113 protein-coding genes, 1 tRNA gene and 1 riboswitch (2 of these 115 only partly in view) are annotated in these 115,343 nt (G+C 44.0%); of the genes, 75 read left to right on the top strand and 39 right to left on the bottom strand.

Annotated features, from left to right (window positions below):
* The 5 genes from POW22_RS11815 to POW22_RS11795 form a co-directional block, all read right to left on the bottom strand.
* A protein-coding gene (locus POW22_RS11815; RefSeq protein WP_272832899.1) for an ammonium transporter crosses the window boundary here: on the bottom strand, positions 1 to 112 show its 5' end (the start). The gene continues 1,118 nt to the left of window position 1, outside the view; only the first 112 of its 1,230 coding nucleotides appear in the window; it begins with the start codon at positions 110 to 112; its stop codon lies beyond the left edge, outside the window.
* 8 nt (positions 113 to 120) lie between these two features.
* Positions 121 to 456 (bottom strand): P-II family nitrogen regulator, encoded by a 336-nt coding sequence (locus tag POW22_RS11810; RefSeq protein ID WP_272832898.1) that lies wholly within the window; start codon positions 454 to 456, stop codon positions 121 to 123.
* Positions 457 to 604: 148 nt separating this feature from the next.
* Positions 605 to 1,531, bottom strand: coding sequence for a hydroxypyruvate isomerase family protein (locus POW22_RS11805; RefSeq protein WP_272832897.1), 927 nt, complete (start codon positions 1,529 to 1,531; stop codon positions 605 to 607).
* Positions 1,532 to 1,545: 14 nt separating this feature from the next.
* Entirely contained in the window at positions 1,546 to 2,166 is a 621-nt protein-coding gene (locus POW22_RS11800) for a gluconate 2-dehydrogenase subunit 3 family protein (RefSeq protein ID WP_272832896.1), read from the bottom strand.
* Between the two features lie 12 nt (positions 2,167 to 2,178).
* Positions 2,179 to 3,900, bottom strand: coding sequence for a GMC oxidoreductase (locus tag POW22_RS11795; protein WP_272832895.1), 1,722 nt, complete (start codon positions 3,898 to 3,900; stop codon positions 2,179 to 2,181).
* A 128-nt stretch (positions 3,901 to 4,028) separates the two neighbouring features.
* Between POW22_RS11795 and POW22_RS11790 the strand changes: the two genes are divergently transcribed.
* The 16 genes from POW22_RS11790 to POW22_RS11715 all read left to right on the top strand — a co-directional run bounded on the left by POW22_RS11790 (position 4,029) and on the right by POW22_RS11715 (position 19,549).
* Positions 4,029 to 5,042: a sugar phosphate isomerase/epimerase family protein gene (locus POW22_RS11790; RefSeq protein ID WP_272832894.1), complete on the top strand. Its 1,014-nt coding sequence runs from the start codon at positions 4,029 to 4,031 to the stop codon at positions 5,040 to 5,042.
* Positions 5,043 to 5,066: 24 nt separating this feature from the next.
* Positions 5,067 to 6,290 (top strand): nucleoside permease, encoded by a 1,224-nt coding sequence (locus POW22_RS11785; RefSeq protein WP_272832893.1) that lies wholly within the window; start codon positions 5,067 to 5,069, stop codon positions 6,288 to 6,290.
* 2 nt (positions 6,291 to 6,292) lie between these two features.
* Positions 6,293 to 7,432, top strand: coding sequence for a Gfo/Idh/MocA family protein (locus tag POW22_RS11780; protein ID WP_272832892.1), 1,140 nt, complete (start codon positions 6,293 to 6,295; stop codon positions 7,430 to 7,432).
* Between the two features lie 4 nt (positions 7,433 to 7,436).
* Positions 7,437 to 8,489, top strand: coding sequence for a sugar phosphate isomerase/epimerase family protein (locus tag POW22_RS11775; protein ID WP_272832891.1), 1,053 nt, complete (start codon positions 7,437 to 7,439; stop codon positions 8,487 to 8,489).
* A gap of 10 nt (positions 8,490 to 8,499) precedes the next feature.
* Entirely contained in the window at positions 8,500 to 9,315 is an 816-nt protein-coding gene (locus POW22_RS11770; protein ID WP_272832890.1) for a 3-keto-disaccharide hydrolase, read from the top strand.
* Positions 9,316 to 9,433: 118 nt separating this feature from the next.
* Positions 9,434 to 9,545: riboswitch (SAM riboswitch) on the top strand.
* A gap of 123 nt (positions 9,546 to 9,668) precedes the next feature.
* The gene (locus POW22_RS11765) at positions 9,669 to 10,970 is read left to right on the top strand and encodes an O-acetylhomoserine aminocarboxypropyltransferase/cysteine synthase family protein (protein WP_272832889.1); all 1,302 of its coding nucleotides are present in this window, start codon (positions 9,669 to 9,671) and stop codon (positions 10,968 to 10,970) included.
* Positions 10,971 to 11,050: 80 nt separating this feature from the next.
* Positions 11,051 to 12,040: an alpha/beta fold hydrolase gene (locus tag POW22_RS11760; protein WP_272832888.1), complete on the top strand. Its 990-nt coding sequence runs from the start codon at positions 11,051 to 11,053 to the stop codon at positions 12,038 to 12,040.
* Positions 12,027 to 13,184: a homoserine dehydrogenase family protein gene (locus tag POW22_RS11755; protein WP_272832887.1), complete on the top strand. Its 1,158-nt coding sequence runs from the start codon at positions 12,027 to 12,029 to the stop codon at positions 13,182 to 13,184. The genes POW22_RS11760 and POW22_RS11755 overlap by 14 nt, the downstream gene beginning before the upstream one ends.
* 22 nt (positions 13,185 to 13,206) lie before the next feature.
* The gene (locus POW22_RS11750; protein ID WP_272832886.1) at positions 13,207 to 13,629 is read left to right on the top strand and encodes an OsmC family protein; all 423 of its coding nucleotides are present in this window, start codon (positions 13,207 to 13,209) and stop codon (positions 13,627 to 13,629) included.
* Between the two features lie 25 nt (positions 13,630 to 13,654).
* Positions 13,655 to 14,077 (top strand): RrF2 family transcriptional regulator, encoded by a 423-nt coding sequence (locus POW22_RS11745; protein WP_272832885.1) that lies wholly within the window; start codon positions 13,655 to 13,657, stop codon positions 14,075 to 14,077.
* 67 nt (positions 14,078 to 14,144) lie between these two features.
* Positions 14,145 to 14,777 (top strand): phosphoadenosine phosphosulfate reductase family protein, encoded by a 633-nt coding sequence (locus tag POW22_RS11740; protein WP_272832884.1) that lies wholly within the window; start codon positions 14,145 to 14,147, stop codon positions 14,775 to 14,777.
* A gap of 24 nt (positions 14,778 to 14,801) precedes the next feature.
* A complete protein-coding gene (locus tag POW22_RS11735) occupies positions 14,802 to 15,749 on the top strand; it encodes a pyridoxal-phosphate dependent enzyme (RefSeq protein WP_272832883.1) in 948 nt (315 codons plus the stop codon).
* A gap of 30 nt (positions 15,750 to 15,779) precedes the next feature.
* On the top strand, positions 15,780 to 16,880 hold the full coding sequence (locus POW22_RS11730; RefSeq protein WP_272832882.1) for an acyloxyacyl hydrolase: 1,101 nt from the start codon (positions 15,780 to 15,782) through the stop codon (positions 16,878 to 16,880).
* 1 nt (position 16,881) lies between these two features.
* Positions 16,882 to 17,637 (top strand): head GIN domain-containing protein, encoded by a 756-nt coding sequence (locus POW22_RS11725; RefSeq protein ID WP_272832881.1) that lies wholly within the window; start codon positions 16,882 to 16,884, stop codon positions 17,635 to 17,637.
* Between the two features lie 33 nt (positions 17,638 to 17,670).
* Positions 17,671 to 18,798: an acyloxyacyl hydrolase gene (locus tag POW22_RS11720; RefSeq protein WP_272832880.1), complete on the top strand. Its 1,128-nt coding sequence runs from the start codon at positions 17,671 to 17,673 to the stop codon at positions 18,796 to 18,798.
* 1 nt (position 18,799) lies between these two features.
* Positions 18,800 to 19,549: a head GIN domain-containing protein gene (locus POW22_RS11715; RefSeq protein ID WP_272832879.1), complete on the top strand. Its 750-nt coding sequence runs from the start codon at positions 18,800 to 18,802 to the stop codon at positions 19,547 to 19,549.
* Here the strand turns inward: POW22_RS11715 and gldA are convergent.
* On the bottom strand, positions 19,533 to 20,435 hold the full coding sequence (gene gldA / locus POW22_RS11710; RefSeq protein ID WP_272832878.1) for a gliding motility-associated ABC transporter ATP-binding subunit GldA: 903 nt from the start codon (positions 20,433 to 20,435) through the stop codon (positions 19,533 to 19,535). The genes POW22_RS11715 and gldA overlap by 17 nt on opposite strands.
* Before the next feature lie 223 nt (positions 20,436 to 20,658).
* On the opposite strand from gldA, the gene POW22_RS11705 reads away from it, so the two are divergent.
* The 4 genes from POW22_RS11705 to POW22_RS11690 are packed head-to-tail and all read left to right on the top strand — an operon-like array spanning position 20,659 to position 24,636.
* Positions 20,659 to 21,534 carry a prephenate dehydratase gene (locus tag POW22_RS11705; protein ID WP_272832877.1) on the top strand — a complete coding sequence of 292 codons (876 nt, stop codon included), beginning with the start codon at positions 20,659 to 20,661 and terminating at the stop codon, positions 21,532 to 21,534.
* The gene (locus tag POW22_RS11700) at positions 21,531 to 22,691 is read left to right on the top strand and encodes a pyridoxal phosphate-dependent aminotransferase (protein ID WP_272832876.1); all 1,161 of its coding nucleotides are present in this window, start codon (positions 21,531 to 21,533) and stop codon (positions 22,689 to 22,691) included. Before POW22_RS11705 ends, POW22_RS11700 begins: the two co-directional genes overlap by 4 nt.
* A complete protein-coding gene (locus POW22_RS11695; protein ID WP_272832875.1) occupies positions 22,688 to 23,545 on the top strand; it encodes a prephenate dehydrogenase in 858 nt (285 codons plus the stop codon). Before POW22_RS11700 ends, POW22_RS11695 begins: the two co-directional genes overlap by 4 nt.
* Before the next feature lie 8 nt (positions 23,546 to 23,553).
* The gene (locus POW22_RS11690) at positions 23,554 to 24,636 is read left to right on the top strand and encodes a bifunctional 3-deoxy-7-phosphoheptulonate synthase/chorismate mutase type II (RefSeq protein ID WP_272832874.1); all 1,083 of its coding nucleotides are present in this window, start codon (positions 23,554 to 23,556) and stop codon (positions 24,634 to 24,636) included.
* A 28-nt stretch (positions 24,637 to 24,664) separates the two neighbouring features.
* On the opposite strand, the gene POW22_RS11685 is transcribed toward POW22_RS11690, so the two are convergent.
* Positions 24,665 to 25,123, bottom strand: coding sequence for a hypothetical protein (locus POW22_RS11685; RefSeq protein ID WP_272832873.1), 459 nt, complete (start codon positions 25,121 to 25,123; stop codon positions 24,665 to 24,667).
* 68 nt (positions 25,124 to 25,191) lie between these two features.
* Here POW22_RS11685 and rsgA point away from each other — a divergent pair, with 68 nt between their 5' ends.
* The 15 genes from rsgA (at position 25,192) to dnaG (ending at position 41,219) form a co-directional block, all read left to right on the top strand.
* Positions 25,192 to 26,145 (top strand): ribosome small subunit-dependent GTPase A, encoded by a 954-nt coding sequence (gene rsgA / locus POW22_RS11680; protein ID WP_272832872.1) that lies wholly within the window; start codon positions 25,192 to 25,194, stop codon positions 26,143 to 26,145.
* The gene (dtd, locus tag POW22_RS11675) at positions 26,142 to 26,594 is read left to right on the top strand and encodes a D-aminoacyl-tRNA deacylase (RefSeq protein WP_272832871.1); all 453 of its coding nucleotides are present in this window, start codon (positions 26,142 to 26,144) and stop codon (positions 26,592 to 26,594) included. Before rsgA ends, dtd begins: the two co-directional genes overlap by 4 nt.
* Before the next feature lie 19 nt (positions 26,595 to 26,613).
* The gene (locus POW22_RS11670; protein ID WP_272832870.1) at positions 26,614 to 28,629 is read left to right on the top strand and encodes a DUF3857 domain-containing protein; all 2,016 of its coding nucleotides are present in this window, start codon (positions 26,614 to 26,616) and stop codon (positions 28,627 to 28,629) included.
* Positions 28,630 to 28,632: 3 nt separating this feature from the next.
* Positions 28,633 to 28,959, top strand: coding sequence for a nucleotide pyrophosphohydrolase (locus tag POW22_RS11665; protein WP_272832869.1), 327 nt, complete (start codon positions 28,633 to 28,635; stop codon positions 28,957 to 28,959).
* Position 28,960: 1 nt separating this feature from the next.
* Positions 28,961 to 29,197, top strand: a complete 237-nt coding sequence (locus POW22_RS11660) for a hypothetical protein (protein ID WP_272832868.1) — start codon at positions 28,961 to 28,963, stop codon at positions 29,195 to 29,197.
* Entirely contained in the window at positions 29,194 to 30,423 is a 1,230-nt protein-coding gene (locus tag POW22_RS11655) for a 3-phosphoshikimate 1-carboxyvinyltransferase (protein ID WP_272832867.1), read from the top strand. The genes POW22_RS11660 and POW22_RS11655 overlap by 4 nt, the downstream gene beginning before the upstream one ends.
* A 78-nt stretch (positions 30,424 to 30,501) precedes the next feature.
* Positions 30,502 to 31,551 (top strand): tRNA preQ1(34) S-adenosylmethionine ribosyltransferase-isomerase QueA, encoded by a 1,050-nt coding sequence (gene queA / locus POW22_RS11650; protein WP_272832866.1) that lies wholly within the window; start codon positions 30,502 to 30,504, stop codon positions 31,549 to 31,551.
* Positions 31,552 to 31,720: 169 nt separating this feature from the next.
* A complete protein-coding gene (locus POW22_RS11645; RefSeq protein ID WP_272832865.1) occupies positions 31,721 to 33,379 on the top strand; it encodes a T9SS type A sorting domain-containing protein in 1,659 nt (552 codons plus the stop codon).
* A gap of 79 nt (positions 33,380 to 33,458) precedes the next feature.
* Positions 33,459 to 34,499: a dual-specificity RNA methyltransferase RlmN gene (gene rlmN, locus POW22_RS11640; protein WP_272832864.1), complete on the top strand. Its 1,041-nt coding sequence runs from the start codon at positions 33,459 to 33,461 to the stop codon at positions 34,497 to 34,499.
* 30 nt (positions 34,500 to 34,529) lie between these two features.
* The gene (locus tag POW22_RS11635; RefSeq protein WP_272832863.1) at positions 34,530 to 35,510 is read left to right on the top strand and encodes a polyprenyl synthetase family protein; all 981 of its coding nucleotides are present in this window, start codon (positions 34,530 to 34,532) and stop codon (positions 35,508 to 35,510) included.
* A gap of 71 nt (positions 35,511 to 35,581) precedes the next feature.
* Positions 35,582 to 36,148, top strand: a complete 567-nt coding sequence (locus tag POW22_RS11630; protein ID WP_272832862.1) for an RNA polymerase sigma factor — start codon at positions 35,582 to 35,584, stop codon at positions 36,146 to 36,148.
* The gene (locus POW22_RS11625) at positions 36,135 to 36,950 is read left to right on the top strand and encodes a hypothetical protein (RefSeq protein ID WP_272832861.1); all 816 of its coding nucleotides are present in this window, start codon (positions 36,135 to 36,137) and stop codon (positions 36,948 to 36,950) included. Before POW22_RS11630 ends, POW22_RS11625 begins: the two co-directional genes overlap by 14 nt.
* Before the next feature lie 85 nt (positions 36,951 to 37,035).
* The gene (locus tag POW22_RS11620) at positions 37,036 to 38,088 is read left to right on the top strand and encodes a coiled-coil domain-containing protein (RefSeq protein WP_272832860.1); all 1,053 of its coding nucleotides are present in this window, start codon (positions 37,036 to 37,038) and stop codon (positions 38,086 to 38,088) included.
* A gap of 179 nt (positions 38,089 to 38,267) precedes the next feature.
* Positions 38,268 to 39,110 (top strand): DUF2515 family protein, encoded by an 843-nt coding sequence (locus POW22_RS11615; protein WP_272832859.1) that lies wholly within the window; start codon positions 38,268 to 38,270, stop codon positions 39,108 to 39,110.
* A 147-nt stretch (positions 39,111 to 39,257) separates the two neighbouring features.
* Positions 39,258 to 41,219, top strand: a complete 1,962-nt coding sequence (gene dnaG / locus POW22_RS11610) for a DNA primase (protein ID WP_272832858.1) — start codon at positions 39,258 to 39,260, stop codon at positions 41,217 to 41,219.
* Between the two features lie 3 nt (positions 41,220 to 41,222).
* On the opposite strand, the gene POW22_RS11605 is transcribed toward dnaG, so the two are convergent.
* Positions 41,223 to 41,855 carry a response regulator gene (locus tag POW22_RS11605; protein ID WP_087523289.1) on the bottom strand — a complete coding sequence of 211 codons (633 nt, stop codon included), beginning with the start codon at positions 41,853 to 41,855 and terminating at the stop codon, positions 41,223 to 41,225.
* Between the two features lie 143 nt (positions 41,856 to 41,998).
* Positions 41,999 to 42,787, bottom strand: coding sequence for an NAD(+) synthase (nadE, locus tag POW22_RS11600; RefSeq protein WP_272832857.1), 789 nt, complete (start codon positions 42,785 to 42,787; stop codon positions 41,999 to 42,001).
* 91 nt (positions 42,788 to 42,878) lie between these two features.
* Between nadE and gldB the strand changes: the two genes are divergently transcribed.
* From gldB to POW22_RS11585, 3 genes are read left to right on the top strand one after another with little or no spacing between them, the layout of a single operon-like run.
* Positions 42,879 to 43,865, top strand: a complete 987-nt coding sequence (gene gldB, locus POW22_RS11595) for a gliding motility lipoprotein GldB (protein WP_272832856.1) — start codon at positions 42,879 to 42,881, stop codon at positions 43,863 to 43,865.
* Complete coding sequence (gldC, locus tag POW22_RS11590) at positions 43,865 to 44,197, top strand: gliding motility protein GldC (RefSeq protein WP_272832854.1); 333 nt, start codon at positions 43,865 to 43,867, stop codon at positions 44,195 to 44,197. The genes gldB and gldC overlap by 1 nt, the downstream gene beginning before the upstream one ends.
* Positions 44,198 to 44,202: 5 nt before the next feature.
* Positions 44,203 to 44,583, top strand: a complete 381-nt coding sequence (locus POW22_RS11585) for a GTPase (protein ID WP_272832853.1) — start codon at positions 44,203 to 44,205, stop codon at positions 44,581 to 44,583.
* On the opposite strand, the gene yihA is transcribed toward POW22_RS11585, so the two are convergent.
* Positions 44,574 to 45,188: a ribosome biogenesis GTP-binding protein YihA/YsxC gene (yihA, locus tag POW22_RS11580; protein WP_272832851.1), complete on the bottom strand. Its 615-nt coding sequence runs from the start codon at positions 45,186 to 45,188 to the stop codon at positions 44,574 to 44,576. The two genes, POW22_RS11585 and yihA, sit on opposite strands and share 10 nt — an antisense overlap.
* A gap of 9 nt (positions 45,189 to 45,197) precedes the next feature.
* Positions 45,198 to 45,962, bottom strand: coding sequence for an alpha/beta fold hydrolase (locus POW22_RS11575; protein ID WP_272832850.1), 765 nt, complete (start codon positions 45,960 to 45,962; stop codon positions 45,198 to 45,200).
* Between the two features lie 280 nt (positions 45,963 to 46,242).
* Here POW22_RS11575 and mraZ point away from each other — a divergent pair, with 280 nt between their 5' ends.
* The 16 genes from mraZ (at position 46,243) to POW22_RS11495 (ending at position 63,207) form a co-directional block, all read left to right on the top strand.
* Entirely contained in the window at positions 46,243 to 46,716 is a 474-nt protein-coding gene (mraZ, locus tag POW22_RS11570; RefSeq protein ID WP_272832849.1) for a division/cell wall cluster transcriptional repressor MraZ, read from the top strand.
* Complete coding sequence (gene rsmH / locus POW22_RS11565) at positions 46,703 to 47,599, top strand: 16S rRNA (cytosine(1402)-N(4))-methyltransferase RsmH (RefSeq protein ID WP_272832848.1); 897 nt, start codon at positions 46,703 to 46,705, stop codon at positions 47,597 to 47,599. Before mraZ ends, rsmH begins: the two co-directional genes overlap by 14 nt.
* Positions 47,600 to 47,601: 2 nt before the next feature.
* Positions 47,602 to 47,922 (top strand): FtsL-like putative cell division protein, encoded by a 321-nt coding sequence (locus POW22_RS11560; protein WP_272832847.1) that lies wholly within the window; start codon positions 47,602 to 47,604, stop codon positions 47,920 to 47,922.
* A complete protein-coding gene (locus POW22_RS11555) occupies positions 47,912 to 49,915 on the top strand; it encodes a penicillin-binding protein (RefSeq protein ID WP_272832846.1) in 2,004 nt (667 codons plus the stop codon). The genes POW22_RS11560 and POW22_RS11555 overlap by 11 nt, the downstream gene beginning before the upstream one ends.
* The gene (locus POW22_RS11550; RefSeq protein ID WP_272832845.1) at positions 49,912 to 51,366 is read left to right on the top strand and encodes a UDP-N-acetylmuramoyl-L-alanyl-D-glutamate--2,6-diaminopimelate ligase; all 1,455 of its coding nucleotides are present in this window, start codon (positions 49,912 to 49,914) and stop codon (positions 51,364 to 51,366) included. Before POW22_RS11555 ends, POW22_RS11550 begins: the two co-directional genes overlap by 4 nt.
* Positions 51,367 to 51,378: 12 nt before the next feature.
* Positions 51,379 to 52,599 (top strand): phospho-N-acetylmuramoyl-pentapeptide-transferase, encoded by a 1,221-nt coding sequence (gene mraY, locus POW22_RS11545; RefSeq protein ID WP_272832844.1) that lies wholly within the window; start codon positions 51,379 to 51,381, stop codon positions 52,597 to 52,599.
* Positions 52,599 to 53,930 carry a UDP-N-acetylmuramoyl-L-alanine--D-glutamate ligase gene (murD, locus tag POW22_RS11540; RefSeq protein ID WP_272832980.1) on the top strand — a complete coding sequence of 444 codons (1,332 nt, stop codon included), beginning with the start codon at positions 52,599 to 52,601 and terminating at the stop codon, positions 53,928 to 53,930. Before mraY ends, murD begins: the two co-directional genes overlap by 1 nt.
* Positions 53,931 to 53,933: 3 nt before the next feature.
* Complete coding sequence (locus POW22_RS11535; RefSeq protein ID WP_272832842.1) at positions 53,934 to 55,136, top strand: FtsW/RodA/SpoVE family cell cycle protein; 1,203 nt, start codon at positions 53,934 to 53,936, stop codon at positions 55,134 to 55,136.
* On the top strand, positions 55,123 to 56,223 hold the full coding sequence (gene murG, locus POW22_RS11530; RefSeq protein ID WP_272832841.1) for an undecaprenyldiphospho-muramoylpentapeptide beta-N-acetylglucosaminyltransferase: 1,101 nt from the start codon (positions 55,123 to 55,125) through the stop codon (positions 56,221 to 56,223). The genes POW22_RS11535 and murG overlap by 14 nt, the downstream gene beginning before the upstream one ends.
* On the top strand, positions 56,220 to 57,572 hold the full coding sequence (murC, locus tag POW22_RS11525; protein ID WP_272832840.1) for a UDP-N-acetylmuramate--L-alanine ligase: 1,353 nt from the start codon (positions 56,220 to 56,222) through the stop codon (positions 57,570 to 57,572). Before murG ends, murC begins: the two co-directional genes overlap by 4 nt.
* Entirely contained in the window at positions 57,562 to 58,281 is a 720-nt protein-coding gene (locus tag POW22_RS11520; RefSeq protein WP_272832839.1) for a cell division protein FtsQ/DivIB, read from the top strand. The genes murC and POW22_RS11520 overlap by 11 nt, the downstream gene beginning before the upstream one ends.
* A 3-nt stretch (positions 58,282 to 58,284) precedes the next feature.
* Positions 58,285 to 59,610, top strand: a complete 1,326-nt coding sequence (gene ftsA, locus POW22_RS11515; protein WP_272832838.1) for a cell division protein FtsA — start codon at positions 58,285 to 58,287, stop codon at positions 59,608 to 59,610.
* Between the two features lie 24 nt (positions 59,611 to 59,634).
* Positions 59,635 to 61,614, top strand: coding sequence for a cell division protein FtsZ (ftsZ, locus tag POW22_RS11510; RefSeq protein WP_272832837.1), 1,980 nt, complete (start codon positions 59,635 to 59,637; stop codon positions 61,612 to 61,614).
* A gap of 101 nt (positions 61,615 to 61,715) precedes the next feature.
* On the top strand, positions 61,716 to 62,165 hold the full coding sequence (locus POW22_RS11505; protein WP_272832836.1) for a GatB/YqeY domain-containing protein: 450 nt from the start codon (positions 61,716 to 61,718) through the stop codon (positions 62,163 to 62,165).
* 74 nt (positions 62,166 to 62,239) lie between these two features.
* Positions 62,240 to 62,313, top strand: a tRNA-Arg gene (locus POW22_RS11500).
* Positions 62,314 to 62,805: 492 nt separating this feature from the next.
* Positions 62,806 to 63,207, top strand: a complete 402-nt coding sequence (locus tag POW22_RS11495) for a hypothetical protein (protein ID WP_272832835.1) — start codon at positions 62,806 to 62,808, stop codon at positions 63,205 to 63,207.
* A 123-nt stretch (positions 63,208 to 63,330) separates the two neighbouring features.
* On the opposite strand, the gene POW22_RS11490 is transcribed toward POW22_RS11495, so the two are convergent.
* Positions 63,331 to 63,645 carry a heavy-metal-associated domain-containing protein gene (locus POW22_RS11490; protein ID WP_272832834.1) on the bottom strand — a complete coding sequence of 105 codons (315 nt, stop codon included), beginning with the start codon at positions 63,643 to 63,645 and terminating at the stop codon, positions 63,331 to 63,333.
* 143 nt (positions 63,646 to 63,788) lie between these two features.
* Here POW22_RS11490 and POW22_RS11485 point away from each other — a divergent pair, with 143 nt between their 5' ends.
* The 3 genes from POW22_RS11485 (at position 63,789) to POW22_RS11475 (ending at position 66,002) form a co-directional block, all read left to right on the top strand.
* Positions 63,789 to 64,322, top strand: a complete 534-nt coding sequence (locus POW22_RS11485) for a hypothetical protein (protein WP_272832833.1) — start codon at positions 63,789 to 63,791, stop codon at positions 64,320 to 64,322.
* A 15-nt stretch (positions 64,323 to 64,337) separates the two neighbouring features.
* Positions 64,338 to 65,060: a Bax inhibitor-1/YccA family protein gene (locus POW22_RS11480; RefSeq protein ID WP_272832832.1), complete on the top strand. Its 723-nt coding sequence runs from the start codon at positions 64,338 to 64,340 to the stop codon at positions 65,058 to 65,060.
* Positions 65,061 to 65,168: 108 nt separating this feature from the next.
* Positions 65,169 to 66,002, top strand: a complete 834-nt coding sequence (locus POW22_RS11475) for a zinc-dependent peptidase (RefSeq protein WP_272832831.1) — start codon at positions 65,169 to 65,171, stop codon at positions 66,000 to 66,002.
* Here POW22_RS11475 and rpe read toward each other — a convergent pair.
* The 6 genes from rpe to POW22_RS11445 all read right to left on the bottom strand — a co-directional run bounded on the left by rpe (position 65,999) and on the right by POW22_RS11445 (position 70,959).
* Positions 65,999 to 66,667, bottom strand: a complete 669-nt coding sequence (gene rpe, locus POW22_RS11470) for a ribulose-phosphate 3-epimerase (RefSeq protein ID WP_272832830.1) — start codon at positions 66,665 to 66,667, stop codon at positions 65,999 to 66,001. The two genes, POW22_RS11475 and rpe, sit on opposite strands and share 4 nt — an antisense overlap.
* 27 nt (positions 66,668 to 66,694) lie before the next feature.
* Entirely contained in the window at positions 66,695 to 67,105 is a 411-nt protein-coding gene (locus tag POW22_RS11465; protein WP_272832829.1) for a BLUF domain-containing protein, read from the bottom strand.
* Between the two features lie 590 nt (positions 67,106 to 67,695).
* A complete protein-coding gene (locus POW22_RS11460; RefSeq protein ID WP_272832828.1) occupies positions 67,696 to 68,229 on the bottom strand; it encodes a hypothetical protein in 534 nt (177 codons plus the stop codon).
* 10 nt (positions 68,230 to 68,239) lie between these two features.
* Positions 68,240 to 68,785, bottom strand: coding sequence for an RNA polymerase sigma factor (locus POW22_RS11455; RefSeq protein ID WP_272832827.1), 546 nt, complete (start codon positions 68,783 to 68,785; stop codon positions 68,240 to 68,242).
* A 152-nt stretch (positions 68,786 to 68,937) separates the two neighbouring features.
* Positions 68,938 to 69,801: a sigma-70 family RNA polymerase sigma factor gene (locus tag POW22_RS11450; protein WP_034261238.1), complete on the bottom strand. Its 864-nt coding sequence runs from the start codon at positions 69,799 to 69,801 to the stop codon at positions 68,938 to 68,940.
* A 144-nt stretch (positions 69,802 to 69,945) separates the two neighbouring features.
* Positions 69,946 to 70,959: a hypothetical protein gene (locus POW22_RS11445; protein ID WP_272832825.1), complete on the bottom strand. Its 1,014-nt coding sequence runs from the start codon at positions 70,957 to 70,959 to the stop codon at positions 69,946 to 69,948.
* Positions 70,960 to 71,114: 155 nt separating this feature from the next.
* On the opposite strand from POW22_RS11445, the gene POW22_RS11440 reads away from it, so the two are divergent.
* Positions 71,115 to 71,699: a hypothetical protein gene (locus tag POW22_RS11440; protein WP_272832824.1), complete on the top strand. Its 585-nt coding sequence runs from the start codon at positions 71,115 to 71,117 to the stop codon at positions 71,697 to 71,699.
* 53 nt (positions 71,700 to 71,752) lie between these two features.
* Here POW22_RS11440 and POW22_RS11435 read toward each other — a convergent pair whose 3' ends face one another.
* The 6 genes from POW22_RS11435 to rpsO all read right to left on the bottom strand — a co-directional run bounded on the left by POW22_RS11435 (position 71,753) and on the right by rpsO (position 81,352).
* Positions 71,753 to 74,938, bottom strand: a complete 3,186-nt coding sequence (locus tag POW22_RS11435; RefSeq protein WP_272832823.1) for a T9SS type A sorting domain-containing protein — start codon at positions 74,936 to 74,938, stop codon at positions 71,753 to 71,755.
* Positions 74,939 to 75,061: 123 nt separating this feature from the next.
* Positions 75,062 to 76,840: a hypothetical protein gene (locus POW22_RS11430; RefSeq protein WP_272832821.1), complete on the bottom strand. Its 1,779-nt coding sequence runs from the start codon at positions 76,838 to 76,840 to the stop codon at positions 75,062 to 75,064.
* Positions 76,833 to 77,393 carry an RNA polymerase sigma factor gene (locus POW22_RS11425; protein ID WP_272832820.1) on the bottom strand — a complete coding sequence of 187 codons (561 nt, stop codon included), beginning with the start codon at positions 77,391 to 77,393 and terminating at the stop codon, positions 76,833 to 76,835. The genes POW22_RS11430 and POW22_RS11425 overlap by 8 nt, the downstream gene beginning before the upstream one ends.
* Before the next feature lie 35 nt (positions 77,394 to 77,428).
* Positions 77,429 to 78,373, bottom strand: coding sequence for a hypothetical protein (locus POW22_RS11420; RefSeq protein ID WP_272832819.1), 945 nt, complete (start codon positions 78,371 to 78,373; stop codon positions 77,429 to 77,431).
* A gap of 135 nt (positions 78,374 to 78,508) precedes the next feature.
* The gene (locus POW22_RS11415) at positions 78,509 to 80,728 is read right to left on the bottom strand and encodes a polyribonucleotide nucleotidyltransferase (protein ID WP_272832818.1); all 2,220 of its coding nucleotides are present in this window, start codon (positions 80,726 to 80,728) and stop codon (positions 78,509 to 78,511) included.
* A gap of 354 nt (positions 80,729 to 81,082) precedes the next feature.
* Positions 81,083 to 81,352 (bottom strand): 30S ribosomal protein S15, encoded by a 270-nt coding sequence (rpsO, locus tag POW22_RS11410; protein WP_272832817.1) that lies wholly within the window; start codon positions 81,350 to 81,352, stop codon positions 81,083 to 81,085.
* Positions 81,353 to 81,700: 348 nt separating this feature from the next.
* Between rpsO and POW22_RS11405 the strand changes: the two genes are divergently transcribed.
* Positions 81,701 to 82,576, top strand: coding sequence for a hypothetical protein (locus tag POW22_RS11405; RefSeq protein ID WP_272832816.1), 876 nt, complete (start codon positions 81,701 to 81,703; stop codon positions 82,574 to 82,576).
* An 872-nt stretch (positions 82,577 to 83,448) separates the two neighbouring features.
* Here the strand turns inward: POW22_RS11405 and POW22_RS11400 are convergent.
* From POW22_RS11400 to tamL, 5 genes are all read right to left on the bottom strand, one after another.
* Complete coding sequence (locus POW22_RS11400) at positions 83,449 to 83,997, bottom strand: M48 family metalloprotease (RefSeq protein WP_272832815.1); 549 nt, start codon at positions 83,995 to 83,997, stop codon at positions 83,449 to 83,451.
* Between the two features lie 362 nt (positions 83,998 to 84,359).
* A complete protein-coding gene (locus POW22_RS11395) occupies positions 84,360 to 84,740 on the bottom strand; it encodes a hypothetical protein (protein ID WP_272832814.1) in 381 nt (126 codons plus the stop codon).
* Between the two features lie 961 nt (positions 84,741 to 85,701).
* Complete coding sequence (gene accD, locus POW22_RS11390; RefSeq protein ID WP_272832813.1) at positions 85,702 to 86,568, bottom strand: acetyl-CoA carboxylase, carboxyltransferase subunit beta; 867 nt, start codon at positions 86,566 to 86,568, stop codon at positions 85,702 to 85,704.
* Between the two features lie 3 nt (positions 86,569 to 86,571).
* Positions 86,572 to 87,639, bottom strand: coding sequence for a class II fructose-bisphosphate aldolase (gene fbaA, locus POW22_RS11385; protein ID WP_272832812.1), 1,068 nt, complete (start codon positions 87,637 to 87,639; stop codon positions 86,572 to 86,574).
* Between the two features lie 103 nt (positions 87,640 to 87,742).
* Positions 87,743 to 90,292, bottom strand: a complete 2,550-nt coding sequence (gene tamL, locus POW22_RS11380) for a translocation and assembly module lipoprotein TamL (RefSeq protein ID WP_272832811.1) — start codon at positions 90,290 to 90,292, stop codon at positions 87,743 to 87,745.
* A gap of 73 nt (positions 90,293 to 90,365) precedes the next feature.
* Here tamL and POW22_RS11375 point away from each other — a divergent pair, with 73 nt between their 5' ends.
* The gene (locus POW22_RS11375; protein WP_336407716.1) at positions 90,366 to 91,145 is read left to right on the top strand and encodes a TrmH family RNA methyltransferase; all 780 of its coding nucleotides are present in this window, start codon (positions 90,366 to 90,368) and stop codon (positions 91,143 to 91,145) included.
* On the opposite strand, the gene porT is transcribed toward POW22_RS11375, so the two are convergent.
* Both porT and ubiE read right to left on the bottom strand, forming a co-directional pair.
* Positions 91,132 to 91,833, bottom strand: a complete 702-nt coding sequence (gene porT, locus POW22_RS11370; protein ID WP_272832810.1) for a type IX secretion/gliding motility protein PorT/SprT — start codon at positions 91,831 to 91,833, stop codon at positions 91,132 to 91,134. The two genes, POW22_RS11375 and porT, sit on opposite strands and share 14 nt — an antisense overlap.
* Positions 91,830 to 92,564, bottom strand: coding sequence for a bifunctional demethylmenaquinone methyltransferase/2-methoxy-6-polyprenyl-1,4-benzoquinol methylase UbiE (ubiE, locus tag POW22_RS11365; RefSeq protein WP_272832809.1), 735 nt, complete (start codon positions 92,562 to 92,564; stop codon positions 91,830 to 91,832). Before ubiE ends, porT begins: the two co-directional genes overlap by 4 nt.
* A 121-nt stretch (positions 92,565 to 92,685) precedes the next feature.
* Between ubiE and trkA the strand changes: the two genes are divergently transcribed.
* From trkA to POW22_RS11305, 12 genes are all read left to right on the top strand, one after another.
* A complete protein-coding gene (gene trkA, locus POW22_RS11360) occupies positions 92,686 to 94,035 on the top strand; it encodes a Trk system potassium transporter TrkA (protein WP_272832808.1) in 1,350 nt (449 codons plus the stop codon).
* The gene (locus tag POW22_RS11355; RefSeq protein ID WP_272832807.1) at positions 94,035 to 95,543 is read left to right on the top strand and encodes a TrkH family potassium uptake protein; all 1,509 of its coding nucleotides are present in this window, start codon (positions 94,035 to 94,037) and stop codon (positions 95,541 to 95,543) included. The genes trkA and POW22_RS11355 overlap by 1 nt, the downstream gene beginning before the upstream one ends.
* A gap of 272 nt (positions 95,544 to 95,815) precedes the next feature.
* Positions 95,816 to 96,202: a hypothetical protein gene (locus POW22_RS11350; RefSeq protein WP_272832805.1), complete on the top strand. Its 387-nt coding sequence runs from the start codon at positions 95,816 to 95,818 to the stop codon at positions 96,200 to 96,202.
* Positions 96,203 to 96,263: 61 nt separating this feature from the next.
* Positions 96,264 to 96,605 (top strand): zinc ribbon domain-containing protein YjdM, encoded by a 342-nt coding sequence (locus POW22_RS11345; protein WP_272832804.1) that lies wholly within the window; start codon positions 96,264 to 96,266, stop codon positions 96,603 to 96,605.
* Between the two features lie 21 nt (positions 96,606 to 96,626).
* Entirely contained in the window at positions 96,627 to 97,697 is a 1,071-nt protein-coding gene (locus tag POW22_RS11340; RefSeq protein ID WP_272832803.1) for an alpha/beta hydrolase family protein, read from the top strand.
* A 54-nt stretch (positions 97,698 to 97,751) separates the two neighbouring features.
* Complete coding sequence (locus POW22_RS11335; protein WP_272832802.1) at positions 97,752 to 98,327, top strand: Crp/Fnr family transcriptional regulator; 576 nt, start codon at positions 97,752 to 97,754, stop codon at positions 98,325 to 98,327.
* Positions 98,328 to 98,435: 108 nt separating this feature from the next.
* Entirely contained in the window at positions 98,436 to 98,831 is a 396-nt protein-coding gene (locus tag POW22_RS11330) for a hypothetical protein (RefSeq protein ID WP_272832801.1), read from the top strand.
* 39 nt (positions 98,832 to 98,870) lie between these two features.
* The gene (locus tag POW22_RS11325) at positions 98,871 to 99,248 is read left to right on the top strand and encodes a DUF6326 family protein (protein ID WP_272832800.1); all 378 of its coding nucleotides are present in this window, start codon (positions 98,871 to 98,873) and stop codon (positions 99,246 to 99,248) included.
* A gap of 93 nt (positions 99,249 to 99,341) precedes the next feature.
* Positions 99,342 to 100,259: an AraC family transcriptional regulator gene (locus POW22_RS11320; protein WP_272832799.1), complete on the top strand. Its 918-nt coding sequence runs from the start codon at positions 99,342 to 99,344 to the stop codon at positions 100,257 to 100,259.
* Between the two features lie 83 nt (positions 100,260 to 100,342).
* Positions 100,343 to 101,098 carry an SDR family NAD(P)-dependent oxidoreductase gene (locus POW22_RS11315; RefSeq protein ID WP_272832798.1) on the top strand — a complete coding sequence of 252 codons (756 nt, stop codon included), beginning with the start codon at positions 100,343 to 100,345 and terminating at the stop codon, positions 101,096 to 101,098.
* A 32-nt stretch (positions 101,099 to 101,130) separates the two neighbouring features.
* Complete coding sequence (locus POW22_RS11310) at positions 101,131 to 102,972, top strand: PLP-dependent aminotransferase family protein (RefSeq protein ID WP_272832797.1); 1,842 nt, start codon at positions 101,131 to 101,133, stop codon at positions 102,970 to 102,972.
* A gap of 101 nt (positions 102,973 to 103,073) precedes the next feature.
* Entirely contained in the window at positions 103,074 to 104,087 is a 1,014-nt protein-coding gene (locus POW22_RS11305; RefSeq protein WP_272832796.1) for a hypothetical protein, read from the top strand.
* Positions 104,088 to 104,099: 12 nt separating this feature from the next.
* On the opposite strand, the gene POW22_RS11300 is transcribed toward POW22_RS11305, so the two are convergent.
* From POW22_RS11300 to POW22_RS11290, 3 genes are all read right to left on the bottom strand, one after another.
* The gene (locus POW22_RS11300; RefSeq protein WP_272832795.1) at positions 104,100 to 104,450 is read right to left on the bottom strand and encodes a cupin domain-containing protein; all 351 of its coding nucleotides are present in this window, start codon (positions 104,448 to 104,450) and stop codon (positions 104,100 to 104,102) included.
* 338 nt (positions 104,451 to 104,788) lie between these two features.
* On the bottom strand, positions 104,789 to 105,976 hold the full coding sequence (locus POW22_RS11295; RefSeq protein ID WP_272832793.1) for a pyridoxal phosphate-dependent aminotransferase: 1,188 nt from the start codon (positions 105,974 to 105,976) through the stop codon (positions 104,789 to 104,791).
* A 1-nt stretch (position 105,977) separates the two neighbouring features.
* Complete coding sequence (locus tag POW22_RS11290) at positions 105,978 to 107,078, bottom strand: fatty acid desaturase family protein (protein WP_272832792.1); 1,101 nt, start codon at positions 107,076 to 107,078, stop codon at positions 105,978 to 105,980.
* A gap of 125 nt (positions 107,079 to 107,203) precedes the next feature.
* Between POW22_RS11290 and rsmG the strand changes: the two genes are divergently transcribed.
* Positions 107,204 to 107,827 carry a 16S rRNA (guanine(527)-N(7))-methyltransferase RsmG gene (rsmG, locus tag POW22_RS11285; protein WP_272832791.1) on the top strand — a complete coding sequence of 208 codons (624 nt, stop codon included), beginning with the start codon at positions 107,204 to 107,206 and terminating at the stop codon, positions 107,825 to 107,827.
* Positions 107,828 to 108,042: 215 nt separating this feature from the next.
* On the opposite strand, the gene pruA is transcribed toward rsmG, so the two are convergent.
* Complete coding sequence (pruA, locus tag POW22_RS11280) at positions 108,043 to 109,668, bottom strand: L-glutamate gamma-semialdehyde dehydrogenase (protein WP_272832790.1); 1,626 nt, start codon at positions 109,666 to 109,668, stop codon at positions 108,043 to 108,045.
* Positions 109,669 to 109,799: 131 nt separating this feature from the next.
* Here pruA and POW22_RS11275 point away from each other — a divergent pair, with 131 nt between their 5' ends.
* A complete protein-coding gene (locus tag POW22_RS11275; protein ID WP_272832789.1) occupies positions 109,800 to 110,498 on the top strand; it encodes an NRDE family protein in 699 nt (232 codons plus the stop codon).
* A gap of 1 nt (position 110,499) precedes the next feature.
* On the top strand, positions 110,500 to 111,492 hold the full coding sequence (locus tag POW22_RS11270) for a DUF6695 family protein (protein ID WP_272832788.1): 993 nt from the start codon (positions 110,500 to 110,502) through the stop codon (positions 111,490 to 111,492).
* On the opposite strand, the gene apaG is transcribed toward POW22_RS11270, so the two are convergent.
* The 4 genes in view from apaG to POW22_RS11250 are tightly spaced (at most 56 nt apart) and all read right to left on the bottom strand, a layout consistent with a single transcriptional unit that may run on beyond the window.
* Complete coding sequence (gene apaG / locus POW22_RS11265) at positions 111,489 to 111,875, bottom strand: Co2+/Mg2+ efflux protein ApaG (RefSeq protein WP_272832787.1); 387 nt, start codon at positions 111,873 to 111,875, stop codon at positions 111,489 to 111,491. The genes POW22_RS11270 and apaG overlap by 4 nt on opposite strands.
* A 9-nt stretch (positions 111,876 to 111,884) precedes the next feature.
* Positions 111,885 to 113,228: a DUF3667 domain-containing protein gene (locus POW22_RS11260; RefSeq protein WP_272832786.1), complete on the bottom strand. Its 1,344-nt coding sequence runs from the start codon at positions 113,226 to 113,228 to the stop codon at positions 111,885 to 111,887.
* Between the two features lie 56 nt (positions 113,229 to 113,284).
* Positions 113,285 to 114,670, bottom strand: a complete 1,386-nt coding sequence (locus POW22_RS11255) for a pyridoxal phosphate-dependent decarboxylase family protein (protein WP_272832785.1) — start codon at positions 114,668 to 114,670, stop codon at positions 113,285 to 113,287.
* Between the two features lie 12 nt (positions 114,671 to 114,682).
* Positions 114,683 to 115,343, bottom strand: partial view of a type IX secretion system plug protein gene (locus POW22_RS11250; protein ID WP_272832784.1) — the 3' portion only. 593 nt of this gene lie beyond the right edge of the window; only the last 661 of its 1,254 coding nucleotides appear in the window; its start codon lies beyond the right edge, outside the window; its stop codon occupies positions 114,683 to 114,685.

Raw genomic sequence — 115,343 nt, 5'->3', positions numbered from 1 at the left:
TTGATCGTGTAAGGCCAGATTCTAAAGAGGCAAAGCCCAAGTGCATGATGAATACCAATCCTATTGAGATCATCATCCATACGTTGTTGATAGTAAAAACTGCGTGTTCCATTACTTCTGTTATAGGGTTTGCCCACCGCTCTCACCGGTGCGAATTCTGTATACTTCTTCTATAGTGCTCACAAAGATCTTTCCGTCGCCAACGCTACCTGTTTTCGCGGATTCAATGATCGCGTTGATGGTGCGCTCTTCAAAATCGTCATTAACTACAATTGAAAGCCAACGGCGTTGGATATCACTGGTCTTGTAAGGCACACCTCTGTAAACAGAGCCGTGCTTTTCATTTCCTTGTCCGGAAACGTCCCAATAAGAGAAAAAGTTGACCTCTACTTCATGCAGCGCTTGTTTCACTGCTTCAAACTTTGATTTCCTGATGATCGCCTCGATTTTCTTCATAATCTGTGAGTTGATGTTTCAAAAATATAATTTTAAATAGTATACCCCCTAAAAAATAGGGGGTAGTAATTAATTTTTATCAACATAATAAAAAATACCCCTAAAAAATTAGGGGTATTAAATTTATAAGATATTTATTGCGATATTCTTAATCGAAGTTTGAAGCGGCCAAATAAGCATCGATCACCGCTTGTTCACCTGCTTTGTCAGGCATAGAATTGCCGTGCTCCATTCCCAAAACACCTTTAAAGCCGCGGTCGTGGATGTATTTAAAGACATTTCTGTAGTTGATCTCTCCAGTTCCTGGCTCATTGCGTCCCGGATTGTCTCCAATCTGGAAATAAGCGATCTCATCCCAACAGGCTTCAATGTTTGGAATTAGATTTCCTTCTTGGATCTGTTGGTGATAAATGTCAAAGAGTATTTTGCAAGAAGGGCTATTCACTGCTTTGCAGATCTGATAGGCTTGAGGTGATTCGGTTAAAAACAATCCGGGATGATTTCTAAAGTTCAAAGGCTCTAAAACCATCACCAATCCATGAGGTTCTAAAATTTCACAGGCTTTGCGCAAAGCGTTAACCACATTGGCGGTTTGATAGTCTTTTGAAAGCCTCAGGTCCACATGACCTGGGACAACAGTCATCCATTTAGCTCCGATCCGTTTGGCAACGGCTACTGAATCTTTTATGTCTGCCAAGAACTCGTTGAGGTAATCTTCATCACCGCTAGCCAAGTTAGGCTCCTTCCAATATATTTTATGCGCTACAAAAACGCCCATGGTCATCTGGTGCTTTTTCAGAAGCGCGGCCATGGCCTCTTGAGTTGTTAGGGATCGTCCTTTGAGTTCGTTGTCCTCAAAAGCCGTGAACCCCTGATCCGCCATAAACTGGATCTGATCCAGAATATCTGTTCCTGCATGCGCTTTAAACATCCCATCATGCGGCGCAAAATGCAAAGGAAATTTGTTCTTTGCTGGCGTAAAAGCGTTGGCTGCATGAGCTTTCAGGCTGCCTCCTAAAAACGAAGCGCCCACCGAGGCGAGCGCTACATTATTTATGAATTGTCTTCTTTTCATCTTTGGATTCGCTATTATAGTGAATAACGTTTTCCTCCGGTGAGTGTTTGCAGATCATCACAAACATAGGTTCCCGGTACAGGTTCATAAACCAGATAATCCTCTCCGATCTGTTGTGTGGTCAAATAGGCGTTTATGCACATCCATTTGAGTCCGTTCAAGAACTTGGAAACTGATACTGGCGTATCGTCCTCAAAGTCCTCAAAACCTTGATTGGTTCCTGGCGGATCTGGTTTTTCGTCTCTTGGGTGCAACATATTGGCGTCCAAGAAAGCCATATAGTTCTCATCGGTCATTACAGAAAGGTCCTCGCCGTGCTCAGCTTTCATCTTTCCAATAACTTCTCCAAAGACCGTTTTGATCTTCCCTTGGTATTTCACTGTGGAAACATCATTCCAATAGGTGTCAATAAATTGAACCACATTCAGTTCAGTTGCGGCGGGTGTAGCCTCAGTCTTTGGCAAGAATACATCTGCTAATCGGCCCACAACCATCGCCTGAGTTTCATCCATAAAAGCTGGAACCCATTTTGGATCTGAACTGGTGCAGCTTTCCAGCAGGCTGAAAAGTGCGGGTGAAGCCACTACAAAACCTGTAGTAAGTCCAATATTCTTAAGTGCTTGTCTTCTATCCATGGTTTATAGTGTTTATGCTTCTTTCATTTTTTTGAACTGTTCTGCTGCGTGGTTTGCTGCACGAGCAGTGAAGGCCATATATCCTAAGGAAGGATTGTGGCATCCGGCTGAGGTCATGAAGGATCCATCAGTCACATATACATTTTTACAGGCGTGCACCTGATTCCATTTGTTCAAGACTGAAGTTTTAGGATCGCGCCCCATACGAGCCGTACCCATTTCATGAATTCCAAGTCCCATTCCGCCTATATCGTCATAGGTGCTAATGTCTGTAAATCCACCAGCTTCTAACATTTTAACCGCTTGCTCTTTCATGTCCTTACGCATGGCAAGTTCGTTCTCACCAAAGTCAGCATCAAAAGTTACCGTAGGTAAGCCCCACTCGTCTAGCTTGTCGTAGTCTAAGTACATGCGGTTGCTGTGATCTGGCAAAGTCTCTCCAAAGGCAAGCAAGTTCATGCTCCATTCCCCTGGCTTTAAGATAGCTTCTTTAAGCTCCGGACCGTATTTCAATTCTGCCACCATATCGCCGTAAGCCCCGCGATTGGCTCCTCCTTGATATCCGTAACCACGCTTAAAGGTATCTACGTCTGTGTTTCCTCCCAGATTTCTGAATCGAGGAATATAGATGCCGTTAGCACGGCGACCTTTGAAGTATTTATCGTCAAACCCAACAGCTTTTCCGCGAGCTCCAACTCTAAAGTGGTGGTCCATTAAGTTATGTCCCAGCTCTCCAGAATCGTTTCCGAGTCCGTTCGGGAAGCGATCTGATTTGGATTGTAATAAAATTGAAGTCGATGCAACTGCAGAAGCACACAAGAAAATGATCTGTGCCTTGAATTCCATCTTCTCTTTGGTCTCCGTATCAATAACACGCACTCCAGTCGCTTGCTGAGTGGCATCGTCATAGATCACCTCATAAGCAATCGAGTTTGGTCTTAGGGTCATATTTCCGGTAGCCTCAGCTGCAGGAAGTGTACTACTGTTGGAGCTAAAGTAAGCGCCGTAAGGACAACCGCGCATACAGCGATTTCTATACAGACACTGAGAACGTCCTTTTCCAGGCTTGGTTCCTTCTGTGATGTGTGCTGCACGTCCAATGGTCAATACACGACCGTCATCAAAGCTCTCGTTGATCTTGCCTTGAAGGTGCTCCTCCACACAGTTGAGATCCATTGGCTTGAGGAATTTTCCATCAGGCAAAATATCTAAGCCAAGGTTCGTTCCGCTAACTCCGATATACTCTTCTACATAATCATACCATTCTTTTACATCAGCATAACGCACGGGCCAATCTACGGCGATACCTTCTTTTTTGTTGGCTTCAAAATCAATGTCACCCATGCGGTAACTTTGACGTCCCCACATTAGGGATCGACCTCCAACGTGATAGCCGCGGATCCAATCAAAGCGACGGTCTTCATTGTAAGGATGCTTTTTGTCATCCACAAAGAAGTGTTGGTGTGCTTCATTGGTCACATAACCGGTGCGGTGTTGTTTGTGTTTTTTTAGTCGAGTCTCACGGCTAGGAGTTCCTCCGTTGGGCAGGTCCCAAGGATCTAAATTTGCCGTGGTGTAATCTTGAGGGTGTTCAACCATACGACCGCGTTCCAAGACCAAGGTCTTGAGTCCGTTCTCGCAGAGTTCTTTGGCGGCCCATCCGCCTGAAATTCCCGTACCTACTACAATCGCATCGTATTCGGCATCAGGATTTGGGAGAAAACAACTTGTCATTATACTGTTTAGTTTTGGTAAGATTAACCGTAAGGTGTTATTTTTACAGAGCAACTAAATTAATTATCTTATCTGTAATAAATCAAATTTATTATTGTTAATTTGATACTTCTTCTAAATTTTTTCTAATGAAAATGCAACTAACTCGTCAAAAGTTTACACTTTTATTATTGTTATTAACTGCCTTTACTCTAGGTAGTTGCAAGTCTGATAAAGCAGAAAAAGCAGCTGAAAATCAGACCGAAACCGCAGCAGAAACCACCACCGAAAAAGCCAGCGATCCTTTCTTTAAATTATCGCTTGCACAGTGGTCGATTCACCGCATGATCTTAGAGGACGGGATGGATCCATTTGACTTTGCTGTTTATGCCAGAGACAATGGCTTTGCTGGATTGGAATACGTGAGTCAGTTGTACAATTCTGCCATGGAAGAATACGATACTAAAGATGAAGCCATAAAGGCCATCACCCAAAGACTTAAAGCAGAGAGTGAAGAGGCCGGAATGGAGAATCTCATCATCATGATTGACGGTGAGGGTGATCTTTCTGTCAATGACGAGGCGGCTCGTGACCAGGCCGTAGAGAACCACAAACGATGGGTAGACGCTGCAGCAGAATTGGGTTGTCATTCCATTAGAATAAACCTCTTTGGTTCTTTGAACGATGAGGAGTGGAAGGCAAACAGTATTGATGGGCTTTCTAAATTAGGAGCTTATGCCCAGACCAAAGGTGTGAATGTTTTAGTTGAAAACCACGGCTGGCAATCGTCTAATGCACCCCTTCTTATGGAGGTGATCAACGCTGTTGGAATGGACAATTGCGGAACGCTTCCAGACTTCGGAAACTTTTGTGTGAAGCGTAAAGACGGAGCCAAGTGGGGCGAGTGTGAAGAGGAATACCCAGACATTTATGAAGGAGTTCAGCTTATGATGCCAGCTGCAAAAGCAGTGAGTGCCAAGTCTTATGATTTTGATGAAGAAGGCAACGAGACCAAAATAGACTACGCTAAAATGCTTCGTATTGTGAAGGAAGCTGGATACACGGGCTACATCGGTGTAGAATATGAAGGAAATAATCTTTCAGAGCAAGAAGGAATTGAAGCTACTCGTGACCTACTTATTGAGCTGGGAAGCAGCATGTAATAACAACCAAACTAACTGACTACAATGAAAAAATCCACCTATTTTCAACTCTCCTTTATGATGTTCCTCGAATTCTTTATTTGGGGAGGTTGGTTTGTGACCATGGGAATTTATTTGACCAATACGCTGGGTTCTGATGGAGGAGAAACCGCCATGGCCTATTCCACTCAAAGTTGGGGAGCGATCATCGCTCCGTTTATCATAGGTCTTATCGCAGACCGTTATTTTAATGCCGAACGCATTTTAGGTGTACTTCACCTTATCGGTGCCGTTTTAATGTATCAATTGGCAAACGCAGAAAGCTTTGACTCCTTCTATCCTTATGTGTTAGGATATATGATCGCTTATATGCCAACGCTGGCCTTGGTGAATTCGGTCAGTTTCAATCAACTTGCAGATCCTTCTAAGCAATTCCCGCGTATACGCGTTTGGGGAACAGTCGGTTGGATCATTGCCGGAGTGTGTATCAGCCGAATCTTCTTATGGGATTCTGAAGCAGGAATTGCAGACGGACTTTTGCGCAATACCTTCTTGATGTGTGCTATTGCCAGTGCGGTTTTGGGAGTATTCAGTTTTACACTTCCAAAAACACCACCAACTTCAACAGAACGCGCGAGTATCTCAACTATTTTAGGTCTGGATGCATTGAAACTTTTAAAGGACAGAAACTTTTTGATCTTCTTTGTGGCTTCGGTGCTGATCTGTATTCCCTTGGCCTTTTACTACCAGCACGCAGGGCAGTTTTTAGGCGAGATAGGGGTTGATAAACCGGCAGAGAAAATGGCCATCGGACAATTCTCAGAGGTCTTCTTTATGCTGCTCTTGCCATTCTTTTTTATGCGCTACGGATTCAAAAGGACCATTCTTGTCGGGATGTTAGCTTGGACAGTTCGTTATTTACTATTTGCCTACGGAGATCCAGATGGGATGTACTTTATGTTGCTGATAGGGATCGCATTGCACGGAATCTGTTACGACTTCTTTTTTGTGTCGGGACAAATCTATACCGACAGTAAAGCAGGAGAAAAATATAAGAGTGCAGCTCAAGGATTAATTACTTTGGCCACTTACGGTGTTGGAATGCTCATCGGATTCTGGATAGCAGGAAAGACCACAGATGCCTTTGCCATAACAGAGACCGAACACACTTGGGATCAAATCTGGCTTTACCCAGCAGGCTTTGCCGCGGTAGTATTTGTCCTGTTTGCGCTTTTATTTAAAAATGAGAAAGTAGAATACCAACAATAACTATGGCTCAAAAAATTAAATGGGGCGTACTTGGCGGAGGTGGAGATTCCTTGATTGGAGTGTTACACCGCGTAGCTGCCAGTATGTTCGATGCATATGCGCTCACCGGAGCGGTTTTTAATCCGGAATTGCAAAAGAGTATTGCTTTTGCAGAAGAATTAGGAATACCCACGGATCGTATTTATGCAGATCTGGATGCATTCGTTGCTGGAGAACTGGCGCTGCCAGAATCCGAACGCATTCAAGTGGTGTCTGTATTAACGCCTAACTTCTTGCATTTTCCTATGGCTAAGCAGCTTTTGGAGAACGGTTTCCACGTGATCTGTGAAAAGCCAATGACCATGAGTTATGCGGAGGCATTAGAGCTTCAAGCGGTACAACGCGCTAGCGGAAAACAATTTGCTTTAACGCACACCTATACGGGTTATCCGATGGTGCGACAAATGAAGCAAATGATCGCTCAAGGTGTTATTGGGAAGATCCAAAAGGTAGATGTACAATACTACCAAGGTTGGATCAATCCCATCATCCACGATCCGCAACTCAGAAAAACAACATGGCGCTTGGATCCGGAGAAATCTGGAATCTCCTGCTGCATGGGAGATATCGGCGTTCACGGCTATCAAATGCTAGAGTTCGTCACCGGCCTTAAAGTGCAATCCATCTTGGCAGATCTCAATCACCTCTATGAGGACAATCAAATGGATATAGACGGCACGGTCTTATTGCGTTTGGATAAATACGTAAAAGGAGTGTTGCGCGCCAGTCAGATCGCCACAGCAGAAGAAAACAATTTTACAGTTGCCGTTTACGGCGATAAAGGCTCCCTCAAATGGGAACAAGAGAATCCAAATTATGTGTATTGGCTAGAAGATGGTCAGCCTATGCGAACCCTAAAACCAGGACATGCCTATAACGATGCCCTTTCTTTAGACGGAACCAAACTCCCTCCAGGTCACCCCGAAGGGATCTTTGATGCCATGGGTAATATTTATAAAGGCATGGCCAAGGCCGTTCGCGGACAGGAGTATCATCCGGGAGAGTTTCCTGGAATGGAAGACGGAGTGCGCGGTATGTACTTCATAGAGCAGGCCGTAGCTTCCCACAGTCAAGGTAATGTTTGGATCGATTTAAACGCATAAAGCAATGAAAACTATAAAAGGACCTGCTGTTTTTCTAGCGCAGTTCATGGATGATAAACCGCCGTTCAATTCTTTGGATGGTCTCTGCGGATGGGCCCGAGATTTAGGGTATAAAGGGATTCAGATCCCAACTTGGGAGACGCGATTGATCGACTTAAAACTCGCAGGAGAAAGCAGAACCTATTGCGACGAGCTAAAAGGCAAGATCGCAGACTATGGTTTGGAGATCACTGAGCTCTCCACGCACTTACAAGGTCAACTGGTCGCTGTGCATCCTGCCTATGATTTGATGTTTGACAATTTCGCTCCAGACGATTGCAAGAACAATCCTGCCAAACGTACCGAATGGGCGCGTCAGCAGTTGTTATCAGCAGCGCGAGCAAGTAAGCATTTGGGGCTAAAGGCGCACGCTACTTTTAGCGGTGCTTTGATGTGGCATATGTGGCATCCTTGGCCGCAATTACCAACTGGATTGGTAGAAATGGGATTTAAGGAATTGGCCGATCGTTGGCTGCCTTTATTGGATGAGTTTAAAGACAATGGCGTTGCGGTTTGTTACGAGATCCACCCAGGAGAAGACTTGCATGACGGCGTTACTTTTGAACGCTTTTTGGCCGCCACAGGCAATCATGAAGCGGTGAACATTTTGTACGATCCATCGCATTTTATTTTGCAACAACTGGACTATATTACTTATATCGATCACTATCACGAGTTTATCAAAGCTTTCCACGTAAAGGATTCCGAATTCAACCCAACGGGTAAAAAAGGAGCCTACGGCGGATACGGCGATTGGAAGGACCGTGCAGGTCGTTATCGCTCCTTGGGAGATGGTCAGATCGACTACAAAACTGTCTTTAGTAAACTCACTGAATACGGCTGCGATGTTTGGGCCGTGATGGAGTGGGAGTGTGTAATAAAAAGCCCGGAACAAGGGGCACGAGAAGGTGCTAAGTTCATTGCAGATCACATTATAGAAGCCACTACCAAACGCTTCGATGACTTTGCAGGAGCCGAGATTGACAAAGAGAAACTCAGAAAGATTTTAGGACAATAAAACCATCTATATGAAACGTATTTACCGATTAAGTGTATTGCTTGTTTGCTGCGGATTTGCTGTAGCTTGCAATCAGAATGCAGAGGCTCAGACCGACACCGAAGCGGTGCAAGAAGAGACCGCTACCGAAGTGGAGCAAGAACCAACTGATCCTAAGGATACCGAGCAGTGGGAGCCTGTACCGGCAGAGATTGACCCTGTTGGAAACAACGGAGTGCCATCTGATGCCATTGTGCTTTTTGATGGTTCAAATCTAGACAGTTGGGAGTCTGCCAAAGATGGTTCAGCAGCCCAATGGATTCTCAATGGCGATGGCAGCATGACCGTTAAGGATAAGACCGGTGACATTCAGACCAAACAGTCCTTTGGAAGCGTACAGTTGCACCTAGAATGGCGTTCTAACCCAGACAATACCGCTGAGGGGCAAGCCCGTTCTAATTCGGGAGTATTCTTGCAAAATCGTTACGAGGTTCAGGTGCTGGATAACAATGACAATCCCACTTACGTGAACGGACAAGCAGGGTCCATTTACAAGCAATCTCCACCGCTCGTTAAAGCGGCTGTTCCGACTGGAGAATGGAACACTTATGACATCATTTTTAGAGCTCCAGAATTTGACGCTGACGGTAAAAAGACCAAATCGGCAACCATTACCGTCCTGCATAATGGAGTTTTAATTCAAGATCATTTTGAGATCCAAGGAACTACAGAATACATTGGTTGGCCAAAGAATGACGCTCATGGCAAAGCCCCAATAAAACTGCAGGATCACCAAGATATGAGCGGAGTGAGTTACCGCAATATTTGGGTGCGCGAATTGGATTAATTCCACCTTAAAACACAAAATATAAAAGCCTAAAATTTTGAAAAATTTTGGGCTTTTTTTGGATTTGTCAATTTTGTGTCGCAATATTTGTGCTCATAAAGTTCAAACACTTATTGAAATGTTATCAAGAAAGGTGGAGGGATTAGACCCTGTGAAACCTTAGCAACCCTTTGTCACTTTTATGCAAAGAAGGTGCTAAATTCTACCGATTTATTTTGGATAGATAACTCAAGACCCAGTTCCCGTTCCGGGAATTGGCGATCAATTTCTTTATAACATTTTTCTGTAAGTACGCTTTTTTAAAGCGCATTTGACTTTTGGATTAATTCAGTTTAACTCGAAAAGAAAGAAAAATGAGTACATCAAAATTTGCGACCGCTGCTTTACATGCCGGTCATGACACAACGAATCACGGAGGAACCAGAGCCGTGCCCATTTACCAATCTACCAGTTACGTTTTTGACAACAGTGACCATGCAGCCAACTTGTTCAACTTGAGCGAGACCGGTTACATCTACACCCGAATCAACAACCCAACCTGTGATATTCTGGAGCAGCGTTTAGCGGCTTTAGAAGGTGGTATCGCTGCGGTAACTACTGCCTCAGGTACCGCGGCAATTGCCACCACCTTGCAAACGCTTTTGCGTGCAGGAGATCACATTGTAGCTTCCAACAGTCTGTATGGTGGGACCTTCAATTTACTAAACGTTACCTTGCCTCGATTGGGAATCACTACCACTTTTGTGGACCCGTCGGAGCCAGAAAGTTTTACTGCAGCGGTACAAGAAAATACCCGAGCGATCTTCATTGAGTCTTTGGGTAATCCCAAGCTAGATGTTTTGGACATTGAAAAGATCGCTGATCAAGCCAAAGCTGCCAAGGTACCGCTCATAGTAGACAATACAGTTGCGACACCCTATTTGCTGAATCCAATTGCTCATGGAGCAAACATTGTGATCCACTCTTTGACCAAGTATATCAACGGTAACGGAACCGCTCTTGGAGGCGTAGTTGTTGACGCGGGAACCTTTGATTGGACCAATGGGAAATTCCCAGAATTTACAGAGCCATCTCCAGGTTATCACGGTTTGGTTTATGCGGAGGTGCTCAAAGAGGCATCCTTTATTGCCAAGCTGAGAATAGAAGGCTTGCGCGATTTCGGCGCGGCTTTGAGTCCATTCAACGCTTTCCAGATCTTGCAAGGCTTGGAAACACTGGAGATCAGAGTCAAGAAGCATTCATCCAATGCTTTGGCACTCGCCAAATGGCTTCAAAGCCAAGAAGAAGTGGCGTGGGTGAATTATCCTGGACTTGAAGAAAGTGACTATTACGCCTTAGGTCAAAAGTATTTGCCAGAAGGGCAGAGCGGTATTGTGACCTTTGGGCTTAAAGGCGGATATGAAGCTGCAAAGAAAGCGGTAGATGCTACAAAGATCTTTTCACTTTTGGCCAATATTGGAGATACCAAATCCTTGATCATTCATCCGGCGAGTACTACCCATCAGCAACTGTCTGAAGCAGAACAACAATCCACTGGTGTGAGCCAGGATCTGATCCGACTCTCTGTGGGCCTAGAAAATGTGGACGATCTCATTGGAGATCTAACACAAGCGTTTGCTCAGGTTCACAGTCCGCAGCCAGCCGCGACCCTTTAAAATTTTTGTTTGAATTATTAGTGTTTAATGTTAGGTGAACTCCGGCGATTAAGTCGTCGTCGGAGTTCCATTTTACAGTCATGAGTAAACTAAAAAAGATTCAATTGCGTCATGCGCGCAAAACTGAGGATGCCGCCTTTGATTTTATAAGCTACCAACAGTTTGGACAACCCTTGCATACGGCTCCAGTGGTAGTGGTGCTTCACGCTTTGACGGGTAACTCTCAAGTGAGTGGACCCGAAGGTTGGTGGAACGGTTTTATTGGGGATCAAAAAGGAATTGACACCTCAAAATTCACGGTATTGGCTTTTAATATTCCTGGAAACGGATATGATGACCAATTGATAGATAACCCCTATGCCTATCGACTTAAGAACGTTGCTGCATGGGTCTTAGAGGCTTTGGACAGCTTGGAGTTGCAAGAGGTCTACGCTTTGATCGGAGGTTCTTTAGGCGGGTGTTTGGCTTGGCAGATTGTAGCCTTACGCCCAGATTACGTCAAGCATTTGATCCCTGTAGCCGCGCATTGGAAAGCCAGTCCTTGGGTAGTAGCTCAGGGCATGGTTCAAGACAGGATTTTGTCAAATTCCAAAGATCCTATCGCAGATGCCAGAGCTCATGCCATGACCTTTTACAGAAACCCGAATGCTTTTGCGGTCAAATTCAAGAGTGATGAGGCGTCAGTAGCAGCTGCACGAGTATATGACTGGTTGAGCTATCACGGGAAGGCTTTGGAGCATCGCTTTGCGCTATCGGCCTATAAATTCATGAATTGGTTGCTGACCACTCATGATATAACGGCAGCAGGAGCATCCTTGGAGCAAATTTTAAAGGCTTTTACGGGAAACTTGCATTTGGTTGGGATTCAGGACGATTTACTCTACGCCCAGCGAGACATTAAACAAACCTTTTGGGTTGCTCGAGAATTGGGTATCCCAGTACATCATCACACCTTGATCTCGGATCAAGGACACGACGCATTTTTAATAGAACAGGAACAGCTCAGTGGATTGTTGTCTTCTGTATTTGCGTCCGCATCTTTAAAAGAAAACAGTTATGAGCTTAGTTAATGCCCCCGAAAATATATTGATCCCGACGGCAAAGATCGATTTGGATAATATCAGAAATAAACAAATGCATCTATTCATTATAGGACACGGTCAAGTGGGGAGTTTGTTGATCGATCAATTGATCGCCGAACGTGAGAACCTTAAAAAAAGAAGACGTATTGACCTGTCTGTTGTAGCGGTTGCAAATTCTACAACCGTGATCTTTGACAAGCAAGGATTAGAGGCCAATTGGCGCGAGCGCAAAGAAGCTGAAGGAAAAACCTATACCATTCCAAAGTTGATTCAAAAAGCGCACAATCACGGGCTTTACAATACGGTGATGGTAGACAATACCGCTAGCCCAAGCTTTGTGTTGAATTATCTTCCGTTTATAGAAGCTGGGTTCTCTTTAGTTTCTTCAAATAAAGTGGCCAATACTTTGGGGATGGATTTTTATACCTCTTTGAGAGAACGCTTGGCGAAACGCCAGCAGGATTATCTTTATGAAACCAATGTCGGTGCCGGATTACCGCTAATAGATACCATAAAAGTACTCCATCTTTCTGGGGAGAATATCACAAGAATTCGAGGCGTTTTCTCCGGCTCGCTTAGCTATATTTTTAATCGATTTAGCGAAGAACGAGTCCCCTTTGACAAAGTACTTCAGGCTGCAATAGATCAAGGCTATACAGAACCTGACCCGAGAGAGGATCTCTGCGGAAACGATGTAGCGCGAAAACTATTGATCTTGGCTAGAGAACTAGCACTTCATTGCGAGTTTGAAGAAGTTGCGGTTGAAAATTTGATTCCGGTGCATCTGCGCGATATAGATACCGAGCAGTTCTTGTCAAAACTCAAAGCGCTGAACGCTCACTTTGTAGGTGTGAAATCTTGCTGTGCTCCAGATGAGGTGTTGCGATATGTAGCAACTTTAGAAGGTGATCTCGCCGATGATTACGGAGCGCAAATGCACGTGCGCCTAGAGGCAGTGCCTAAGCAGAGCATGTTGGGACAACTTTCGGGTAGTGATTCGATATTTGAGATCTACACGGAGAGTTATGGCGAACACCCAATTGTGATCCAAGGAGCTGGAGCAGGGCCTAAGGTAACTGCCCGCGGGGTCTTTGGTGATATTCTGCGTATAAGCGAACGAGTTTCTGCGTAACTTTGTTCTTAAATCTAATGGTATGCAAGTAACTCTTCAACGCAAGAACGACGACTATTTGTTTCACGGAATTGGAAAAGCTGGAGTGGCAATTCCAATAGATAATACTTCTGAGGACAATGCCCAAGGAGCGAGTCCAATGGAATTGTTGCTCATGGGCGTTGGTGCCTGTAGCGCTATTGATGTGGTTGCTATTCTGAAAAAGCAGCGCCAACAGATCGATGATTACTCTATGGAAGTCAACGGTACCCGTCATGAGGTTGAAGGGGCAAAACCCTTCAAGGCTATGGAAGTGGTTATTAAGCTCGAAGGGCCTATTGATCCAGCAAAAGCTTTGCGTGCTGCCGAACTGAGTTTTACCAAATACTGTTCAGTTTCTTTGACTTTTGAGCCACAAGTGCCTGTGAGTTATCGGGTTGAGCTCAATGGGAGTCCAATTCAATAATAAAATTTACCTTTGAGAGTAGAAGATGCTCTCTAGAAAAACTAAATACGGACTCAAGGCGTTGGCTTTTTTGGCCAAATGGCAGGATGATACTCCTGTTCAGATCTCTGTAATTTCAGAGTCTGAGAATATTTCTCAAAAGTTTTTGGAGAGTATTTTACTTACCCTACGCAAAGCGGGATTTTTGAGTTCCAAGAAGGGAAAGGGCGGCGGCTATTATTTGCTGAAAGATGCGAGCGAGATCAAAATTGCCAGTGTATATCGAATTTTGGAAGGCCCAATTGCCATGGTTCCTTGTGTGAGCCTGAACTTCTACGAAAAGTGTGACGATTGCCCGGATGAAGACGCTTGTAGCGTACACCGACTCATGATCCAGGTTAGAGACAACACACTTTCCATTTTAGAAAATACCACCTTAGCAGATCTTATTGCAGAAGAATCCGTGTAAGATTTTTTATTCTCGCAAATAGGTTTAATTTTGTAAACTCTACTAATCCGATAGGGTAATTATATTTATGAGTTTGATCACACCAGATAAGCTGGCTTTATTCAATCAGAATCTATTGCACGAATCTCCAGAAGTCATTGTTGACTTTGTTTTGGAATTAAGTGAGAAGCCTTTAATCACCACGAGTTTCGGAAAGTATTCAGAATTACTTTTACATCAGGTCTTAAAAATCAAACCTGAAACTCCTGTGCTGTGGGCAGATACTGGTTATAACTCTATAAATACCTATGCTCACGCACATTTTTTGGACGAGAAGTACCGATTGAATCTTTACACTGCTCGGCCACAATTCACCCGAGCACATAGCGAATACCTTTGGGGTGCTCCTGGATTGGAAAACCCAAACCATTTAAAATTGACCGAAGTTCTAAAGCTAGATCCTATCAATAAAGCATTTGAGGAACTTAAGCCTGATCTGTGGTTTACCAATATCCGCAAAGGGCAAACACAGTTTCGTGATGGTTTGGACATTTTGAGTTTGAGTCCGCAGGGAATATTGAAGGTAAGTCCATTTTTTCACTGGAGTGATGCTGCGTTAGAAGCCTATGCACAGGAGCAGGGCCTGAAACTCAATCTCGATTATCACGATCCCATTAAAGCCTTGTCTAAAAGAGAATGTGGAATTCACTTTTCAAATTAATGCGTCCTGTTGTATTTTTAACAGGTGAAAGCAATTCCTAGCAAACAAGACCTTCAGGCAGCTGTAGACACAGTGAAGCCTATTGTGCATCGTACCGCGGTACTCCAATCGCGCATGCTCAATGATATCTCCGGAGCTGATATCTATTTTAAATGTGAGAACTTCCAACGCATGGGTGCCTTTAAAATGCGTGGGGCGGTTAACGCCATTGCACAGCTGACGCAGGCCGAGCGTGCCAAAGGGGTAGTCACTCATTCCAGTGGGAACTTTGCGCAGGCAGTTTCCTTGGCTGCTGCAGAGTTGGGAGTGCCTGCATATATTGTCATGCCAAGTTCTGCTCCAGAGGTTAAAAAGACTGCTGTGTTAGGTTATGGTGGGCAAGTATTTATTTCTGAGCCCACTTTGGAAGCACGAGAAGCCATGGCTTCAAAGATTCAAACCGAGACAGGAGCTACCTTTCTACATCCGTCTAATGACATTCCCGTGATTCTAGGACAAGGTACTGCGGCGGTTGAACTTTTAGAGGATCATCCGGACTTGGAAGTTTTAATCACGCCTGTTGGCGGGGGAGGACTTTTGGCCGGAACCGCATTGGCTGGACACTATTTTGGTTCCTACTGTAAAGTTTTCGCTGGTGAGCCGATGAATGTGGACGATGCCTATCGTTCCCTCAGAAGTGGAAAAATAGAAACCAATGAATCCACCAATACGGTAGCCGATGGACTCCGAACACAATTGGGAGACAATAACTTCCCGATCATTCAAGAGCTGGTTACCGATATCATTCGTGTGGAAGAAGAAGAGATCATAGCAGCGATGCGCCTTATTTGGGAGCGGATGAAGATCATCATTGAGCCCTCTTGTGCTGTGCCTTTTGCAGCAGTTTTAAAAGAGCCGCAGCTCTTTGCTGGGAAGAAGATTGGAATAGTACTTTCTGGCGGAAATGTGGATCTGGGCAATCTCCCTTTTTAATCTGCATGGATTTTAGTTACTTTTAAGCCCATGAAGAAGTGGCTTGCTGTCTTTATTTGCTGTTTGACTTTTGCGTTATATGGGCAAAACACCACTGACGACTCTGTATTTTTAGAGGCGAATTATTTCTACGGCAGTATTGTAGAACACAATAAAGACGTAGCGCATTTGATCACGGGGCATCCAGAAGGGATTATTTTAAGTTACAACAAACGCAGTTTTGGTGAAAAGCCTTGGCAAGCGCTTTACAATTATCCCGATTTTGGATTTTCCTTCATTTATCAAGACCCTAAAGAGCCTGCATTGGGTCAGACCTATGGTTTGTATGCCCATTACTCCTTTTACTTTATTAAACGCATGTTTCGATTCAAGATCGGACAGGGAATAGCTTATGCTACCAACCCTTTTGATCTGGAAACCAACTTCAAGAATAATGCCTATGGTTCGCGTTTGTTGAGTTCCACTTTTGTACAAAGCGATTTTATGCTACCCAGATTGTACAAAGGATTAGGTTTACACATTGGGGGATCGTTAGTGCATTACTCCAACGCCAATTTTAGAGCGCCTAATACAAGTACCAATACCTTGGCAGTGCATTTAGGTTTGAATTACGATTTGGATTACACTACTGATTTTGAATATCAGAATCAAGAGTTGACCAATCAATACAAAGAGCCTTGGCACTTCAATGCTGTACTGCGCTTTGGGCTTAATGAAAGTGATTATGTCAGTCTTGGACAACATCCTTTTCTGGTGGTTTCTGCTTTTGCAGACAAACGCTTGAACCGACGCAGTTCTATACTCGGTGGAGTGGACTTTTTTATGTCGCGTTTCTTGAAAGAAGAAATTGAGTACAGAGCTATAGCTTTTCCACGAGAAGGCATTGCAGGTGATGAAGACTGGAAGCGCGCAGGAGTATTTGTGGGGCACGAGCTGCATTTTGGGCAATTGTCTTTCCTAACGCATGTGGGTTACTATTTTTACTACCCCTACGATTTTGAAGGTCAGTTTTACCAACGTGTCGGCTTAAAACATAAGATCAATGAACATTTTCACGGCTCCTTGGCTTTAAAACTCCACGGGGCTAAAGCAGAAGCCTTGGCTTTTGGAATAGGATATCGATTCAACTAATATGAAACAACTCACGCTTCTCATAATTTCCGTTTCGCTCCTGCTCGGTTGCAGCAGCAGTGATGCTCCTGATTGTATTCAGGCGGCAGGAGACTTGGTGACCAAAGAGTTTACGCTATCAGACTTCCAACGCATTCGCATTGAAGATGGCGTTCGCCTGGTGATCCGTCAAGCAGATACCTATCAGGTGGTCTTGGAAAGCGGAGAGTTCATTATTGACGATATCAGCGTACGCAAAGAAGATGATCTTTTGGTGGTTGCCAATGACAACCGCTGCAATTTTGTTAGAGAATACGGTTTGACGACTGTTTATGTAGACGCGCCTAATATTACGCAGATCAGAAACAGTTCTCGTTTTGAGGTGCGTGGTGAAGGCGTATTGCAATACCCAAGTCTTACTTTGCTCAGCAATACCTCTGGAGAAGGCAGTTCGGGCAGAAAGAGCGGAGATTTCTTTTTAGATCTTCAAGTGAATAATTTGAGAATTAATGCCAATGGCATTAGTGTGTTTTATATTTCTGGAAGCGCAAATAACGCCTTTGTACAGTTCAGTGATGAACAGCCACGGCTGGAAGGACGTGATCTCCTTATCCAAGACCTAGAGATTGTTCAGGTAAGTGCAAATAAAATGATCGTAAATCCGCAGCAAAGCATTATCGGTGTCATACGAGGTACCGGTGATGTGATTTCTGTAAATACACCCCCGCTTGTTGAGGTTGAAGAGCTTTTTACAGGTACCCTAATTTTTGAAGACTAAAACCAAGCAGCAATCCACTTGCGTATACTTAATATGAACCCGCGATTTCTTCTCTTTTTCTTTTTGATTCTCCTTGTGGGTGTCAATGAAAGCTCAGCGCAAGAACAAGAGGAGCAAAAACCCTTCTCGCTCCAGCTGGATTACTTCTACGGAACCATCATGGAGCACAACCCAGATCTGAGTCATTTGATCACGGATCATCCGGAGGGTTTTGTTTTGAGTTATAATAGAAAGACTTATGGTTTTAATGCCTGGGAGCGCCGATATAATTATCCGGATTGGGGATTCACTTTTACCTACCAAAATTTTAAGAATCAAGCCTTAGGTGAGAATTATGGCTTGTACGGTCACTTCAATTTCTACTTTTTAAAGCGCTCTTTAGTGCTTCGGATCGGACAGGGAATTGCCTATGCCAGTAATCCTTATGATCGGGATGAGAATTTCCTCAATAATGCCTATGGAACGCATTTATTGAGCACAACCATGCTCAAATTTGATTATGTAAAAGAGCGACTTTGGCGCGGTTTGGGTCTTCAGGCTGGTTTTACAGTGATTCACTATTCCAACGCCAATTTAAAGGCGCCTAACAACAGCACCAATACCTTTGCCTTTAGCGCAGGGTTGAATTATCAGTTTGATCACGATAATTTTCCTGAGTATGTTCCCTTTGAAGGCAAAACACCCTATAGCGAGCCGGTGCATTTCAATTTGGTACTAAGAGGTGGCGTGAATGAAAGCGATATTGTGGGCCAAGGGCAGTTTCCCTTTTATGTGGTCTCTGCTTTTGCAGACAAACGGATCAATCACAAATCAACGCTTCAAGCGGGAGTTGATCTGTTCTTTGCTGAGTTTCTAAAAGAGTTGATCTATTTCCGTTCTGTAGCCTTTCCTGAAGAAAATGTTACGGGTGATGAAGACTGGAAGCGCGTGGGTATTTTTATCGGTCATGAATTGCGATTTAACAGAGTGGCCTTCGTGTCGCAATTGGGTTATTACGTGTATTATCCCTTTGATTTTGAAGGGCAATTGTACAATCGTCTGGGCTTAAAAAGGTACTTTGGTAAGAACGACAGGGTCTTTGCGGGTGTCACCGTTAAGGCTCATGGAGCTAAAGCAGAAGCCGTGGAATTTGCGGTGGGAATCAGATTTAATAAACTGTAAGATGAGAATTTGGACTTTACTTCTTCTGTTGACGCTACTGTCTTGTGACAGCGAAAATGCTTTTGATTGCTTCCAGACAAACGGAGACCGAATAGAGGTGAATTACGAGGTCGAGGCCTTTGACCGCATTCGCGTTCGGGAGCGTATTGAACTTGTACTCAAGCAGGGCGATCGTCATGAAGTGCGTATAGTTGCTGGCTCTAATCTTCTGCCAGACATCTCTGCTATAGTAGAGGATGGTGAGCTTATTTTGCGAGATGCGAACGCCTGTAATTTAACTCGAGATTACCAACCTACAATTGCCTATGTGACCAGTCCTAATATCACGGTTGTCAGCAATCAATCGGGGCGCACCGTGCGCAGCGATGGAGTTCTGCACTACCCTGAGCTCAGCTTAAAGTCAGAAGATTTTACAGAGAATGATCGTATCAATGTCGATGGGGATTTTGATATGGATCTTCAGGTCGAGGATCTTAGGATCTTGACCAACAATCTGTCTAATTTCTTTTTAAGAGGAAGTGCGACAAATGCTTACATTCAAATATTTAGTGGTGATTGTCGTATTGAAGCGCAAGAGCTCATTGTACAGCATCTGGAAGTTTTCCACCGTGGAACAAATCAAGTGTTTGTAAATCCGCAGCAGGAGATCAGCGGAGAGATTCGCAGCGTAGGAGACGTAATTTGCTCCAATACGCCACCCATCATTGAGGTAACTGAATACTATACGGGTCGCCTTATTTTCCTGGATTAGTCAGCTCTCTGAATAAGCTTTCTAAATTCTTGTTCTTCTGATTGAGCTGTAGGATCTTTAAACCGTTATCATGAGCAAAATCAAAAACGGTAGAACGCATGTCTTCCTTGGTGTTAAAATGGATCAGGTAGGTGAATTCATGAACATTCTCCACCTTACTGACTTTAGGCAAACGGCTTAGGGCAACTTCTTCAACTCTAAAATCAAAGGCTACTTCTACGATCTGCTCTTGATCGCCTTTGAGCTCGCTGAGTTTATGATCGGCAACGATCTGTCCTTTGTCAATTACTATAACTCGATCGCAAAGCGCTTCAACTTCCTGCATGATGTGCGTGGAGAGAAAGATGGTCTTGGATCTGGCTGCATTTCTAATGAGCTCCCTAATCTCTAAAATTTGATTGGGATCTAAACCTGTGGTGGGTTCATCAAGGATCAAAACTTCAGGGTCGTGTAGTAGTGCTGCTGCTAGGCCCACACGCTGACGATAACCCTTACTTAAGCTTCCAATGCGCTTGTGAGCTTCCGGGCTGAGGCCGGTCTGTTCAATGACTTCTGCGATTCTAGTTTTGGGACTTTTATGTAATTGCGCGTGTTGGGTCAAATATTCCTTTACATACATTTCCAAGTAAAGCGGATTGTGCTCCGGCAAATAACCTACACTGCTGCGAACCGCCATGGGATTGTCTAAAACAGCTTCTCCGTTGACTGTCGCGCTGCCTGAACTGGGCTCCAGATAAGTAGTGAGAATTTTCATCAAGGTGGATTTTCCCGCACCATTTGGCCCTAAGAACCCCACGATCTCGCCCTTTTCCACAGAAAAACTTACCCCATCCAGGGCTTTTTGGGTACCGTAGAACTTAGTAAGATCAGTGACTGCTATTGACATATTAATCGTTTGTGTAAAGCTAGGAATTATAAAAATCTCAAAAAAATTTTGCTGCATAGTAAGCATTAGCTACTTTAGCACTTTAATAACAGAAAATGAACAACTTTAGTACTTTTTATAACTATTGGTTTTTTTATTTCCGAAAGGAGATCGGGTAACCTATGTAGTTAACTAAAGTGAAACACATATAAATCCCGAGCTCGTCTCGGGATTTTTTTTTGATATGAACGAAGAAACTAAAACGGTACAAGATTCCATAACCCATCCGGGAGCAAAGATTGCTATCCAGGGCGTTCGTGGTTCAAACCACCATTTGGCGGCAACACAATGGGCTGGTCCTGAGGCTAGCGTTGTTGAGTGTGAAACCTTTGACGGCTTGATCGCTAAACTTGTCGCAGGAGAAGTAGATTTTGGGATCATGGCCGTAGAAAATTCTACCGCTGGGTCCATTCTGCCAAATTACGCTTTGATAGATAGTAATGACCTTCATGTATGCGGGGAACACTATTTGAATATCAGTCATAATCTTATGGCGCTAGCCGGGCAAGAGCTCAGTGAAATCAAGGAGGTTCATTCTCACTATATGGCCTTGTTACAGTGTAAAGCTTTTTTTAGTGAGCATCCGCATATCAAATTGGTAGAAGCTTCAGATACTGCATTAGCTGCAAAAGAGATCGCCGAGGGGCAATTGAAAGGAATTGCTGCCTTAGCGCCAGAAATCGCAGCTTCTCTCTACGGTTTGGATGTATTGGCTGCAGATGTGCAGTCTATTTCAAAAAATGCCACACGTTTTGTGATGGTAAGTAAAACTAAAGTACAAGAACCTGGCGTGGCCATTAATAAGGCTTCCTTAAAATTTGAATTGGATCACAAACGCGGAAGCTTGGCAACGGCCCTTAACGTGATGAGTGACTGTAATTTGAGTTTGACCAAGATTCAATCCCTTCCCATAATTGAGACGCCTTGGCGCTATTCTTTTTTTGTTGATGTGGTTTTTGAAAGTCTGGCTGATTTTGAAAAAGCAACAGCCATGTTAGGAATTATGGCCAAACATTTTAAGGTTTTGGGTACGTATAACGACAAGAAGATTAACTTATGATAACTGCAAGTCGTTTAGGACAAACAAAAGAATACTACTTCTCCCGAAAATTGAGAGAAGTACGCCAGCGTATGGCAGATGGACGCCCCGTGATCAATCTGGGGATCGGTTCTCCAGACCTGCCGCCGGCGCCAGAGGTCACTGCTGCTTTACAAGATGCTTTGGCACACCCCAAGGCGCATCAATACCAAAGCTACCAAGGGATACCAGAATTACGAGAGGCCATTGCGAATTTTTACGAGGCGCATTATAAGGTTGCTTTGAATGCCGAGACTGAAGTATTGCCTTTAATGGGTTCAAAAGAAGGGATCATGCACATTTCCATGGCCTTTTTAAACCCAGGTGATCAGGTTCTAATCCCAAATCCGGGTTACCCGACTTACGCTGCTGTGGCGCGTTTGGTGGAGGCCGATATTCGCACCTATGATCTAAATGCAGATCAAAACTGGTTACCGGACCTGGACGCTTTAGCGCAAACAGATCTGAGCAAGGTAAAGATCATGTGGGTCAACTACCCGCATATGCCAACTGGAGCCACAGCAACTAAAGACTTTTTTGTTAAACTCATTGCCTTTGCCAAAGCGCATCAGATCTTGATTGTCAATGACAATCCATACAGTTTCATTCTCAATGATACGCCTGTATCACTTTTAGAGATTCCAGACGCTAAGGAGGTAGTTTTGGAACTGAACTCTTTGAGTAAAACCTTTAATATGGCTGGTTGGCGCGTGGGTATGCTTTGTGGTAATGCGGAGTTTATTCAGGCTGTTCTCAAAGTAAAAAGTAATATGGACAGCGGCATGTTTTACGGCTTACAAAAAGGGGCAATTGCTGCTTTGGGCATGGATAAAAACTGGTTTGAACAGCTTAATGGGACCTATGCCCGACGCCGCGAATGGGCTTGGAAGATCGCCAATGCTCTGGGTGGAGATTTTAGTGACAATCAACAAGGACTCTTTGTTTGGGTGAAGTTGCCAGAGGGAGCATCTGCAGAAGCCGTTGCAGATCGCCTTTTAGAAGAGGTAGATCTGTTCATCACCCCAGGAACTGTCTTTGGAACGGCCGGAGAAGGCTATATAAGAATTTCGCTTTGCGTATCGCTAACTGATTTGGAGGCGGCGCATCGCAGAATCATCGACAAAAACATTCAATTATGAATCGGGTAGTAATTATAGGACTCGGGCTCATTGGAGGCTCTTTGGCCATTGACCTCAGACGGCTTTACCCTAAGGTATTGCTGCAAGGTATGGACCAAAACCCGGATCATTTAGAACAAGCTCAGGATCTAGGATTGGTAGATTCAGAAGCTACAGAAAAAGATCTGGCCAAGGCAGACCTTGTGGTATTAGCCATTCCTGTTCATTCTACTGCTCAACTGTTAGGAGGCATATTAGATCAGGTTGGGGATCAAACCTTAGTAGCCGATATGGGCTCTACCAAAGCCGTGATCTGCTCCGCAGTAAAATCACATCCAAAGCGCAGGAATTATTTGGCGATGCACCCTATTGCAGGTACGGAATATTCAGGCCCTAAAGCAGCTATTTCTGGCTTGTTTGAAGGCAAGACCAACATCATCTGTGAGGTAGAAAAAACAAGCTTGACCCTGCAAGAGAAAGGACAAGAACTCTGCAGAGAGTTGGGGATGCGTATTCGCTATATGGATCCAGAAGCTCATGACAAGCATTTGGCCTATGTGTCACATTTGTCACACGTGAGTTCCTTCATGTTGGGCAAAACGGTTATGGACATTGAGCAGAACGAACGCGATATTTTTGACTTAGCTGGCAGTGGATTTGAATCTACGGTGCGATTGGCCAAAAGTAGCCCCAATATGTGGGCGCCGATCTTTTCGGTGAATCGCGATCATTTGTTAGACAGTCTCAATGCTTATATAGAAAACTTAGAAGCTTTTAAAGCTTTGCTGGAACGTGACGACGAACCTGCTATGCATCAGGAAATGTCTGCGATCAATAGTATCAAACATATATTAAACGGAATCAAGAAGAATTAAATAAGACTATGGAAAATAAAAAAGAACTCAGAAACTGGTTAGACGCCTTTGGTTTGGATCACCCTTTAGTGATCGCAGGGCCTTGTAGCGCAGAGACCGAAGATCAAGTACTCAAGATAGCTCATGAACTCAAAGACAGTGATGTAAGTGTGTTGCGTGCAGGGATCTGGAAGCCCAGAACCCGTCCTGGAAACTTTGAAGGAGTAGGAGCTTTAGGTTTAAAATGGTTGCAAAAGGCCAAGCAGGAAACGGGTCTGTTGACCACTACAGAGGTGGCTAACGCCAATCACGTGGATCTAGCATTACAGCATGATGTGGATATTCTTTGGATCGGTGCCCGTACCACGGTGTCTCCATTTATTGTTCAAGAGATTGCAGATGCCTTGAAAGGTACTGACAAAACGGTATTGATTAAAAACCCAGTGAACCCGGATCTTTCCTTGTGGTTGGGGGCTGTGGAGCGTTTCCACACAGCAGACATTGCAAATTTGGGGGTGATCCACCGCGGATTCTCTACCTATGAAAAGACCCGTTACAGAAACAATCCAGAATGGCAAATTGCAGTGGATCTGCAGAACCGTTTCCCAGATCTGCCATTGATTTTGGATCCGTCTCACATTGCCGGGCGCAGAGACATCATTTTTGATCTGTGTCAAATGGCCTTGGACCTTAACTACGACGGACTCATGGTAGAGACCCATTACGATCCAGACAACGCTTGGAGTGATGCCAAACAGCAGATCACACCAGACCGTTTGAAAGAGATCATGGTAGAACTCACCATCAGAAAAGAAGAAGGTCAGGAGCAGGAGTTTAAAAACAAACTGAACACCTTGCGTACACAGATTGATGTGATTGACCACCAACTTATTGAGACCTTGGGTAAACGTATGAAGGTTGCTGATGAGATCGGAACCCTTAAAAAAGCAAACAACGTGGCCGTATTGCAGACCAAGCGTTGGAATGAGATTTTGGGTAAAATGATCTTAGAAGGAGAGCAGCACCAACTCAGCGAAGAGTTCATTCTACGCGTGTTCAAAGCGATCCACCAAGAATCGATCAATCACCAAGAAAAGATCTACAAGCAATAAAAAAGCCCGCGCAAAGCGGGCTTCTCATTTAGTTTTGAACAGGGCGTCTAAAGATATATCGGGTGATAAAAATACCCTGACCGTCTTTGTCTCCGGCGTCACTTTCTACTGCTGAGGTAACAAACGCTAGATCCCAGCCCTCTGCGAGCATGGCGTTGATCTTAGATTCAATCACTGCGTCATTGGCTGCAATATTTTGGAATCTTATTCCTCCAATATTATAGAAGTTTAGCAGCTTGGTTTCTTCAAAATCCTTCACGCGGATGTCTTTTCGCTTGGATTTGTTTCTGGTGTTGTCATCGTCTGTTTGCGTTGAGGTGAAATCTTGGTAATCTCGTTGCTCATTGGCTGAGATTAATCTGGATCTACCTAAACCATTGGGAACTATGGACTCGACACTGGTGATCACCTTAACCTCGTATTGCTGTTGCGCGTAGGATTCAAAACTGAGTAAGGTTAAAACTAGGATTAGAATTATATTCTTCATTGTGTAGGTTTAATGTGTGAGGTAAAAATATTACTTATTCTTTCAAACTCCCTATTTTTGTGACACCTATGAAGGGAACAGTCTATAAATCAACCGGCAGCTGGTATACCGTCAAAGATGAGAGCGGTACATTCCACGAATGCCGTATTAAAGGCAAGTTCCGCATCAAAGGGATCAAAAGCACCAATCCGGTAGCGGTAGGTGATCGGGTGGAGTTTGAATTGGAGACCAACGGCGATGAGACCGTGGGGGTGATCAAAAGGATCGATGACCGTGAGAATTACATCATCCGCAAGTCGGTGAATCTTTCCAAGCAAACCCACATCATTGCCAGTAATATTGATCAGGTGTTTTTGCTCATCACTCATGACAATCCGCCCACCTTTACCATTTTTATAGATCGATTTTTGGTCACTGCGGAGGCTTACAGCATTCCGGCTGTTTTACTTTTTAATAAGATGGATACTTATGACATTGAAAAGAAAGCGGAACAGCTCTATTTGATGGATATGTATCGACAGATCGGTTATACCTGTTTAGCCATTAGTGCTAAGACCGGCAAGGGCGTGGATGAAGTAAAAGCCATGATGGAAGGCAAGACCTCCATGTTTGCCGGGCATAGCGGTGTGGGTAAATCTACTTTGGTCAATGCGGTATCTCCGAGCTTGAATCTGGCTACAGCAGCCATCTCAGATCAACACAAGCAAGGGCAGCACACCACTACCTTTGCGCAGATGTTTGATTTGGATTTTGACGCGAGAATCATAGACACTCCAGGAATCAAAGGTTTTGGTATTGTAGATATGGACAAGGACGAGATCAGTGATTATTTCCCGGAATTCTTCGCCCTAAAATCCGAATGTAAATTCAACAACTGTTTGCATTTAGAAGAGCCAAAATGCGCTGTTAAAGAAGCTTTAGAAAACGATGAGATCTCTTGGTCCCGCTATAAAAGTTATGTGACTCTGTTAGAAGAGGAACAAGATCAGTCCTACCGCAAAGACGAGTTTCAACAATCATGAGAGCAGTAATTCAACGCGTAAGTCAGGCCTCAGTTACGGTAGCCGGAGAGCAGATCTCGTCTATTGAAAAAGGGTTGTTGATCCTTTTGGGAATTGAAGCCGAGGACAACCGAGAAGATATTGAGTGGTTGGCTGGAAAAATTGCACGATTGCGCATCTTTGGCGATGATCAGGGCGCTATGAATTTAGCTCTCGGTGACGTAAATGGTGACGCCATCATTGTGAGTCAGTTTACCTTGCACGGATCTACCAAAAAAGGCAATAGGCCTTCCTTTATAAAAGCGGCACATCCCTCCATTGCTGAGCCACTTTATGAGGAATTTATTAGTACATTTGAGAGAATAGTGGGTAAAAAAGTAGGCACTGGGTCTTTTGGAGCCATGATGGACGTGCAACTAACCAATGACGGCCCCGTCACGCTTATTATCGACACTAAAAACAAAGAATAACAACACTAACTAACGCAAAATGATTAAAAGAGTATCCCAAGTAGGATGTATTGTGGTATTGCTTTTTATGAGCTTTGGTCACACTGCATTTGCTCAAGACTACGAATTCAAAAAAGTTTCTAAAGAAGAATTAAGCATGAGTGTGTATCCACAAGATACTGCTGCTCCTGCTGTATATCTTCACAAGTCTAGAAATACCTATTATGAAGATGATGAGGTCAAAGGATGGGTGCTTTATACAGATGTTCATGAGCGCATAAAGATCTTGAATAAGGACGGCTTGGACTATGCCACAAGAAAGATCAATTTGTACATCAAAGGGCGTTTGAAAGAACGTGTAGAAAGCATTAAAGCGTATACTTATAACCTGGAGAACGGCAAGGTAAAGTCAGAAAAACTCAGCAAATCTGGGATCTTTGAAAATATGGAGACCGACAATCGCAAGGAGGTCAGTCTTACCATGCCTGCCGTAAAGGTGGGCTCTGTACTGGAGATCTCCTACCGCATTGTTTCTCCTTTCTTCACGACAATAGACGATGTGGTGATCCAAGAAGATATTCCAACGGCGCACCACTACACAAAAATTCAAATACTGGAGTATTTCCAATTCAGTCGTTTGATCAAAGGGAATTTTAATGCCAACCCTAAAGACTATACCGATACCCGCCGAATTGACTTTACCTATGAGCAGGGCGGAGGCTTGACTTCTACCACGAAAGATGCGGCGGCTATCTTTAAAGAATTCATCTCGGAATATGAATACATGCACGTTCCGGCCTTGAAGGAAGAACGCTATGTAGATAATATTGATAATTACCGATACACGGTGGTTTATGAGCTCAGTAGTACAAAAAGTCAGTCTGGAGTGGTCAAGGAATATTCCAGAAGTTGGGAAGATGTGGTGGCGACCATTTATAAATATGACGGCTTTGGGAAACAGTTGGAACGCACCAATTTCTTTAAAGATGATCTGGCTGGTATCTTAGAAGGATCTAGCGGTTATATGGATCGGATGAACCGTGTCTTTGATTACGTAAAGTCACATATGAATTGGGATAAGCGCTACGGATTGAGCGCGGCCAATGGGATCGCTAAGGCCTACAGAGAAAAAACGGGCAACACGGGAGATATTAATCTGCTGCTTACGGCGATGCTAAAAGAAGCAGGGCTGAATGCCAACCCTGTTTTGGTGAGTACGCGTAGTCACGGGATTCCGGCTTACCCAACTATTGACGGATTCAACTATGTGATTGCCGCCGTTGAGATTGACGGACAACGTTATTTATTGGATGCCACAGAAAAGATGGCTGCGCCTAACGTCTTGCCAAACCGCGTGCTGAATTGGAGCGGAACCATGGTCATGGAGAACGGCCTTTCCATGAGTGTGGATTTGTATCCAAAAACGATCAGCCAAGTGAGTACCATGCTCAATGTGGAGTTGGATGACTTTGGTGATATCAGCGGAAGCGTTCGCGCTAACCGTACTTTGTTGGAGGCATTGGACCAGCGTCGCGCCTTTGAGAATGAAAGTCCGTCTAAAATAGAGGAAGACCTAATGGATGATTACAATCTAGACTTGGTGAGTGATCTTGAACTCAAGAATCTCAATGATACTTCCAAGCCGGTGAGCATGAGTTACAGTTTTGAAAAAGAAGGTGCCGTAGAGATCATTGACGGTGATATCTATTTGAATCCGATGTTCTTTTTGGGGATGTATGAGAATCCATTCAAACTAGACGAGCGCAATTACCCGATCAACTTTGTGCATCCGTATATGCACCGTAAGATCATCAACATCACTTTGCCAGAGGGCTATACGGTTACCAATGTGCCTGAAGCCTTGAATATCTCACTTCCCGACGGTTTGGGGGCGTATACCTTCAATATTGGGCAGTCCAATGGAAAACTCAATGTGGTTTGTTCCATTACCATGAAACAAGCTGTTGTTCCTTCCATGTATTACGAAACGCTCAAAGAGTTTTACGGCCAACGCGTGGCAAAGGAGAGTGAACGAGTAATTATCAGTAAATCATAAGCTATGGATTTGGCACATGCTCAAAAAGCAGTAGATGACTGGATCAACGCCCACGGCGTTCGATACTTTAACGAACTCACCAATATGGCCCAACTCACGGAAGAAGTGGGGGAGGTAGCTCGAATCATTGCGCGGCGTTATGGAGAGCAAAGTGAAAAAGAGTCGGACAAGGAGAAAGACCTTGGCGAAGAGCTCGCAGATGTAGTTTTTGTGGTCTTGTGTTTGGCCAATCAGACAGGAATTGACTTGCAGGCTGCCTTTGACAAAAAGATGGACATCAAAACCAAACGCGATCACGACAGGCATCAGCAAAATCCAAAACTGAAATAACATGATCAAACGAATCTTAAGCGATTCCAAATTTTGGAAATCTGTAGTCTCGCTAGGCACTGCTTTTATTGTGGTATTTGTACTGCTCTTTTGGGGGGTGAACGGTTTTCAGATGTCCTTTTGGGAGGATCGTGACCCCGTGCAATTAGTAGCGGTATGCGTAGCCAGCGGCTTGATCTATGGCTTCTTTGTGACTTATGGAAAATTTTGGGCTAAATACAAACGCGAACAGCAATGAACCTAAAGCTTAGTGCTTCTAATTTGAAATCTGGAGCCCTGAAAATAACAGGCTCCAAAAGTGAATCAAACCGACTGCTCATTCTGCAAGCCCTCTATCCGGATTTGCGCATTGACAATCTGTCTAACAGTGATGATACCGATGTTTTGCAAACGGCTCTGGCCAGTGATGAATCGGTTTTAGATATTCATCACGCGGGCACATCCATGCGTTTCTTAACTACTTATCTTGCCTTAAAACCAGGGTTTGAAGGTGTGCTTACAGGAAGCGAGCGGATGCAACAACGCCCTATTGGGGTTTTGGTAGATGCTTTAAGACAACTTGGAGCTGAGATCTCCTATGAGAAAGAGCAAGGGTATCCGCCTTTGCGGATCAGCGGAGTGAAACCTACTGGAAATCGGGTGCGGATTGCCGCTAATATTTCCAGTCAATATTTGTCTTCTTTATTGCTGACGGGATCCAGTTTGGATTCTGGTTTGATCCTAGAACTAGAAGGTAAGCTCACCTCCGTGCCCTATTTGCAAATGACCTTGACGCTCTTGGAAGCACTTGGAGCAGAAACACGCTTGACCGATGCGGAAGTATATGTTGGGCCCATCACAGCTTTAAAGACCAAAGATTTTACGGTGGAATCTGATTGGAGTTCAGCTTCCTATTTTTATAGTTTGATGGCCTTGGGACAGGCAGATTCAATTAAACTCAGCAGTTACAAACCCGATAGCTTACAAGGCGATTCTGGCCTAGTTAATCTTTTTGAGCCCTTGGGCGTGCAAAGTGCCTTTAATGCTGATGAAGTCAGTTTGACCTTGACTAAATCCGCAGTCGATCTACCACAGATTTACAGCGCAGATCTGGCCGATACGCCTGATCTTGCGCAAACCATTGCGGTCTGTTGCTTTGGGTTGGGTATTGGTTGCGAGCTCTCCGGATTGCACACGCTAAAAATCAAAGAGACCGACCGATTGCAGGCCTTGAAGAACGAACTGGAGAAGTTTGGTGCACAGGTTAATATCACCGATGATCATCTGAGTTTGGCGCCGTCTCAGGGAATCAAATCAGGAGTAAGTGTTGCTACTTATCAGGACCACCGAATGGCCATGGCTTTTGCGCCCTTGGCTTTGAAAACGGATTTGGTTATCGAGGAAGCGGGAGTAGTGTCTAAATCCTATCCAGAATTTTGGGAAGATCTCAAAACCTTGGGTTTTCAGATTGAAAATCAAAGATAAACCGCCATTTACTTGACAACCCCTATGCCGAGGTTGTATATTTGCCCCTTTGTAAACTAAAAAACCCGCTGAAGGCCTATGAAGCTCTCTAACTTTAACTTCGATCTTCCAACCGAATTACTTGCTGAATATCCCTCCGCCAATCGTGATGAGTCGCGTTTGATGGTATTGGATCGCGAGAAGCAAACCATTGAACACCGCATGTTCAAAGATTTGATCGAGTATTTTAATGAAGACGATGTTTTGGTGCTTAACAACACCAAAGTGTTCCCAGCTCGTTTGTTTGGAAATAAGGAGAAGACTGGAGCGCGTATCGAGGTTTTCTTATTGCGTGAACTCAATGCGGAAACCCGTCTTTGGGATGTTTTGGTAGATCCTGCGCGTAAGATTCGTATTGGTAATAAGTTGTACTTCGGAGAGGATGAAAGCCTAGTGGCCGAGGTTATTGACAACACGACTTCAAGAGGGCGTACCCTTCGTTTTCTCTACGACGGTTCTTATGAAGAGTTCCGTATGAAGCTCAACGAACTCGGACAAACTCCACTTCCAAAATACATCAAGCGTGATGTTGAGCCAGAAGATGAAGAGCGTTACCAAACCATCTATGCTAAGAATGAAGGAGCGGTTGCCGCACCGACTGCAGGATTGCACTTTTCAAAGCATTTGATGAAGCGTTTGGAGATCAAAGGTGTTCACTTTAGTGAAGTTACCCTACACGTTGGACTTGGAACTTTCTCTCCAGTAGAAGTGGAAGATTTGAGCAAACACAAAATGGATTCTGAAGAGATCATCATTTCTCCAGAAGCGGCAAAAATGATCAATACAGGGCTTACCAACAAAAAACGTATCTGTGCAGTAGGAACAACGGCCATGAGAACTTTGGAGAGTTCAGTGTCTTCTAACCGAACCCTGAACCCCTATGCCGGTTGGACCAACAAATTCATTTTCCCTCCTTATGAGTTCAGCATTGCCAATGCCATGATCACTAACCTGCACACGCCAAAATCAACCTTATTGATGATGGTTTCTGCCTTTGCTGGTCATGAATTTATCAAAGAAGCTTATGCAGAAGCAGTGAAGGAAAAATATCGTTTCTACTCTTATGGAGACGCCATGTTGATCCTCTAAGAGCGCATATAAAGACTTTTATAAGCCCGTTACCTTAGTGTGACGGGCTTTTTTGTGCCTAAGAAAGGAGGAATTTCTCCAACATCGAGTGTAAAAAAATCGTACATTTAGAGCTTATAACCTATTCTGCCACAGTTATTGACCGTGGCAACTGACTAAAAATGCTTACATGAAAAAAATTACTTTGCTATTTGCACTTCTGCTACTTGGTGTGACTGCTCATGCTCAGGTAACTAATGAAGGAGAACCTGCATCTTGGACGCTCAATACACGTTCTGCCCTAAATCCTGTGGTTTTGGAGGGAATTGACCTCGAAGCCCTTCAAGCAGAAGATGCTGTCAATGACAAACTTTCTGGACGCCCATGGCGTTTCGGTTATGAATATTCAGTAGATCTTGGGTTAGAGACTGCCGGTGTTTGGGATGAGCTTCCTAACGGTGATGGGATCTGGAGATTGAATTTGGTTTCTGAAGGAGCTAAAACGATGAACTTTGTTTTTGATCGTTACGTATTGCCTCCAGGAGCTAAAGTGTATCTCTACAGTGATGATCGCAGCAGCCTTTTGGGAGCGTATACTGACAATCTAAACAATGCTGAGAAAATGCTCGGTACTTGGTTGGTTGATGGAGAGAATATCTGGATCGAGTACTTTGAGCCAAAAGCCGTTCGCGGTCAAGGTGAATTGAACTTGGCCAAAGTAGTTCACGGATACCGTTCTAAAACACAAATGTTCACAGACGGTGTTCAGGCCAAAGGCTTGAATGATTCTGGAAGCTGTAACCACGACGTAGATTGTCCGGTAGGAGCAGACTGGGATCCTTTTAAAGAAGATCTAAAACGCTCTGTTGCGCTACAAGTAATGGGAGGCTTTGTTTGTTCTGGTGCTTTGATCAACAACACCAACAACGATAGAACTCCATACTTTTTGACTGCTAACCACTGTGATGCTGGTAGTCCTGCAACTTGGTCTTTCCGTTTTAACTGGAGAAGTCCAGATCCATCTTGCGGTACTACAACTCCGAGTACTACAAGTGCATTCAATACAACTTCAGGTGCGGTAAACCGCGCTATCAATAGTGAGTCAGACGTTCGTCTGCTAGAACTTAACAATGCCATTCCAGATTCTTGGAACTTAGTATGGGCTGGATGGAATCGCAGTGCTACTGCTATTCCGAACTACTCGGTAGGTATCCACCACCCTAACGGAGATATCATGAAGGTATGTCGTGATAACAACTCACCATCTAAGGCTATTTACAACTTTAACGGTAACCCATCGGCTGAGATGTGGAGAATCAACGGCGTCGGCGGCGGCGGCGGCGGAGGCTGGGAAATCGGTGTTACTGAAGGTGGATCTTCAGGATCTCCTCTCTTTGACCAAAGCGGACTTATCGTGGGTCAATTAGCGGGAGGTACTGCAGCATGTACAGGAACTTCAGACAATAGTGGTTTTGATATCTACGGTCGATTTGACGTGTCTTGGGACTTTGGTTCTTCATCGTCTAACAGCGTTCGTTTCTGGTTGGATCCAGATGGAACAGCTGGTGATACTTTAGAAACACTTTCTACCAATGAATTCCAGTTCGAGACGAATCTTTCGATCTTCCCGAACCCAGCGAATTCACTGATCAATGTGGTTCACTTTGGTAGCAGCTCCTTAGACTACGAGCTTTACACCATCCTAGGACAGGTTGTTAAGCGTGGAAGCTTTGCAGCGGTGAACAACGAGCTGAACGTTTCTGATCTTCAGAATGGAGTTTACTTCCTAAAAATCGTTGATGATGAGAACGCAGCGAGTCTTACTAAAAAGATCATCGTTCGTCATTAATCACAACACGAATAATATTCAAAACCCTTTCTGGAAGCAGAAAGGGTTTTTTTATGGCTAATTGTGGTAATTTTACAGCATGGAATCCAAAAGAAAGGACATACGGGCATTGACTAAAGAGGAACTGCGCGACTTTTTTGTGGGGCAAGGTGATAAAGCCTTCCGCGGCAATCAGGTCTATGAGTGGCTCTGGATCAAAGGAGCGCATGATTTTGAGTCCATGACCAACCTTTCTAAACAGACGCGTGCACTTTTGGATGAGCATTTTGTGATCAATCACATTGCGGTAGATCAGATTCAAAAAAGCGAAGACGGAACCCTCAAAAACGCCGTAGCCTTGCACGACGGTCTCATCGTTGAGTCGGTTTTAATCCCTACAGAGACCAGAACCACGGCCTGTGTGTCTTCTCAGGTAGGTTGTAGTCTGGATTGTGCCTTTTGTGCCACAGCCCAGCTCAAGCGCATGAGAAATTTGAATCCGGATGAGATCTACGATCAAGTCATGGCCATTCACAAGGAAAGTCAACTGTACTACAACAGACCACTATCTAATATTGTCTTTATGGGCATGGGTGAGCCGCTGATGAACTATAACAACGTTCTGGCCGCTGTAGACAAGATCACCAGTAAAGAAGGTCTGGGAATGTCTCCCAAAAGGATCGTGGTGTCTACCTCTGGAGTGCCTAAAATGATCAAAAAGCTGGCGGATGATGAGGTAAAGTTTAACCTCGCCGTATCGCTCCACAGCGCCATTCAAGAGACTCGTGAAAAGATCATGCCTTTTGCCAAGCGTTTTACTTTGGATGATCTTAGAGAATCTTTAGAGTATTGGTATGCAAAGACCAAGCGCAGGATCACTTATGAGTATGTTGTTTGGAAGGACATTAATGATTCCGAAGAAGCTATTGACGCCTTGGTAAAGTTCTGCCAGTATGTTCCGTGCAAGGTCAATATCATTGAATACAATCCCATTGGCGATGATCAGTTCAAACAAGCAGATGACGCTACGCTGGATCGCTACATAAAAAAACTAGAAGCTAAACGCATTCCGGTCACCGTGAGAAGAAGCCGTGGAAAAGACATTGACGCGGCCTGCGGACAACTGGCTAATAAGCATTAGTGTAGCGCGCTTTTCTCGTATCTTTGTAAGGTGAAGGCGGTCAGTCAAATCAAATTACCCATTGAGCACGAAATGGAACTCTTCGAGAAGAAATTCTCCAATTCCATGCAGTCCCGTGTCGCACTTTTTAATCGTATCACCCATTATGTTGTAAACCGCAAGGGCAAGCAAATGCGCCCTATGTTCGTATTTCTCATTGCCAAGATGATCCACGGTGATGATCCTTTGAGCGATCGGGTGTATCGCGGAGCGAGTGTTATTGAGCTCATTCACACGGCCACTTTGGTGCATGATGATGTTGTGGACGATTCCAACAAACGCCGAGGTTTCTTTTCTATCAATGCCTTGTGGAAGAACAAGATCGCCGTTCTGGTGGGAGATTTTATGCTCTCTAAAGGGATGTTGATGTGTATTGATAATGACGATTTTGATCTGTTACGCATCATCTCAAAGGCTGTTAGAGAAATGGCCGAGGGAGAATTGCTTCAAATAGACAAAGCCCGAAAGCTAGATATCACTGAAGAGATCTACTATGAGATCATTCGCAAAAAGACCGCCACTTTGATTGCCGCTTGTTGTGCCATGGGAGCACAATCTGTTTGGGCCACCAAAGATGAGGTGAAGCTGATGGAAAAGTTTGGAGAGCTGATCGGGATGGCCTTTCAGATCAAAGACGATTTGTTTGACTACGGGGAGGCCAAGATCGGGAAGCCTACGGGTATCGATATCAAAGAGCAGAAAATGACCCTCCCGCTAATCCACGCACTCAATACCGCTCCGGCTGACAAAAAACGCTGGTTGATCAACTCGGTCAAGAACCACAATACAGATAAAAAACGCGTCAAAGAAGTCATTGCTTACGTAAAGGAAGTGGGTGGTTTGGACTATGCGGTAAAAAAAATGAAGGCTTATCAACAGCAAGCCATGGAGCTTATAAAGCCTTATCCAGACTCGCCTTACAAGGATTCCTTGGTGCTGATGGTGGACTATGTTATCGACAGAAAAAAATAATTTTTAAACCTCAGGCAACCTTTGGGAAACTATTTGCGTCTTTATAGCGAAACCCAACAAGGTCTGCTTTAGTGAAAGTGATCACTTTACATAAGAATCTCGAACAGCTTTTGGAAAAGGCCCGAACAAACAATCGGAAGGCCCAACAACAATTGTATGAGATGTTCGCACCAAAGATGCTCAGTGTTTGTCGACAGTATATCAAAGACATATCTCTAGCAGAAGAGGTGATGGTAGGAGGATTTTTTAAAGCCTTTACCGCGCTAGATTCTTTTAAAGGTAGCGGAAGTTTTGAAGGCTGGTTGCGCCGAATCATGGTTAGAGAGTCTATTTCTTGGTTGCGCAAAGAGCGAAAACTTCATTTCGAATCAGAAGAAGCTATTGATCACACAACGCAACACGCCGTTTATTTAGACAGTCCCTTGGAAGTGGAACATTTGCAACTCCTCATTGACGAGTTGCCAGAAGGTTACAAAATGGTCTTTGTGATGTATGCTGTAGAAGGATATAAGCACAGTGAGATCGCCGAAACACTCGGGATCAGTGAAAGCACCTCAAAGAGCCAATTGTTTAAGGCGCGCAAATTATTACAGCGCCAATTAAACGCTCAAAACAAGACAAGTTATGGCACCCCTTAAATTTGAAGATAACATACGCGATCAGTTTAAAGATCGCGAGATCAAGCCAAGTGCCGCCGCCTGGGACAAACTAGCCGCTCGCCTAGACGAGGCTCCAAAGCGCGAAAAGAAAGGCTTTGGGATCTGGTGGGCAATTGCAGCAGGAATTGCTGGATTGGCGCTAATTGGTTCTTTGGTCTGGAGTGGAGATCCAGCCCAGCAACAAAATGAGATCGTTATTGAAGAGCCAGCACCGGAAGCTCCAAAGACAGAAAATGTGATCCCCGCGATTCCTTTAGAGAATGAGTTAGAGCAACAAGAAGAAGTGACAGAGGTAGCTGCACAAGATCAGCAGCTAGAGGTTGCTCCTGAAAAGGATATCCAAGTGGAAGAAGTAGTTGAGCAGAAGAAGACTTCAATTGCTCAGACTCCGGCAGAACAAGCTCCGAAGGAATCCGAAGTGATCCTTGTTGATCCAAGAGAAATTGAAGATACAGCAGTTGCGGTGAATACTGCAGATGTGAAGACACAAGATCAGGATGCGGTAGCTGCTAAAGTTGAGGAGGTCGTTGGAAAGATCAAGGACTTGGAAGCGGCTAATGCTGAAGTTTCTGAGGAAGAGATCGCGGATCTTTTACTGCAAGCGCAAAGGGAACTCAAAACCAAATCCATGATCAATATGGAGACCCTCAAAGTAGACGCCAATGCACTACTTATGGACGTGGAGTACGATTTAGAACGATCCTTTAGAGATAAGGTCTTTGACGCCCTGGGTGACGGTTACAACAAGATTCGAACGGCCATGGCCACTCGCAATAATTAATTCATTCATTCATCAATCTGGAAGCATAGCACTACCCCTGCGGTGGTAGGGGTGGGGTTTGCTTCGACTTAAAATCAAAAACGTTATGAGAATCATTACTTACAGTACCGCTGTTGTTATTTGGTTGCTCGCTACTGTTTCACTTTCAGCACAGGATAATAGCGATGCACAGGCACAGATCGACTATCTACAAGGAAAGATAGAGGCGGTCCAAACCGAAGAAAAAGAAGCCCTAAAAGATGAGGTAATCGCAATCAACGATCGCTTAGATAAAGGAGAGATCACTGAGGATGAAGCGACGCAGCTCAAACAAGAAGCAGCAGAAAAGCGCGCCTTGAACATTGAGAATCGTGTAGTGATCATTCAAAATCAGATCGATCTTTTAGAACGCAACGGTTCGTTGAATACAACTTCCACAGATAATTTTGAATTGGTTGTTTTTTCTAAAGGGAAGGTTCTTGATTTTGACTACAATACAAAAGAACGCAAGTACGACCGCAGAACCACAAGTGACTTGGTATTAGCCTTTGGACTCAACAACGCCATCACAGAAGGGGAGTCCTTTGGAGATACTGATTTTAAAATTGCAGGAAGTCGCTTTTTTGAATTGGGATGGGCATGGAAAACTCGTGTGTTTAAAAACTCGAACTGGCTGCGTTTCAAGTATGGATTCTCTTTTCAGTTCAATGGACTTAAGCTGACGGATGACCGTTTCTTTGAAGATACCGGTTCTGAGACAGTGGTCCGCGAATTTGGTGCGAGCTTGGATAAATCAAAGCTGAGAAATGACTATTTGGTGTTCCCAATGCACTTTGAGTTTGGGCCATCAAGAAAGATAGAAAAGGAGGATTACTTCAGATATTCAACCCGTAACAAGCTCAAAGTTGGTTTGGGTGGTTATGCCGGATTCCGTTTGCGCACGGTACAGAAACTGCGTTTTGATGGCCCAGACGGCAATGAGGTAGAGCAAAAACAAACCGGTAATTTCAACACCAACAACTTTGCCTACGGTTTGAGTGGCTACATTGGATGGACTGGAATGGCCCTTTACGTTAAGTACGATCTTAACCCAATCTTTAAAGACAATCCGGTGGAACAGCGCAATATTTCTGTCGGTTTACGATTCGACGTGGACTAAACCCGTTCTCATTTGTAAAAAAGAAGGCACCTTAGGGTGCCTTTTTTAGTGTAAATAGGGGCTATTTTAATTTCGAGGCCAGAGTTGATTGTTATTTTTACTAAAATTGAACTTGTAGATAGTGAAATAATGATATCGCCAAATCGTCATCCATTGTATTAAGACACTTAGAGTAACCCTTGGATAAAAAACCATTATATCAATTTAAGCTTCCACCAGAAGAGGATGTGATTCGAAGAAACCGAACCATTACGGCCTACTATGCAAAAATGTATCGTAGCGAACCAAAACTGTATAAGTGGGCTGGAATGGCGGCTTTTGCTTCTTTCCATATAGGCGAAAAATTAAAATTATGGAATTGGCACAAAAGCGGTATCAAAACCTTCTCTGAGACTTGTCAAAAGAAAAACCGAAATATTGAAGATGATTTCCAAATCATTCGAATAATCAACAATCGTATTTTTATGGAAATAGGCAGCCTGCATTTGGCCTTTAGCCAACTTGATTATTCGCTATTTAAAGAACAGCTCATTGAATCCAAAAAACATAAAATAATCATTGAAGCATTTGAGAAATTACAGAAAGTAAAAAAAGATAATTACGCAAAGAAATCGGAAGAATTAGTATGGGAAGCTAACGTAGAAATTCTTTACCATGAACAGAGTCTTGTGGTGCAACCTATGTTTAATAAACTTACATCTACCTTTTCAAGCGCTATGTCACTCATTGCGAGTTTTGATTATACGGTAAACCATAAGAAGACAAATTGGAAATTGAATTCAAGATTCATATCATTTATGTTGACTAAAGGTTTTTGGGTAACTAAAAAACAAGGATATCTTCCTAATGTCACAAACTTTAAGCAAAGATGGTTTTGGATCACTGAGGATTTATTGAAGAAATGGCAACAAATCGAGAATAAAACGAACTCTGTTGATGAAGAAATAGACTACTTATTGAGTTTTGATAATAGAGCGTTTATCATGAACACTAAAAAGATGGACAAAACACCTGAACATTAATATTTTGATCACTAACGGTGTCCAACAAGGTTTAAAGGGAATGGTTGTTTAGCAAACTACTCGAACTATTTTTGCTTTAAATAAAGTATATTGCTACTTGAAAAAGTAGTTCGTTCAAATCCTCTACTGCTCTTACACAAAATCGATTTGATCTCCAAAAGCACCATAGACAAAGTATATGAAACCGCTCGCCTAGAAGAGGTGATCGGTGACTTTGTGCAACTCAAGAAGTCAGGTTCTAATTTTAAGGGTCTGAGTCCGTTTACTGAGGAGCGCACACCGAGTTTTATGGTTTCCCCAGTAAAGCAGATCTGGAAGGACTTTTCCAGTGGCAAGGGTGGGAATGTGGTCGCTTTTTTGATGGAACACGAGCATTTTTCCTATCCGGAGGCCATTAAGTACCTCGCCAAGAAATATGGTATAGAGGTAGAAGAAACCCAGCAGACCGATGAGCAAAAACAACTCGCCAGCGAGCGTGAAAGCTTGTATTTGGTCAGTGAGTTTGCTAAGGACTATTTTCACAAAACCCTTTTGCACAGTGAAGAGGGTAAGGCTATTGGTTTGACTTATTTTAAGGAGCGTGGCTTTACAGACCAAACCATAAAAGATTTTGCGCTGGGTTATAATCCCAACAGCTGGGATGCTTTTACGTCAGAAGCTTTGGGGAAAGGCTATAAGCTGGATTACTTGGACAAAACAGGGCTGACCATTGTCCGAGAAGACAAGCAATTTGACCGTTTTAAAGGTCGGGTGATGTTCCCGATCCACAGCATGAGTGGTCGCGTCTTGGGATTTGGTGGTCGTATTTTGACCAACGACAAAAAGGCGGCCAAGTATGTCAACTCGCCAGAGAGTGAGATCTATCAGAAAAGTAAGATCCTTTACGGTCTCTATCAGGCCAAACAAACCATAGCTAAAGAAGATCGCTGTTATCTCGTTGAGGGGTATACGGACGTGATCCAAATGCATCAAACGGGCGTGACCAATGTAGTGGCTTCATCCGGTACGGCCCTTACACCAGACCAAATTCGTTTGATACGTAGATTGACGCCCAATATAACGGTTCTTTTTGATGGCGACGCTGCAGGGTTACGTGCGTCGCTACGAGGAATTGACCTCATTCTTGAACAAGGCATGAACGTGCGGGTTTGCACCTTTCCAGAAGGCGAGGATCCGGACAGTTTTGCCAAAGCGCATACACAGGAACAGGTGATCAAATTTTTGGAGGTAGAAAGTCAGGATTTCATCAACTTTAAAGCCTCATTACTCGCACAAGAATCTGCTAATGATCCTGTAAAGAAAGCCGCGACCATACGTGAAATGGTGCAAAGTATTGCTAAGATCCCCGATGTGATCCAACGCGAGGTGTATTTGCAAGAGTGTTCGCGCATTATGGAGATGAGTGAAGAAGTGCTTTTCAATGCCTTGGCGCAACTTCTGAGCAAAGAGCAAAAAGAGCATAAAAAGGCTACCAGAAAACCAGAGCAACCGCCATTTGAGGTTATCGCTAATCAGCAACTTCCAACACAAAAGGTAGATCCTCTTTACGAATACGAACGAAAAATATTAGAGATTCTGTTGCTCTATGGGAACCTTGAGGCTGAGTTTGAGGATCTGGTCATTGAGATGGATGATCAAGGCGAGATGCAACACAAGCCAGAGTTTCATACCGCTAAAGTGTTTGAAAAGGTGTATTTAGATCTCCAAGACGATGAGGTGGAACTCGCTAATCCTGATTTTCGGGCTTTGTACTACGCTTTAATTGAACATCTCAATCAAGGAGGAGAAAAGATCGATTCACTGATTCACACCTTAGAACCTGGGCCGGCTTCTATGGCCACCAGTATCCTTATGGATGATGAGCGTTATCAATTGGGAAATTGGGAGCGCAAAGAGATCTATGTCAAGGATAAAGCCTATTCCATTGGTCAATATGTGAGTCAAACGATCTTGAATTTGCGTCGTTTGCTGATCTCACAGAAGATAGAAGAGTTGGCCAATATTGTCAAGGACGCAGATGATGCCGCAAGAAAAGAACCCCTAGAAACCATAATTGATTACCAGGGGCTTAAAAAGGTGTTGAGCAACAAGCTCGGGCGTGTGCTCTAATGCTTATCTGAATTGAAACATACGAGACTGGTGGATCAGATCCGCCAAGTTGTCTACCTTGAGTTTCTTAAGCAATCTTGTTTTGTACGTACTCACCGTTTTCTCATTGATGTCAAGCGCATTTGCGATGTCTTTGTTACGCTTTCCGCTAGAGAGGAGGTTGAGTACTTCGATCTCTCTTGAAGAAAGCTTTTTGTAACGGCTAATCGCACTGGATTCGCCTACGTTGCGGGATGTAAAAGTTGATGTCAATTCTTCGTTCAAGAAAATTCCGCCTTTGGCTACTAACTCAAGCGCATCTACAAATACTTTTGTTGATGCCGTTTTTGGTACGTAACCTGCCGCTCCTGATTTGATGGAACGCAAGGCGTATATCTCTTCTGGATTGGTGGAGTAGATCAGCACACGTACGTCTGGAAATTCTGCCTTAATAGTTCTTAGCGCCGTGATTCCGTTGACTTGTGGAATGTCAATTTCCATTACAAGTACATCCGGTTTTTCTTCACGCAGAGCTTTGTACAGTTCTGTTCCATTGTGAACTTTGTCAACGATTTCTATCGTCTCGTGTCCCTGGAGCAGACATTCGATTCCCTTGCGTACTACGGGATGATGATCCGCTATTAATACTTTGGTCATAATTGTGAGGTTATGTTGCCGTGAACCTTAAATTCACGGTTAAAATATATGTAGTAGAAATACTACAATTTCAAAAATAGGAAAAAGCTGAAGTGGTGGAATTAAATTTCGTTTAACGTCCTAAATTTTCGATAAAGCACGGCTTAACGCAATTCATGGGGGATTTCGCAGACTGGGATGGGCTGCATTTTGTGTTGATTTATACGGTTTAACCGTAGATAGATCTTATAAACCTCTTGCTCGCGACCTTCAAAATCTTCTGGTTTTTTACCTGAATCTTGCATGGCCATGGCCCATTCCAATTCGTCATAAGATGCCCCAATTTGATCCTCATCTGTGCGGCTATCTCCAAACAATCCATCGGTAGGAGCGGCATTCATAATCGCTGCTGGAACACCGATATGACCTCCAACGGCATATACTTCACTTTTCATCAGATCGGCTATTGGACTCAGGTCCACGCCACCGTCTCCGTATTTGGTGTAGAATCCAACTCCAAAGTCTTCCACTTTGTTTCCGGTTCCAGCCACTAAATATCTGTGAAGACCTGCAAAATAATACAAGGTGGTCATCCGCAAACGCGCACGTGTGTTGGCTAAGGAAAGATCCAATAGGCTGTCGTCTTCCACAGCAGGGGTTTGGTCTTTGAATCCTTCAAATACCGGTGTAAGATCCACTCGGTGTGAAGAGACATTAGGAAAGCGCTGCTTAAGCTTAGCAATATGCTCTTCTGCGCGGGTCACTTGAGAGGCTGCTTGGTGAATGGGCATTTCCAAACAAAGGGTCGGAAAGCCGGTCATTGCGCAAAGGGTAGAGGTAACACCAGAATCTATTCCGCCACTAACACCTACTACAAAGCCGTCAAGGCCTGCGTTTTCAATATAGGTCTTAAGCCATGAAACGATGTGTTCTGTTACTTTTTCTACTTGCATTTTTGAGCTTCTTTTAGCTTGATTTAACGTACCTTTGCCTAGCAAAATTACGGATTTTAAAATTTATTTTTTGCCCTTGCGTTATACGATTATGAATATCCAGAAATCCCTTGTGAAATCGAGTATTTATTGGGCTTTTGTCTTGATCTTTGGTTTGCTTTTTGCTTGCAGCGATGCTCCGCAAGTTAAGCCTGAGGTTTTGGACATAGAAATTCAGACTGACGTGATCCGTTTTGATCTTGAATTCGATCGCGCCCTGGAATCTGAAATTCCCCAACTTAAAGCAAAGTATCCGCAACTGTTTCCGCAGCAATATCCAGACAGTTTTTGGGTGGCCAAAAAACGCGATACCTTATTACAAGCTTTGGCTAAGGAAGTGCAGCAGGCCTATCCAGATTTCACGGAGCAAGAAGAAGAGCTTAACCTGCTGTTCAAGCACCTAAAGTATTATTTCCCAGATTTTACACCGCCAACCGTTTATACCGTGCTCTCTGAGGTCGATTATAAGGATCCTGTCCTCTGGGCTGGGGATCAAATGAGCATCGGCTTGGACAATTATCTAGGAGCAGAGCATCCTTTTTATGAAGGGATCCCGCTTTATATAGCGGCCAATATGAAATCGCAGCAGATCGTTGCAGACGTGGCAAACCTTGCGAGCAGAGCCTATGTGCCGCCGGCGCGCAATCGCAGCTTTTTAGGGCAAATGCTCTATCACGGTAAGCTGTTGTATTTGCAGACCTTATTGTTGCCCTTAGAATCTGAAGCTACGCTGATGGGATATTCAGAGGCTCAGTACCAATGGGCTACAGAGAATGAAATGGACATTTGGCGTTATTTTGTGGAGCGCGAGGTGCTCTACGATACCAATCCTAAATTATTGAATCAGTTCATCAATCCAGCGCCTTTTTCTAAATTCTATTTGGAGATAGACAATGAATCTCCAGGCCGAATCGGACGCTATATGGGCTTACAAATGGTGAAAGCCTTTGCAGAGAATACCGACAGCTCCTTAGCAGAACTATTAACAACACCTGCGGATCAATTGTATCAGCAGTCTAAATACAAACCCAAAAAGTAATGGCGAATAATCACACTTCAGAAATCTCCTTTAAAGTTGAACTTGATGAGAACAGAGTTCCTGAGAACATTCATTGGAGTGCCGCAGATGGCGGTGTGACCAATCAAGAGTCCAACGCAGCCTTGATCTCCGTTTGGGACCCCAAGGGAAAGGAAGCTCTGCGTATTGACTTGTGGACTAAAGACATGCCAGTAGAGGAGATGAAGGTGTTTTTCTACCAAACCTTAATGGGAATGGCAGGTACTTACAAACGCGCCACCAATGATGATAAAATGGCCGATACCATGCTGGACTTTGTGGATTACTTTGCCGATAAAACTGGCATTAAATAGATTGTATGCAGTCTGAGCGTGCCTTGCACTTTGTGTATAATGCCGATTCTGGGGCGCTAAATGCTGTAAAGGATAGCCTGCACAAATGGTTGTCGCCAGAAACCTATGATTGCGACCTTTGTGCGCTAACGCACGACGCTTTTCAAGAGAATAAAGCATGGAAGTCCTTCCGTGAATCTGCAGACATTCCCATGCATTTTCACCATCGGGATGAATTTGAAAAAACCTTCCGATCCAAATGGCTTCCCAAATACGATTTTCCTGCCATACTATTAGAGTCTGAATACGGCTTGGAATTGATGATCTCTGCTGATGAACTAAAGGAGCTCAAAGCGGTGGAGACTCTCATTGCCACGGTAAAGGAAAAGTGGAAGCTTTACAGCTGAGATTCTTCAGCGATCTCTTTGTTTATCGTATCGATATAATCCAATAACTCTTCCGCTCCTAGGCGTTTAGAGCTTGATGTGATGAAGTAGGGTGGTAGGCTTTCCCATGTTTGCAACAGGCGTTCCAAGTAAAGATCTACATTGCGTTTAAGCGCATTGGGTTTAAGCTTGTCCGCTTTGGTGAAGATGATTCCAAAAGGAAGGTTATTCTCGCCAAGCCATTGCATGAATTCCAGATCTATGGGCTGCGGATCGTGACGGCAATCTACCAGAACGAATCCCATGACCAATTGTTTTCTGCGCTCAAAATACTGGGTAATGAACTTTTGAAAGGTTTTTTTGTCTGATTTAGACACGCGCGCATATCCGTAGCCGGGTAAATCTACCAAGTGCCAGTTCTCATTGATCAAAAAATGATTGATGAGCTGTGTTTTCCCAGGTCTCCCGGAAGTTTTCGCCAAGCTCTTTCTGTTGGTCAACATATTGATCAGGGAAGACTTCCCAACGTTAGATCGGCCAATAAAAGCGTATTCCGGCAAATTGCTCTTAGGACATTTGGCAACATCGCTGTTGCTCATTACAAAGGTTGCGGATTTAATATCCATGGGATGGGATTATAGCTGGCGCTCTTTGAGCCAAGTATGCAGTAGTTCGTTGAATCGGTCCGGATGCTCCATCATAGCAGCATGTCCGCATTCGTCGATCCAATACAAGTTCGAATCTGGTAGGAGCTCGTGGAATTCCTCAGCAACATTCGGTGGTGTTACATTGTCATTCTTACCCCAGATAATACAGGTTGGGTTAGGCATATTGGGTAGATCCTTAGCCATATTATGTCTGATGGCGCTTTTGGCAATGGCCAAGGTGCGGATCAGTTTGTTGCGGTCGTTAACTGTAGCATAAACCTCATCAACGATCTCTTTGGTCGCCACTTTCGGGTCGTAGAATACATTCTCTGCTTTTTGCTTGATGTACTCGTAATCTCCGCGTTTCGGATAGCTTTCTCCCATTGCGCTTTCATACAAACCAGAACTACCAGTGATGACCAATCCTTTGATCTTCTCCGGATATAATTTGGTACATAGTAACCCTATGTGACCTCCAAGTGAATTTCCTAAAAGAATAACCTGCTCATCTCCAATATGATCAATGAAATCAGAGACGTAAACCGCCAATGTTTTGACATTGGTTTTTAGCAAGGGCATGGTGTAAATAGGCAATTCCGGGATCAAGATCTTGTAACCGAAATTGGGGAAATACTCCGTAACCGCCTCGAAGTTAGAAAGCCCACCCATCAGTCCGTGTAGGATGATTACTGGGGTGCCTTCTCCTTTCTCAAGGTAGGTGAATTTGCCTTCTTTCTTTAATTCGTGAGTCATTCGGTTGCTGCTAGTTGACTGTCGCAAATATAGGTAATATTCAGGGAATTCGTTAGGGGCTTGGTCGGTCTAAAATACAACTAATTACGGGGGCTTCAAAGCCCTCAAGTATCTCACAATAAACACTCAAATCTACACGTTCAAAATATTAAAAATCAAAGGTTTATGTGGGTTTCTACACTAGGGTGGTAAAACTTATCAACAATGTGGTAAAATGTGGTAAATTGTGGTAAAATATTGATATATTTGACCAACTAAACAAATTTTTCCGGGAAATCTCGTGCTCAATCTCATTGGAACATACGATTGTAAAGCTGACGTAAAAGGACGCGTCATGGTCCCTGCTGGTTTGAAGAAGCAACTGTCTCCTTCTCTGGCAGATGGGTTCGTGGTCAAGCGTGCTGTGTTTCAGCCGTGTTTGGAATTGTACCCGATGAGTGAATGGAATGCGCTGATGGAAAAGATGAGTGGGCTCAATCGGTTCAGTAGAAAGAACAATGACTTCATTCGTCGTTTTACCGCAGGTGTGAGAACCGTAGAGCTGGACAGCACCGGAAGATTGTTGATCCCTAAAGACCTGATGCAATTTGCAGGTCTGTCAAAAGAAATTGTAATTGCTTCGGCCATCACAATAGTTGAGATCTGGGACAAAGCCAAGTATGAAACCGCGATTGCGGATGCAGCGAATGACTTTGCCGATCTGGCCGAAGAGGTAATGGGCGATACAGCGCATGATGTTGATGGAATATCATAAACCCGTTTTACTGGAAGAAACTGTAGCAGGACTTGATATCAAGCCAGCGGGAATTTATGTCGATGTTACTTTTGGAGGCGGTGGCCACTCGCGGGAGATTCTCAGCCGCTTGGATGAAAACGGCCGATTGTTAGCCTTTGATCAAGACCCAGATGCTCAAGCCAATATCATAGATGATCCTCGATTTACGCTAATTCCTGAAAATTTTAGATACCTCAAACGCTTTTTGCGTTTCCACGGTCACAAACAAGTGGATGGTATTTTAGGAGACTTTGGAGTTTCTTCTCATCAATTCGATCAAGCCGAGCGCGGATTCTCAACTCGTTTCAATGCGGACTTAGATATGCGCATGAACCAAAAGGCAGGCCTTTCTGCCAAAGACTTGGTCAATGGTGCCTCAGAAGCTGAACTCACTCAAATACTAAGAAAATACGGCGAGCTGCGTCCTGCAGCCGGGATGGCTCGATTGATCGTTGCACGTAGAGAACAAGCAGAGATCGCCGATACCCAGACGCTTAAAGAGACGCTAAAGCGTTTTATACCTCGCAATAAAGAGCACAAGATCATGGCGCAGGTCTTTCAGGCACTGCGTATAGCGGTTAATGATGAATTGACTGCCCTAGAAGAATTCCTCATGCAGACCCAAGAGGTGTTGAAACCAGGCGGACGTCTTTCGGTGATCTCTTACCACTCGCTGGAGGATCGGCTGGTCAAGCGTTTTATGCGCAATGGCATGTTTGAGGGGGAGCCTGAGAAAGATGTCTTTGGACGGGCAGAGGTGCCCTTCAAGCCTGTGGGTAAGTTCATCGTACCATCCGCAGAAGAAATTGAAGTCAACAACAGAGCTCGGTCTGCCAAGCTCAGAATCGCTGAAAAACTTTAAGGATGAAGGATAATATCTATCACATACTTAGAGGTAAATTTTTGGTGAGTGAAGACGCGCTAAAAAATTGGAAGTTCATCATTTTCTTGTCCTTCCTGGCTTTGATCATGATCGCGAGTTCACACAGTGCGGACAAAAAGGTACACCGAATCGCGCAGCTCAATGATCAGGTTAAAGAACTCAAGAGTGAGTATGTGGACGTGCGTATGAAACTAGCGCAGGCACGTATGGAATCTCGAGTGCTGGCCAATTTGAAGTCTCGCGGATTAGCTCCGTCAGAAACACCACCGACAAAAATTCAAATCAGCAGCGATGGCCGTTAAAGAAAAGAACATACTCAGCAGATTGTACTTCGTTGCCGGGGCTTTGTTTGTTTTCGCCTTGCTGATCACGGTACAACTCATCAAGATCCAATTTGTAGAAGGGGATCAGTATAGAGAGTTGGCTCAAGAGAACACCTTGAAGAATTTTGTGATCTCTGCCAATCGCGGAAACGTTTATGCGGACGACGGCAGTCTTTTGGCCACTTCGGTTCCTAAGTATGAAATCCGATTTGATGCAGTGACCGTTTCCAATACGGTCTTTGAAGAAAACTTAGTGCCGCTTTCTAAGGAGTTGGCAAAAATGTTGGGTAAAACTCCAAACTACTATCAGCAGCGCTTGAGAAAAGCGCGGGCTAATAAAAATCGCTATTTGCTCATTGCTCGTAACCTCGGTTATTCTGACTATGTGAAGATCAAAGGCTTCCCGATGTTTGAAAAGGGTCCTTTTAAAGGAGGGATCATTGTTGATCAGGATACTCGTCGTGAACATCCTTTGGGGCAGATCGGGAGCAGAACCATTGGCTACGAACGTACCGATGACAACGGCTTCATCACCCGTATCGGACTTGAAGGTGCTTACGGAAGCTATCTCCGTGGGAAAGAAGGCCGCCGCATGAAACAGAAGATCGCCAAGGGACAATGGAAGCCCCTCAGCGACGACAATGAAATTGAGCCGCAAGATGGCTTTGATGTGGTGACCACCATCAATGTGAACATTCAAGACATAGCGCACCATGCCTTGCTCAAGCAATTGGAGTATTATGAAGCGGAACACGGTTGTGTCATAGTTATGGATGTTGAAACTGGAGCCATTAAAGCAGTTTCTAATCTCGGCAGAACCTCTAAAGGAACTTATGCAGAATCTTATAATTATGCCATTGGAGAGGCTCATGAGCCTGGCTCTACTTTTAAAGTGATGGCCTTTGCCGCGGCTTTAGAGGATCAAGTTATCGATACTTCCACCGTGGTTGAAACCGGACGCGGGGTTTATACTTTTTATGGGAGACGTATTCGCGATTCCAAAACAGGAGGATACGGAACTATCTCTGCTGCACGTGCCTTAGAAGTTTCCTCCAACATTGGATTGGCGCGTATTATTGATGAAAATTACAAAGATGATCCAGAGCGTTTCTTGCGTTATTTAGAAGGATGGAATCTGGATAAGCCCATTGGGATCAGCATTCTTGGTGAAGGAGTTCCAGATATGCCAAAACCTGGGAAACCCAAATGGAGTAAAAATGCCTTGCCGTCTATGGCCTATGGTTATGGCTTAACGCTAACTCCACTGCAAACCCTCACATTTTATAACGCCATCGCCAATGGTGGCGTCATGGTAAAGCCTCACTTTATCTCAGAAGTGCGTACCTGGAATCGTGCCATAGAAACCTTTGAACCGGAAGTCCTAAATCCTGCCATTTGCTCCAAATCTACCATTGCTAAGGTGCAGGCGGTTCTTGAAAATGTGGTTAAACGCGGTACCGGAGACGGACTGTATAGCGAGTATTTCTCTATGGCCGGAAAGACCGGAACGGCGCAGACCGAATACTGGATGTCTGATTGGGAAGACGATAAACGCTATATCTCTTCTTTTGCGGGTTACTTCCCGGCAGATCAGCCCAAGTATTCCTGTATTGTGATCATCCATAAGCCGAGTACCAAAAAAGGCTATTACGGTGCAGATGTCTCTGGTCCAGTTTTTAAACGTATTGCTCAGAAAATCTACACCGACGTGCCGGTGATGGATGAGGTCAATGAGCTCAATGAGCCCAGCCAGCAGGTGATGGGAGACTTTGAAAAGTATTATGCTATGGCGCAAAAGGCCGGCAGTCAAATGCCGAATGTAAAGGGTATGGCCGGAATGGATGCTGTAGCCCTTTTAGAGAATATGGGATTGGAAGTGGTGCTGATCGGGAACGGAAATGTGATCCAGCAATCGGTCAGTAGCGGAACAGCCATAAGTGACGGACAAAAAATAACCTTGACATTATCGTGATCAAACTGAAGGACTTGCTTTATAAGGTTTCTCTCGATTCGGTTGTCGGGGGTACTGATGTGGCCGTGAATACGGTGGCTTATGACTCGCGCAAGATCGGCTTGAACGATGTCTTTGTGGCCATCCGTGGTACGCAAGTAGACGGTCACGATTATATCAAAAAGGCTACGCATGCAGGGGCTATTGCCATTGTATGTGAAGAAGTGCCTGCGGAGATCATCAACGGTGTGACTTACGCTGTTGTGACTGATGCGAATTCGGCTTTAGCGCAGATTGCAGCAAACTATTATCAAGATCCCTCTCAGGAATTACAATTGGTAGGTGTTACCGGAACCAATGGTAAAACAACCATCGCGAGTTTACTCTACGACCTTTACCTCAAAGCGGGTTATACCGTTGGGCTTTTGTCTACCGTAGTGGTTAAGGTTGGCCAACAAGAATTCCCAGCAACGCATACCACGCCAGATCCTTTGGCAATTAACGGCTATTTAAGACAAATGGTTGACGCAGGTGTTGACTATTGCTTCATGGAAGTTTCCAGTCACGGCATCCATCAGAAGCGCACAGAAGGACTTCAATTTAAAGGCGGAATCTTCACAAACCTCACTCACGATCACTTGGACTACCACAACAGTTTTAAGGAGTATCGTGATGTGAAGAAAGCCTTTTTTGATCAGCTTCCTAAAGATGCTTTTGCCTTGACCAACTTAGACGACAAGAACGGTCGCTATATGTTGCAAAACACCAAGGCCAAAAAATATACTTATGCGTTAAAATCTATTGCGGATTACAAAGCGCAATTGTTGGAGCATCAGTTTAGTGGGATGCTGCTCAAGATCAATAATTCGGAGATCTGGGTAAAGCTCATTGGAGAATTCAATGCCTACAATTTGTTGGCTATTCATGCCACTGCGGATTTGTTGGGTATGGATGCTATGGAAAACCTGCAATTCTTGAGTGAATTGGAGAGTGTTTCCGGTCGATTCCAGTATTTCACCAATGCAGAACAGGTTACCGCAATTGTGGACTACGCGCATACGCCAGATGCATTGAAGAATGTATTGGAGACCATCAATGCCATTAGAACCGGAAATGAACAACTCATTACCGTTGTGGGTTGTGGAGGTGATCGCGATCCCGATAAACGTCCCAAGATGGGCATGATCGCTGCGGCCATGAGTACTACGGCCATCTTTACCAGCGACAACCCCAGAAGTGAAGATCCGGATACCATTATAGAGGCGATGGAAGAAGGGGTGGAGCCGCAACATTTTAAGCGAACCCTTTCCATTACAGACAGAAAACAAGCGATAAAGACGGCCTGTAAAATGGCCAATGCAAATGATATCATCCTCGTTGCCGGAAAAGGGCATGAGGCCTACCAAGAGATCAAAGGCGAGCGCTTTGACTTTGACGACTATCAGATCATCCATCAACTACTAACCATCTAAGTCCGGAGTTTTATGCTGTATTATTTATTCGAATATTTAGAAAACACATACAACCTTCCGGGAGCTGGTTTGTTTCAATATCTGTCTTTCCGATCGGCCATGTCTGTGATCACCTCATTGATCATTGCCACGGTCTTTGGGAAGCGCATCATCAATTTCCTCCGAAGAAAACAAATCGGAGAAACGGTAAGAGATCTCGGATTGGCTGGACAAAGCGAAAAAGCGGGTACCCCAACCATGGGTGGGATCATCATCATTTTGGCTACGCTGGTGCCTGTGCTGCTCTTTACACGCTTGGAAAACATTTATGTGATCCTTCTCATTGTCACCACTTTATGGATGGGAATGATCGGTTTCTTAGACGATTACATCAAAACCTTTAAGAAGGACAAGGGTGGGCTTCCTGGGAAGTTCAAGGTCTTTGGGCAGGTAGTCTTGGGTGTGGCTGTTGGCTGCACATTGTATTTCCATGACGGAGTGACCATCAAAGAAAAGATTGAATTGGAAACCGAGAATCAGACCACATTGATTCGCTCGGTGGGTGATGAGGTGAAATCAACCAAAACTACCATTCCATTCGTACCCAATAATGAATTTGAGTACTCCGATCTGCTTACATGGCTTGGTGATGATTACGCAAAGTATACTTGGCTACTCTTTATCCCTATTGTGATTTTGATCATCACGGCAGTATCCAACGGAGCTAATCTCACCGATGGTGTGGACGGACTAGCTGCGGGTACCTCTGCCATAATTGTACTTACTCTGGGCATTTTTGCTTGGGTTTCTGGCAACATTATTTTCTCTGATTATCTGGACATCATGTACATCCCCAGAACTGGAGAGATTGCGGTGTTCATCAGTGCGTTTGTGGGTGCCTTGATTGGGTTCCTGTGGTATAATGCTTATCCGGCTCAAGTATTTATGGGTGATACGGGAAGCTTGACCATAGGCGGAATTATAGCGGTGATTGCCATCACCATCAGAAAAGAATGGTTAATGCCAATTCTCTGCGGAATCTTCCTGATAGAAAATCTTTCGGTGATCATGCAAGTGAGTTGGTTCAAGTATACCAAAAAGAAATTCGGTCAAGGCCGAAGGATCTTTAGAATGTCTCCTTTACATCACCATTATCAAGTGAAAGGGATGCATGAAAGTAAAATCGTAACGCGCTTTTGGATTGTTGGGATCTTCCTGGCGATTCTGGCGGTTGTGACCTTAAAGATCCGCTAATGAATTTGGTAGTGCTGGGAGCCGGTGAAAGCGGCCTAGGTGCTGCCTTGCTTGGGAAAGCAAAGGGTTGGAAGGTTTTTGTGTCTGATTTTGGACCCATAGACCCCACCACCCAAAACGTTCTTACAAAAAATGAAATCGAATGGGAGATGGGTGGCCATACTAAGGCCAAACTGACCCGAGCGAGCTTAGTTGTGAAGAGTCCGGGGATTCCCGAACAAGCTCCTCCAATTCAACTGTTGAGAAAGCGGCAAATTCCTGTGATCTCAGAGATTGAATTTGCGGCGCGCTACACGCAGAAACCAATTGTGGCCATTACCGGCAGTAATGGCAAGACCACTACAACAGCCTTGACGCATTATTTGCTTCAAGACGGAGGTCTAAATGCTGCCATGGGAGGCAACATTGGTAACAGTTTTGCGGGCTTGCTTTTAGAAGGGCCAGCCAGTCATTATGTGTTAGAGGTGAGCAGTTTTCAGCTGGATGATATTGCGGATTTTAAACCGCATATTGCCGTGATCACAAACATTACTCCAGATCATTTGGATCGCTACGGATACAGTTTTGATGCCTATCGCGATGCAAAGTTCAAGATCAGTGAGAATCAAACAGCTGCTGATTTTTTGATCTATGACGGAGATGATCCCAACATAGCTGCAGGTATGCAAGACCACACCATTCGAGCTCAAAAATTGCCTTTTTCATTGGAAAACCCTGTGGGACAAGGCGCATACATAGAAGAAGATAACATAGTAATTACAATAGCAAATAACCAAATTAAGATGCCAATAGCCTCATTAGGATTACAAGGACAACACAATTTAAAGAATGCCATGGCCGCGGCTACAGTAGCGACCTTATTGGACATTCGCAAAGAGACCATTCGCAACTCTTTGACGCACTTTCAAGGGGTGGAGCACCGTTTGGAATCCGTTTTAAAGATCAACAATGTGCAATACATCAACGATTCAAAAGCGACCAATGTAAACGCAACCTATTACGCTTTGGAAAGCATGGAAACACCAACGGTTTGGATTGTTGGAGGTGTAGATAAAGGAAACGATTACGCTGAGCTTTTACCGCTGATCAATGAAAAAGTTAAGGCGGTGATCTGCCTAGGGATTGACAATACCAAGCTGATTGAAAGCTTCGGGAATGTGGTGGATCTGTTGGTAGAGACCAGCAGCATGCAAGATGCCGTGAACGTGGCTTATCACATTGCAGAGCGCGGAGATACTGTATTGTTGTCTCCAGCTTGTGCCAGTTTTGACCTATTTAAAAATTATGAAGATCGCGGACGTCAGTTCAAAGAAGCTGTACGCAAATTATAATTCATGAAATTTTTCACCAACATAAAAGGAGATAGAGCTATTTGGGCGGTTGCCGCACTTTTGGCTTTGTTCTCATTCCTTCCTGTTTACAGTGCCAGTAGCAATTTGGCGTATCTATATGGGGATGGGAACACCTTTAAGTATTTGGTGAAACACTTTGCACACCTCATGTTGGGGTTTGCTATCCTTTACGGGGTGCACAGAATACCTTATCGTTACTTTAGGGGCTTGTCCATAATTGCCTTGCCAGTGGTGTTTTTGCTATTGATCATTACGCTGGCGGAGGGAACAACCATTGAAGGCGCTAATGCCAGCCGCTGGATCCGAATTCCTTTTGTGGGTGTGACCTTTCAAACTTCCACCTTGGCGGCTGTGGTTTTACTAACCTATGTAGCGCGATATTTATCAAAGATCAAGGATGAAAAGATCAGTTTTAAGGCTTCCATAGTTCCCCTTTGGTTGCCGGTATTTATAGTGTTGTTGCTGATCTTACCCGCCAATTTTTCTACCACAGCCATCATCTTTGCCATGGTGGTGCTGCTGGTATTCTTAGGCGGATATCCGTTACAATATCTAGGCATTATTCTCATAGCGGGCGCCTTGTTTTTAAGCCTATTCATTATGTCTGCCAAGGCTTTTCCAGATATGTTTCCGAATCGTGTGGATACGTGGATCAGCCGAATTGATAACTTTTTAGACGATACTCCAGATAAAGAGGCCGACTATCAGATTGAAAAATCAAAAATGGGTATTGCTACCGGAGGTCTGTTTGGTGTTGGTGCCGGACACGGGGTGCAAAAGAATTTCTTGCCGCAATCTTCTTCGGATTTTATCTATGCCGTTATTGTAGAAGAATGGGGGCTTGTGGGCGGTTTGTCTATCATGTTGTTATACATGCTGCTGCTCTTTAGGTTGGTAGTGGTTGCTCATAAAGCCGATTCCGTTTTTGGCAAATTATTAGTGATAGGAGTAGGACTGCCAATAGTCTTTCAGGCCTTGACCAATATGGCCGTTGCGGTTGAACTCTTTCCTGTTACAGGACAAACCCTACCGCTGATCAGTAGCGGGGGAACCTCCATTTGGATGACCTGTTTGGCCCTTGGAATGATCTTGAGTGTGAGTGCCAAGCGCGAGGAGATTCGCCAGCATACTGACGAATCAGAAGAAACCGATAACCCTTTAGATATTCTCAGTGAAGCCATTTAAGTTCATCATATCAGGAGGAGGAACCGGAGGACATATCTATCCAGCTATTGCTATTGCCAATGCGCTCAAAGAAAAATACCCAAATGCGGAGTTTCTTTTTGTGGGTGCTAAGGATCGGATGGAGATGCAAAAAGTACCTAAGGTGGGTTATAAAATTGTGGGCCTGTCCATTCAAGGCTTGCAGCGCAAGGTCTCTTTGAAGAATTTGAAGTTCCCGTTCAAGTTGCTTGCTAGTTTGAGAAGATCGGCCAAGATCATCAAAGATTTTAAACCCGATGTAGCCATCGGGACAGGAGGATACGCCAGCGCACCACTATTGCGCGTAGCTAGCAATAAAGGCGTGCCTTGTCTGATCCAAGAACAGAATGCTCATGCAGGAATTACCAACAAATGGATCGCCTCCAAAGCCAAGACCATTTGTGTGGCTTACGCAGGAATGGAAAATCAGTTTCCTAAAGAGAAGATTGTCTTTACTGGGAACCCGGTGCGTCAAGACTTAATCGATCTTAAAGTAGATAAAGCTACTGCCTTAAAGCACTTTGGTCTTGAGGCTGATAAACCAGTTTTGTTGGTGTTGGGAGGAAGCTTGGGAGCGCGAAAGATCAACAATTTGATCCATGCGCATTTACCACTTTTCAAGGCAGAAGAGGTACAAGTAATCTGGCAGTGTGGAAGCTTGTACTATGAAGAATTCAAAACCAATAACAGTGCGCGTGTCATTGTCAAAGACTTTATCTACGCCATGGATATGGCTTATGCCGCTGCGGATATGATCGTCTCTAGAGCTGGAGCTTTATCGGTTTCAGAACTCTGTTTGGTGGGTAAGCCAGTGATCTTCATTCCGTCACCCAATGTGGCAGAAGATCATCAGAATAAAAACGCGGCCTCCATAGCTGCAGAAGACGCCTGCGTCTTTTTGAGAGAATCAGAAGCGGATCTGCATTTTGCCGACGCCTTTAAAGACTTACTCGCCGATGCGGACAAACAGCGCCGTTTGGGCGAGAATATTAAAAAATTAGCCAAGCCTCATGCGACAGATGCCATAGTTGCAGAGGTAGCCAAACTCCTAATTGAAAAGCAACTGTGAGCGGAGTTTTTAAAGACATAGCACGAGTTTATTTCATCGGAATTGGTGGAATTGGAATGAGCGCTCTAGCGCGCTATTTCAAGGCGCGGGGCTTTGCTGTGGCAGGCTATGACAAAACCAGAACAACACTAACCGATTCCTTAGCGGAACTCGGAATAAAAATCACATACAGCGACCAACTTGATGCCATTCCAGAAGGTTTTGAACAAACCGACACGCTCGTGGTCTATACGCCAGCAATCCCTCAACAGCACGATCAATTGCAATTTTTTAGTACGGGAGTGCATCAAATTCACAAACGCGCGGTGGTATTGGGTATGATCACTAGGGACAGTAAATCCTTAGCTGTTGCCGGAACACACGGCAAGACCACTACCTCAGCCATTTTAGGTCATTTATTGGCCAGCTGTAATATGCCGGTGACTGCATTTTTAGGCGGAATTGCTGAGAATTACGATTCCAACTACATCTCTAAAGGTGAACAGATCACCGTGGTAGAAGCCGATGAATTTGATCGTTCCTTTTTACAGCTGAGTCCTACTGTGGCTTGTGTCACCGCTATGGATGCAGACCATTTAGACATCTACGGCTCTGCAGAAGAATTAGAAAAGACCTTTAAGGAGTTTGCGGCCTTAGTGCCGGACTCCAAATTAGTATTACACCCTAAAAAGCTTCCGCTTTCTGGCACTACGGTGGGCATAGAGGACGGAGCAGACTATGAGGCTAAAAATATCCGCGTTGAGGACGGGGCTTATACCTTCGACTTAAAAACGCCTCGTGGTGAATTACAGGCGCTCCGATTTTCATTGCCGGGGCACCACAATTTGCTCAATGCGATTACCGCTTTGGGTATGGCAATTTCAATAGGTACCCCAACCGATTGCCTGCCCAAAGCGTTATTTGACTTCAAGGGAGTAAGACGCAGATTCTCATTTGCTTATCGTGGAGAGGATCGGGTGGTTATTGATGATTACGCCCATCACCCCACAGAGATCAATGCCGTCTTTCAAGCGGTTAGTGAGTTCTATCCGCAGCAAAAGAAATTGGCGGTCTTTCAGCCGCACCTTTACAGCAGAACTCGAGATTTTCTAGCCGGATTTGCTCAAAGTTTGGCGCAATTTGATGAGGTGCTTTTGCTGGATATTTATCCCGCTAGAGAGTTGCCGATTGAAGGCGTGAATTCTCAAGCACTTTTAGATGCGATTGATCATCCGAAAAAGCGCTTAGTAAGTAAAATTGACCTCCCGGAACTGATTCAAAAAAGTCCCTGTGAGGTGATCTTGATCCTTGGGGCCGGTGATATTGGAGTAGAAGTAAAAAACATAAGCCGTCACTTGCATGAGAACTAAGCTGTGGAACATAGGGCGAATGATCTTTGTTATCCTTTTGATAGCAGTGGTTTACGCGTTTTCTAACAAGCGGAATTCTGCGAGAAACCTCAGTGCTGTAGACGTTACTTTTCAAGACCGAAGTACAGCTTTGATCACTGAGGCTATGGTTAATAAATTGTTAATACAAAAAGCAGACAGCCTCGCCGCTGTAGATAAAGATATAATAGATTTGAATGCATTAGAAGGTCGTTTAAACAGCCATCCTATGATCCGAAATGCTGATGTTTTTCTCTCTTTGGATGGTGTACTTGGAGCACGCGTAACACAAAGAAGGCCTATCGCCCGAGTGGCGTCCAATCCGTCTTATTACATCGACGATGAAGGTACCAAAATGCCCCTATCCCGAGTTCATTCCTTACGAGTGCCTTTGGTGAGCGGTGTTTCCGAGGACAATCTAGCACCTGTAACTCATGTGTTGAATGAGATTTTAGCAGATCCGTTCATGGTGCAGCATATCGTAGCTGTAGAGCAGCAACGAGATTCGACCCTGATCATGCGTGTGCGAACCTATGATTTTAAGATTTTACTGGGAGAGCCGGTAAATATCAAACGGAAGTTTCAAAATTTTAAAGCGTTCTATCAGAAAACAGTCAAAGATGGAACCTTGGGTAATTACCAACTGGTCAACCTGATGATGGATCACCAGGTGGTAGCCACAAAAAAGTAGTTTATGGAACAGCAAACTATTGCAGTAGGACTAGACATTGGAACCACGAAGATCGTGGCCATGATCGGGCGAACCAATGAGTACGGCAAAATGGAGATTCTCGGAATTGGGAAGTCCAAGAGCCTTGGAGTGCATCGTGGGGTTGTGAATAATATCACCCAGACCATCCAATCCATTCAGCAAGCCGTTCAAGAAGCGGAAAGCTCGTCAGGGATGAAGATCGCTGACGTGGTTGTGGGAATAGCCGGGCAACACATCCGCAGCTTACAACACAGCGATTACATCACGCGTCCCAACAGTGACGAGGTGATTGGAGAGGACGATATTGACACGCTTTGCAATCAAGTGCACAAATTGGTCATGCTTCCTGGAGAAGAGATCATTCATGTATTGCCGCAAGACTTCAAGGTTGACGGGCAGGCAGAGATCAAAGAGCCTATTGGAATGTATGGCGGACGTTTGGAGGCCAACTTCCACGTGGTTGTGGGACAGGTTTCTTCCATAAGAAATATTGGGCGTTGCGTAAAAAGCGCAGGACTTGCTTTAGGTGGAATCACCCTAGAGCCTTTAGCTTCTGCCAACGCTGTTTTAAGCATGGAGGAGAAAGAAGCTGGAGTCGCCTTGATTGACATAGGTGGGGGTACAACAGACCTCGCCATTTTCAAAGATGGAATCATTCGTCATACGGCAGTAATTCCTTTTGGAGGTAATGTGATCACCGAAGATATCAAAGAAGGTTGTTCCATCATTGAAAAACAAGCAGAATTGCTGAAGATCCGTTTTGGATCGGCTTGGCCCGGTGAGAACAAGGACAACGAGATCGTTTCCATTCCTGGTCTACGAGGCCGAGAGCCTAAAGAGATCACTTTGAAGAACCTTTCAAAGATCATCCACGCGCGAGTGGTGGAGATCATTGAGCAGGTGTATTTGGAGATCAAGAATTATGGCCACGAAGAGCAAAAGAAAAAATTGATTGCAGGAATTGTACTTACCGGAGGAGGGTCGCAGCTCAAGCACCTCAAGCAATTGGTAGAGTACATCACCGGCATGGATACGCGTATTGGCTATCCAAACGAACATTTGGCTGGAGATAGCGATAGTGAGACCACAAGTCCGTTATACGCCACCGCCGTTGGATTGGTACTCAACAGCCTAGAAACACAAAGTAGAAATGAAGGGCAGGCTCCTGTTGAAGTTGCATCAAAAGAAACAGAAGAAGCCCCAGAACATATAGAAGAAACCCAGAACGATCAAATGCCCAAAGAACGCAAGCGCTTCTTTGATAAATGGGCAGAGAAGTTCAAAGACTTTTTAGACAACGCTGAATAGCAGTAATCTCACAAAAAACTAACTATGAGCAGTAGTAATAATGAATTCGACAACATCGCGTTTGATTTACCCAAGAATCAATCGAACGTCATCAAGGTGATCGGTGTTGGCGGTGGTGGAAGTAACGCCATCAATCACATGTTCCAACAAGGGATCAAAGGAGTTGACTTTGTGATCTGTAATACGGACAGTCAGGCGCTGGAGAACAGCGCTGTGCCTATTAAGATCCAACTCGGTGTGACCTTGACAGAAGGACTTGGTGCTGGAGCAAACCCCATCATCGGGGAGCAAAGCGCCATGGAAAGTATGCAAGACATTCAGGCCATGCTTTCAACCCACACTAAAATGGTATTTATCACTGCCGGAATGGGCGGTGGTACTGGAACTGGTGCGGCTCCGATCATTGCCAAAATGGCCAAGGAGATGGATATCCTCACCGTAGGTATTGTGACTATCCCGTTCCAGTTTGAAGGAAAAATGAGAAACGATCAAGCCCAAATCGGGGTGGAGAATCTGCGTAGAAATGTGGATTCTTTGATCGTGATCAACAACAATAAATTGCGCGAGGTTTATGGGAACCTTGGGTTTAAAGCCGGATTCTCTAAGGCCGATGAGGTATTAGCCACAGCTGCTCGTGGTATTGCCGAAGTAATCACCCACCACTATACGCAAAACATTGACTTGCGCGACGCGAAGACTGTTTTGGCCGATAGCGGAACTGCTATCATGGGAAGTTCTCAAGCTGCAGGCGCGAATCGTGCGCATGAAGCAATCACCAAAGCATTGGATTCTCCATTGCTTAATGATAATAAGATCACTGGCGCTAAGAATGTGTTATTGCTGATCGTATCCGGTCAGGAAGAGATCACTATTGATGAGATTGGTGAGATCAGTGACTACATCCAAACCGAGGCAGGACATTCTGCCAACATCATTATGGGTGTGGGCGAAGATCAAAGTTTGGACGGAGCTATTGCGATCACCGTTATTGCTACAGGCTTTAATGCGGAACAGCAGAATGAGATCGTCAATACAGAGACCAAGCGTATCGTACATACCTTAGAAGAAGATCAAGTTGCACAGCAAGTATTGGAAGATCGTACGGATACTACAGTGAGTGGTCCACTAATTACAGAGCCTGAGGTTGTGAAAGAACCAGCTCCGGAGCCGATCATCAAACACACCTTGTTTGAAGAAGAGGAAACTCCAGAATTGCCTTTTGAGGGGTATATTGAAACTACCGCCTTGCTCAAGGAGATCCCAGTGGTTTATGAGGAGGTGGATATCCATCATATTGCTGAGTTTGAGCAAGTGGTGATCAACGCCATGGAAGTTCATGATTTTGAGATCGTAGAAGCCGAGACTGAAGTGGTTAAGCCAGAAGTTGAAGAAGATACCGCAGAAGAACAAGAGCAAGAACAAATGTTGATGTTTGATCTGCCACTATCTGAAACTCCAGAGAAAGAAGAGGTAGCTCCTGCTGCAGAAGTATCTGAAGAGCCTGTGCTGAAAAAGCCGATTGAAGAAATTGAAGTCAATGAGGCTATTGAAGTAGTTCCTGTGACTGAGTTTACTCAAGAAGGGGTGAAGCGTTACAGCTTGGATGATTACCAAGAAATGGAGACGGCTTTAACAGCGGCTAAGGCAGAACCAGAAGTTTTGGATGAAGAATTGGTGATGGAAACGAAGATCGTTGAAACTGCACCTCAAACCCAAACCGAGGAGGAGGAAGAAGGCGATCCAATGAACAGCCCGATCTCTAAGATTTTAAAAGACAGAACTGAGGAGCGCAAGCGCAAGCTTAAGGAGTTCAATTACAAGTTTAGAAACAGCGCTTCTAAGATCGATGATATTGAAAAGCAACCGGCGTACAAGCGCATGGGAATAGAGTTGGAAGACGCGGATACCTCAGAGTCTGATATCTCGCGTACCACCGTCAATTTAGATGATGACGATGTGTCTTTGAGAAACAACAATTCCTTCTTGCACGACAACGTCGATTAAGATTTTTTTGTTTAGTGTTACATTTCCCGTAAGCCCGAAAGCGGTTCGCCGTTTTCGGGTTTATTTTTTATCTTCGCACTCTATTTTAAAGCCTGTAAACAATGAGTTTATCTACCAAGGTCATGGAGGCCATGAAGACTGCAATGAAAGCCAAAGACAGCCAAGCTTTGGAATCGCTTCGCGCTGTAAAATCTGCCATTTTATTGGCTCAGACCGAGTCTGGAGCTAAGCAAGAATTGAGTGAAGCAGAAGAGCTTAAATTGCTTCAGAAGCTTGTAAAACAACGCAAGGATAGCGCTGCGATCTTCTCCGAGCAAGGAAGAGACGATCTAGCTGCCCCAGAACTGGCGCAGGCAGAAATTATTGCCCAATTCCTTCCTGAGCAAATGTCTGAAGATGAGATCGCCAAAGTAGTGGAAGAGATCATTGCCCAAACCGGTGCTTCAAGCATGAAGGACATGGGGAAAGTGATGGGCATGGCTAACGGCAAACTCGCTGGTAAAGCCGATGGTAGTACCATTGCCAAGCTCGTAAAAGCTAAATTGGCATAACGATATTTTAGGCCGCGTAGTTCAACTGCCCTTTGGGCGATTTCAGTTGACCTACTCGTCCGAATAAAAATAATGGCCGCGTAGTTCAACTGGATAGAATATCAGATTTCGGCTCTGAGGGTTGAGGGTTCGAATCCTTCCGCGGTCACGAATGAATCAAAAAAAGGTTCATATTTAAGCGAGTTCCAAAAAAGGAGCTCGCTTCTTTTTTTGGACGAAGCGATAAATGTGTTTTTTTGATTCTCAACGCGGAGCGTTGAAGGATGCTTGCGAAGCAAGCAATCCTCATTTTTTGCGGAGTGTTGAAGGATCACGAGCGTGCCTCCTTTGCCAAAGGCTACGGAGGCCGAAGAGCGAGTAATGCTATAAGCACCAGACGGAGTCTGGCGCTAGCGAGAGCCATCAAAAACCTGTTTTTGTAAGGCGACTGAATAAGACAAAACAAGGAGTACAAAGTACGGCTAGTTTTGCATTTGCAAAGGCGAGCGTTGAAGAATGCTTGCGAAGCAAGCAATCCTCATTTTTTGCGGAGTGTTGAAGGATCACGAGCGGAGCAAATAATCTTCAATTCACTCAATGAAATTCTGCTTTAACTCATTTTGTCTTTTTATTCTTAGGAGAATAGGAGATATTCGTGTTGATGAATAGACAAGTTTTAACAAGGCTTTTTTTGATTTTGCTTGCGACCTTTTTGTCTGGAGCTTTTATTAATTGTAGCAATGCCGATACTGAAAATTTACTGATCGGGGAATGGGTTTCCGAAACTGACTCTAATTGGCGCATTGAGTTTGATTATGATGGAAGATGCTTCTGGCATTATGAAGGAGAACCCACTGATGAATTTGAATACAATTTGTCAAATGAATCTTTACAATGCGGGTACAGCTTTCCTAAGGCCGATGGGCAATATGAATATCTCAGATTGACCGACCGTGAAGGCAGACAAACCTATTGCTATGAAGTTCTCGGTATTGATCAAGAGTCGCTATCATTAAGGACAATTGACTTGGGAGTGAAGAATTTCATATTTATTAGAAATTGAGTTGAATTGTGAATCCTCCCCCCGCGCCAGCGATCGCAACGTCATCCTTTTTGGTTTACCAAAAAGATATAGTGAAGAGCGCGGTGCTGCGAAGCAGTAGGCGCCTCCAAAATGAACTCCAACCTAAACCCTCTGCTTCTGATTCTGCACATGATACAGCATATCCACAAGTCCAGAAGACCGGCCTTTGGCGCAGCTCACCAGTGCGTTTGCTTTCTTACCAAAAGAGTTGGTTGCAGTCTCTAAGGGATAGCCCATTTTGCTCAACTTGTAAATAGCAGCATTGAGCGTGGAATTGTTATTGTGGGTAAGGCTGATCTCATCGGCCTCGGGAATTACTTGTACACCCAGAACCCCATGAATGCGTTCTAAGCGATTACTGATGGTTTTGGCGCAGCCGTGGCATCGCAAATTCTGAACTTTGAAGACTGTTTTCATAACCTTGGGGTTTTATTGGGTAAAATTAGGTGGTGGTTAGGTGGTAATCTATGACAACGGTCAGTTGCAGTGCATCTTGCGAATTTGAAATTAGGGTTGGCAAGTAACAGGAAAGTGATTAATTTAGAAGAAAACAATAATGCATGAACAGAATCTTAGGGATAGGCTCTAGAATTGAACACTCCGATCACGGAAAAGGAGTGGTGACTAATGTGACAGCTAAAATGTATTGGGTCACTTTTATTGATGGCGGCTTGGAAACCATTGGCGTCAATGACGAATTTGAGGTGATTGAAGCAGTAGACGATGAAGTGGACACGGTAAGTTTCTACGAGATCGAGAAAAGCCTGCGAGAGATCTTGCAAAAGTGGAGTGATATCACTGAGATCGTTCCTTTGGGCGACAAGTGGAATGGAGGTACCATGACCTTGCAGCCGGCGGATCCTAATCTTTCAGCAAAAGAGATCCCTGTGAAAACCTTCTTCAATAAGATCGTGATGTTGCGAGACCGCTTGCGTGTTTTGGAGCAAAAGATCAATTCCAACAAGAGCTTGGATGAAGAAGAAAAGATCGACATTCAACAATACATTACCCGTTGCTACGGGAGTCTTACGACCTTTAATGTGTTGTTTAAAAATAAAAGCCAACAGTTTGTTGGTGAATCATCTAAAAGATAACTAACACAAAACAATATGGAAGAAATTCAACAATTTAATGAGCCGCAGGTGCAAGAGCCTATGGTGGCAGACCTCGCTCAAGAAGAGCGGGTTGCTTTTTACAGAAAGACCTATGGGCATGTTGCGGGAGCTGTGTTGCTTTTCATTGCAGTAGAAGCCATCTTTTTTCAGATCCCTGCTGTAGTGAACTTTGCTTTTTCCCTAGCAGAAGGATGGACTTGGCTACTTCTTTTAGGAGGCTTTATGTTTGCGACTTCTAAAGCTGAGTCTATGGCGATGGGTACTACGGACAGAAATACCCAGTATGCGGCCTTGGTGCTTTATGTAGTGGCAGAGGCCTTCGTATTTATTCCTCTAATTGGAATAGCGCTCTATGTTGCTGGCGATGGTGCCGGTGAACTGCTCAATCAGGCGGCTATCATTACCTTGTCCTTGTTCTCTGGGCTTACAGCTGCTGTACTGCTTACCAAGAAGGATTTCTCCTTTTTAAAGACGGGATTGACCATTGGGTTCTTTATTGCCATTGGGCTTATCATTGCCGGTACGCTCTTTGGTTTTGATCTGGGTCTCTGGTTTAGTGTGGGGATGATCGTTTTGGCGGCAGGCTCTATTTTGTATCAGACCTCTCAAATGGTACACAAGTATAAGCAAGAGCAGTATGTAGCGGCTTCTTTAGGACTGTTTGGTGCTTTGATGCTGTTGTTCTGGTATGTTTTGAGTATCCTTTCCAGCGACTAGTCGAAAGCCTAATTAAACGTATTTATAAAAAGCGGGTTCTTTGTTAGGGCCTGCTTTTTTATTGATTAAAAGGAATTTACATATCTTACACCTCCCAAATAATCCCCCATGCTACTGCAACAACCTGATGAAAATATAGCTTGGCTGGCGCCCTATGCCTATGGTATAGTGGTGTTGGGGATCTTGTTTTTTCTCTTTCGCGTCTTTGAGAATTTCTATGCCGAGCACTTCGGTAGGCCTTTGGTCAGACAGTATTTTTCCTATAGAAAGTTGCCGCGGGAACAATTGCGGATCTTAGAAACTGAGTTTCCTTTCTATCGTAAACTCAATAGGAAACACCGCAGGCAGTTCCAGCATCGTGTAGTCACTTTTATAAAAGACAAAGAGTTCATTCCTAGGGAAGACCTTGAATTGACCGACAGAATGAAGGTCTTGATCGCAGCAGTGGGCTGCATGTTGAGTTTTGGACGTAAAAATTACACCTACAGTTTGATTCATTTCATTCTGATCTATCCGGAGGAATTTTACAGCAATATCAATGAGGCTTACCACAAAGGAGAGATCAATCCTGGAGGTCGTGCATTGGTTTTGTCTTGGAAGGACTTTGAAGCCGGATTAGCAGATGGGCATGACAATATCAACTTGGGTATTCATGAATTTATGCACGCCATGCAGTTGGAGGCAAAACGGGGAGGAGATACCGATTCTGCGCGTTTTCAGTTGCAGTTTCAGAACATACTAAAGCGCCTTACGCATCAGGAAGTGAAAGATCGATTGGATCAAACACGATACTTTAGAGAATACGCCTTTACCAACGAATATGAGTTCATGGCGGTACTTTCCGAGTATTTTATGGAATCCCCGGGAACCTTTCAAGCTAACTTTCCGCAATTGTATGACCACACACGGAAACTACTTAATTTTAAATTTTTAGGCTATTAATAAGAGACTGCCGCTGTGGTGGATTTCAAATTGCTGATGGTAGCTGTTGGATCTTCCGATCGGAATACAAAACTTCCAGCCACTAATACATCAGCCCCAGCTTCTACTAAGGCCGCAGCATTGTTATCCTTTACACCACCGTCAATCTCAATAAGCGTAGACGCTCCTTTGTCATTGATCATTCCGCGTAAGGCGCGTACTTTATCATAAGTGTTCTCAATAAAGGATTGTCCTCCAAATCCAGGATTCACACTCATGATACAAACCAGATCAAGATCTGCAATGATGTCACTCAACAAGTGGACGGGTGTATGCGGGTTAAGCGCAACTCCAGCTTTCATGCCAGCAGCCTTTGTGGCTTGGATGGTGCGGTGCAAGTGTGTGCATGCTTCGTAATGAACCGTAAGCACGTCTGTTCCGAGGTCTGCAAAGGTTTGAATATAACGATCCGGGTCAACAATCATTAAATGTACGTCTAAGGTCTTTTTAGCCTCCTGAGCGATTGATTTGATCACAGGCATACCAAAGGAGATGTTTGGCACAAAAACGCCGTCCATAACGTCTAAATGGAACCAGTCTGCTTGACTGTCATTAACCATATGAACGTCTCGGTGAAGGTTGCCAAAATCGGCGGCAAGAATAGAAGGTGCAATAAGGGTACTCATCGGAAGGTTTATTTCCGGCAAAAATAATCAATAAATAAAGGGTCGGACCATTTCCGCACGGTTTTTAATCCCGTCGTCAAAATTGTCCTCGAGGAAACGCATGTATTTTTGTAACTGGTAGATATCTTTCTGAGAATCAACAATGGTGAAACCGGTTAGATAGTTCTCAAACATCCGCTCTTCCGCAGGCTGGTTCATGATCTCAATTATATGATGGTGTCTAGGATCTCTTTTAATCGAATCATATAAAGGTTTCAGAGCATCTGAAGGGCCTTCCAAGATTTGCATGAAGTTACCGTGAGAATACAACAATACACCCGTAATACCTAAACTGAGGTTGTTATCAACGATGCCTTCAAAGACATCATGAACATTGTTTTGGGTAATTGTCGAAACCGCGGTACTCACATAACAGATAGTATGTAGTTGCGTTTTCATCGTGGGGATGATTTGTTATAAAAGTACTCATTGAACCTCATTTACACAAACTCAACTGTTATAGAAATGTTAAAGAAAATTATTTGTAACTCTCTGAAAGTCACAATACTAACAGCTGTTAGTGAAAGTCTATTTTCACGATTCGTCTCTGAAAAATTAAACAAAGAATGATGTTTTTAATCACTTGAATTTCGGTAATTCTTTGCTTGATTTTGACGCGTAAAATTTTCAGAAAAGTAGCGATGAAAAATTGTTTTTATTTAGACTATGTCTTAATAGATTGGCTGCCGTCTCGGTCTTTTTGGTGGTCATTGCGTCAAATCCTTTTACTATCAATCATTTACACAGAATCCTTACTATAAATAGGGTTCGTCCGTAAAAGGGGCATGGAGCATAAATTCGCAAATACTTGACATAAATAGTTATTTATGTGTCTTCAGGGCACAATAGAAAATTATAAAATCTTGTATCCGTCGGAATTAAACAGAATAGCGAAATCTCTGCGATTTTGTTTAAGTGGTTTTTCGCGAGAAATATCTAGTGATTTTGGATTAAAGCATAAATATAAATTATGAATATCATAATTATTTTTAATGCAAATTATTATCACTTGACTTAGATTTCAGGATAGAATCGATCACTTTTTCGTCTTTTGTGCTCATTTGTTTCCCCGTTTTAGAGTCGTAATAGTAGTAAGTGGGTACAGGTTCTGCTCCATCGGCGAAGTCACTTGCTGCTGTTTTTGGTGTTTTTGTTGCAGAAGTTGGGGTTTCAGATGTAGTTTCTACCCCTGTTGTTTCTGTCAATTCTGTGTTTTCTTCCAGATTTGATGCCGTTTCTGTAGTTTCTACTTCTGGTATTTCTTGGAGCTGAAAAGTTTCTGATTGAGCCTTCGTATTTGTCGTAACTCTTTGCTCTGCTTCAGGCTGACCTGTCTCGGACCATAGGGCTAGAGCTAAAAGAGCCATCAAGCCTGCAGAACTCCACATCCAGATCACATAGCGTCTGCGTTTTTTGCGTTCTAAACTCTGAGCCACTTGATTCCAGGTAGGAACCTCTGTGCTTTTCTGAAGATCTTTCAGGCGATCTTTAATAGTACTTTCTATGGGATCTTGCGTTGTCATAAGTAGCTAATTAGGCTGGTTTAGTCATTAGTTGAGCGGTCAAGCTTTTTTTTAATAGGACTTTCGCCCGGTGTAGGTTCGATTTGGAGGTGCCAACACTGATCTTCAGTTTGTCGGCGATCTCTTGATGGCTGTGGTCGTCCAAAACATAAAGGCTAAAGACCAATCGGTACTGATCAGGCAACTGTTGAATTGCGTCTAAGAGTTGGTCTAGATCACAACTTTGTGCCCAATTATCGTCCTCCTCTTGTACAGCAAACCAACTTGGGTCTTCTGTCAAATGCTCCTTGCGTTTGTTGCGGTATTTCTTCACTGCTTGGTTAATGGCAATGCGTTGCATCCAACCTGCAAAAGAGCCTTTTCCTTTATACTTTTTGATGGTCTCAAACACGATCACAAAAGCATCGTGCACATTGTCTTGAGCTTCTTCCACGTTTCTGCAATACTTCAAGGAAGTTGTATATATGGCGTCTCTGAGCTCCAGGAATAATTGTTCCTGAGCCCTAGGGTCGCCTTTTTTACAAGCTGCAATAAGCTCCGTTAAGGAAGAAGACATCTAGATTGTTCTTTGCTGTAATGTACAGAAATAATAGAAAGGTTGCGTGGGGATACTAAAAAAGCAAAACCCCCGCCAGTGGCAGGGGTTTCATTCATCAATCAAAAAACGAACAGTTAGTTTAACTGTTTGTTACTGTAATCTAAGTCGTATTAACCTAGATAAGTTTTCAATATTTTGCTTCGCGAGGTGTGTTTTAGCCTGCGAATCGCTTTTTCTTTGATTTGACGTACACGCTCACGTGTTAGGTCAAAGGTCTCACCGATCTCTTCTAGAGTCATTGGATGTTGATCTCCAAGTCCGAAGTACAAACGAATAACATCTGCTTCACGAGGAGTCAAAGTTTCCAAAGCGCGCTCAATTTCAGTGCGCAAAGACTCGTGCAGCAAAGAACGGTCTGGGTTTGGAGATTCTCCAGAACGAAGTACATCGTAAAGGTTAGAATCTTCACCCTCTACCAAAGGTGCATCCATGGATACGTGACGTCCAGAGTTCTTCATAGACTCCTTCACATCATTGATGGTCATGTCTAGCTCTTTGGCGATCTCCTCAGCACTCGGTGGGCGCTCGTGCGCTTGCTCCAAGAAAGCAAAGGTTTTGTTGATCTTATTGATCGATCCGATCTTGTTCAATGGTAAACGTACAATACGAGACTGCTCTGCAAGAGCTTGAAGAATCGATTGACGGATCCACCATACGGCGTATGAAATAAATTTAAAACCACGAGTCTCGTCAAAACGCTGTGCAGCTTTGATCAAACCTAAGTTTCCTTCGTTGATCAAATCCGGCAAGGTGAGCCCCTGGTTTTGATATTGCTTAGCTACCGATACAACGAAACGCAGGTTAGCTTTGGTCAACTTCTCTAAAGCGCGTTGGTCTCCGGCTTTGATTCGTTGAGCCAATTCTACCTCTTCGTCAGCGGTAATAAGATCGACTTTTCCAATTTCTTGTAGGTACTTGTCTAAGGAAGCGGTCTCTCTATTGGTGACCTGCTTGGTAATTTTGAGTTGTCTCATCTAATAAATCCTCTCTTCTAACTCACGTGCTTAATTGCACGCTGTACCTAGTTATACGTAAAGATACCCAAAAATGTTACAAATAGTTGATCATTTTTTAATATTTGTGTCGATGATAATTCTAGTCTTTTGATTTCGAATAGTTTAAAAGAGGTTCAAATCGCGATCGGCTTGAATATTGGCTAAAAGTAAATCGACTTTCTGACGCATTTTGTTGAAGAAAATCCCACGGTCTTTCTCGCCTGCGCTGGCCAATAATTTTGAGTTGCTTTTTTGTTTGTTGAAAAATTTGAGCATTTCTCCACAGGTAGCTGGGTTCACCACTTTTAAATAGGTCAATACTGTAAAAGGCGTAAAGAACAGGCTCTGTTTAGGAGTTCTAAACATCACCGTATTACTCATGGTGAGTAGATCACTTTTGTAGAGCAGATAACGCGCATTGTTTTTGGAATTGATGATGGCCTGCTGAATGGTTTGTTGTTCCACCCGATCAATGATCTCATGCAAGTCTCGGCACAGCTGCTCCGCCAAGTGCTTGCTTAAATGTCCCGATTCAAAATAATAGTAAACCTGTTGCAAGGTCCCGTTAATGGTGTTGTCATTCCAAAATTCAGTGATATCTAAATAGTTGTAGGTCTCTGCCAATTGCATGGTGGTTTCTATGAGACTTGCCGGGATAGTAGGCAGAAACTCTTCAAAGCTCATCTTGGCCATGCTGCCGTCTTCATCCAAGAACTTCAGCCAAACGTAAAATTTATACTTGGTAATGTAGGTGTTGGTCAGGGTGAAGAAGATGGGGATGTCTTTGGCAGAGTAAATGATCTCAACCCCTTTGGTGTTAATGAGCGGTTCAATACTTTTCATGGAGACCAAGAAGTACTGTTCCAAACCTTCAAGACTGGTTATTGGTGGAGACTTTTCTACCAGCAAAGTGTTTTGTTGTCCCACCTCAAAAAGTCTGTTCAAAGAGATCTTATAATGCCGCGCTAAGGTTACGGCTTCATCTAGGCTGAGTTGAGATTTTAAGTTGATGCGTCTGTAGGCAGCGTCGTAGCTGATGTCTAAAACATTGGACACCTCGTCAACAAAGGATCGTTCTGCTGGAATCTGGGCTTTGAGATGATTCCAAAGCGCCTCTTGTGAAATATGCAAACTCATGGCTAAATTTTTTATTTGTTTTCAATATATGCAAAAATTTAAGGTCTCAAAGCCTGATTATCGCATTTGGTTTGTGTAATTCGCTTGTATTTTCGATTCGGATTTAGTCACTGATGGATTCTTCCCTAAAGCCCATCGGTCATAATTACAAATTCATGAAAACATACTCAAATTATTTAGTGTTGCTGTTTTTAATGGCATTCACCTTTGGCTTAGCCCAAGAAGACCAACGTTTTCAGTACGATTCCTTTTCTATTCAACCCTTAGGCTTGTATAAAGGACAGCTGAATCAAGAGGGACTTTCAGGTCGTGTTGATCTCAATTTTAGGACCGGAAAAAAACGGATCTCTTTAGCGGTTCATGCCGGGTCCGAGCTCAATATTCTCAGCGGGAGCGGCGAGTTTTTGAGTTTTGAAGGTCTCTACGGATACAATTTTAAGCCCATTCCAAGAGTAGAGCTCGATCTTCAAATTGGAGTCTCCGCCATAAGGTTTCAAAGCAACGGCACCGATGTGTTTGCAGGCCTGAATACCTTTTTTGTTCAAGCGCCTAAAAGTGCGCAAGTTTCAAATGCCAGTTTGGTAGATAAATATTTACTAGGGGTTCCCTTGTTGGTTAAAATTAGAATCCCAACCGGGCCTCGGTTTTCTTTAGGCTTGCAAGGTGGATATCACTTCAATAAGTTGGTCAACTTTGCCCATTGGGGAATTGTACTGCAATGGAACAAAAGACGTGAATAAAAAAAAGGCCGCATCTCGCGGCCTTTTCTGTGTTTAGGTAGTCAATGAAATAATTACTCTTTGATGAACTGTTTTGTCACTACTTGTTCGTTGGCAACAAAGCGTACAAAGTAAGTTCCAGCAGGCAGGTGAGATACATTGATCGTCATGCCGCTGTTGAGTTGTTTTAGACTCATTACTTGTCTTCCAAGAGCAGAGAATACTTGCAATTCATTTACTTGAATCCCAGAAGTCTCCAAATGCAACACATCTTTTGTCGGGTTTGGATAGAGACTAAAGATATCTGCCTTATCCAAAGCGTAGGTGCGCAGTGGCCCTTCATCATGAGATCGGCTAGAAGCACTGATTAGTGAAACAGCATCCACAGCGATATCCGCTCGCCAAGTGCTTCCAGTAGTTCGGTTGAATCGCAATTGAAGCCCGCTTCCTAAGTAATCAGCAAGATCAACGCTAACGCTGTTCCATTGGTTGCCTTGATTTCCAGTTTGACTCCAAATGGCATTCCAAGAGTCTCCATTATCTGCAGAGGCCTCTAATAAGAAGGTACCCATATTAGATGCACCATACATATGGTAATCAAATTCAAAGCTGGCAGAAGTCGCTCCGCTAAGATCAAAACAAGGGGAAGTGATCACTGCTTGTTTGTTAGGATATCCCGTTCCATTTCCAGAAGCTTCTACGTAAATGTAGTAGCTGCCTTGGTTGGCCGATGAAGGCCCAGTATTACCAGAAGGCGTTCTTCCGGTTTGAACACGCCAATCTAAATCATCGGCACCACTTTGAGACCAAGCTCCAATGGTATTCTCATATCCTTCGTTATACGGATAGCTGTCAATACCTCCAGAACAACTCGTGGTGGCAGGTACGCCATCAGTCAATGAAATATTATCTAAGGCGATATCTGCTTGCCAAGTACTTCCCGTTGTACGGCTGAATCGTAATTGAACACTTTGTCCAGCATAGGTGGTCAGATCAATATTTTGAGCACTCCAAGCATTACCTTGATTTCCGGACTGCGACCATAAAGTGGTCCAATTAATTCCATCATCATTGGAAATTTGAAGCAAAATGGTTCCCATATCAGAGGATCCGAATTGGTGTACTCTAAAGTTAAAACTCGGCGTTGAAAGGCTACTCAAATCAAAACAAGGTGAAGTGATCACGGCAGTTTTGTTTGGGTATCCTGTTCCGTTTCCAGAGGCTTCTACATAGATATAGTAGTTGCCATCTTGTGCTCCAGCAGGTCCTGTGTTTGAAGATCCGGTGCTTCCAGAAAGTACCGTCCAATTCAGATCGTCAGTTGTGCTTTGCGTCCAAGCTCCGATCGTATTTTCAAAACTCTCCGCATAAGGGTAGCTAGTTACTCCACCAGTACAACCACTAGCGGCTAGGGTAGTGGCGTTCACGGTATTACTTTGCCCAGACTGATTCCCAGCGGCGTCTTTAGCCACAACGTAAAAATCATAGCTGGTCTCCGGACTCAATCCAGTTACCGTAAACCCTGGCGTACCAACAGTACCAACACTTACACCGTCTTGGTAAATGTCGTAGCCAACTACAGCAACATTATCCGTAGAAGCTGTCCAAGTTAGATCAACACTCACTGCAGTTTCATTAGAAGCCGCTAAAGCAGACGGCGCTGTAGGCGCTTCTGTGTCGGTTGGTCCGCTGTTGATCTTAAAGGCTGCCACATGACTCTTACGCGTGTTGGTGGTTCCTTTCATGTATTCGGCAATGTGCCAGAAGGTCATATCGTCCAGTGGATCCACGGTAAGGTGGGCATAGTCTCCGTATCGACCATCAGGTCTAAAAGCAGTCGGTTGATCACCGTCTACAATAAATTGTTCATTAAGGGTCATGGTTCCTAGAGGATCTCCAGCTTGACGCCCAGTATATCTTAAGGACGTATATACTGTTGGACTAACAATCGTGTATCCCATTCCGATGTTTCCAGCAGCGTCGATTCCAATACTACCACAGAATGCACTGTGTCCGTCAGGTTGCACATAAGTACCTTCTTGGTAAATCGTCCAAGGAGCACCGTCTGCAGTTTGACGCAGTTCATACCAGCGGATTCCCGCTTGAGAATCAGTACCGGTCACATCGACCACAAAATTCATCACTGCGGAATTATGCGTTCCAAAACGGCGGTAGTTGGTCATATACATCATAGTTGCTTGGATGGCATCGATATCTGGTCCAGATCCTGGCTCCTCCAAGTTTTGGAAAGAACCTCCATCAAAAACAGCATCAAAAGGAGCCGTTGTGATCTCCTGTGGTGTTGAAATTGATGAAGCAGAAGGATTCGTCCAATCTACGCTCACGTTCCAGATCTTCAAGTGATCCGAAGAAACGCCAGTCCAGCCGTCGTCTTGCATATATACTAAAGGATGTGGCGTACCCAGTGGGGGAAGATTGGGTCCAACAACATTGAATCCACCTGGGCTGTAAAAGCCACTCGTGGTCACTCCGGGTAAAGGGAATCCAATTACTTGTGCAGAAGGATTACCCACGAGCATCTCATCGCGCTCCAAAGCAAAGATCACATCATTAGCTGTAGGATTACTGGCATCTTTATTTGCCGTGATATAATATCCGTCTGCCCAAATGGACATTTTTTCATAATCAGGGAAGCTTCCCGTGTTGAACCTGTAGGTGTACCAACCGTCATTGATCGGGTCTGGTCCTTGACCAATAGCCACTAAGAAACCGTTAGGGGTATCACTAAATTCCATAATGATGAAACGGTCTGCGTAGCGGTCATAAAGCACTACAGGGTCCCCAAGAGTTTCTCCTGGGAAAATGGTTCCTAAAGATGCTTCGGGTAATAATACATTTCCGGCGCGATCCAGAATTCCAAATCCACTGTTAAATGCATAAACATAGTGGTTGGGTCCAATGGCTCCAGTAGGATCATTGAGTACGGTTCCCAAGTGAGCGTCAAAAGAGGTGATCGGAGCTCGGGCAGCAGCTCTAGGAACAAGCTGTTGGTTACGAGCTAATGGATCAGCTCCGGCAGGGAGCCCTTTACCTTCAACAAAGGTATTGGTTCCTCGGCGTTTCGGCGGCGCAACGTCCTCAAATCCTGCTGCAGCAATAATATTGTCCATGCTGCTCAAGGCTGGGATTTCACGCACGTAAGTGGCGGTTGAAAAAGAAGTTGCCTGCATGGCACCATCTTGGGGGAAGGCAGTTGCACTGCATAGGAGTGCCACTACCCAAAGGTAGAATTTCTTCATAGGTGGTTCGTTTAAGTTGACCACGAATGTAGATAGAAAAAGTAGGAAAAAGATTACTTTTCGACGAACGACAGAAAAAACGATCTTAAACCACAATCAGGGATGTGGTTCAATGATAAAATGTTAAAATTTGAAATGAAGACCACTGAAAACACCAAAGAAGAACGGTCTAAAATTGTTCACGGTTGTATTTTCTGGTTTGTTCATTTGAATTTTAAACATCGGGTCTAAATTCAATTGGAAATGTTTAGTGATCTCGTATTTAAATCCGAGACCAAGGTTTAGGGTGTATCCCAAATTGGTCAGGTTGCTCGACTTCCCAACACGAACACTTTGTCCGTTATCATTAACGGCAAATATTCGGTTGTCATCAAGGACCATAAGGCTGGCACCTCCAATTAAATTAGCTCCAAAACGGTTGTTTATAAAAGAATATTGGTATTCAACAGGAATTTCAAGATAGGAGATGTCTTGATCAATAGTGACCACATCATTTGACTCAAAGAAAGCCGTCGCACTTGGATCAAGTGGGATCCCTCCATCCGAGATCTCTGCCCCAGCGTCAATCCCAGTGAGCTGATAGATGTTTACTACGTTGTCTATGATATTTACCTGGAAGTTTTGTGTGTTGTATCCCAGGTTGACACGGTTCAGTCCAAAACGCAAGGCCGTCTTTTCATTGACTTGATTCTTGATCTGTAATCCGTAGCTCAGATTGGTTTCACCTTCTCGAGTATTGCCTTCTAGTCGAGCGTCTAGCATGGAAGCACGCGTCAACGACCCATAAGTTGTAGGCGCTATCACAGCACCCACAGACCAGCGGTAGTTGGTGAGTTCTTCTCGGCGCAACATACGTTCAAATGCCCTGAATTCCTTGGTTTTTTTGATCTTCTTCTCTTCATACTTAACCAGCGGTAATGGTGTAGCTGCTCCGCTTGCTGTGATCTCTACATCGGCATCAAAGCTAGAGGCAACTATACCTGCTGCATTTACCGTGTTTTTTGGAAGTACGTAGTATCCTCTCGCCGGATATTGACCGCGCTGTCCACTCGTTGTATTTTGGTCTACCGTTGTATTCTGTTTTGTCGTAGCAGCTGCAATTGAACTTGCATCACCCGTATTGGTTGATGTATTTGAATTCACAGCTGTACTGCCAAGACCGTTTTCTGAACTGTTGGTTCCTGTTGAAGTGTTTGGCTGAACTCCAGTGCTTGCAACGGTCCCGGTCGAGGTGCTGTTCCCTGTGCCAGTAGCAGCCACACTACTTGTGGATACTGCTGTGGAAGTATTTGCCGTTGCTGTGTTGGTTTCTTTGTTTATCGCAGGAACTGTATTGGTCTGAGTTGTTGTAACTGGCGAGCTGCTTGCTACTGTAGTAACAGATGTTGTAGTCTCATTTGAGTTTGGTGTACTGCTCGATAGCGTGGTGGAATTCGTTTCAGAAGTAGTTGGTGTCTCTCTAGAAACAGCGTCAGAAGAATCACCAGTTGTTCCAACCCCATCGGAGGTTGATGACTGAAGGTTTGCATCCGAATTTGTTGTAGCATCAGTTTGCTCATTCTCCGCAGCGATCGGAGTTGAGTTGGATCCGCTTTGAGGATCGATCCCTGATGGATCGGTTTCAGTGTCTGACGGCGCGCCTTGCGATTCCGTCAATTCTGTGTCAGTATTTGGATTCGTACTTGTAGCGGAAGTGAATTTCCAAATTCCGAGGGCAGTTAGCCCTACGATTAAAACAGCCAGACCAGATTTTAGCCAGAATGGAAGGCCTTTAGGGCTAGTCCCCTCGGCATCCAATTGGGTGGCAATTTGGTCCCATAGCGCTGCACTATCTGCCGGACCTTCATTGAGGTCTGCCAGTCGCTGCTTAAATGCTGCTCCTATGTCTTGTTTATTATCCATGTTTAAGATTCTTTGTCAAAGGATGGTCCTGCTTGAGAGCGAGTACCTTCTCCTTCAAGATCAATTTGGCGCGATGTAAATTTGATTTAGATGTACCCGAGGATATTCCCAGTTGGTCTGCTATTTCATTGTGCGAATAGCCATCGAGTTCGTAGAGGTTAAAAATCAGGCGATACCTGCTGGGCAGTTCTTGCACCAGACCCAATAAGGTCTTTAGAGGTAATTGCATAGCCTGCTGATCGATCTCTGTATCTTCTTCAGCAATGCGCTGTTCGTCAACAGAAACCGTGTATAGGTCCTTTTTATAGCGGTCAATAGCAGAGTTGATCACAATGCGTTTCATCCAGCCTTCAAAGCTTCCTTTGTCGGCGTACCGCTTGATGTTTTGGAAAATCTTTATGAAACTATCTTGGAGGTGGTCTTCGGCTTCTGCCTGACTCTTGCAATATTTCAAACACAAAGTGAAGAGTACGTCTTTATAACGCAAAAACAATTCACTTTGTGCTTGTCTATTTTGCTGTTTACATAGCTTTATGAGCTCATGAAGTTCCAAGTATAGTTTTCAATTTTAGGAATCTGATCAGACGCCTATTGCTTGGTAAACTTATAAGTTGTGTCTTCTGGAGCAACACAGTCAGACTGTAAGTCGTTCCCGAAAGTCAAGAAGAACACTGTATCGTCACTCAAGTCATAAGTGGAAGCATCTCCTAATGGTGGTCCAAAGTAGTCAGCACCAGAGCCACAGGCACAGTTGCTTTCTTGTAAAGGAACAATGATGTTTCCGCAAACTAATGTGTATCTAAAGTCATTTGGTGTAGTACAGTAATCTGGATAGTTCGAGGTGAAGAATACACGCTCTGTGCTGAAATCTCCAACAGTTACTTCAACGATAGAACCGTCGTCAAAAGTGGGTCCATCAACATAAGGAGTGATCTCTTCGATCAAATACTCTCCTACCATAAAGGTCTCTTCAACTGGACAGATCACTGCAGGTCCATATTGGAATGGAGAACTAAAGAATCCACCAGTAATGATACCACCAGCGTTGTTAACCGAGAATACACGTCCGTCCGTCAAATTCAATGACAAACGTACATTGAATACATCTCCTCCAAAAAGATCCGCTTCAGAAACTCCAAGAGCTGTGAGCATCTCATCAAGCGTTACGCTGATGATTCCGCGAGGCAATCCAAAAGGTCCAGGGCTAAAAGCTGCGCGATCAACCGTTCCGATCTGTACTTCTGCCGCAGAAGAATCTCCATTCTCCGGAGAATTGTCATTAAGGGCTACAAATACGTCAACCGATTGTAGCAAGTCTCCGTTTTGATTGTCTTGGGCTTCTACCTCAACTTCAAATTTGGCGCCTTCCACACCGATGGGGAGTTCACCAGAGATCACATTAATGGTTCTCAAAATGGCTCCGCTGTCAACGCCTTCCAAGACCTGGTCGATGGTATTGTTCGAGTCCTTTTCACAGGATACGGCCATAAGGGCGACAACAACTGAGCAAATAAATACGTAAAATTTTTTCATTTTTAGTGGTGTTGTTTAGTTAATAGACTTGCTTTTTTCTAAAGGTTGCGTCTAAAATAACTTTTATTTGCCGAATAATAAAAAAAGCCGCTGTTTAAGCGGCTTTTCTCAGGTTTATTAGATCAGAAATCAGTCTTAATTGCGGTCTTTACGATCGCGACGATTGTCTCTGTTTCTGTTATCACGACCTCCGCCTTTGCGGTCATCGCGTTCTCTTGGCTTACGCTCCACGTAACCTTCTGGTTTTGGCAACAAGGCTTTGCGAGAAACTTTCTCTTTGCGTGTGCGCTTATCGATTCCGAAGTACTTCACATCAAATACATCACCCATGTTTACTACATCGGTTACGTTCTCTGTGCGTTCCCAAGCCAACTCAGAAACGTGTAGCAATACTTCGTTTCCAGGAGCTTCTAGGTATTCTACAACCGCTCCGAAGTCTAGGATCTTGATCACTTTCACTTCGTAAACGCTTCCTACATCCGGCTTAAAGGTAATGGAAGCGATCTTGGCCAATACCGCGTCGATTCCGTCTTGGTCTGTTCCAAGGATCTCTACGATTCCTTCTTCAGTTACTGGGTCTTCGTTAATAACGATAGTCGTTCCAGTTTCTTTCTGAAGTTCTTGGATCACTTTTCCACCAGGTCCAATAAGGGCTCCGATGTATTCGTTTGGAATGATCTCGGTAACCATTTTTGGAGCGTGAGGCTTCACGGTCTCGTTCGGTTGTGCAATGGTGTCAGTCAATTTGCTCAAAATGTGCAAACGTCCGTCACGAGCCTGCTTTAATGCATTAACCAAGATCTCGTAGCTAAGCCCTTTGATCTTGATATCCATTTGACAAGCCGTGATACCATCTGCAGTACCCGTTACTTTAAAGTCCATATCACCCAAGTGATCCTCGTCTCCAAGAATATCACTTAATACGGCGTATTTATCTCCGTCTGAGATCAATCCCATGGCAATACCAGAAACTGGCTTGGTCATAGCAACACCAGCATCCATAAGCGCCATAGTACCACTACATACAGTAGCCATAGAAGAAGAACCGTTAGATTCTAGTACTTCTGATACCACACGTACTGTGTATGGGAAATCGTCAGGGATCATTCCTTTAAGGGCGCGTTGCGCCAAGTTTCCGTGTCCTACCTCACGTCTTGAAGTTCCGCGTATTGGGCGGGCTTCACCGGTTGAGAAAGGAGGGAAGTTATAGTGGAGGTAAAAACGCTCCTCACCTTCATAAGAAGGCATATCAATAATGTTTGCATCTCTAGAAGTACCTAGGGTAACAGTAGCCAAGGCCTGAGTTTCCCCACGAGTGAAGATCGCAGAACCGTGTGTAGAAGGTAGGTAGTCTACTTCACACCAGATTGGGCGAACCTCATCAGTCTTACGACCGTCCAAACGCAAACCTTCATTCAAGGTCAAGTCACGAATGGCTTTCTTTTGAGCTTTAGCCACATACTTGTGGATCAATTTGCCCAACTCGTCTTGCTCTTCTTCAGAGAACGATGCAAATACTTCTTCTTTGATCTCACTAAAGGCCTGACCGCGCTCGTGCTTAGCAGAACCTGCTTTAGCAATAGCGTAAGTCTTGTCGTATACCATGTCGTGGATCTTTTGCTCTAAAGCTTCGTCGTTGTCTTCTGGGTCGTACTCGCGTACTTCCTTCTTTCCAACGGCTTCTGCCAAACGCAACTGGGCAGCACACTGAACCTTGATCGCTTCGTGCGCAGCTTTGATCGCATCTGCCATTTCCTCTTCAGAGATCTCATCCATCTCACCTTCTACCATCATTACAGAATCAGCAGAAGCTCCAACCATCATATCGATGTCCGATTGCGCCAATTGTTCACGAGTAGGGTTGATGATGAATTCTCCGTCTACACGAGCAACACGTACTTCAGAGATCGCACATTCAAACGGGAAGTCTGAAAGTTGGATCGCAGCAGACGCAGCCAAACCGGCCATAGCATCTGGCATTACGTTCTCATCGTGAGACATGAGTTGAATCATTACTTGAGTTTCTGCGTGGTAATCCTTTGGGAAAAGCGGACGCAATACGCGGTCAACCAAACGCATGGTCAAAACCTCACCGTCACTCGGACGTGCTTCACGCTTAAAGAATCCACCTGGATAACGACCGGCTGCCGCAAATTTCTCGCGGTAGTCTACCGTTAAAGGCAAAAAGTCAACATCTGCTGAGTGGTAGTTAGAAACTACAGTACACAGCATCATACATTTACCGGACTGCACCACAACGCTTCCATGCGCTTGCTTAGCGAGTTTTCCGGTTTCGATAGAGATTTCTCTACCGTCTCCAAGGTCAATGACCTCTTTATAAGTCTTTGGTATCATAAAAATGATTTGATGCTCTCTATAAAAAAAGAGCGGGTTAACAATGGTTTGTTGTTGTGTAGTGAAGTGGAACCATCGTTGACCTGATGAAAAGCGTCTTAGCAGCTTTTTCTATTTTGAAGTGATTTTTAACTTTTCATTGTTAGCTAAAAAATGGACCATTTGTGTGATTTATCTTGACTTTTTATTGGGCCGTAGCGCTGCTATGCCCCGCAAAAAACTCTTCGTCCTAACACAAATCTTTCAATTTTCGCTTAAACAAGAAAAGTACAAATCACTTCTCTTCCCTTCAAATATAAGAAAGGTAATTAAATTAAAAGAGGGGCTCCAAAAGCCCCTCCAAAAGTATACGTTTTATTTACGTAGTCCTAGTTCTTTAACGATAGCACGGTATCTCATAATGTCTTTCTTCATTAGATAATCTAATAGTGAACGACGCTTACCTACTAGTTTCACCAAAGATCTTTCGGTGTTGTAGTCTTTGTGGTTTTTCTTGAGGTGCTCTGTCAAGTGAGAGATGCGGTACGTGAATAGCGCGATCTGCCCTTCTGCAGAACCGGTGTCTTGTGCAGACTTCCCGTGTTTTTTAAAGATGTCTTCTTTTACTTTTGGTGTTAAATACATGCCAACATTTATTTAAATAATTTTTATGTACGTCTGTGCCCTTACGGCAACAGGGCGCAAATATAGTGCAATTCTTCTATATCTTTCATTGATAGCGGCTTAAAAATTGCCCGAATTCGGTGCTGAACTTCGTCATGAAGGCCTGAATTACAATAAAAACCAGTGTTTTCTCAATTTAAGCATAGCAGTGCTACGGTTAAATTGAAAAACTCTATATCGCTGGGTTTTGCAGTAACTCTGGGCTGTAACAGATTTTCTGCTCCTAATTCGGGCTAAATTTTTAAATGGATTTTAAACCTTTCTTAACATCTGAGGTCATAGGAACACAAACTCAAAAAATTTGAAAAAATGAAAACCAAATTTCACCCTTTGCGATTACTTAGTATACTGGCTGTAGGAGCCCTGACCTTGACCAGCTGTTCTAGTGACGATTCAGAAGTTACTAGCGAGCAAGAAGAAGTCAATGCGCAGATCAGCGTGGAGACGATCAACCAGGTAGACGAGATTGACCTTGTTGATGAAGAACTGACCAATATTACCTTAGATATCATTGCCTCTGCAGAAGCTGACGCAAACGGCTTTGCGGCCAAAGTATCTGATTTTTTGCCCCCTTGCGTAACTGTTACTACTGTGGTTACCGATACCAGCGTTGAACGTACGGTAGACTTTGGAGACGGTTGTGAACTTCCTACTGGAAATACCCTTTCCGGAAGTTATACCATCTCTCACAGCATAGATGCGGATGCCCCATCTCGTACCTTTCAAGTACAAACCAGTGATGACTTTTTCTTTAATGATATCAGCGTGAATGGTTCAAAAACTATTGTGCGTAGTATTAATGACGCCGGAAACCCAAATGCCAATAAAACGGTAAGTCTTGATGTGGTTTGGCCTGATGGAGAAACCATGAGTTATTCTGCCAACAAAAACCGTGAGTGGATCGAGGGTGCGGGTACTGGTTTCTGGGGAGACAATGTTTTCCTCCTAAGCGGAACTGTGAACTTCACCAACCGTTTGGGCGTTTCTTACAGCAAAGAAACTGTTGAGCCTCTACGTAGAGAGTGGGCCTGCAGATTCATTGTGAGTGGCGTTTTAGAACTCAGCCGTGAAGATGCTACCGTGAGTCTTGACTTTGGAGACGGAACCTGCGATCCTTTTGGAACTTTGACCTTGCCTTCTGGGGAGGAACAAGTGATTAGGTTGAGGAGATTTTTAGCAAACTAAGTTGCTAATTAGTTTTCAGTAGTGGTTTACTGATTGGTTTTAGGTGAAAGGATGTCGATAGACGTCCTTTCTTTTTTTTATCGTGGTTTAGTCGATACTGGTCATCGAGTGATTTGCTGAAAGCAAATTGTATCGAGATGACATTTTTAATGAGTTCACTTTTTTTTGGCGTTCCCAGCCCTGCGGCCTGGTCGGGCCTTCCGCGCTACGCGGTATCTTGCTGCAGTCCCTAACGCGGGTATTTGCCAAAATTTCTTTTTTGTCTTTAGCATTTGCAGCGAAGGCTGCTTGCTTTCTCTCACACTTTTTTCCATTGATGAAAAAAGTGTGCAAAAAAATCTAGCCCCTTCAAAGTCTTTTTTGACGCTCCTTCGTGCAACAAGCCACGAAGTCGCGCCAAACCATTCTCAAAATCTGAGTCGCAAGTCGCTCCGCGCCTTCTTTGCGACATCGAACCGATCTTTGCTCATTAAACACGCTTCGCAGAAGGGGCGGGTTTCACTTGGCTGGCTTGATTTTTACGAGACTCGTGAGGAGTCGCGTTTCTTGATTTGATCTTTGCTCATTAAACAGGCTTCGCAGAAGGGGCAGGTTTCATTTAGCTGGCTCGATTTTTACGAGACTCGTCAGGGGTCGCGTTGATTAGATCATTAATAATGCGACATTCGCGCAAGTCCGTAGTAAAACAAGCTGCTCATGGCGGTTGAGGCTGCGTGGCATAGTATTTTGGCGTAGCCAAAAACGAACGCTGCGCAGTCCAGACATAGCAGCGTAGTTTTCAAGGAGGAGTGCGTGTCGCTAGCGTTTTTTGTTTCTTTTTTTTGCAATGCAAAAAAAGAAAGCTAAAAGACACGGTCATGTCAATGACAAAACTAAAACCCACTTCTAGCTCTCATATACCCAGCGGTTAAAGCGTCGATTCTTCGCGGAGTGTCTGGATGGCTTACAGATCCCATCCAATCAAACATTAGGTAGAAAGCAGATTTGGCATTCTCAAGAGATGCCCCCATTTTATACATGACGTAGCCGGAGACATAATCGGCCTGTAATTCTTTGGTCCAAGAATGTTTAAAGGCACCGTACCATGAAATGTCGTTATTTACATGATGACCTACTTCATGGGCAAGTACCGACACGGGCGCCCATTGATTATTACTTGATAGGTAGTTCATGAATTGACGGTTATACGTTATAATAGGAACTCCTTGAAAATTAGAAGCACAAGCATTACCCACGTTGCCGGCATAGGTGTTGATGTATTGTACACCTAGAATATTGCAAATGTTGGATACAATATTACTGGCGTATTGAGTAGGTTGAGCAAGGCCATTAGCACAGCCTCCTCCAGAGTAGGAGCAATAGACCTGTGCCGATGTGGTAAGGGAGCAAAAAAAGATAAGTGGTAGGATATATTTTTTCATGACGATTGAATTTGATGCTAAGCTAAAAATCAATCCTTCAGAGTTTTATACCCTTTAGCGGGTAATTATTTTATTCAGGTTTCTGTTTTTGGTCTCTCATCTACAACTATGAACCATTACCAATTTGCAGTTATCTTTTACGATACTTTTCCCATCGCGGAAAAAGTATCCAAAAGCGCTAGCGACGCTCACTCGCCTCTAAAATCTACGCCACCTCCAGCCACAGCCGTGCGGAGTTCGCACTCGGCTTCGCCTCCTTGCTGTTCCACACAGCTATTATCCAACTACTGCTGGCTTGATTTTTACGAGACTCGTGAGGGGTCGCGTTTTTTGAATAAATGACGTTTTACAGGGGCCAAAGTTTAGGATAAGTTTCCTCGCTTTTTGTCGTAGTAAAGCATATAGGAACTTAACGGTAAAAACAAAATCAGCAATAAGATTCCAAAGTGATAGAGAAAACCTCGAAAGCCATCACTGATCCAAATCATTCCGAAGATAAAATAGAAAAGTCCTAAAATCGTGGATAATACAGATACAGCCATATAACCACTCTTTCCGAATCGTTCTAATCTCAAAATATTTAAAACTAGTATTGGACTTGTCACCAGAAATATTTCCCAAGAATTAAAGCTAAAAAACAGCCCGTAATTTTTCATTTCCCCTTCTATTGGGTAAACGCCGTAAGGTGATAGCATCACCAAGACTGTGTAAACTGCGTAGACAATTTTAATTGTTTTATCCATTAGCGCTTAACTGAAATCAGGACTGTAAACGGATGTTTCAAGGCCGAATTCAGCCGCGAATCTATTCAAATAAATTTCCGCAGATTCTTTATCGCGGAACTCTTTCAAGATGTATTTTACAGTATGTTTTTCATTAAGAAGATGCACTTGATAGGTCATAAATCGCGAAGTATTGTGCGCGTTCGTATGACTGTAAGTAGTTTGTTTTTGTCGAAGACTCAGAAGGCTCACGTAAGGATAGTTCTTAAGTGATTCCCAATTCCCTGTCTTGAATCCAAATTTGCTCTCATAATATTTGAATCTTCTATTATGCTGATCGATTAATATTCCAATATGTGAGAATGCTAAATAGAGTGCGAGCGTTAAGATCAACAAGGACAGTATGATAATCCTTAATTGTATATAACTAATAATCGAAAGACCAATTAATATATACCCGATAGCAACAGCTCCGTCAGGGTACTTAGTAAAAAGGAATTTATTCTTGATCTCGGTCATTAACTATTAGGTTAGTCTATAATTCCATAAAAAAAGTTACAAAACTCAATTTAAAACCCCGCCGCTGCGCATTTCTACCGAGAGCTGTTCGGTACGAGGCCGTGCAATAGCGGCAGAGCCGCGCACGGCTCAGAAAGCACGAGGGGTTTTATGAAATAAAAAGTGATTCCGCAGGGGCTAGACCTTTTGGTCACTTTTACGGCAATGGTAAAAGTGACATAAAAAAAGGAGATAAGACAATTCGTGATGATTTAAGGCCCCTCGATACTATTTGCCTGCGGCAAATCACTCGGGGACCTTGGTGAACAATATTTTGTAACAAAATCAGAAGTCCAGTGGACTTCTGAGTGAGTCACTTGCGAAGCGGCCAACCAACAAAATGTTATCTCGATACAATTTTCACTTCGTGAAAATCACTCGATAACCGGAAATAAAAAAGGAACCAATTTGGTTCCTTTTATAATTAAGCTGTTTTTTCTCTCAACGGACGATTCAAAATCAAATCCAAATAGAGATTGATATTGCGTTTTAGGTCTTTTCGGTGAGAAATGAAATCCAAGAAACCGTGTTCCAACAAGAACTCCGATGATTGGAATCCTTCTGGCAGGTCTTTCCCGGTAGTGTCTCGTACTACACGCGGGCCCGCAAAACCGATCAAGGCTCCCGGCTCAGAGATGTTGATGTCTCCCAACATGGCAAAAGATGCTGTCGTTCCACCCGTAGTTGGGTCGGTACACAATGAGATATATGGAATCTTGGCTTCTGCCAACTGTGCCAATTTTGCAGAGGTCTTAGCCAATTGCATCAGCGATAGGGCAGCTTCCATCATACGAGCTCCACCAGATTTAGAGATCATCAAGAACGGAATGTTATTCTTAAGACTGTAATCTGCAGCACGCGCGATCTTCTCGCCCACAACAGATCCCATAGAACCTCCGATAAAACGGAAATCCATACAAGCAATCACCAAATCAGCACCCATAGACTTTCCAACCGCTGTACGAACAGCATCTTTAAGTCCGGTTTTGTCTTGAGCGTCTTTTAATCGATCTGAATATTTTTTAGTGTCTTCAAACTTAAGTGGATCCTTAGAAACTAGATCCTTGTCCAATTCTTTGAACTCGTTGTCATCAAAAAGGATCTCAAAGTATTCTTTAGAACCTACGCGTACGTGGTAGCCGTCTTCTGGACTCACGTAAAAGTTCTTTTCCAACTCTTCTGCATCAACGATCTTCCCAGTAGGTGATTTGTACCAAAGTCCTTTAGGAACATCTTTCTTGAGTTCAGTAGGGGTTTGAATTCCCTTCTTTGTACGTTTAAACCAAGCCATTTCTTAAAGGGTGTTTACGTTGTTAAGGTCCTCAAATGCTTTCTCCAAACGCTTGCGGAAAGTGATCTCACCTTCGCGCAACCATTTGCGTGGGTCGTAATATTTCTTGTTCGGTACATCAGCTCCGTCAGGGTTACCGATCTGTGTTCTTAGGTAATCGATGTTTCCAGTCATATAGTCACGGATTCCTTCACAGAAAGCAAACTGTAGGTCGGTGTCAATGTTCATTTTCACCACTCCGTAGCCAATAGCTTCACGGATCTCCTCCAAAGTAGAACCACTACCGCCGTGGAATACAAAATCAACTGGGTTGTGTCCGGTTCCAAATTTAGCTTGAACATACTCCTGAGAGTTCTTCAAGATCTTTGGAGTTAGTTTTACGTTTCCAGGCTTGTATACCCCGTGTACGTTTCCAAAAGCGGCAGCAACGGTAAACTGATCACTCACTTTCATGAGTTCCTCATAAGCGTAAGCCACTTCTTCGGGTTGGGTGTAAAGTTTAGAAGCGTCAACATCAGAGTTGTCCACTCCGTCTTCTTCACCACCAGTGATCCCCAATTCGATCTCTAAGGTCATGCCCATCTTGGTCATGCGTTCTAGATATCTTTTCGAGATCTCAATGTTTTCTTCAATCGGCTCCTCAGAAAGGTCCAACATATGACTGCTGTACAAAGGAGTTCCGAATTGCTTGTAGTGCACCTCACTGGCATCCAGCAAGCCGTCTACCCAAGGCAATAATTTTTTGGCGCAGTGGTCTGTGTGCAAGATCACTGTGGCTCCGTAAGCCTTAGCCATTTCGTGTATATGTCGCGCTCCAGCGATTCCGCCGGCGATCGCCGATTTTTGATTTTCGTTAGAAAGACCTTTTCCAGCATTGAATTGTGCTCCTCCGTTGGAGTATTGAATGATTACTGGAGCGTTAAGGGCCACTGCTGTTTCCAGTACGGTGTTTACGGAGTTGGTTCCAACTACGTTTACCGCTGGCATGGCAAAACCTTTTTCTTTCGCTAGTTTGTGGATTTCCTGAACTTCTCTACCGGTAGCTACTCCCGGTTTAATAGAATGACTCATAAAGACGTTTTTCAGTATGGGTTAGGGTAGCAAAAATAACAAAAAAACTACTGCATGCCCCAGAGAGCGGTTAGAATCAACGCTAACGTTTTAGCTGATGGATTTAGAAAGGATAATTCACCCCAATATTAAAGACTGCATTGGCAAAGTTATATTCCTTAAACCAGCGGTCTCCAAGGGGTCGCGCGGGGTTGTGCGTTTTGAATCCCGTGTCAAATCGAAGGACAAAGAATCCAAAGTCATAGCGGATACCAAAACCGCTGGCAACGGCTAATTCGCCTAAATCGCTCAATCCAGAGAAACGAAAAGCCTCATCTTCTTGAGAGTCTAAAACGTTCCAAATATTCCCAGCGTCCACAAAAAGCGCTCCTTTTAAAGCGCCCAAAAGGGTAAAACGGTATTCGGCATTGAAGGCGAGTTTGAAGTTCGCTTCGTTAAAGTCCAAGCGGCTTCCGCTGCTTCCCGGACCCAGGTCAAACGGCCTCCAGCCTCGGTTGTCGTTCGCTCCTCCTGCAAAATAAGAGCGGATAAAAGGAATGCTGTTACTGTTGCCGTAAGGGATGGCAATTCCACCAAAACCATGGACGGCAAAGACTGCATTTTGATTGATCTCCCAGTGGCGGATAAAGTCGATCTCAGTCTTTACATATTGCGAGAATTCTACTCCCAAGGCCTTTCTGTTGCCGTCTTCAGCAATATCAGTGTCTGCCAGATTGGTAAGCAGGGACAAGAAGTTTCCTGCGGATTCGAGTTTCAAACGCCAGCGTGAAAAGCTCAGGTCGTAAGTGTCCTCGCGGGAATCGCGAATCCAGGTCACACTAGAACTGAAGATCAAATTGTCCTCAGAGAGTCGGTCGCGTCTTTCATCAACACTGGCCAATTCTTCCAGATTGTCATCGGTAAAAGTCAAACCGTCTGGATTGTCACCCAAGGCATCGATCAAAAACTGGTCGATCTCCTCAGGAATACCCAATGCCTCACTTTCAGTATCCTCAAACATATAACCGCTGCTGGTCGCAATATCATTGACAATGTCAAAGGAACTGCGGTAGACATTAAAGAAGTTACTGGTGTTCAAATTGCGCACGTACTGTATATCTGCCAAGCTGAGGTTCCAACTTTTAGTAGGGGTGGGTTTCCATTGATAATTGAAGGCCAAATTCAAGTTTTGTCTGTCAAGACCAATATTGTTTTGAAATCCAACCCCGGTACTGATACGCGTTTTGGGCGACATATATTTAGGGATGATTCTATCCGTATTGAGCGGAAAAAGGATTCGCGGAAACTGTAGCGCAGCATTCCCGCCTACGTCAGAGATGTTGAAAAAGCTTCGGTCCGCATCGGCGGCATCTTGAGACGAACCTAAAGAACCTCTTGCCGAGAGCTCCAGAGTTTCTGCGCCTTTAAAGACATTCCGTATGGAAAAAGTCGTCCTAAAGGCAACCCCAAATTCTTGTACGGTAGAGGTGGAGGCATCAAAATTTAAATCCAGATTGTATTTCTTAAGCGGAGTGAGCAGTATGTTCGCGATAAGCCCATTGCCTTCTGGATCATCAGGGTCTGGACTGTATTCTATGGTCGGATATCTAAATACGTTGAGGTCACTAATCTGATTGTAGGTCAGCGAGCGGTCCACGTCTCGGAAGACCTCTCCAGGTGTAATGGAAATTGCATCGGTGATGGCCTTGGGTTTGTAGTCTAAACCTTCAAAGCTGTAAAGCTCAAAATCGTCAAAATTCAAGCTGTCGGAAAATTGTGAATTCCTCAGCGCGTAGCGGTAATCTGTCACAATACGCACCTTGTTGACATCATAAGATTTGAAAGGTTCTGTGTAGGTACTGTCTGGTGTAGTGATGGTTCTGTCTGGGATCACATAGGTGATCAGTGCTTTGTGATCGGTTTCAACGGTGTCGCCTTCAAAAGTGACGTATTCTGTATCAAAATCATAAAGTCCAGAGTTGCGAAACTGCAGCGTCAAACGGTCAATTTCATTCTCAAAATTCTCTGCATTGTATTGTTCACCCTCAACAATAAAACTCTGCTGCTTGGTGAGTTGAAAGAGCGAATCTACTACAGGAGAACTGATCTGTGCCTTTATGGAATCAATGATGTAAGGCTGATTGCGAACAACCTTATAACTCACTTTTGCGCGTTGGCTGCTGTCTCCATTTACGCTAAAGCTTGCTTGGGTATTGAACCAGCCTCTACGGCGGTAGTATCGCTCCAAGCGTCTGCGCGATTTTTCTAGTTTGGCGTCATCAATAACCACAGGAGCCTCTCCAATCTTCTTGATCCAATTGTTGATCCCGATATAGGATTGTTCCAATTCATAGAGCTGTTTCTCCGATAATTTTCGGGTCAGGCGCTCTTCGCGTTTGGGCTTCTTTTTAAGCCAATCCTGAAAAGTGCTGTCTGGGTCCTTTTTTGCAAAATTGTAGATGTGCAAACTAAATGGAATCCCCAGTACGCGGGTATTTGGTCGCTGTGAGAGTTGATCGTAGATATAGGTGTCTTTGATGACCTCCCCATCTACGTTGATCTCATTCTCAATCAAGAGGTATTTGTCCTGTGGAACCCGCTTGACAGCGTTGCACGAGTACAGCAACAAGGCCGTAACAAATATTAATACTATTTTTGAGTGAAGTTGCTTCAAGCGGCTTTAAGATTACATCAAAAATAAACTATTTCCGATACAGTCCGCCTTTATTTAGCAAACTGCGTGAACAATGCATTTTGGATTGGAAGGTAGCAGGAGTTTGCACGGAATGACCTCCAGAACTATGCTGAGCAAAAACACCTTAAAATACCTAACGTCACTGGGTCAAAAAAAGTACAGAGACCGCCACGAGGTTTTTGTGGCAGAAGGCCCCAAACTGATTCAAGATTTGTTGGACGCAGGATTAGAGGTCGAAGCGCTTTACAGCACAGATTTAGGTGTTTTTTCTGATGTGACTGCGGACTTGATCAGTGCTGCGGAGCTCAAAAAGATCAGTAACCAAAAATCGCCCAACATGGCCTTTGCGGTCTTTAATCGGAAAACAAATACTGCCTTAAAGGAAGAAGGACTGATCCTCGCATTGGACAGTATTCAAGACCCAGGTAATCTTGGAACAATCATGCGTTTGGCCGATTGGTTCGGAGTACACCATATTGTCTGCACACAACAAACCGCAGACTGTTACAATCCAAAAGTGGTTCAGGCTTCTATGGGCAGTCTGGCGCGCGTTCAATTGCATTATTTAGAGGATTTACCTGCTTGGCTAGCCCAAACAGATTTGCCGGTTTATGGCGGATTCATGCAAGGAGATAATGTGTATCAAACTGCGTTGCCACAAGATGCCGTTTTGGTCATGGGTAATGAAGGTCAAGGGATTTCCCAAGAGGCTTCCGCAGTAATAGATACTAAATTGAGTATCCCCAATTTTGGAATGGGTCAGGAAAGTCTAAACGTAGCTACAGCTACTGCTGTCTTGCTCAGTGAGTTTAAACGCTCTATTGAAAAGTAAAGTTGATGAAGATCCCGCGGGTGCTCATGGAGCCGATATTCCCCGTCCAAGGGCTGTTGGGGTCGTTGTCTGGGATCAATTCGTTATTCATAGCAAAAACTCCGCGAATGGAAGGCGTGAACTTGAAATAGAACAGGTAAAAATCGATTCCAAAACCGACTTCCCAAAATTGAGCGGTAGCTTCCATTCTAAATTCACCACCTGAATTGTCTTGCGGATTGTCGCTATTGCTCGATAGATTCCAAGCGGTAGAGACACCACCAACAACAAAAGGTTTGAAGTTATTCAAGCGTTTGGTAGAAAACTTGAGTAATAAAGGAACGTGAATGTAAGTGGATTTCACCTCCCGCAATATGTCTCTCTCTTCTGTAAAGCCCGGAAAACGAAGATCGCGCTGAGAAAAGTAAAGTCCCGGTTCTAGACGCAGATTCATATACTCGTTCAAACGCATATCTCCAATCAGTCCCACATTGAATCCTCCAATGCGGTCTACTGCAATATCTTCTACTTGAGGCCCTTCATATTCGATCTTGAAATCGTAAGAATTGAATCCTAAAAAGTAACCCCAGGTCAAAAATCGCTTGTCGAAGGTTTCTAGATTAGCCAAACGTTCCTTGCTAAACAGCTGTGCTTGTGCGGTCTGCGCAAAGATGGCAAATGCCAATATCAGGATCAATTTTCTACTCATGCCTTGGTAGCAGTATAAATGGTAGCAACACCAAATGTTTGTGGCTTATTTTCAGTCTCTATAAACCCAATTTTTGCAAAAATATTGTTGAGTCGTTCGCCATAAGGAAAAGCGGCTGCGCTTTCGGACAAATAACCGTAAGCTACTTTATCCTTAGAAAACAACTTTCCAATGAGCGGCAAGATACCTTTTGAGTAGAATTTATAGCCCTGTTTGTAAGGAAATTTTTCTGGAACGGAGGTTTCCAAGACCACAAAAAGGCCGCCAGGCTTGAGAACACGTAGAATCTCAGCCAAACCTTTTTCTAAATTCTCAAAGTTTCTGATCCCGAAGGAAACTGTGATAGCATCAAAATGATTGTCTGGGTAGGGCATGGCTTCTGAGTCTGCTTTCACAAATTCCAATCGATCTGCAAAAGAAGCTTCTGCCGTTTTCTTGCGGGCCACACTGAGCATGCCTTCAGAAATATCCAAACCGGTCACCTTGGCTTTATCCAAGCGCTGCGCGAAGGCAATGGCTAGGTCTCCCGTACCTGTGGCAATGTCCAAAACAGTTTCTGGATCTTGAGCAACGATCATCTTGACCACCTTTCTGCGCCATTTTTGGTCAATACCAAAGGTTATTACGCGGTTCAGCCCATCATAGCGGTTGGAGATGTTGTCAAACATCTGCTCCACTTGTGCTTTTTTGTTGAGGTCCGAATCTTTATAAGGGTTCACCGACTTGGCCATGGCATCAATTTGGGTGCAAAAATACGCAAAATAGAGCCATTAGTGATGTGTCAAAGCTGATAATCTTGGAGGCAGATATTGAGATTTTCTGTAAATTTGCCCCGCACGCTTTTCGTAGCCTATGAAGATTATAATAGCCGGTGCCGGCGAGGTTGGCTTCCATTTAGCCAAACTGCTTTCCTTTGAATCGCAAGACATTACTTTGATTGATACTGACCGTGCCAGTTTGCAGTATGCAGATACGCATTTGGATATTCGGGTGGTCAAAGGAGACGCAACCTCTATTTCGGTACTAAAAGATGCAGATGTTGCCAATACCGAATTGGTGATTGGGGTGACCTCCAGTGAGACCACGAACATTACCGTTTGTGTTCTTGCTAAACAATTGGGGGCCAAGCGCACCATTGCGCGTATTTCCAATGCTGAATTCATTGAAAATAAGGACGAGATCGGATTTACTCATTTGGGTATTGACGAGTTGATCTCTCCAGAATCCTTGGCGGCCAATGAGATTGGTTTGCTACTCAACCAGAGTGGATTCAACGATACTTATGAATTTGACGAAGGCGCTTTGACCATGGTTGGACTGATCCTTTCCAGAACGTCTTCTATAGTAGGTAAGAGCGTTCGCGATCTGGCAGACGTGAGCGAAAAGTACACTTATGTGCCGATCGCCATCCAGCGTAGCGGAACCCAATACACGATTATTCCACGCGGAGATACACAATTCCGAGAAGGAGATCAGGTTTATTTTGTCACCGTTAAAGAGGGCTTGGAAAGCATTTATACCATGGTAGGCAAGGTGAAAGAAGACCTTAGAAATGTTATGATCTTGGGCGGGAGTAATATCGGCTTTAAAACGGCCAGAGACCTCTGTGCAAGTAAATTCAAGGTAAAACTCATTGAATCCGATAAGGACAAAGCCTTTGAAATTGCCGATGATGTACCGAGTTGTTTGGTGATCAACGGAGATGGCCGCAATGTGGAGTTGTTAGAAGAAGAAGCAATCTCTGATATGGATGCCTTTGTTTCGGTGACTGGAAACTCAGAGACCAATATCATGAGTTGCTTGGTAGCCAAATCACGTGGGGTTAAGAAAACCATCGCTCTGGTCGAGAATATGGATTACTTCCAACTTTCGCAGTCCATCGGGATCAATACCTTGATCAATAAAAAACTTCTCGCGGCAAATACCATTTTTAGATACATCAGAAAAGGGGAGGTTGTTGCTATTACCAAGCTCAACAATATGAACGTGGAGCTTTTGGAATTTATTGTGCACCCAGAGAGTGCCGTGTGTAACAAGATCATTCGCGAGCTGGATTTTCCGAGATCTGCCATAATTGGAGGGATCATTCGCGATGGTGAAGGTATCATTGCCCTTGGAGACTTTGAGATCAAAGAAGGGGATAGAGTAGTGGTTTCTTGTTTGCCTCAAGCCTTAGAGAAGGTAGAAAAACTCTTCGTCTGATGATCTCTTCCTTATCCAGACTCAATTTAAAACTCATTTTTCACCTCATGGGCTTGCTGTTGCTGTGCAACGGAGGCTTTATGTGGATCTCTGCTTTGGTGAGTTTTGGTTATGACGATGGGGCTACTGAAGGCATTTTATTGGCCGGCTTGATCACCAATCTTTTGGGCGGTCTTTTTATGTATGCCACGGCCAAACACCGCAAAGAATTACAGAAACGTGAAGGATATCTCATCGTGACCTTTGGATGGCTGTTCATGTCCATAACGGGCAGTTTGCCGTATGTCTTGACGGATGCCATTCCTGTATATAGCGATGCCTTTTTTGAGACCATTAGCGGCTATACCACTACGGGGGCAACGATTTTAAATGATATTGAGGTCATGCCTGAGGGGATTTTGCTTTGGCGCAGTATTACCCACTGGATCGGAGGAATGGGAATCATTGTTTTGGCCATTGCTATTTTACCGCTTTTGGGTATTGGAGGGATGCAGCTCTTTGCTGCAGAGGCACCAGGGCCGGGAGGCGATAAACTACACCCTCGAATTACAGATACAGCCAAGCGCCTGTGGTTGATTTATGTAGGTTATACAGTGGCAGAGACTATTTTACTCTCAGTGGCTGGTATGTCTGTTTTTGATGCGGTAAATCACTCTTTAAGTACGCTCAGTACGGGTGGTTTCTCTACCAAAAATGCCAGTGTAGCCTATTGGAATGATACGCCTTTAATTCAATACATCATCATTGTATTCATGTTCTTGGCGGGGACCAATTTTGTCTTGAGTTACTTTGCGTTTAAGCGTAAGTTCAGTCGAATTTTTGAAGACGATGAATTCAAATACTATTTGATCGGGATTGTTTCTTTGACGCTCGTTGCGGCATTGATCATTTATTTTCAGGCTGATGTCAGTGCGAGCTCTGTAGCGCATCCGCAAGTATTGGGTGCAGGAGAATCCGCGCTCAGACACGGATTGTTTCAAGTGCTTGCTGTAGTGACCACCACAGGTTTTGTAACGGCAGATTTCACACTCTGGACGCCCTTCTTGACGCTCTTTTTCTTTGGGCTGATGTTCCTAGGCGGAAGCAGCGGATCTACTTCTGGAGGGATCAAGATCGTGCGTCACATCATCATGATCAAAAACGGGATCATGGAGTTTAGAAGAACCTTGCATCCCAACGCCATTCTGCCGGTACGCTACAATCAAAAGGCGGTACAACAACCCATTGTATTCAACATACTTGCATTCTTCATTCTGTATATGTTGAGTTTTATCATTGGGACCTTGGTATTCTCTTGGATAGGTTTGGATTTTAAAACAGCCTTGGGTGGTGCTGCCTCTACATTAGGTAATGTAGGACCTGCCTTAGGAGATCTGGGCCCTGTTGAAAACTACGCTTCATTACCAACCGCTGGAAAATGGTGGGCTTCTTTCTTGATGCTTATTGGCCGATTGGAACTCTTTACGGTGCTTATTCTTTTTACTCCATTCTTTTGGAAGAATAGATAGATTGTGTTTTCCGCTTACGCGGGTACTTCACTCAAACATCCACTGGATGTTTGGTTTTTTCAAAACATTGTTCAGTAATGGAAGAATCGCTAACGGTCATCGAGTGGCGCCACGAAGTGGCGTTGTATCGAGATGACATTTAAAAAAAAGTTCTACAACTTCCAGCGCGGCAGGGGATTATCTAATTATCATCAACCTACTGTAATCAATCACAAAAGGCCTTTAGGGATTTCTCACGTTGAGTTGTTTCATCAGTAAGAAAAATTGTTACTATGAAATCCTATCTATTGTTATTCCTTGCACCTTATTTTTTGGCCACGATCTGTTCAGAAGATGACCCACCTGTTGTTGTTACAGAGATGGTCGTTCAGAATGAAACCAGCGCCACTTTGGTCTTTGTGACGGAAACCAACAATGAGATCGATATTGAAATTGGCGGCCAGCAGTATATCATCGCGGGGCAAGGTCCATCGGACTCGGTGGTTCCATCCTCTTTGGAGGCTTTTGATTCCATCGTGCTTTTTATTCGTGATGCAGAAGGCAATCTCTCAGAAGTATACCGACAAGATCCTATTGACGATAGTCTTTGGACCTTTAATGATATAGGAGAATTCGACAAGCAGTACATTCTTGTCTTGCAGGATGACGATCTGAACTGATCACGTATCGGCAAAATACTTGTACTTTTGGCGGCAATAGAAACATCAAGCTAACGATTCCATGTCCGACCAAATGAAACCTTGTCCGCGCTGTCAATCTCCTTACGGATATAATTTACATTCAGACATCTATGCCTGCCCGGAATGCAGTTTTGAATGGGATGCGTCCCAAGAAATGGCGGCAGATGAATCGGCTATAGTGGACGCTAATGGAAACCCGCTCCAAGACGGTGATACTGTTATTGTCATTAAAGACCTTCCTGTTAAAGGCGCTCCCAAACCGGTTAAGAAAGGCACCAAGGTGAAGAACATTCGCTTGGTAGAAGGAGATCATGACATTGCTTGCAAGATTGACGGTTTTGGTGCTATGGGGTTAAAATCTGAATTTGTCAAGAAAGCGTAACTTGCAGTAAGCGCAATAGTTATGTTTAGATATTTTACTCTTCTTTGCTGTGTACTCCTGATGGGATGCGTAGATGCAGACTTAGATTTCAACACTCAAGAAGTTCGATTTACTAATGAAAAAGATGGTGTGGTCTTGGTTGGAGAGTTGGTCACACCAGAAGGCGAAGGTCCTTTTCCCGGTGTGGTTTTAGTAGCTGGGTCTGGTGAGATGGATCGCGATCAAAGTTTTCAAGGGCATAAATTCTTCAAAGACGTAGCCATTTATTTGGCGCAACGAGGCATAGCTTCCTTGCGTTATGACAAGCGTGGCGTAGGAGAATCTGGCGGTAGTTTTGCCGAGGCTACTTTAGGTTTGTTTGCCCAAGATGCTGCAGCCGCTTTTAAGTATTTATCAAAACAAGCCAAGATTGGCCAAGTTGGTTTTATTGGCCAAAGTGAAGGTGGAGAAGTTGCACCCCTGGCGGCGCGGGAAGTAAAAGAATGTGCATTTATGGTGCTTATGGCGCCACCAGCCAATCCGCTTGACATTACTATGACCAAGCAGATGGTGGCACATATGCGGGCTAACTATTTTCCACAGTCACAGATAGTGAAACAGACCGCTTTGGAACAGCAGATCTGGCGCTACATTAAAAATGGTGATGATTTGCAGCAGATTGAGCAAAATGTTTTGAGTTTGATCCGCAGAACACATCAGGATAACTATTATTTACGTGAGGTTGCCAATGCAGATCTGGAAGAGGCTTTTTTGAATGAAACCACATTTTTTGTCAACCGCTTGAATCACGATTATTTTAAGACCTACAAAGACTTTGAATTTTACGCTGATATTGATTGTCCGGTATTTGCAATTACCGGCGATAAAGACCTTTTTGTAGTTTATCCGGAGGAGTTTGAACTCTTAAAGACCAAACTCAAGGCCTCTAAAAGTCCATCTGTCACTTTTAAGGTATACCCGAACTTGAATCATTTATTTCAAGTCTGTGAAACTGGTCTGTTTGAAGAAGTCAAAGACATTCCCACTTCCATTGAAAAGCAAGTGGTGGTCGATATAGCGAACTGGATCAAGATCCAAGAACAAACGAATTAGCAGCTTAAGACTAGCTTATATTTTCTTAACTTTCTCAAGCAATTCAATAAGGCTATGAATACGGACAATCTGCTGGTTGCTTACTTTTCTCAATACATGGATCTATCTCCAGAAGAGATCGAGGTGATCAAAAACACTGATATTATTCGAGAATACGCAAAGAACACTGTGCTTTTAGAAGCCGGCCAAGTGGCCAAGAATTGCTTTTTAGTGCTTAAAGGATGTGTGCGTCGCTACTACATTCAAGACGGAGAGGAGCGCATCATGGATTTCTATACAGAGAATGATCCCATCACTCCTGCCAGTTACGTCAGTCAAACACCTTCTGAGTATTATTTGTCCTGCGTAGAGCCTTCGGTGATCTCAAGCGGCACCGATGAGAGCACTCAGGAGTTTATCGCGAAGTTCCCACAATTTGTTCCTATGTTTATCAAGATCGGAGATCAATTGTCGGTCAAGAAGCAGCTGTCCTTTGATAATTTTAAGAATCAATCTCCCGAGGATCGCTACCAACAATTGGTCGCTAGCCGCCCGGACCTGATCAACCGCGTGCCGCAATATATGATTGCGAGCTATTTGGGTATCAAACCAGAATCCCTCAGCAGAATCCGCAAAAGACTTTTTTCTTAAGGATTTAACCTCTTCTTACTCAGTTAAATTCATTTCTTAACCCAAGTCAATGCACAGGCCATGGGCCCAATCCATCTTTGCAGCATTAAATGTTGTAAAAGAAAAAACATGACTGTTGTTAAACTCATTGAACTCATCACAGGAGCCTTAGTGGCTGGAGTATTCTCCATTTTTACTTGGGATGATAAATCAGAACCTTTAGACTTTGATCTCGCTGTAAATCTGCTTCAGGAGCAAGGTGGTTACGCCAACTACAAAGAAACCTTAGCGGCTTGTCCTTTGCTTTTTGAGATCGATCAGCAAGAGCATCAGATCGCCCTAATGTATCGAAATATCAATAGCCTAACAGGCGGACCCGCCCCGAATCCAAACCAAGCTCAGCAGGCTGAATTAGCGAATTATCGTCAGAAAATTGATTCGTTAAAAGCCAAAAGAGAGTTAAACCTCTTGCAATTGAATGACTTGGTCACCACAGAGTATGTAGCCTTTTTAGCGGGTCAATAATGGTTGGCTCAACCTTAATAATCACAAATACTATTTAACATGATAAAAACACAAAATCCAGAACGTTTCCTGTCTCTATTATGGGCCTTTATTTTATTCAATATGATTTTTCGGGATCTGCATCAAATGTTAGCTCCAGGCTATATTGATGAAATGCGAGGCATGCAAATATCAGAAGGTTCCCTACTGTTTTACGGATTCATTTTAGAGCTTCCCATTTTAATGATGCTGCTCTCCAATTACCTAAAACCCAAGACCAACAGGTTTGCTAATATTCTAGTTTCTGTGCTAGTAGCCGGGGGAATCATCAGTACTTTTTTTACTGCGGATGCTGATGATCTTTTCTTTGGCATTGTAAAGTTGATCGCCTTAGGTTTAATTTTCGTAGTTGCCCTTCGATTACCCCAAGGGCAATGATAAGCTTGCTTATTATTACATGGTGTTACCGCAGGATTGTTTCCAAAAGCAAACGATTCTGTAATTTAGCCTTAGCTGAATCAGAAATAAACGATGACCGAAACCAATCAAGCCATAAATCCAGATTACCAAAGCCGATTGAATCGCGTTTTTGATTATATCGATGAGAACTTGGGTGGCGATCTGTCCTTAGAGCGCATTGCGCAGGTGGCCTATTTTTCACCCTATCATTTTCATCGCATCTTTAAGTTTATCACCGAAGAAACTTTGAATGAATACGTGATTCGCAGACGCTTGACCAAGGCTGCGGATGAACTATTGCATCGAGATATAACAGCCTCAGAATTGGCTCAGAAATACGGTTTTAGCGAGGTGTCTTCTTTTTCTCGGGCGTTCAAAAAGTACTTTGAGGTTTCTCCGACGGAATTCAAAAAACAGAACCCAAATAGATTTAGCAAGATAAGTCAACTGCTGCGCAAGAATGGTCAAGCCTATCCTGATGTGGAGCAATACCTTAGCATCATTAAAAATCACAAAAACTGGATTACTATGAATGCTACTATTGAGGTAAAACAAATGCCACAACTACAAACCGCTTATGTAAGTTGCAAAGGTTTGCAAAACTTAGAAACAGCCTATGGACAGCTCATGCAATGGGCAGCACCTAAAGGTCTCATGAATGATCAAACAAAACTGGCAACGGTCTTTCACGACAGCTTTAAGTTCACTGCCCCTGCTGAGGTCAGAATGAGTGCCTCCATACTGCTAAATTCTGATGAAAAACCAGCGGGTGTTGTAAGTACGAGAACCCTTGAACCAGGAAAATGTATAGTAGGGAGCTTTGAGATTGGTTTGGACGAGTTTGAGAAATCTTGGACGGGCCTTTTTGTTTGGATGAATGAGCAGGGTTACACCAAGAATGATCAAGAACCCTTTGAGATCTACCACAACGATTTTAAACAGCATCCCGAGCAAAAGTGCATCGTTGATCTGTGTATACCTGTAGATTAATGTTTAATTTTATAGTGCGATTTTGAACACTCTAAAAACCTAGAGTTTGAGATTGCCAAAGCTGTAAAATTGAATATTAAACTATGGATTATTCGGGCAAGAAAGTACTGATCACAGGAGGCTCCAGAGGCATCGGTAAGGCTACTGCTTTGGCCTTTGCCGCAAAGGGAGCTCAAGTAGGCATCAATTACAAAAGCAATCGAGATGCAGCAGAGAAGACCTTGGCAGAATTGCCAGGGGAAGGGCATAAGCTCTTTGCTTGTGATATCAGCCAGACTGAGGCTCCGGAGCAACTCATCTCAGACTTTGTTGCTCATTATGGACAGTTGGATATTCTGGTAAATAATGCTGGTATTTCTATTTTTCACAATGTGGAAGATACCTTTGATCACTGGAATGAGGCTTGGCAAAAACTCATGCAAATGAACGTGATCACCGCTGCAAATTTGACCTATTGGGCGGCTCAGGCCATGAAGTCCAATGGTGGTGGAAAAATTGTGAATGTTTCTTCTCGAGGCGCCTTTAGAGGAGAACCCGCTAAGCCCGCTTACGCAGCTAGCAAAGCAGCGCTCAATGCCATGAGTCAATCTATGGCAAAAGCATTGGCTAAGGATCAGATATACTGCTATGTGGTGGCGCCAGGTTTTACGGAAACTGACATGGCTAGCAAAACACTAACTGAAGTTGAGCGTAAGGCCCTTTTGGCAGAATCGCCCTTTGGTAGAATGGCGCAACCGGAAGAGGTGGCAAGTGGAATTCTAGCCTTGGTCAACGTGGGTATGGAATATGCCTCCGGAGCTATTTTAGACATCAACGGAGCGTCTTATTTAAGGTCTTAGACCAATAAACGACAAAGCTTTTTTAGCACTATATGATTACAACACAAAAATTAGATAAGCTATCTGCAGTCCTAGAGAATATGCCTGCGGATTGGTTGAATTTAACCACCCACCGTCTGGACATTTACAATGAAAGTCAAGCCAAGGTAGAATTTATCGAGGCTTTCGCTTCCTTGTATCATAAGGATGATGTTACTACCGAAAATTTGGCGGCACTACCCACGGCTTACGACTATATACGATTGGGACATCCTTTGTCTTCAGTCTTGGAATGGGCCATAGCTCAATTAAATGGATTGTCATCAGAACAGGTGATCAGTTTTGCTTCGGCTACAGCTCCTATACTGGCTATTTTACGTACCAATCATTTACAGGGGAAGCAAACTCGAATTCTTTATGCAGATGAATTGCCCACTTCTTTGGACGCTGAAAAGGTCCGATCCGTTTATGGTTTTGATTTTAAATTGGAAGAAGTAGGGCAATCCACAAATATTGATTCCTTTGATGGAAGTACTGTTTTTGTGAGTACAACTAGAACTTTGACAGATTTCAATCTGGATATGCACATTGACTTTGCAGTGAATATTGATGCGCATCTAGGCAGTATTGTCGCTGTGAATGATGAGCAAAATAAACCATACATTTCAGAAATTCAGCATTTCAGAAGACGAGAGACCATAGCCATGACTCCTGCAGATTGCCTCACGGCCTTGAAGGAATTGAATGGGGAATCGGTAGATAGAGTTGTTAGTACTAAACAAAATAAATCCGCAGTACTTGAAACCATCAAAGAGATAACGGGCTCAAACACAGAAGCACTTGTGGCATCAAGCGGACTTTCTATGCAGTATGCCATAATGATGGGACTTATAGATGACGCTCAAAAAACCCATCCTGAAAAACAAATAAAAGTGCTTATTCCGCCGAACTGTTACGGAGGTACTAATGATCAAGCCCGGCGAGTCGCGGCTACTTTAGATCAGGTAGAAATTGTGGATCTGCCCGTAGATGCTGGAAACGATATGGTCAGCAGTGTACATGCGCTCTTGGAGGATATGGCAGCGATTGATGCAGTTCCATATATCATTGCAGAGATTCCAACCAATCCAAGGGTAGAGGTGCCAGAATTAGAAGCACTGAGAGATGCACTAGCTAAAGCTCGGTTCACTCCAGAGGGTAATCCAGCGGTTGCGCCTGTGTTTATCTTGGATCAAACCTTTTGTCCAAACTTTCCGTTTTTAGGAGCTGATGATGTCCTGGCAGACGTTAAAGCGATTGCCTATGTGAGTGGTTCAAAATTTCCAAGCGGAGGACGTTGTACGGCGGGTTATGCCACAGCCAATAACAAAGCCGCTGCTTTGATGGCGCCCATTGGCCGTCATTTGACCCTTTGCGATAATGAGGCAACCGAGCTGCAATACGAGATCTTGGCAGAACAGATGCCTTCCATGTTAGATCGGATTGCAGGGGCCTATAAAAATACACGAGCTTTTGTAACTCATATTGAGCAAGAACTGCCTGAGGCAAAGATCAATTTTGTTTCTGAAGACTTGGCTGCTCAAGGTTTTACACCTTCAGTATTCTCTTTGGATTTGCCCACCAAGGGCGAGACGGAAGCCGAGCGCGAAAGCTATAAAAGAGCCTTGAATCTAAAATTGATCAATTTAATGATCAGTGAGATTCCAAATGAGAGCAAATATTGCGTGAGTTACGGACAATTAAAGGGATGTTATTGGACCATTCCTGCAACCTCCACACAAGGGACTACCAAGGAGGGCGATAAGGACTATATAGTTCGCGTTGCTGTTGCACCAGACTTGGATTTAGAGAAGCATAAAGAAGTGTTTTCTCAGTTTGTCGATAGTTTGAAATAGGATTTTTTCTGTTTGAGATTGACCAAAAAAGGAGACCTGATAGTTATTTGTTGGTTATCTTGGCCTTAAAATTGTTCAATACACAACCACAATCTACCGCGATGAAAATCAGATTAATCATATGTCTATTTACAGTCCTTGGAGCTGTCGCGCCACTGGCTGCACAGATCAGTTCAGAGATTGAAGAGCAAATTGCACTACTGGTAAAGCCGGGATCTCAAGAGGACGCGGTGGTATACATCTTTGGTCAGATTCAAGAAAATCCAGAGGAATTACTCAAGCACAGCAAGAGCTTAGCGGAGCACCTGAATAAGGCTATTGAAACCACAGATTTTCACTATGGAATTGCAAGTCTTACCTTGGAGGTCTGTGGGTCTGATTTCTTTGAACTCACTGCAGAGAGTGAGCTCAGACTCTCAACTTTCAATGCAGAATTCAGAAAAAATCTAAGACAGGCAGAAGACTATCACGACTGGATCTGGGATGATGAGGTCTATATGGATGCGCGCGCCAATTCCTGCATCATTATGGATATTCTTGGATTCGGTAAAACGCAAGCCTCGCTTGAGGAGCTTCAAGAATCCTTGAGCTATTATGTAGACAACAGGCCTAAATATTTTGCAGTTAGCTCTTTGACGCTGCGCGATGAGCAAGTTGACCAAAGCCATTTTGAAAGCTTAGCCGCAGATGATGAGACTCGTGGATTGATTCATAGATTCCTCAATGCCGTTAGTAAAATGAGGTACTTTCCTAAGGCCTATAACAATCAACGAGAACTCTCTAAAGCCGATATGGTCAACTGGTTGATCTATCCTACGGAATTGGCCAGAGTACCATCTGAAATTGAACTTGTGGAGATCTTTACGGTTGAATACAGCGACGTAGGTCCTGCTGATTTTTACCTATGGAAATTCAGATCTGATGCTGAGGGTTGGAAGGAAGACGGCTGGATGGCGGGTCTTTCTGGGCCATTTGTACGATCAGAAACTCCAACCATGGATGCTTATGGTTACACCTTCAGTAGTTTTGATCAAATGGATGAAATGTCCCCTCAAGAGCACTTTGACGGTATCATTGAGCTCATTGAGAATTGGAACGAGATGTCCGAGGATTAAATTGATCCGAGATTAATGATCAAGTTCTGAATTCTCGGATAACTTTTTGTAATCTTCCCGAACCGGAGTGAAGATGTCCAAAATCTTACAAGCCGTAATGGAACGTCCTCCGTGGACAACATCGCCTTGAATTAGTACAGGGACGTTGCGAGTGCAAATGCGCGTATCGTCTGCTACGGTAAGTTCAAATTCACCTTCTTGGACCAGAGATATTTGTTCATGCGGATGCGAATGCATTGGGATTGGTTTCCCGGGTTCCACTTCGACATAACTAAACGTATGTGTTTCAGTATGAATAAATCTAGCGTGATAGCCAGGAGCTATTTCAATAGGTTTAATATCACTAAAGTCTCCGAAGGTCATTTTAACTTATTTTGTTTTAACGAAGTTAATTCTTAATTCCCATAAAATTATTTTAAAACCGCACCTTCCTGCGAGGCGTCTGTATGTGAACAAAGATCGGTTCGATGTCGCACACCATGCGGCAGGGCCGCGTGCGACTCAGATTTTGTGAACGGTTTGGCGCGAGTGCGTCAGTTGTTTTTAAGAACGAGCGCCAAAACAGACTGGGAAGGGGCTAGATTTTTTTGCACACTTTTTTCATCAATGGAAAAAAGTGTGAAGAAAGGTATAAGCACTTGTCCTTAAAATAAAAAGCCCGAAGTTTTGACTTCGGGCCCTTTTATATAAAAATAAAATCTTTACGAAACCGCTTCTTTAATGCGTCTTAAAGCTTCTCGAATATCTTGTTCGGAGGCAGCGTATGAAATACGAATGCAATTAGGATCTCCAAAGGCTACACCCGTTACTGTGGCAACATTGGCTTCTTCTAGTAAGAACAAAGAGAAGTCCGTGGCGTTCTCAATGGTCTTTCCGTTGAGGGTCTTTCCAAAGTAAGCGGAGATGTCTGGGAATACGTAAAAAGCACCTTCTGGCTCGTTGGCCTTGAATCCTGGAATGTCGTTAACCAATTCCAAAACCAATTGACGGCGCTCTTTAAATGCGTCGATCATATATTTGATCTTTTCTGGATTGTTGTTCAGGGCATCTATAGTTGCGCGCTGAGCAATACAATTGGCTCCACTAGTCACCTGACCTTGCATTTTATTACAAGCACGAGCGATCCACTCTGGAGCGCCAATATAACCAATACGCCAGCCCGTCATGGAAAAGGCCTTAGATACACCGTTCACTACAACGGTACGGTCATACATATCATCAAAACTCGCCATTGAAGCGTGTTGATCCACAAAATTGATGTGCTCATAGATCTCATCACTCACTACAATGATCTCTGGGTATTTGGCTAAAACATCAGCCAGTGCACGAAGCTCTTCTTTAGAATATACAGAACCGCTTGGATTACAAGGACTGCTGTAGATCATCATACGCGTTTTTGGTGTGATGGCAGCTTCCAAGGCTTCTGGAGTTACTTTAAAATCGGTTTCAATAGACGATGGAATCACTACAGGCACACCTCCAGCCAATTTGCTGATATCGCTGTAAGAGACCCAATACGGAGCCGGAAGCAGAACTTCATCCCCTGGGTTAAGCAATACCATGGCTAAATTAGATAAAGACTGTTTAGCTCCTGTAGAAACTACAATCTGTGCTGGATTGTAGTGCAAACCGTTATCGCGCTCAAATTTGGTGATGATGGCTTGTTTCAAATCGCCATAACCGTCAACAGGAGTATAGGAATGATAATCATCCTTAACGGCTTGGATGGCCGCATCCTTTACAAATTCTGGTACAGTAAAGTCTGGTTCTCCTAAAGATAGACCAATGATGTCCTTTCCTGATTCTCTCAACTCACGGGCCTTAGCCGCCATGGCCAAGGTGGCAGAAGTTGCCATTTGCGTGACGCGATCTGATAGTCGTTGTTGCATATTAAACCGAGTATGATGGTTTCATGCCCATTTCCTTTAGGTGTCTAAAGTGGGCCATTAGCGCTTTGCGCGTTGTTTTGTATTCAAAGTAAGGCAGGTTGTACTCCTGCGCTGTTTGCTTCACGATCTTCGCAATATCATTGTAATGGATGTGGCTGATGTTCGGGAAGATATGGTGTTCCACCTGATGGTTCAATCCGCCAGAGAACCAATTGATGATTCTGTTTGTTGTCCCGAAATTCACGGTGGTAAAAAGTTGGTGAATTGCCCAAGTGTTCTTCATGTTGCCTGTGTCATCTGGTAATGGCATGTCTGTATCTTCTACAATGTGCGCCAATTGGAAGATGATGCTCAAGATCAACCCAGCCACATAGTGCATGATAAAGAATCCAATAAGGATCTTCCACCAAGCAATATCCATAAAGATGATCGGCAATACGATCCAGATAGAAACGTAGATTACCTTAGTGATAACCAAGTTGCTCCACTGCTTGAATTTCCCCGGGAACTTTCCGTAAGATAAGCCGCGCGCCAAATAGCGTTTGGTTTGCATGAAATCTGCAGTAAGCATCCAGTTGAAGGTCAATAGCCCGTACAAAAACACACTGTAATAGTGCTGGAATCTGTGGTGCCTGTGCCATTTGGCATGCTTAGAGAAGCGTAGAACACGCCCGGCTTCCATGTCTTCATCATGGCCGTGAATATTGGTGTAGGTGTGGTGCAACACATTGTGCTGTACCTGCCAGTTGTATACGTTACCTGCCAAAATATAGATACTACTACCCAAGAGTTTGTTCACCCACTTTTTAGAGGAGTAGGACCCGTGATTGGCGTCGTGCATTACATTCATACCAACCCCGGCCATGCCGATCCCCATCAGGATGGTAAAAAGTAGTTGTGCCCAGGTGGGGAAATCTAGGGTCAACAATAAAAAGTAAGGCGTCAAATACAAGGAGAACATGATCACTGTTTTAAGGTGAAGCTTCCAATTACCTGTTCGGGCAATGTTGTTCTCTTTGAAGTAAGCGTTTACGCGCTTGTTAAGGGTTCGGAAAAATTTCGCGGAATCGACTCTGGAGAAGGTTACTTGATTCGTGTTCAAACTATTCGCGTTTTTTTGTTTTGAAGTAATATAACAAGTTGTAAAGATAAAGATTGTATCGATTGGGTGGAACTCAAAACTTCAAGAAATAATAGAAAATGTAAATTTGCACAGCGATTTCTATTATGACTGATTATAGCCTTCATTTTTCGAGCCTTTCTGAGCAACAACTAGAACAGCTAAATGCATTACAATCTCTTTACGTGCATTGGAATGCGCAGATCAATGTGGTTTCCAGAAAAGACATTGACGAACTCCCAGTGAGACACGTTTTGCACAGTCTGGCCATTGCTAAGATCCAATCCTTTAAACCTGGGAGTCGTGTTTTAGACGTCGGTACTGGCGGAGGTTTTCCAGGAATTCCACTGGCCATACTTTTTCCTGAGGTGGAATTTACTTTGGTAGATAGTATTCAAAAAAAGATCAAAGTAGTCAATGAGGTTGCTAAGGCCTTAGAACTAGAGAATGTCACTGCCAAAGCGATGCGCGCAGAACAGGTGGAAGGGCAATTTGATTTTATTGTCAGCCGAGCGGTAACGCGTATGGAACGATTTGTTCCTTGGGTAAAGAACAAAGTGAAAAAGCAATCCAATCACGAACTGGCGAATGGTATCTTGTATTTAAAAGGCGGTGACCTAACTGAAGAACTCGCTCCTTATCCAAAGGCAACCATTCACTCCATTGCAGATTTTTATGAAGACCCATTCTTTGAGACAAAAGCAGTGGTGCATTTGCCATTAAAAAATTAATCTGGGCTTACAATGTTAAACCGAAAATGAGATGAAATTGTTACAAGCGATGCTCTTTTTGCAAATCATAGCAGCGCTACGATTAAGAAAAGGAAAGAAGTTTGGGGTAATTTCATACATTTTTTAGGTGATAGTGGAAGCCAAGATTGATTTTACAGTATAAGCCATAAAAAAAGCCGCTACTAGAGCGGCTTTTTTATTGATACCTAATCGATTTATCCTAAGAAAGGATAACGATAGTCCGTTGGAGAAACAAAGGTCTCTTTCACCATACGTGGAGATATCCAGCGGTACAGGTTAAGTTTGCTTCCTGCCTTGTCATTGGTTCCACTTCCGCGAGCACCTCCAAATGGCTGCTGCCCAACAACAGCCCCAGTTGGCTTGTCGTTGATATAGAAGTTACCAGCGGCGTTCTCTAAGATCTTTACGGCAGTTTCTAAAGCGTAACGATCTTCTGAGAATAGAGCTCCAGTTAAGGCGTATTCACCAGTTTCATCAACCAAGTGCAAGGTCTCTTCCCAAGCATCATCCTCATAAACGAAAATGGTTACTACTGGGCCGAACAATTCCGTGCACATAGTAGTGTATTTTGGATTGGAAGTCACGATAACCGTAGGCTCAATAAAGTATCCTTTGGATTTGTCGTAGTTTCCACCTACAATGATCTCCGCATTAGCGTCTGCTTTTGCTGCATCGATATAAGAAGCTAATTTGTCAAATGAGCCTTCGTGGATCACCGCGGTGATGAAGTTGCTCATATCTTCTGGAGAACCTATTTTAAACGATTTTACGTCTGCAATAACTTCCTCCTTAACCGCTGGCCATAGGCTCTGCGGAATATAACAACGGCTCGCAGCACTACACTTTTGCCCTTGGAATTCAAACGCTCCGCGGCTGATCGCCGTACTTACTTGTTTTGAATTTGAGGATTTGTGCGCTACAATAAAGTCCTTTCCGCCGGTCTCCCCAACAATACGTGGGTAAGTTTTGTAGTTGAAAATATTTTCTCCGATCTGCTTCCAAAGGTTTTTAAATACGTGGGTTGATCCCGTAAAGTGAAGTCCGCTAAAATCAGGACTGTCCAATACAGTATTGGTGATCATAACAGGATCTCCGTATACCACATTGATCACGCCGTCAGGAACTCCAGCTTCTTTAAATACGTCTACAATCACTTTAGCAGAGAAGATCTGGCTATCAGAAGGCTTCCAAACCACCACATTCCCCAGGAGCGCGGCACTCGCAGGAAGGTTCCCAGAGATCGCTGTAAAGTTGAATGGAGTAATGGCGTAAATGAACCCTTCCAAAGGACGATATTCCAAACGGTTCCAAGCTCCAGAAGTAGACTCTGGCTGCTCCGCATAGATCTCCGTCATGAATTGCACATTAAAGCGCAAGAAGTCAATGAATTCACAAGCAGCATCGATCTCTGCTTGGTAAATGGTCTTGGATTGTGCCAACATGGTTGCGGCGTTGATCTTAGCGCGATATGGCCCCGCGATCAATTCAGCAGCTCTTAAAAAGATCGCTGCACGCTGTTCCCAAGGCATTTGTGACCAAGTTTTGCGCGCCTCTAAAGCACCGTCAATGGCCGATTGCACATTGGCTTGAGTAGCGCGGTGATACGTTCCCAAGATATGTTGGTGTTCGTGTGGAGGCGACATGGTTGCCGTGTCTCCTGTACGAACTTCTTCACCGTTGATGTACATAGGAACATCAATATTGGCATTGTATAATTCTTTATAAGCTGCGAGAACGGCTTCGCGTTCTGGAGAGCCAGGAGCGTAGTCCTTTACCGGTTCGTTCACGGCTACAGGTACCTCGTAGAATCCTTTTCCCATAATTGATCGATTACTGATTTTTGATTTCTGCAAATTTACAAAATTTCATCCCCTTTTCTGTGAGAAAGCCCGGGCGAAACAATTCGCTAAAAATGCTAAATTGCTCCTTGTAAAACACTGTGGGCAATTTCATGTGTACCCTGACTTTCATACCTAAGAATAATGCTGATTTCAGTTTGGTATCCAACCGAGACGAATCGCCAAAGCGCCAAACCTTGTTACCAGAGGTTTATAGTTTGGAGGCTGCGGACTGTATTTTTCCAAAAGATGCGCTAGCGGGAGGCTCTTGGATTGGTCTTAGCAATAAACAACGTGCCGTCTGTTTGCTCAACGGAGGTTTTGAGCGTCACCCAATAGGTACTTATGGCAGGAGCCGTGGGCTGTTGGTTTTGGACCTTTTACAAGCCGCACAAGGCAAGCAATTACTGGAAAACCAAGATCTGACAGGAGTGGAGCCGTTTACAGTTATAGTTATAGATTGGAAGGATGAATTGAGTTTGTTGGAATGTGTGTGGGATGGACAGCAAAAGCATCTTCAGGATTTGCCTGTAGCACCTCGGATCTGGTCCTCGCGACAACTTTACACAGCAGATGTCGCGGCAAAGCGAGAAGCTTGGTTTGCAGATTTTCTCCGCGAAAACGATTCCCGACTGAATACGCAGTTGCATTTTCACAGAATGGCTGGAGATGGCGATCCTGAGAATGACATTGTAATGAATCGCGGCTTTGTGCGTACTAAAAGCATAAGTAGTATTGACAAACGCGCAGATCGCGTGCAGTTTAGATATCAAGAACTGCCAGAAGGCGCAATCACGCATCATTATTTATAAAATGACAGCATTTAAACAAGACGGTAAATTGATAGCCATGGCTTTTCCGGACACCTTTGTGCGGATGAGCAGTGAGCGCTTATGCCGATTTCTTCCCTTGGTAGGACTTGGAACGCGCTCGCACATCAAGGCAGGTCATGCTGCCTTGGTCTTGATAGAGAATGCTACAGGTAAGGCGCGTTACTATGACTTTGGGCGCTATGTCACGCCAGAAGGACACGGTCGGGTGCGTGGTGCTAATACCGATGCGGAGTTGGAAATTCCTTTTTACGGGCGATTTGATGCCAATTTCAACTTACAGAATACCGAAGAGTTTTTGCTGTGGTTGGAGGCACATCCGGAGAAAACACATGGAGAAGGCCGTTTGTTGGCTTCTGTCTGTGATAAGATCGACTTTAATAGAGCTAAATCGTATATAGATAGTTTGCAGGGCAGAGGCAGTATTCCCTACGGAGCCTTTGTAAAGGACGGCAGTAACTGTTCCCGATTTGTAACAGAGACCCTTTTAGCTTCAACTCCAGATCCAAAGATCATCAAACGCTTGAATCGCAATAAGAAATTTACCCCGAGCACGGTCGGTAATGTGGAGCAAGCCGCGACAGAATCTTCAGTATATCAAGTGCATGAAGGAAAGATCGAAACTTTTAACGGCACGGCTTTTAAAGAGAATCTCAAAAATTACTTCGATAAAAAACACACGCATGCCGCTAGTTGTGAGACCTTAGAAGCGCCCCATGAGAAGGCGCAATTGCTTACGGGGATTGGCAGTAGTGCTTGGTTTGATCTTCAGGAAGGTCCAACAAGATCACAGTTTTTGATCAACCGATATAACGAGAAAAAAGTGCGAGATTTTTCGGGAGTATTTACTGCAGACGCTCCTTTGGACGTGCAACAGCCGTATTCTTTTATCTACGATTCCAACTGTGAAAAATGCACTGTGGTTCAGCAGCAGCAAGAGATCACCCTACGAGTACACGAACGTATTTCTTTTTAATTTACAGCAAAGGGAGCGCTGAGCTCAAAGCGGGGAATGATCACTTCAAAGGACTTCGCGTTGGAGAAGTTTACCATTTCATAATTGCCTTGCATGGCTCCAATAGGTCCAGATAATAAACAACCCGAGCTGTAGGTGTGAGTTTGTCCGGGTTGAATGATGGGTTTTTCGCCAATAACGCCTTCTCCAAAAACAGTTTCTGGATGGTTAAGGGCGTCAAAAATGAACCATTTTCTGTGGGTGAGCTGAACCACGTCTTTGCTGTGATTGCTAATACTGACCTCATAGGTGAACGCAAACTGCATCTTGTAATTGCGGATATACGCGCCCTCATATCGGGAGCGGACCGCAACTTTAATGCCTTGTGTTATTTGTTCTACCATGATTCAAATCTAATAGGTTGCGAAGCTAATGGCAAAGGCCACAAATGCTCCGAACGTAGCTAAAGTAAAGAATACCCAGTTTAGAATAATAAATTTAACAATAGTTTTAATTCTTCCCTGTTTGTAGAAATTTCGCATCGCCTTGTAGAGATAGAATAAGAACAATAGAGTCGCAAACAAAGTGGCTAGGCCTCCGTCGTAATTATCCGTCAAAGCTGCAACGATGAGGTCAATAAGCATGGCTATTCCGTAGAGCACAAAGAACATGGTCTGAGTATGGAATAGAAATACCATATGGTCGGTATAGGTGTATTTTCTTCTCAAGTAAACCAGCCAGACAAACAAAGCAAAGATTGGAATAAAGAAAAAGATCACAAAAGGGAGCTGACTTAAGAAGTATTCCAATATTTCTCCCGGACCTTCATTGCTCATAGTTTCCGCATCGATCGCTTTTCGATAGATCCAGCGGTGATAGGAATTGTCGGTATGTTTTAAACTATCTAAACCGATTCGCGGATTTTTAATGCCTGTTTCATCATTGAAGTCCGCATAAAGGCGCCCGCGTTCATACATGGCATTAAAGAAAGGAAGTGTGTCGTAATCTTCCTCCGCCATATAGCGGTCTTTGTAGGTTTTTTTGGTTTTAGCACTGTCACGTTGCAGTCTTCGTCGCTCCAAGAGCGAATCCAGAGAGATGTTCGCCTTGTCTTTGGCTTTTATAATAGAATCCAGTTCTGCCATATTGGCTACCGGAATGCCGTCAACTGTGATTTGGCCAATACCGTTTTCCAATTGCTGCTCAATAAGGTCTCGATCACTGTTGATGTTCATATCATCAAAGTTGGCGATCAGCCCTAAGGTGATGAAAAACAGGATCGAAATACTCAGGTAGAACCTAAACGGATTCACATATTTCATGCGCTTTCCGTTGATAAACTCCCGAGACATAACTCCTGGCTTAAAAAGCAAGGTTTTTATAGAAGTGCGGAAACGTGAATCGTAATTGATGATGCTGGAAAAAAGCTCCTCAAAGAAATCTCCAACCGTGAGCTTTTTGGTGCTGTTCATCTGCGCGCAATAGGAACAGTAAACGTCCGTGAGCTTTAAGGGGTGGCCGCAATTGAGGCATTCCGTAGAACGGTACTTCTCGCTTTTGCGCCCCGTGTATTTTACAGGTTTAGAATCCTGTTTGCTGACTTCATCTGGGTGCTCATCCTCCGCGGGATCAAAACTGACTTCTGTCGAATCCTCAGTATTTTCTGGAACGCTCGGAAGTTGTTCTTCAGAACTGTTTTCACCCGATAGGGCATCCTCGTTAAGCGGATCGTTTGGATTTTCGTCAGATGGCAGCATACGGTAAATATAAGGAGTTCACCGTATTTTCTCTAGCCGGAAATAAAATTTATGCGCTAAACGGAGACTGATTCTTTGAGTCGGTCTTGGTGTTTGGCCACAAAGTCCTCTAAAGTCTTAAAAAAGGCGTGGATATGTTCGTGGTCATTGCCAGCATTGATGGTTACCATTCGCACAAAAGTATCAGCTTCAAAACTCCCAAAGCCCACCATCAGCTCGCCTTGTTCATAGAGCGCCGTGCATAAGGTCTTGGCTGGGATGTCTTTATAATTGAAACATATCGATATGGAAGGTAAGTCACTGTAGAGCGTATAATCTGGGTTGGAACGGAGGTAATTTACGGCAGTTTCTGCCAAAGCAAATTGTTGGTCCACCATAGATTCTAAGCCCTTAGTTCCAATAGCTTTCCAAAGCGACCAGAACTTTAATGCGTCATTGCGGCGCCCACATTGCAAAGAGGTTTTGCCCAAATTGAAGTCATCACCATCTGTTTGGTAGAGGTATTCTGCCTCATTAGACAGGCTGTCTGCCAGGTGCTTTTTGTGTTGGGTCACAATGATGGAACAGGTCAAAGGTGTTCCCATCATTTTGTGAGCGTTCAAATTGAAGCTGTCTGCGCGATGCACGCCATCAACCAGATGTTTGTATTTCTTGCTGAAGATCACAGAACCGCAATAGGCTCCATCAATATGCAACCACAGTCCATGAGCTTGAGCGACATCTGCCAAAGGTTCTATCGGGTCAAACACGCCCAATACGGTAGTTCCGGCGGTACCGTTGATAAAGAAGGGTTCTAATCCCGCCGCTTTATCAGCTTCTATTTGTGAAGCCAAAGCCTCAGGATCCATTTTGCCCGTGGCGTCGGTAGCGATATTTCTGACATAATCCCGGCCAATGCCCAAGAAGGCAGCGTTCTTGGCAATAGAGTAATGGGAAGCTGCCGAGGTGTAAGCCACCAAGGGCTTGCGACTTCCTTCAAAGCGAGCCCGTGGATCCTTCTTGTCGCGCGCCATAAGCATGGCGATCAAGTTGCTCATAGAGCCTCCAGAAGCAATAGTGCCATCTGCAGTACTCGGATATCCAATGATCTTTACAATTTCTTTGATGATGGCTTTTTCCACGCCAACTTGAGGCCCAGCAACCTTATAGGTATACATGGAATTGTTGAGCATTACGGCCAAAAGATCACCCAACGTAGCCTTTGGGGTGCGGCCTCCAAAAAGTTGGTTGAAGAATTTGTGGGTTGCTGTTCTGGGCGTGCTCAGAACCACTTGAGTCAATAAGTTTTCAAAATCAGATTCGCTGAGCCCATCGGCTTCTAAACTGAGGTTCAAGCTGTCCCAAAGTTCCGCAGCGGGAATGGGTTTTACCGCTCCTTCACGAGCTTCTTCAGTTAATAAACGGTCTGCAATACGTCTGAAAAGATCCAGTTCTTGCTGCATAATGTAAGGGGCCTAGTTGTTGGTGATGTTGTTTGAATTTCCTTTTCCGTAACCGATGATGCGGTCAAAACGACCTCCGGGTTCTCGGTAATAGACCAAAACGGTGTAGTCATTTTCTGTTTCCCAGAAATTGCCGCCCACGGCTCCGGAGTCAATGCTGCCGTCACGGTCTAAAAGGACGTACTTATAGTTGTAAAAACCTTGCTTGAACTTGCGTACTCCCTTGTAAACGTTGTCCGTCGGGTCGTAGCTGAGCTTGGTGGTATCGTCTAAATTGAAGTTGTTGAAGTTTCCGTAAATGTGGATCTCCTTGCCATCCAATTCTTCAAAATACTGCAGCCTAAAATGCATCCAAATGTATTCGGCTTCAAAACCAACACTTTGCACAGCGTTTAAAGTACGCACTACAAAGTTTCCGTTAATGTCCGGGTTGAAGGTATAAGGCTGATCGGCTCTGCTCGGATTGGTGAACAGGAAGTGATTGTAGAGGTCGGTAACCTCAATGCGACTCACGCCTATATTGGCGCCTCTAAGGTCTTTGCTGTCAAAGTTGAGGTATTCGTTGCCGCCCCAAAAGCCGGCTTCAATATCGTAGCGATAAATCAATTCTTGCCCAATGGTGTATTGCGGCTTGAGGTCTGTGATCGCTGTTTTTAAGTTGTAGTTCTGAATC

Source organism: Gilvibacter sediminis (assembly GCF_028561565.1).
Classification (GTDB): Bacteria; Bacteroidota; Bacteroidia; order Flavobacteriales; family Flavobacteriaceae; genus Gilvibacter; species Gilvibacter sediminis.
This window is presented reverse-complemented; position numbering and strand designations above follow the sequence as displayed.

Coding starts and splice junctions, on each gene's coding strand:
- POW22_RS11465 (WP_272832829.1), bottom strand. CDS start 67,105: ATGAAAACGCAACTACATACTATCTGTTATGTGAGTACCGCGGTTTCG.
- POW22_RS11700 (WP_272832876.1), top strand. CDS start 21,531: ATGATAACTGCAAGTCGTTTAGGACAAACAAAAGAATACTACTTCTCC.
- POW22_RS11305 (WP_272832796.1), top strand. CDS start 103,074: ATGAAAATCAGATTAATCATATGTCTATTTACAGTCCTTGGAGCTGTC.
- POW22_RS11660 (WP_272832868.1), top strand. CDS start 28,961: ATGATCAAACGAATCTTAAGCGATTCCAAATTTTGGAAATCTGTAGTC.
- POW22_RS11715 (WP_272832879.1), top strand. CDS start 18,800: ATGAGAATTTGGACTTTACTTCTTCTGTTGACGCTACTGTCTTGTGAC.
- rsmG (WP_272832791.1), top strand. CDS start 107,204: ATGACTGATTATAGCCTTCATTTTTCGAGCCTTTCTGAGCAACAACTA.
- POW22_RS11705 (WP_272832877.1), top strand. CDS start 20,659: ATGAACGAAGAAACTAAAACGGTACAAGATTCCATAACCCATCCGGGA.
- POW22_RS11535 (WP_272832842.1), top strand. CDS start 53,934: ATGAAATTTTTCACCAACATAAAAGGAGATAGAGCTATTTGGGCGGTT.
- POW22_RS11620 (WP_272832860.1), top strand. CDS start 37,036: ATGAGAATCATTACTTACAGTACCGCTGTTGTTATTTGGTTGCTCGCT.
- POW22_RS11445 (WP_272832825.1), bottom strand. CDS start 70,959: ATGAGTTTGCATATTTCACAAGAGGCGCTTTGGAATCATCTCAAAGCC.
- POW22_RS11270 (WP_272832788.1), top strand. CDS start 110,500: ATGACAGCATTTAAACAAGACGGTAAATTGATAGCCATGGCTTTTCCG.
- POW22_RS11755 (WP_272832887.1), top strand. CDS start 12,027: ATGAGCTTAGTTAATGCCCCCGAAAATATATTGATCCCGACGGCAAAG.
- POW22_RS11460 (WP_272832828.1), bottom strand. CDS start 68,229: ATGACAACGCAAGATCCCATAGAAAGTACTATTAAAGATCGCCTGAAA.
- accD (WP_272832813.1), bottom strand. CDS start 86,568: ATGGCTTGGTTTAAACGTACAAAGAAGGGAATTCAAACCCCTACTGAA.
- porT (WP_272832810.1), bottom strand. CDS start 91,833: ATGAGTAGAAAATTGATCCTGATATTGGCATTTGCCATCTTTGCGCAG.
- murD (WP_272832980.1), top strand. CDS start 52,599: ATGAATTTGGTAGTGCTGGGAGCCGGTGAAAGCGGCCTAGGTGCTGCC.
- POW22_RS11670 (WP_272832870.1), top strand. CDS start 26,614: ATGATTAAAAGAGTATCCCAAGTAGGATGTATTGTGGTATTGCTTTTT.
- POW22_RS11740 (WP_272832884.1), top strand. CDS start 14,145: ATGAGTTTGATCACACCAGATAAGCTGGCTTTATTCAATCAGAATCTA.
- POW22_RS11750 (WP_272832886.1), top strand. CDS start 13,207: ATGCAAGTAACTCTTCAACGCAAGAACGACGACTATTTGTTTCACGGA.
- ftsA (WP_272832838.1), top strand. CDS start 58,285: ATGGAACAGCAAACTATTGCAGTAGGACTAGACATTGGAACCACGAAG.
- POW22_RS11440 (WP_272832824.1), top strand. CDS start 71,115: ATGAAAACATACTCAAATTATTTAGTGTTGCTGTTTTTAATGGCATTC.
- POW22_RS11450 (WP_034261238.1), bottom strand. CDS start 69,801: ATGAGACAACTCAAAATTACCAAGCAGGTCACCAATAGAGAGACCGCT.
- POW22_RS11625 (WP_272832861.1), top strand. CDS start 36,135: ATGGCACCCCTTAAATTTGAAGATAACATACGCGATCAGTTTAAAGAT.
- POW22_RS11300 (WP_272832795.1), bottom strand. CDS start 104,450: ATGACCTTCGGAGACTTTAGTGATATTAAACCTATTGAAATAGCTCCT.
- dtd (WP_272832871.1), top strand. CDS start 26,142: ATGAGAGCAGTAATTCAACGCGTAAGTCAGGCCTCAGTTACGGTAGCC.
- POW22_RS11605 (WP_087523289.1), bottom strand. CDS start 41,855: ATGACCAAAGTATTAATAGCGGATCATCATCCCGTAGTACGCAAGGGA.
- POW22_RS11395 (WP_272832814.1), bottom strand. CDS start 84,740: ATGGATAAAACAATTAAAATTGTCTACGCAGTTTACACAGTCTTGGTG.
- POW22_RS11400 (WP_272832815.1), bottom strand. CDS start 83,997: ATGAAAAAATATATCCTACCACTTATCTTTTTTTGCTCCCTTACCACA.
- POW22_RS11800 (WP_272832896.1), bottom strand. CDS start 2,166: ATGGATAGAAGACAAGCACTTAAGAATATTGGACTTACTACAGGTTTT.
- queA (WP_272832866.1), top strand. CDS start 30,502: ATGAAGCTCTCTAACTTTAACTTCGATCTTCCAACCGAATTACTTGCT.
- gldA (WP_272832878.1), bottom strand. CDS start 20,435: ATGTCAATAGCAGTCACTGATCTTACTAAGTTCTACGGTACCCAAAAA.
- rpsO (WP_272832817.1), bottom strand. CDS start 81,352: ATGTATTTAACACCAAAAGTAAAAGAAGACATCTTTAAAAAACACGGG.
- POW22_RS11560 (WP_272832847.1), top strand. CDS start 47,602: ATGAAGGATAATATCTATCACATACTTAGAGGTAAATTTTTGGTGAGT.
- POW22_RS11355 (WP_272832807.1), top strand. CDS start 94,035: ATGATCTCTTCCTTATCCAGACTCAATTTAAAACTCATTTTTCACCTC.
- POW22_RS11555 (WP_272832846.1), top strand. CDS start 47,912: ATGGCCGTTAAAGAAAAGAACATACTCAGCAGATTGTACTTCGTTGCC.
- POW22_RS11345 (WP_272832804.1), top strand. CDS start 96,264: ATGTCCGACCAAATGAAACCTTGTCCGCGCTGTCAATCTCCTTACGGA.
- POW22_RS11575 (WP_272832850.1), bottom strand. CDS start 45,962: ATGACTCACGAATTAAAGAAAGAAGGCAAATTCACCTACCTTGAGAAA.
- POW22_RS11405 (WP_272832816.1), top strand. CDS start 81,701: ATGAAAACCAAATTTCACCCTTTGCGATTACTTAGTATACTGGCTGTA.
- POW22_RS11785 (WP_272832893.1), top strand. CDS start 5,067: ATGAAAAAATCCACCTATTTTCAACTCTCCTTTATGATGTTCCTCGAA.
- POW22_RS11325 (WP_272832800.1), top strand. CDS start 98,871: ATGATAAAAACACAAAATCCAGAACGTTTCCTGTCTCTATTATGGGCC.
- POW22_RS11685 (WP_272832873.1), bottom strand. CDS start 25,123: ATGAAGAATATAATTCTAATCCTAGTTTTAACCTTACTCAGTTTTGAA.
- mraY (WP_272832844.1), top strand. CDS start 51,379: ATGCTGTATTATTTATTCGAATATTTAGAAAACACATACAACCTTCCG.
- ftsZ (WP_272832837.1), top strand. CDS start 59,635: ATGAGCAGTAGTAATAATGAATTCGACAACATCGCGTTTGATTTACCC.
- POW22_RS11585 (WP_272832853.1), top strand. CDS start 44,203: ATGCAGTCTGAGCGTGCCTTGCACTTTGTGTATAATGCCGATTCTGGG.
- POW22_RS11490 (WP_272832834.1), bottom strand. CDS start 63,645: ATGAAAACAGTCTTCAAAGTTCAGAATTTGCGATGCCACGGCTGCGCC.
- POW22_RS11655 (WP_272832867.1), top strand. CDS start 29,194: ATGAACCTAAAGCTTAGTGCTTCTAATTTGAAATCTGGAGCCCTGAAA.
- POW22_RS11795 (WP_272832895.1), bottom strand. CDS start 3,900: ATGACAAGTTGTTTTCTCCCAAATCCTGATGCCGAATACGATGCGATT.
- POW22_RS11340 (WP_272832803.1), top strand. CDS start 96,627: ATGTTTAGATATTTTACTCTTCTTTGCTGTGTACTCCTGATGGGATGC.
- POW22_RS11770 (WP_272832890.1), top strand. CDS start 8,500: ATGAAACGTATTTACCGATTAAGTGTATTGCTTGTTTGCTGCGGATTT.
- POW22_RS11315 (WP_272832798.1), top strand. CDS start 100,343: ATGGATTATTCGGGCAAGAAAGTACTGATCACAGGAGGCTCCAGAGGC.
- POW22_RS11475 (WP_272832831.1), top strand. CDS start 65,169: ATGCTACTGCAACAACCTGATGAAAATATAGCTTGGCTGGCGCCCTAT.
- POW22_RS11415 (WP_272832818.1), bottom strand. CDS start 80,728: ATGATACCAAAGACTTATAAAGAGGTCATTGACCTTGGAGACGGTAGA.
- ubiE (WP_272832809.1), bottom strand. CDS start 92,564: ATGGCCAAGTCGGTGAACCCTTATAAAGATTCGGACCTCAACAAAAAA.
- POW22_RS11435 (WP_272832823.1), bottom strand. CDS start 74,938: ATGAAGAAATTCTACCTTTGGGTAGTGGCACTCCTATGCAGTGCAACT.
- rlmN (WP_272832864.1), top strand. CDS start 33,459: ATGGAATCCAAAAGAAAGGACATACGGGCATTGACTAAAGAGGAACTG.
- POW22_RS11780 (WP_272832892.1), top strand. CDS start 6,293: ATGGCTCAAAAAATTAAATGGGGCGTACTTGGCGGAGGTGGAGATTCC.
- POW22_RS11775 (WP_272832891.1), top strand. CDS start 7,437: ATGAAAACTATAAAAGGACCTGCTGTTTTTCTAGCGCAGTTCATGGAT.
- POW22_RS11790 (WP_272832894.1), top strand. CDS start 4,029: ATGAAAATGCAACTAACTCGTCAAAAGTTTACACTTTTATTATTGTTA.
- gldB (WP_272832856.1), top strand. CDS start 42,879: ATGAATATCCAGAAATCCCTTGTGAAATCGAGTATTTATTGGGCTTTT.
- POW22_RS11725 (WP_272832881.1), top strand. CDS start 16,882: ATGAAACAACTCACGCTTCTCATAATTTCCGTTTCGCTCCTGCTCGGT.
- POW22_RS11520 (WP_272832839.1), top strand. CDS start 57,562: ATGAGAACTAAGCTGTGGAACATAGGGCGAATGATCTTTGTTATCCTT.
- trkA (WP_272832808.1), top strand. CDS start 92,686: ATGAAGATTATAATAGCCGGTGCCGGCGAGGTTGGCTTCCATTTAGCC.
- POW22_RS11485 (WP_272832833.1), top strand. CDS start 63,789: ATGAACAGAATCTTAGGGATAGGCTCTAGAATTGAACACTCCGATCAC.
- rsmH (WP_272832848.1), top strand. CDS start 46,703: ATGGAATATCATAAACCCGTTTTACTGGAAGAAACTGTAGCAGGACTT.
- POW22_RS11765 (WP_272832889.1), top strand. CDS start 9,669: ATGAGTACATCAAAATTTGCGACCGCTGCTTTACATGCCGGTCATGAC.
- pruA (WP_272832790.1), bottom strand. CDS start 109,668: ATGGGAAAAGGATTCTACGAGGTACCTGTAGCCGTGAACGAACCGGTA.
- POW22_RS11335 (WP_272832802.1), top strand. CDS start 97,752: ATGAATACGGACAATCTGCTGGTTGCTTACTTTTCTCAATACATGGAT.
- POW22_RS11645 (WP_272832865.1), top strand. CDS start 31,721: ATGAAAAAAATTACTTTGCTATTTGCACTTCTGCTACTTGGTGTGACT.
- POW22_RS11260 (WP_272832786.1), bottom strand. CDS start 113,228: ATGCTGCCATCTGACGAAAATCCAAACGATCCGCTTAACGAGGATGCC.
- POW22_RS11420 (WP_272832819.1), bottom strand. CDS start 78,373: ATGAAAAAATTTTACGTATTTATTTGCTCAGTTGTTGTCGCCCTTATG.
- POW22_RS11320 (WP_272832799.1), top strand. CDS start 99,342: ATGACCGAAACCAATCAAGCCATAAATCCAGATTACCAAAGCCGATTG.
- apaG (WP_272832787.1), bottom strand. CDS start 111,875: ATGGTAGAACAAATAACACAAGGCATTAAAGTTGCGGTCCGCTCCCGA.
- POW22_RS11505 (WP_272832836.1), top strand. CDS start 61,716: ATGAGTTTATCTACCAAGGTCATGGAGGCCATGAAGACTGCAATGAAA.
- POW22_RS11275 (WP_272832789.1), top strand. CDS start 109,800: ATGTGTACCCTGACTTTCATACCTAAGAATAATGCTGATTTCAGTTTG.
- rpe (WP_272832830.1), bottom strand. CDS start 66,667: ATGAGTACCCTTATTGCACCTTCTATTCTTGCCGCCGATTTTGGCAAC.
- POW22_RS11295 (WP_272832793.1), bottom strand. CDS start 105,976: ATGCAACAACGACTATCAGATCGCGTCACGCAAATGGCAACTTCTGCC.
- POW22_RS11665 (WP_272832869.1), top strand. CDS start 28,633: ATGGATTTGGCACATGCTCAAAAAGCAGTAGATGACTGGATCAACGCC.
- POW22_RS11455 (WP_272832827.1), bottom strand. CDS start 68,785: ATGTCTTCTTCCTTAACGGAGCTTATTGCAGCTTGTAAAAAAGGCGAC.
- POW22_RS11730 (WP_272832882.1), top strand. CDS start 15,780: ATGAAGAAGTGGCTTGCTGTCTTTATTTGCTGTTTGACTTTTGCGTTA.
- POW22_RS11745 (WP_272832885.1), top strand. CDS start 13,655: ATGCTCTCTAGAAAAACTAAATACGGACTCAAGGCGTTGGCTTTTTTG.
- yihA (WP_272832851.1), bottom strand. CDS start 45,188: ATGGATATTAAATCCGCAACCTTTGTAATGAGCAACAGCGATGTTGCC.
- POW22_RS11430 (WP_272832821.1), bottom strand. CDS start 76,840: ATGGATAATAAACAAGACATAGGAGCAGCATTTAAGCAGCGACTGGCA.
- POW22_RS11695 (WP_272832875.1), top strand. CDS start 22,688: ATGAATCGGGTAGTAATTATAGGACTCGGGCTCATTGGAGGCTCTTTG.
- POW22_RS11480 (WP_272832832.1), top strand. CDS start 64,338: ATGGAAGAAATTCAACAATTTAATGAGCCGCAGGTGCAAGAGCCTATG.
- POW22_RS11760 (WP_272832888.1), top strand. CDS start 11,051: ATGAGTAAACTAAAAAAGATTCAATTGCGTCATGCGCGCAAAACTGAG.
- nadE (WP_272832857.1), bottom strand. CDS start 42,787: ATGCAAGTAGAAAAAGTAACAGAACACATCGTTTCATGGCTTAAGACC.
- gldC (WP_272832854.1), top strand. CDS start 43,865: ATGGCGAATAATCACACTTCAGAAATCTCCTTTAAAGTTGAACTTGAT.
- POW22_RS11690 (WP_272832874.1), top strand. CDS start 23,554: ATGGAAAATAAAAAAGAACTCAGAAACTGGTTAGACGCCTTTGGTTTG.
- POW22_RS11330 (WP_272832801.1), top strand. CDS start 98,436: ATGACTGTTGTTAAACTCATTGAACTCATCACAGGAGCCTTAGTGGCT.
- POW22_RS11255 (WP_272832785.1), bottom strand. CDS start 114,670: ATGCAGCAAGAACTGGATCTTTTCAGACGTATTGCAGACCGTTTATTA.
- rsgA (WP_272832872.1), top strand. CDS start 25,192: ATGAAGGGAACAGTCTATAAATCAACCGGCAGCTGGTATACCGTCAAA.
- POW22_RS11495 (WP_272832835.1), top strand. CDS start 62,806: ATGAATAGACAAGTTTTAACAAGGCTTTTTTTGATTTTGCTTGCGACC.
- POW22_RS11350 (WP_272832805.1), top strand. CDS start 95,816: ATGAAATCCTATCTATTGTTATTCCTTGCACCTTATTTTTTGGCCACG.
- POW22_RS11310 (WP_272832797.1), top strand. CDS start 101,131: ATGATTACAACACAAAAATTAGATAAGCTATCTGCAGTCCTAGAGAAT.
- fbaA (WP_272832812.1), bottom strand. CDS start 87,639: ATGAGTCATTCTATTAAACCGGGAGTAGCTACCGGTAGAGAAGTTCAG.
- POW22_RS11720 (WP_272832880.1), top strand. CDS start 17,671: ATGAACCCGCGATTTCTTCTCTTTTTCTTTTTGATTCTCCTTGTGGGT.
- POW22_RS11810 (WP_272832898.1), bottom strand. CDS start 456: ATGAAGAAAATCGAGGCGATCATCAGGAAATCAAAGTTTGAAGCAGTG.
- POW22_RS11805 (WP_272832897.1), bottom strand. CDS start 1,531: ATGAAAAGAAGACAATTCATAAATAATGTAGCGCTCGCCTCGGTGGGC.
- POW22_RS11375 (WP_336407716.1), top strand. CDS start 90,366: ATGCATTTTGGATTGGAAGGTAGCAGGAGTTTGCACGGAATGACCTCC.